Annotated in this window: 106 protein-coding genes, 1 pseudogene and 1 CRISPR repeat array (2 of these 108 cut by a window edge); of the genes and pseudogenes, 58 read left to right on the top strand and 49 right to left on the bottom strand. The window is 71.5% G+C overall.

Annotated features, from left to right (window positions below):
• A protein-coding gene (locus tag Cs7R123_RS27695) for a spermidine synthase (protein WP_212830645.1) crosses the window boundary here: on the top strand, nt 1–518 show its 3' portion. Its footprint begins 136 nt before the window's first position; only the last 518 of its 654 coding nucleotides appear in the window; the start codon falls outside the window, past its left edge; it ends in the stop codon at nt 516–518.
• A 113-nt stretch (nt 519–631) separates the two neighbouring features.
• Here Cs7R123_RS27695 and Cs7R123_RS27690 read toward each other — a convergent pair whose 3' ends face one another.
• Complete coding sequence (locus tag Cs7R123_RS27690) at nt 632–1204, bottom strand: TIGR03086 family metal-binding protein (protein WP_212830643.1); 573 nt, start codon at nt 1202–1204, stop codon at nt 632–634.
• A 266-nt stretch (nt 1205–1470) separates the two neighbouring features.
• Here Cs7R123_RS27690 and Cs7R123_RS27685 point away from each other — a divergent pair, with 266 nt between their 5' ends.
• On the top strand, nt 1471–2085 hold the full coding sequence (locus tag Cs7R123_RS27685) for a hypothetical protein (protein WP_212830641.1): 615 nt from the start codon (nt 1471–1473) through the stop codon (nt 2083–2085).
• Here Cs7R123_RS27685 and Cs7R123_RS27680 read toward each other — a convergent pair whose 3' ends face one another.
• The 3 genes from Cs7R123_RS27680 to Cs7R123_RS27670 all read right to left on the bottom strand — a co-directional run bounded on the left by Cs7R123_RS27680 (nt 2086) and on the right by Cs7R123_RS27670 (nt 6762).
• A complete protein-coding gene (locus tag Cs7R123_RS27680) occupies nt 2086–3429 on the bottom strand; it encodes a LuxR family transcriptional regulator (RefSeq protein WP_212830640.1) in 1344 nt (447 codons plus the stop codon). It lies immediately after the preceding gene.
• Nucleotides 3430–3574: 145 nt separating this feature from the next.
• Complete coding sequence (locus tag Cs7R123_RS27675) at nt 3575–4762, bottom strand: NAD(P)/FAD-dependent oxidoreductase (protein WP_212830638.1); 1188 nt, start codon at nt 4760–4762, stop codon at nt 3575–3577.
• A 488-nt stretch (nt 4763–5250) separates the two neighbouring features.
• Nucleotides 5251–6762: a sulfatase gene (locus Cs7R123_RS27670; protein ID WP_212830636.1), complete on the bottom strand. Its 1512-nt coding sequence runs from the start codon at nt 6760–6762 to the stop codon at nt 5251–5253.
• A 162-nt stretch (nt 6763–6924) separates the two neighbouring features.
• Here Cs7R123_RS27670 and Cs7R123_RS27665 point away from each other — a divergent pair, with 162 nt between their 5' ends.
• Nucleotides 6925–8118, top strand: coding sequence for an MFS transporter (locus Cs7R123_RS27665; RefSeq protein ID WP_212830634.1), 1194 nt, complete (start codon nt 6925–6927; stop codon nt 8116–8118).
• 61 nt (nt 8119–8179) lie between these two features.
• Here the strand turns inward: Cs7R123_RS27665 and Cs7R123_RS27660 are convergent, their stop codons facing one another.
• The 5 genes from Cs7R123_RS27660 to Cs7R123_RS27640 all read right to left on the bottom strand — a co-directional run bounded on the left by Cs7R123_RS27660 (nt 8180) and on the right by Cs7R123_RS27640 (nt 15082).
• Complete coding sequence (locus Cs7R123_RS27660; protein WP_212830632.1) at nt 8180–9427, bottom strand: MFS transporter; 1248 nt, start codon at nt 9425–9427, stop codon at nt 8180–8182.
• Nucleotides 9424–10440, bottom strand: a complete 1017-nt coding sequence (locus Cs7R123_RS27655; RefSeq protein ID WP_212830629.1) for a LacI family DNA-binding transcriptional regulator — start codon at nt 10438–10440, stop codon at nt 9424–9426. Before Cs7R123_RS27655 ends, Cs7R123_RS27660 begins: the two co-directional genes overlap by 4 nt.
• A 161-nt stretch (nt 10441–10601) precedes the next feature.
• Entirely contained in the window at nt 10602–12659 is a 2058-nt protein-coding gene (locus Cs7R123_RS27650) for a diguanylate cyclase (RefSeq protein ID WP_212830628.1), read from the bottom strand.
• Nucleotides 12660–12819: 160 nt separating this feature from the next.
• On the bottom strand, nt 12820–13977 hold the full coding sequence (locus Cs7R123_RS27645; protein WP_212830626.1) for an acyl-CoA dehydrogenase family protein: 1158 nt from the start codon (nt 13975–13977) through the stop codon (nt 12820–12822).
• Between the two features lie 46 nt (nt 13978–14023).
• Entirely contained in the window at nt 14024–15082 is a 1059-nt protein-coding gene (locus Cs7R123_RS27640) for a zinc-dependent alcohol dehydrogenase family protein (protein ID WP_212830625.1), read from the bottom strand.
• Nucleotides 15083–15454: 372 nt separating this feature from the next.
• Here Cs7R123_RS27640 and Cs7R123_RS27635 point away from each other — a divergent pair, with 372 nt between their 5' ends.
• From Cs7R123_RS27635 to Cs7R123_RS27620, 4 genes are all read left to right on the top strand, one after another.
• Nucleotides 15455–16186 (top strand): DUF4253 domain-containing protein, encoded by a 732-nt coding sequence (locus Cs7R123_RS27635; protein ID WP_212830623.1) that lies wholly within the window; start codon nt 15455–15457, stop codon nt 16184–16186.
• A gap of 74 nt (nt 16187–16260) precedes the next feature.
• Nucleotides 16261–19527, top strand: a complete 3267-nt coding sequence (locus Cs7R123_RS27630) for a hypothetical protein (protein ID WP_212830622.1) — start codon at nt 16261–16263, stop codon at nt 19525–19527.
• A gap of 152 nt (nt 19528–19679) precedes the next feature.
• Nucleotides 19680–20459 (top strand): class I SAM-dependent methyltransferase, encoded by a 780-nt coding sequence (locus Cs7R123_RS27625; RefSeq protein ID WP_212830621.1) that lies wholly within the window; start codon nt 19680–19682, stop codon nt 20457–20459.
• 141 nt (nt 20460–20600) lie between these two features.
• Nucleotides 20601–21056, top strand: coding sequence for a hypothetical protein (locus Cs7R123_RS27620; protein ID WP_212830620.1), 456 nt, complete (start codon nt 20601–20603; stop codon nt 21054–21056).
• Between the two features lie 135 nt (nt 21057–21191).
• On the opposite strand, the gene Cs7R123_RS40390 is transcribed toward Cs7R123_RS27620, so the two are convergent.
• The gene (locus Cs7R123_RS40390) at nt 21192–22544 is read right to left on the bottom strand and encodes a hypothetical protein (RefSeq protein ID WP_244872187.1); all 1353 of its coding nucleotides are present in this window, start codon (nt 22542–22544) and stop codon (nt 21192–21194) included.
• 231 nt (nt 22545–22775) lie between these two features.
• Here Cs7R123_RS40390 and Cs7R123_RS27610 point away from each other — a divergent pair, with 231 nt between their 5' ends.
• Nucleotides 22776–23183: a hypothetical protein gene (locus Cs7R123_RS27610; protein ID WP_244872186.1), complete on the top strand. Its 408-nt coding sequence runs from the start codon at nt 22776–22778 to the stop codon at nt 23181–23183.
• 71 nt (nt 23184–23254) lie between these two features.
• Here Cs7R123_RS27610 and Cs7R123_RS27605 read toward each other — a convergent pair whose 3' ends face one another.
• On the bottom strand, nt 23255–24658 hold the full coding sequence (locus Cs7R123_RS27605; protein WP_212830618.1) for a thrombospondin type 3 repeat-containing protein: 1404 nt from the start codon (nt 24656–24658) through the stop codon (nt 23255–23257).
• A 176-nt stretch (nt 24659–24834) separates the two neighbouring features.
• Nucleotides 24835–26979 (bottom strand): DUF11 domain-containing protein, encoded by a 2145-nt coding sequence (locus tag Cs7R123_RS27600; protein ID WP_212830617.1) that lies wholly within the window; start codon nt 26977–26979, stop codon nt 24835–24837.
• Nucleotides 26980–27156: 177 nt separating this feature from the next.
• On the opposite strand from Cs7R123_RS27600, the gene Cs7R123_RS27595 reads away from it, so the two are divergent.
• The 3 genes from Cs7R123_RS27595 to Cs7R123_RS27585 all read left to right on the top strand — a co-directional run bounded on the left by Cs7R123_RS27595 (nt 27157) and on the right by Cs7R123_RS27585 (nt 31281).
• Entirely contained in the window at nt 27157–27681 is a 525-nt protein-coding gene (locus tag Cs7R123_RS27595; RefSeq protein WP_212830616.1) for a DUF664 domain-containing protein, read from the top strand.
• A 162-nt stretch (nt 27682–27843) separates the two neighbouring features.
• Nucleotides 27844–29757 (top strand): fibronectin type III domain-containing protein, encoded by a 1914-nt coding sequence (locus tag Cs7R123_RS27590; protein ID WP_212830615.1) that lies wholly within the window; start codon nt 27844–27846, stop codon nt 29755–29757.
• 231 nt (nt 29758–29988) lie between these two features.
• Nucleotides 29989–31281, top strand: coding sequence for a S1 family peptidase (locus Cs7R123_RS27585; RefSeq protein WP_212830614.1), 1293 nt, complete (start codon nt 29989–29991; stop codon nt 31279–31281).
• A 206-nt stretch (nt 31282–31487) separates the two neighbouring features.
• Here the strand turns inward: Cs7R123_RS27585 and Cs7R123_RS27580 are convergent, their stop codons facing one another.
• Nucleotides 31488–32093 carry an ATP-binding protein gene (locus Cs7R123_RS27580; protein WP_244872185.1) on the bottom strand — a complete coding sequence of 202 codons (606 nt, stop codon included), beginning with the start codon at nt 32091–32093 and terminating at the stop codon, nt 31488–31490.
• A gap of 328 nt (nt 32094–32421) precedes the next feature.
• Between Cs7R123_RS27580 and Cs7R123_RS27575 the strand changes: the two genes are divergently transcribed.
• Complete coding sequence (locus Cs7R123_RS27575; RefSeq protein ID WP_212830611.1) at nt 32422–33090, top strand: hypothetical protein; 669 nt, start codon at nt 32422–32424, stop codon at nt 33088–33090.
• A 138-nt stretch (nt 33091–33228) separates the two neighbouring features.
• On the opposite strand, the gene Cs7R123_RS27570 is transcribed toward Cs7R123_RS27575, so the two are convergent.
• Complete coding sequence (locus Cs7R123_RS27570; RefSeq protein WP_212830610.1) at nt 33229–33828, bottom strand: TetR/AcrR family transcriptional regulator; 600 nt, start codon at nt 33826–33828, stop codon at nt 33229–33231.
• A 55-nt stretch (nt 33829–33883) separates the two neighbouring features.
• On the opposite strand from Cs7R123_RS27570, the gene Cs7R123_RS27565 reads away from it, so the two are divergent.
• The 3 genes from Cs7R123_RS27565 to Cs7R123_RS27555 all read left to right on the top strand — a co-directional run bounded on the left by Cs7R123_RS27565 (nt 33884) and on the right by Cs7R123_RS27555 (nt 36774).
• Nucleotides 33884–34945 carry an FAD-dependent monooxygenase gene (locus Cs7R123_RS27565; RefSeq protein ID WP_212830608.1) on the top strand — a complete coding sequence of 354 codons (1062 nt, stop codon included), beginning with the start codon at nt 33884–33886 and terminating at the stop codon, nt 34943–34945.
• A gap of 217 nt (nt 34946–35162) precedes the next feature.
• Entirely contained in the window at nt 35163–35600 is a 438-nt protein-coding gene (locus Cs7R123_RS27560) for a hypothetical protein (protein ID WP_212830607.1), read from the top strand.
• Nucleotides 35601–36510: 910 nt separating this feature from the next.
• Nucleotides 36511–36774 (top strand): hypothetical protein, encoded by a 264-nt coding sequence (locus Cs7R123_RS27555; RefSeq protein WP_212830606.1) that lies wholly within the window; start codon nt 36511–36513, stop codon nt 36772–36774.
• A gap of 49 nt (nt 36775–36823) precedes the next feature.
• Here the strand turns inward: Cs7R123_RS27555 and Cs7R123_RS27550 are convergent, their stop codons facing one another.
• The gene (locus Cs7R123_RS27550) at nt 36824–37612 is read right to left on the bottom strand and encodes a hypothetical protein (RefSeq protein WP_212830605.1); all 789 of its coding nucleotides are present in this window, start codon (nt 37610–37612) and stop codon (nt 36824–36826) included.
• A gap of 17 nt (nt 37613–37629) precedes the next feature.
• Complete coding sequence (locus Cs7R123_RS27545) at nt 37630–39042, bottom strand: HEPN domain-containing protein (protein ID WP_212830604.1); 1413 nt, start codon at nt 39040–39042, stop codon at nt 37630–37632.
• Between the two features lie 220 nt (nt 39043–39262).
• On the opposite strand from Cs7R123_RS27545, the gene Cs7R123_RS40385 reads away from it, so the two are divergent.
• Together Cs7R123_RS40385 and Cs7R123_RS27535 are read left to right on the top strand one after the other, a co-directional pair.
• Nucleotides 39263–39880 (top strand): hypothetical protein, encoded by a 618-nt coding sequence (locus Cs7R123_RS40385; protein WP_244872184.1) that lies wholly within the window; start codon nt 39263–39265, stop codon nt 39878–39880.
• A gap of 132 nt (nt 39881–40012) precedes the next feature.
• Nucleotides 40013–40204: a hypothetical protein gene (locus Cs7R123_RS27535; RefSeq protein ID WP_212830603.1), complete on the top strand. Its 192-nt coding sequence runs from the start codon at nt 40013–40015 to the stop codon at nt 40202–40204.
• Between the two features lie 38 nt (nt 40205–40242).
• Here Cs7R123_RS27535 and Cs7R123_RS27530 read toward each other — a convergent pair whose 3' ends face one another.
• Both Cs7R123_RS27530 and Cs7R123_RS27525 read right to left on the bottom strand, forming a co-directional pair.
• On the bottom strand, nt 40243–40899 hold the full coding sequence (locus Cs7R123_RS27530) for a hypothetical protein (RefSeq protein ID WP_212830602.1): 657 nt from the start codon (nt 40897–40899) through the stop codon (nt 40243–40245).
• A 243-nt stretch (nt 40900–41142) separates the two neighbouring features.
• The gene (locus Cs7R123_RS27525) at nt 41143–43053 is read right to left on the bottom strand and encodes a hypothetical protein (RefSeq protein ID WP_212830601.1); all 1911 of its coding nucleotides are present in this window, start codon (nt 43051–43053) and stop codon (nt 41143–41145) included.
• Nucleotides 43054–43866: 813 nt separating this feature from the next.
• On the opposite strand from Cs7R123_RS27525, the gene Cs7R123_RS27520 reads away from it, so the two are divergent.
• Nucleotides 43867–45108 carry an IS701 family transposase gene (locus Cs7R123_RS27520; protein ID WP_212834567.1) on the top strand — a complete coding sequence of 414 codons (1242 nt, stop codon included), beginning with the start codon at nt 43867–43869 and terminating at the stop codon, nt 45106–45108.
• The gene (locus tag Cs7R123_RS27515) at nt 45105–45323 is read left to right on the top strand and encodes a hypothetical protein (protein ID WP_212830600.1); all 219 of its coding nucleotides are present in this window, start codon (nt 45105–45107) and stop codon (nt 45321–45323) included. Before Cs7R123_RS27520 ends, Cs7R123_RS27515 begins: the two co-directional genes overlap by 4 nt.
• Nucleotides 45324–45422: 99 nt before the next feature.
• Nucleotides 45423–49654: a CRISPR direct-repeat array (repeat unit 28 nt; unit sequence GGATCACCCCCGCATGCGCGGGGAGCAG).
• A 189-nt stretch (nt 49655–49843) separates the two neighbouring features.
• On the opposite strand, the gene Cs7R123_RS27510 is transcribed toward Cs7R123_RS27515, so the two are convergent.
• Entirely contained in the window at nt 49844–50221 is a 378-nt protein-coding gene (locus tag Cs7R123_RS27510) for a helix-turn-helix domain-containing protein (protein ID WP_212830599.1), read from the bottom strand.
• Nucleotides 50222–50324: 103 nt separating this feature from the next.
• Here Cs7R123_RS27510 and Cs7R123_RS27505 point away from each other — a divergent pair, with 103 nt between their 5' ends.
• Nucleotides 50325–50687 carry a DoxX family protein gene (locus Cs7R123_RS27505; RefSeq protein ID WP_212830598.1) on the top strand — a complete coding sequence of 121 codons (363 nt, stop codon included), beginning with the start codon at nt 50325–50327 and terminating at the stop codon, nt 50685–50687.
• Here the strand turns inward: Cs7R123_RS27505 and Cs7R123_RS27500 are convergent.
• A complete protein-coding gene (locus tag Cs7R123_RS27500) occupies nt 50674–51138 on the bottom strand; it encodes an AAA family ATPase (RefSeq protein ID WP_244872183.1) in 465 nt (154 codons plus the stop codon). The genes Cs7R123_RS27505 and Cs7R123_RS27500 overlap by 14 nt on opposite strands.
• A gap of 276 nt (nt 51139–51414) precedes the next feature.
• Between Cs7R123_RS27500 and Cs7R123_RS27495 the strand changes: the two genes are divergently transcribed.
• From Cs7R123_RS27495 to Cs7R123_RS27485, 3 genes are read left to right on the top strand one after another with little or no spacing between them, the layout of a single operon-like run.
• Nucleotides 51415–52425: a hypothetical protein gene (locus tag Cs7R123_RS27495; RefSeq protein WP_212830597.1), complete on the top strand. Its 1011-nt coding sequence runs from the start codon at nt 51415–51417 to the stop codon at nt 52423–52425.
• 44 nt (nt 52426–52469) lie between these two features.
• Nucleotides 52470–52754 (top strand): hypothetical protein, encoded by a 285-nt coding sequence (locus Cs7R123_RS27490; RefSeq protein ID WP_212830596.1) that lies wholly within the window; start codon nt 52470–52472, stop codon nt 52752–52754.
• Between the two features lie 25 nt (nt 52755–52779).
• Nucleotides 52780–53496, top strand: coding sequence for a hypothetical protein (locus tag Cs7R123_RS27485; RefSeq protein ID WP_212830595.1), 717 nt, complete (start codon nt 52780–52782; stop codon nt 53494–53496).
• A 4-nt stretch (nt 53497–53500) separates the two neighbouring features.
• Here Cs7R123_RS27485 and Cs7R123_RS27480 read toward each other — a convergent pair whose 3' ends face one another.
• The gene (locus Cs7R123_RS27480; RefSeq protein ID WP_212830594.1) at nt 53501–54097 is read right to left on the bottom strand and encodes a TIGR03086 family metal-binding protein; all 597 of its coding nucleotides are present in this window, start codon (nt 54095–54097) and stop codon (nt 53501–53503) included.
• 25 nt (nt 54098–54122) lie between these two features.
• Nucleotides 54123–54848, bottom strand: coding sequence for an ester cyclase (locus Cs7R123_RS27475; protein WP_212830593.1), 726 nt, complete (start codon nt 54846–54848; stop codon nt 54123–54125).
• A 192-nt stretch (nt 54849–55040) separates the two neighbouring features.
• On the opposite strand from Cs7R123_RS27475, the gene Cs7R123_RS27470 reads away from it, so the two are divergent.
• From Cs7R123_RS27470 to Cs7R123_RS40860, 3 genes are all read left to right on the top strand, one after another.
• Nucleotides 55041–55604, top strand: coding sequence for a Hint domain-containing protein (locus tag Cs7R123_RS27470; protein ID WP_212830592.1), 564 nt, complete (start codon nt 55041–55043; stop codon nt 55602–55604).
• Between the two features lie 94 nt (nt 55605–55698).
• Nucleotides 55699–56322: a hypothetical protein gene (locus Cs7R123_RS27465; protein ID WP_212830591.1), complete on the top strand. Its 624-nt coding sequence runs from the start codon at nt 55699–55701 to the stop codon at nt 56320–56322.
• Between the two features lie 58 nt (nt 56323–56380).
• Nucleotides 56381–58342 (top strand): FAD-dependent oxidoreductase, encoded by a 1962-nt coding sequence (locus Cs7R123_RS40860; RefSeq protein ID WP_212830590.1) that lies wholly within the window; start codon nt 56381–56383, stop codon nt 58340–58342.
• On the opposite strand, the gene Cs7R123_RS27455 is transcribed toward Cs7R123_RS40860, so the two are convergent.
• From Cs7R123_RS27455 to Cs7R123_RS27440, 4 genes are all read right to left on the bottom strand, one after another.
• Nucleotides 58326–58745: an arsenate reductase ArsC gene (locus Cs7R123_RS27455; RefSeq protein ID WP_212830589.1), complete on the bottom strand. Its 420-nt coding sequence runs from the start codon at nt 58743–58745 to the stop codon at nt 58326–58328. The two genes, Cs7R123_RS40860 and Cs7R123_RS27455, sit on opposite strands and share 17 nt — an antisense overlap.
• A 71-nt stretch (nt 58746–58816) precedes the next feature.
• Nucleotides 58817–59554 (bottom strand): MIP/aquaporin family protein, encoded by a 738-nt coding sequence (locus Cs7R123_RS27450; protein ID WP_212830588.1) that lies wholly within the window; start codon nt 59552–59554, stop codon nt 58817–58819.
• A complete protein-coding gene (locus tag Cs7R123_RS27445) occupies nt 59554–59835 on the bottom strand; it encodes a helix-turn-helix transcriptional regulator (RefSeq protein WP_244872182.1) in 282 nt (93 codons plus the stop codon). Before Cs7R123_RS27445 ends, Cs7R123_RS27450 begins: the two co-directional genes overlap by 1 nt.
• Nucleotides 59836–59951: 116 nt before the next feature.
• Nucleotides 59952–60308: a helix-turn-helix transcriptional regulator gene (locus Cs7R123_RS27440; RefSeq protein ID WP_212830586.1), complete on the bottom strand. Its 357-nt coding sequence runs from the start codon at nt 60306–60308 to the stop codon at nt 59952–59954.
• 152 nt (nt 60309–60460) lie between these two features.
• Between Cs7R123_RS27440 and Cs7R123_RS27435 the strand changes: the two genes are divergently transcribed.
• From Cs7R123_RS27435 to Cs7R123_RS27425, 3 genes are read left to right on the top strand one after another with little or no spacing between them, the layout of a single operon-like run.
• A complete protein-coding gene (locus Cs7R123_RS27435) occupies nt 60461–61852 on the top strand; it encodes an FAD-dependent oxidoreductase (RefSeq protein ID WP_212830585.1) in 1392 nt (463 codons plus the stop codon).
• On the top strand, nt 61852–63132 hold the full coding sequence (locus tag Cs7R123_RS27430; protein ID WP_212830584.1) for an MFS transporter: 1281 nt from the start codon (nt 61852–61854) through the stop codon (nt 63130–63132). The genes Cs7R123_RS27435 and Cs7R123_RS27430 overlap by 1 nt, the downstream gene beginning before the upstream one ends.
• Nucleotides 63129–64109, top strand: coding sequence for a DUF2804 domain-containing protein (locus Cs7R123_RS27425; protein ID WP_212830583.1), 981 nt, complete (start codon nt 63129–63131; stop codon nt 64107–64109). The genes Cs7R123_RS27430 and Cs7R123_RS27425 overlap by 4 nt, the downstream gene beginning before the upstream one ends.
• A gap of 3 nt (nt 64110–64112) precedes the next feature.
• Here the strand turns inward: Cs7R123_RS27425 and Cs7R123_RS27420 are convergent, their stop codons facing one another.
• Entirely contained in the window at nt 64113–65831 is a 1719-nt protein-coding gene (locus Cs7R123_RS27420; protein ID WP_244872469.1) for an ABC transporter ATP-binding protein, read from the bottom strand.
• 159 nt (nt 65832–65990) lie between these two features.
• Here Cs7R123_RS27420 and Cs7R123_RS27415 point away from each other — a divergent pair, with 159 nt between their 5' ends.
• Both Cs7R123_RS27415 and Cs7R123_RS27410 read left to right on the top strand, forming a co-directional pair.
• On the top strand, nt 65991–66407 hold the full coding sequence (locus Cs7R123_RS27415) for a MarR family winged helix-turn-helix transcriptional regulator (protein WP_212830581.1): 417 nt from the start codon (nt 65991–65993) through the stop codon (nt 66405–66407).
• Nucleotides 66408–66505: 98 nt separating this feature from the next.
• Nucleotides 66506–66661 carry a hypothetical protein gene (locus tag Cs7R123_RS27410; protein ID WP_212830580.1) on the top strand — a complete coding sequence of 52 codons (156 nt, stop codon included), beginning with the start codon at nt 66506–66508 and terminating at the stop codon, nt 66659–66661.
• Between the two features lie 4 nt (nt 66662–66665).
• Here the strand turns inward: Cs7R123_RS27410 and add are convergent, their stop codons facing one another.
• Complete coding sequence (gene add, locus Cs7R123_RS27405; protein WP_244872181.1) at nt 66666–67625, bottom strand: adenosine deaminase; 960 nt, start codon at nt 67623–67625, stop codon at nt 66666–66668.
• A gap of 157 nt (nt 67626–67782) precedes the next feature.
• Entirely contained in the window at nt 67783–68373 is a 591-nt protein-coding gene (locus Cs7R123_RS27400; protein ID WP_212830579.1) for a hypothetical protein, read from the bottom strand.
• 89 nt (nt 68374–68462) lie between these two features.
• On the opposite strand from Cs7R123_RS27400, the gene Cs7R123_RS27395 reads away from it, so the two are divergent.
• Nucleotides 68463–69854, top strand: a complete 1392-nt coding sequence (locus Cs7R123_RS27395; RefSeq protein ID WP_212830578.1) for a helix-turn-helix transcriptional regulator — start codon at nt 68463–68465, stop codon at nt 69852–69854.
• Nucleotides 69855–69867: 13 nt separating this feature from the next.
• Here the strand turns inward: Cs7R123_RS27395 and Cs7R123_RS27390 are convergent, their stop codons facing one another.
• A complete protein-coding gene (locus Cs7R123_RS27390) occupies nt 69868–70224 on the bottom strand; it encodes a nuclear transport factor 2 family protein (protein WP_212830577.1) in 357 nt (118 codons plus the stop codon).
• Between the two features lie 101 nt (nt 70225–70325).
• Between Cs7R123_RS27390 and Cs7R123_RS27385 the strand changes: the two genes are divergently transcribed.
• Genes Cs7R123_RS27385 through Cs7R123_RS27375 form a run of 3 tightly spaced genes read left to right on the top strand, consistent with a single transcriptional unit; the run spans nt 70326 to nt 73442 of the window.
• Entirely contained in the window at nt 70326–71552 is a 1227-nt protein-coding gene (locus Cs7R123_RS27385) for an extracellular solute-binding protein (RefSeq protein ID WP_244872180.1), read from the top strand.
• 1 nt (nt 71553) lies between these two features.
• Nucleotides 71554–72597: a carbohydrate ABC transporter permease gene (locus Cs7R123_RS27380; RefSeq protein WP_212830576.1), complete on the top strand. Its 1044-nt coding sequence runs from the start codon at nt 71554–71556 to the stop codon at nt 72595–72597.
• Nucleotides 72594–73442 carry a carbohydrate ABC transporter permease gene (locus Cs7R123_RS27375; RefSeq protein ID WP_244872179.1) on the top strand — a complete coding sequence of 283 codons (849 nt, stop codon included), beginning with the start codon at nt 72594–72596 and terminating at the stop codon, nt 73440–73442. The genes Cs7R123_RS27380 and Cs7R123_RS27375 overlap by 4 nt, the downstream gene beginning before the upstream one ends.
• Nucleotides 73443–73446: 4 nt before the next feature.
• On the opposite strand, the gene Cs7R123_RS27370 is transcribed toward Cs7R123_RS27375, so the two are convergent.
• Nucleotides 73447–74040 carry an ABATE domain-containing protein gene (locus Cs7R123_RS27370; RefSeq protein WP_212830575.1) on the bottom strand — a complete coding sequence of 198 codons (594 nt, stop codon included), beginning with the start codon at nt 74038–74040 and terminating at the stop codon, nt 73447–73449.
• 76 nt (nt 74041–74116) lie between these two features.
• Here Cs7R123_RS27370 and Cs7R123_RS27365 point away from each other — a divergent pair, with 76 nt between their 5' ends.
• The 4 genes from Cs7R123_RS27365 (at nt 74117) to Cs7R123_RS27350 (ending at nt 76880) form a co-directional block, all read left to right on the top strand.
• On the top strand, nt 74117–74854 hold the full coding sequence (locus Cs7R123_RS27365; protein ID WP_212830574.1) for a metallophosphoesterase: 738 nt from the start codon (nt 74117–74119) through the stop codon (nt 74852–74854).
• A gap of 2 nt (nt 74855–74856) precedes the next feature.
• Nucleotides 74857–75456 (top strand): LysE family translocator, encoded by a 600-nt coding sequence (locus Cs7R123_RS27360; protein WP_212830573.1) that lies wholly within the window; start codon nt 74857–74859, stop codon nt 75454–75456.
• A 140-nt stretch (nt 75457–75596) separates the two neighbouring features.
• Entirely contained in the window at nt 75597–75911 is a 315-nt protein-coding gene (locus Cs7R123_RS27355; protein ID WP_212830572.1) for an STAS domain-containing protein, read from the top strand.
• 57 nt (nt 75912–75968) lie between these two features.
• Nucleotides 75969–76880, top strand: a complete 912-nt coding sequence (locus tag Cs7R123_RS27350) for a cyclase family protein (protein ID WP_212830571.1) — start codon at nt 75969–75971, stop codon at nt 76878–76880.
• Nucleotides 76881–76925: 45 nt separating this feature from the next.
• On the opposite strand, the gene Cs7R123_RS27345 is transcribed toward Cs7R123_RS27350, so the two are convergent.
• The 4 genes from Cs7R123_RS27345 to Cs7R123_RS27330 form a co-directional block, all read right to left on the bottom strand.
• Complete coding sequence (locus Cs7R123_RS27345) at nt 76926–77810, bottom strand: SRPBCC family protein (RefSeq protein ID WP_212830570.1); 885 nt, start codon at nt 77808–77810, stop codon at nt 76926–76928.
• On the bottom strand, nt 77797–78360 hold the full coding sequence (locus Cs7R123_RS27340; protein WP_212830569.1) for a helix-turn-helix domain-containing protein: 564 nt from the start codon (nt 78358–78360) through the stop codon (nt 77797–77799). The genes Cs7R123_RS27345 and Cs7R123_RS27340 overlap by 14 nt, the downstream gene beginning before the upstream one ends.
• Nucleotides 78361–78521: 161 nt before the next feature.
• Nucleotides 78522–79130: a bifunctional 2-polyprenyl-6-hydroxyphenol methylase/3-demethylubiquinol 3-O-methyltransferase UbiG gene (locus Cs7R123_RS27335; protein ID WP_212830568.1), complete on the bottom strand. Its 609-nt coding sequence runs from the start codon at nt 79128–79130 to the stop codon at nt 78522–78524.
• Between the two features lie 34 nt (nt 79131–79164).
• The gene (locus tag Cs7R123_RS27330; protein ID WP_212830567.1) at nt 79165–80748 is read right to left on the bottom strand and encodes a family 43 glycosylhydrolase; all 1584 of its coding nucleotides are present in this window, start codon (nt 80746–80748) and stop codon (nt 79165–79167) included.
• A 124-nt stretch (nt 80749–80872) separates the two neighbouring features.
• On the opposite strand from Cs7R123_RS27330, the gene Cs7R123_RS27325 reads away from it, so the two are divergent.
• The 3 genes from Cs7R123_RS27325 (at nt 80873) to Cs7R123_RS27315 (ending at nt 83116) form a co-directional block, all read left to right on the top strand.
• On the top strand, nt 80873–81277 hold the full coding sequence (locus Cs7R123_RS27325) for a DoxX family protein (RefSeq protein ID WP_212830566.1): 405 nt from the start codon (nt 80873–80875) through the stop codon (nt 81275–81277).
• A gap of 395 nt (nt 81278–81672) precedes the next feature.
• On the top strand, nt 81673–82500 hold the full coding sequence (locus Cs7R123_RS27320) for a universal stress protein (RefSeq protein ID WP_212830565.1): 828 nt from the start codon (nt 81673–81675) through the stop codon (nt 82498–82500).
• A gap of 49 nt (nt 82501–82549) precedes the next feature.
• Nucleotides 82550–83116: a GNAT family N-acetyltransferase gene (locus Cs7R123_RS27315; RefSeq protein ID WP_212830564.1), complete on the top strand. Its 567-nt coding sequence runs from the start codon at nt 82550–82552 to the stop codon at nt 83114–83116.
• On the opposite strand, the gene Cs7R123_RS27310 is transcribed toward Cs7R123_RS27315, so the two are convergent.
• Nucleotides 83089–83331: a hypothetical protein gene (locus Cs7R123_RS27310; protein WP_212830563.1), complete on the bottom strand. Its 243-nt coding sequence runs from the start codon at nt 83329–83331 to the stop codon at nt 83089–83091. The two genes, Cs7R123_RS27315 and Cs7R123_RS27310, sit on opposite strands and share 28 nt — an antisense overlap.
• 144 nt (nt 83332–83475) lie before the next feature.
• Between Cs7R123_RS27310 and Cs7R123_RS27305 the strand changes: the two genes are divergently transcribed.
• Both Cs7R123_RS27305 and Cs7R123_RS27300 read left to right on the top strand, forming a co-directional pair.
• Nucleotides 83476–84792, top strand: coding sequence for a sensor domain-containing protein (locus tag Cs7R123_RS27305; RefSeq protein WP_212830562.1), 1317 nt, complete (start codon nt 83476–83478; stop codon nt 84790–84792).
• Nucleotides 84780–85446: pseudogene (locus Cs7R123_RS27300) on the top strand (response regulator transcription factor); the annotation flags it as partial. The gene Cs7R123_RS27305 and the pseudogene Cs7R123_RS27300, both read left to right, overlap by 13 nt.
• Here Cs7R123_RS27300 and Cs7R123_RS27295 read toward each other — a convergent pair.
• Nucleotides 85436–86353 (bottom strand): DUF5996 family protein, encoded by a 918-nt coding sequence (locus Cs7R123_RS27295; protein ID WP_212830560.1) that lies wholly within the window; start codon nt 86351–86353, stop codon nt 85436–85438. The pseudogene Cs7R123_RS27300 and the gene Cs7R123_RS27295 sit on opposite strands and share 11 nt — an antisense overlap.
• Nucleotides 86350–87066, bottom strand: coding sequence for a methyltransferase (locus Cs7R123_RS27290; protein WP_374707034.1), 717 nt, complete (start codon nt 87064–87066; stop codon nt 86350–86352). Before Cs7R123_RS27290 ends, Cs7R123_RS27295 begins: the two co-directional genes overlap by 4 nt.
• 160 nt (nt 87067–87226) lie before the next feature.
• Here Cs7R123_RS27290 and Cs7R123_RS27285 point away from each other — a divergent pair, with 160 nt between their 5' ends.
• Nucleotides 87227–87430 (top strand): cold-shock protein, encoded by a 204-nt coding sequence (locus Cs7R123_RS27285; RefSeq protein ID WP_212830558.1) that lies wholly within the window; start codon nt 87227–87229, stop codon nt 87428–87430.
• A 138-nt stretch (nt 87431–87568) separates the two neighbouring features.
• Here the strand turns inward: Cs7R123_RS27285 and Cs7R123_RS27280 are convergent, their stop codons facing one another.
• A complete protein-coding gene (locus tag Cs7R123_RS27280; RefSeq protein ID WP_212830557.1) occupies nt 87569–88531 on the bottom strand; it encodes a PQQ-binding-like beta-propeller repeat protein in 963 nt (320 codons plus the stop codon).
• 196 nt (nt 88532–88727) lie between these two features.
• On the opposite strand from Cs7R123_RS27280, the gene Cs7R123_RS27275 reads away from it, so the two are divergent.
• Together Cs7R123_RS27275 and Cs7R123_RS27270 are read left to right on the top strand one after the other, a co-directional pair.
• Entirely contained in the window at nt 88728–89120 is a 393-nt protein-coding gene (locus Cs7R123_RS27275) for a four-helix bundle copper-binding protein (RefSeq protein WP_244872177.1), read from the top strand.
• A gap of 63 nt (nt 89121–89183) precedes the next feature.
• Nucleotides 89184–89618 carry a carboxymuconolactone decarboxylase family protein gene (locus Cs7R123_RS27270; protein WP_244872176.1) on the top strand — a complete coding sequence of 145 codons (435 nt, stop codon included), beginning with the start codon at nt 89184–89186 and terminating at the stop codon, nt 89616–89618.
• A 59-nt stretch (nt 89619–89677) separates the two neighbouring features.
• On the opposite strand, the gene lon is transcribed toward Cs7R123_RS27270, so the two are convergent.
• Together lon and Cs7R123_RS27260 are read right to left on the bottom strand one after the other, a co-directional pair.
• On the bottom strand, nt 89678–92014 hold the full coding sequence (lon, locus tag Cs7R123_RS27265; protein ID WP_212830555.1) for an endopeptidase La: 2337 nt from the start codon (nt 92012–92014) through the stop codon (nt 89678–89680).
• A gap of 418 nt (nt 92015–92432) precedes the next feature.
• A complete protein-coding gene (locus Cs7R123_RS27260) occupies nt 92433–92927 on the bottom strand; it encodes a hypothetical protein (protein WP_212830554.1) in 495 nt (164 codons plus the stop codon).
• A 141-nt stretch (nt 92928–93068) separates the two neighbouring features.
• Here Cs7R123_RS27260 and Cs7R123_RS27255 point away from each other — a divergent pair, with 141 nt between their 5' ends.
• Together Cs7R123_RS27255 and Cs7R123_RS27250 are read left to right on the top strand one after the other, a co-directional pair.
• The gene (locus Cs7R123_RS27255) at nt 93069–93800 is read left to right on the top strand and encodes a hypothetical protein (protein ID WP_212830553.1); all 732 of its coding nucleotides are present in this window, start codon (nt 93069–93071) and stop codon (nt 93798–93800) included.
• A complete protein-coding gene (locus tag Cs7R123_RS27250) occupies nt 93800–94129 on the top strand; it encodes a transcriptional regulator (protein WP_212830552.1) in 330 nt (109 codons plus the stop codon). The genes Cs7R123_RS27255 and Cs7R123_RS27250 overlap by 1 nt, the downstream gene beginning before the upstream one ends.
• A gap of 151 nt (nt 94130–94280) precedes the next feature.
• Here Cs7R123_RS27250 and thrS read toward each other — a convergent pair whose 3' ends face one another.
• The gene (thrS, locus tag Cs7R123_RS27245; protein ID WP_212830551.1) at nt 94281–95522 is read right to left on the bottom strand and encodes a threonine--tRNA ligase; all 1242 of its coding nucleotides are present in this window, start codon (nt 95520–95522) and stop codon (nt 94281–94283) included.
• Nucleotides 95523–95928: 406 nt separating this feature from the next.
• Here thrS and Cs7R123_RS27240 point away from each other — a divergent pair, with 406 nt between their 5' ends.
• Complete coding sequence (locus Cs7R123_RS27240) at nt 95929–96423, top strand: hypothetical protein (protein ID WP_212830550.1); 495 nt, start codon at nt 95929–95931, stop codon at nt 96421–96423.
• 15 nt (nt 96424–96438) lie between these two features.
• Here the strand turns inward: Cs7R123_RS27240 and Cs7R123_RS27235 are convergent, their stop codons facing one another.
• Both Cs7R123_RS27235 and Cs7R123_RS27230 read right to left on the bottom strand, forming a co-directional pair.
• A complete protein-coding gene (locus Cs7R123_RS27235) occupies nt 96439–96840 on the bottom strand; it encodes a hypothetical protein (RefSeq protein ID WP_212830549.1) in 402 nt (133 codons plus the stop codon).
• Nucleotides 96837–97133, bottom strand: a complete 297-nt coding sequence (locus Cs7R123_RS27230; protein ID WP_212830548.1) for a hypothetical protein — start codon at nt 97131–97133, stop codon at nt 96837–96839. The genes Cs7R123_RS27235 and Cs7R123_RS27230 overlap by 4 nt, the downstream gene beginning before the upstream one ends.
• A 107-nt stretch (nt 97134–97240) precedes the next feature.
• On the opposite strand from Cs7R123_RS27230, the gene Cs7R123_RS27225 reads away from it, so the two are divergent.
• Nucleotides 97241–97630: a DUF1992 domain-containing protein gene (locus Cs7R123_RS27225; protein WP_212830547.1), complete on the top strand. Its 390-nt coding sequence runs from the start codon at nt 97241–97243 to the stop codon at nt 97628–97630.
• Here Cs7R123_RS27225 and Cs7R123_RS27220 read toward each other — a convergent pair.
• Together Cs7R123_RS27220 and Cs7R123_RS27215 are read right to left on the bottom strand one after the other, a co-directional pair.
• A complete protein-coding gene (locus tag Cs7R123_RS27220; RefSeq protein ID WP_244872175.1) occupies nt 97627–98856 on the bottom strand; it encodes an arginine deiminase in 1230 nt (409 codons plus the stop codon). The two genes, Cs7R123_RS27225 and Cs7R123_RS27220, sit on opposite strands and share 4 nt — an antisense overlap.
• A 131-nt stretch (nt 98857–98987) precedes the next feature.
• Nucleotides 98988–100802, bottom strand: a complete 1815-nt coding sequence (locus Cs7R123_RS27215; protein ID WP_212830545.1) for a GH25 family lysozyme — start codon at nt 100800–100802, stop codon at nt 98988–98990.
• A 163-nt stretch (nt 100803–100965) separates the two neighbouring features.
• Here Cs7R123_RS27215 and Cs7R123_RS27210 point away from each other — a divergent pair, with 163 nt between their 5' ends.
• A complete protein-coding gene (locus Cs7R123_RS27210; protein WP_244872174.1) occupies nt 100966–101160 on the top strand; it encodes a hypothetical protein in 195 nt (64 codons plus the stop codon).
• A 13-nt stretch (nt 101161–101173) separates the two neighbouring features.
• On the opposite strand, the gene Cs7R123_RS27205 is transcribed toward Cs7R123_RS27210, so the two are convergent.
• The gene (locus Cs7R123_RS27205; protein WP_212830544.1) at nt 101174–101569 is read right to left on the bottom strand and encodes a hemerythrin domain-containing protein; all 396 of its coding nucleotides are present in this window, start codon (nt 101567–101569) and stop codon (nt 101174–101176) included.
• A gap of 120 nt (nt 101570–101689) precedes the next feature.
• On the opposite strand from Cs7R123_RS27205, the gene Cs7R123_RS27200 reads away from it, so the two are divergent.
• Nucleotides 101690–101929, top strand: coding sequence for a hypothetical protein (locus Cs7R123_RS27200; RefSeq protein WP_212830543.1), 240 nt, complete (start codon nt 101690–101692; stop codon nt 101927–101929).
• Between the two features lie 144 nt (nt 101930–102073).
• Entirely contained in the window at nt 102074–102826 is a 753-nt protein-coding gene (locus Cs7R123_RS27195) for an ATP-binding protein (protein ID WP_212830542.1), read from the top strand.
• Nucleotides 102827–102845: 19 nt separating this feature from the next.
• Here Cs7R123_RS27195 and Cs7R123_RS27190 read toward each other — a convergent pair whose 3' ends face one another.
• Nucleotides 102846–104402 (bottom strand): PP2C family protein-serine/threonine phosphatase, encoded by a 1557-nt coding sequence (locus tag Cs7R123_RS27190; protein WP_244872173.1) that lies wholly within the window; start codon nt 104400–104402, stop codon nt 102846–102848.
• Nucleotides 104403–104600: 198 nt separating this feature from the next.
• Between Cs7R123_RS27190 and Cs7R123_RS27185 the strand changes: the two genes are divergently transcribed.
• Together Cs7R123_RS27185 and Cs7R123_RS27180 are read left to right on the top strand one after the other, a co-directional pair.
• Nucleotides 104601–108911 carry a HAMP domain-containing protein gene (locus tag Cs7R123_RS27185; RefSeq protein ID WP_244872468.1) on the top strand — a complete coding sequence of 1437 codons (4311 nt, stop codon included), beginning with the start codon at nt 104601–104603 and terminating at the stop codon, nt 108909–108911.
• Entirely contained in the window at nt 108908–109465 is a 558-nt protein-coding gene (locus Cs7R123_RS27180) for a two-component system response regulator (RefSeq protein WP_212830541.1), read from the top strand. The genes Cs7R123_RS27185 and Cs7R123_RS27180 overlap by 4 nt, the downstream gene beginning before the upstream one ends.
• Here the strand turns inward: Cs7R123_RS27180 and Cs7R123_RS27175 are convergent.
• Nucleotides 109462–111837, bottom strand: coding sequence for a SpoIIE family protein phosphatase (locus Cs7R123_RS27175; protein WP_212830540.1), 2376 nt, complete (start codon nt 111835–111837; stop codon nt 109462–109464). The genes Cs7R123_RS27180 and Cs7R123_RS27175 overlap by 4 nt on opposite strands.
• A gap of 152 nt (nt 111838–111989) precedes the next feature.
• On the opposite strand from Cs7R123_RS27175, the gene Cs7R123_RS27170 reads away from it, so the two are divergent.
• Together Cs7R123_RS27170 and Cs7R123_RS27165 are read left to right on the top strand one after the other, a co-directional pair.
• Nucleotides 111990–112307: an STAS domain-containing protein gene (locus tag Cs7R123_RS27170; RefSeq protein ID WP_212830539.1), complete on the top strand. Its 318-nt coding sequence runs from the start codon at nt 111990–111992 to the stop codon at nt 112305–112307.
• 196 nt (nt 112308–112503) lie between these two features.
• Nucleotides 112504–112584: the 5' portion of a SigB/SigF/SigG family RNA polymerase sigma factor gene (locus tag Cs7R123_RS27165; protein ID WP_212830538.1), read on the top strand. 723 nt of this gene lie beyond the right edge of the window; the window shows 81 of its 804 coding nt (coding positions 1–81); it begins with the start codon at nt 112504–112506; its stop codon lies off the right edge, out of view.

Here is a 112584-nt window from a genome sequence, read left to right as displayed (position 1 = left end):
GCCTGCTCGTACGCGCCGCCCTCGACGCCGTGCCGGACGGCGCCCGGCTGCTGATCGGCGGCCTCGGCGTCGGCTTCTCTCTGGCCGAGGCGGCCGCCAGCGCCAGGCCTGCCCGGATCACCGTGGCCGAGATCGAACCGGTGCTCGTCGGCTGGCACCGCGGGCCGCTGGGCCGGTTCAGCGCCGGAGCCGTGGACGACCCCCGGGTGCGGGTGGTCACCGCCGACCTCACGACGTGGCTGCGTACCACCGATGAGGTCTTCGACGCGATCTGCCTCGACATCGACAACGGTCCCGACTGGACCGTCTTCGACACCAACGCCGCCCTCTACCAGCACGACGGTCTCGACCTGCTGCGCGCGCACCTGGCCCCGGGCGGGGTCCTGGCGGTGTGGAGCGCGGCCGAGTCCCCCGCGTACGCCGAGCGGCTCGCCGCCTCGATCGGCCCGGTCGAGACGCTGCGCGTGCCCGTGCCCCGGGGCGAACCCGACGTCGTCTACCTGGCCCGCCTACGCTGATCACCGGGCGAGGCAGGGCCGTGCGGGTCGAGGCCCGTCATCCCGCGCCGTTCCTCGGACCGGAGCGGTCGATCCCCGCAGCGAGGACCGACCGTTCCGGGGCGGTATGCCGGTCAGGGCTTCCAATAAGGGTCGCGGCCGCTGAGGCCGAGCAGCCGGTCCAGCGCGCCTGCGGTGGCGGGCACCGGTACTTCCGGCCCGAACCCGTCCGGCATACCGCGCAGCCCGGGGGCAAGCTGCTCGACCTGCGTGAGCGCCGCCTCCAGCACCGCGTCGTCGTACGTGACGTCCTGCCCGCTGGCACGGGCCAGCTCCCAGCCGTGGACGACCAGTTCCATCAGCGTGATCCCGGCGCCCAGCGCTGCGGGGAGCATCCGCCCGTGGATCTCCACCGCACCCTCGGTCGCGCCGGGCGCAGCCCAGGCCTGGCTCAACGTCAGCAGTTCCGGCGGAAACGTCACCCATGGCGGCTGGTCCATCGTCACCACCCGGTCGGCGGGCCAGGTCTCCTTCCGGGCCGCAGTCCGGCAGATGTGGATCGAGTTCAACAGGTGATGGCACAGGCCGTGCACGTCGCAGTCCGCGCTCGGCGTCGGCGACTCCATCCTCACCGCCGACATCTGCGGCGCCGTCACCACCGCGGTGACGGTCTCTGCGGCGCTGGCGATCAGCTTGCTGGTGGACATGCGGGACTGCCTCCGGGGGTCGTATGGTCGTCCGGCCGAATCTATGGGAACCCCGGCACCCCAGACTTCCGCGATCGTGCTCAGTTCGCGGTATTCACCCGCGCGGGGCACCGGTATCCCGCTGTCCTCAAGCAGGCACGACGCGTCTTCGAGCGCCCGGCGGCGCGCACGCGCGGCAGGGCGGCGGTCCGGGAGTTGCGGCGCCCCGACATCCCTGCTACGAACAGCTGTCACCGGTTCGTAGCGCCGATCAGGATCGAGGCCGCATGAGCAGTGGCGACTGGGCGGCGTGGACCGGTGCCGCCGGTACGGTCATCGCCGTCGTCGCGGCCGTGGTCGTCGGGCTCGTCCAACTACGCGTCCAGCGACGGCTGACGGCTGTGGAACGCACCATCCAGATGCAGCGGGACTTCACCACCGGTGAGACCGGTGACGCGCGCGGCCGGCTGTCGCGCCACATGGCGCGCACGGGCCGGGCGCTGGGCGGTGAGGAGCGCTACCACCAGCCCCGCTGGGAGGAACTCGTCGGGCGCCAGTACATGTCCATGGCGGACGGGCAGGCCGATCTGTCGCTGTACCCGCCGGACATGCAGGCGTCGGGCGACCAGACGCCGCTGCGCGACATCTACAAGGTCCTGTGGGCCCTGGAGCGGATCGCGGCTTCCTACCGCGGCGGCCTGCTGGATCGCGACCTCGCGTTCAAGCTGCTGGCCAGGCACGTCGTCTGGTGGCACCTGATGTGCGAGCACCTCACCGCCGACCAGGTGGAGTACGTGACCCCGCTCAAGGAACTCGCCGCCGAGCTCGCCGACGAACGCCTGCTCACCTGGGCCCGCACCAGCTTTCTGCCGTCGGCGCCCGCAGCATCCGAACCCGACTGATCAGGCCCCGTCCGGCCGCGTCAGGCACGCCGCGAGCTCGGTCCGGTTGCGGACCGCCAGCTTGCGGAAGATGTTGGCCAGGTGGAACTCCACGGTCTTCGGGGTGACGCCGAGCTGCTCGGCGGTCTCCCGGTTGCTGCGGCCCAGCGCCACCGCCCGCGCCACCCGCAGCTCGGTCGGCGTGAGGGGCAGGTCGTGGCGCGGCGCGGCCGGGGTCAGGCCGGTGACGGCGTCGAGCAGGGCGCTGACCCGGGCCAGCGGTCCGCCCGCGCCCATCGCGGCGTACCCGCTGGCCGCGGTCTCCAGCAGCCGGATCGCGTCGACGCGCCGCCCGAGCCGGGCGTGCCGCTCGCCGAGCAGCCACGCCATCCGGGCCCGCGACAGCCGCTCGGCGGGCCGGTTCAGGCCGGTCAGCGACCGCTCGAACCGGGCCATGACCTCGGGGTCGTCCGGCGCCGAGATCCACTCCCGCCACGCGGGCAGGGCCGGGGCGCCCGGCCACCCCAGCGGCGGGTCGGGGATGGCCGTCAGCAGCCGCAGCGCCGTGGCCCGGTCCCCGGTCAGGGCGTGGTGGGTGGCCAGCTCCCAGCGGTGCTCGTAGAACAGGCCCGAGTTCGCGCCGACGGCCGTGCCGACCAGGAACTCCAGCACCCCGACCCAGGCCTGGACGTCGCCGTTGACCAGGTGCAGCGGGGCGGCGCACTCGGCGATGTGCGCGGCCACCCAGCTCGACGCGGCCCGCGCGGCCAGGTCGCGGGCCTCGCTCAGGTAGGCGCCCGCCGCGGCCGTGTCGCCGCGCAGCGCCTCCACCTTGGCCAGGAACGACGTCGCCTCGGCCTGGATGTCGACCCGGCCCGCCTCGATCGCCAGCAGCCGCGCCTGCGCCAGCGCGGCCTGGCCCCGCACCAGGCCGCCGGACCAGGCGTCACCCAGCCCGATCATCGTGAGCAGCCGGGCCCGGCGCGCGGGCGGCGCGGCCAGCCGTTCCACCAGGTGCGCGAACCGGGGGCGCGCCTCGTGCGGCCGGATGGCGCTGAGCGCGCACAGCAGCGCGCACTCCAGGTAGAGCTCGTCGGCGCCGAACCGGTCCGGGTCGAACAGGTCGAGGGCGAGGTCGAGGTGCCTGCTCGCGTACGGCTGCCGGGTCCGCACGCCGACCACCCCGGCCGCGGTGTGGAACAGCAGCTCCACCTCGTCCACCGGTGTGCCGCCGCGCAGCTCGTCCAGCTGGCGCACCGATGCCCGCAGCGTCACCGGGTCGGCCGTGCGGGCATCATCCAAAAAGGACTCAGTGAGGATCCGTGCCGCCGCGATCCGTTCGCCCGTCCCGGAATCCGTCGGCACGGTCGCCGATTCTATGGCCCGCTGCCACACCCCGGGAAATCCCCAGCACGCCCAGGCGGACCTGCCGGAACGACGGCTGCCACGGCCTCTGCCGACCGCCGGTGCCCGGCCCCGGAACCGTCCGGGAGCCGGACACCGCCCCAGGTCAGGCTTCGGGCAGCGGGTTCTGCCCCACGAGCAGCTGCCCCCGCTGGGCCGACGCGCGTACGGCGTCGAAGCCGTACCCGATCATCTCGGCCTCGTAGGCCCGCAGCGCGTCGTCGACCGCGGCGCCGGACGACAGCCGGGCGGCCAGCACGCGCGCGTCGCGCAGCGCGGTGTTGGCGCCGACGCCGATCGCCGGGCTCATCACGTGGACCGCGTCGCCCAGCAGCGTCACCGGCTCGGCTGTCTCCCAGCCCGCCAGCGGGACGCTGGTGCGCACTGACACCGGGAACACCGTCGCCGGGTCCTGCCGCGCGAGCAGTTGGCGCACGGCCGGATGCCAGCCCTCGGTCAGCTCGGTGGCCAGCTCGCGCAGTTCGGCGCCGGTCATGGCGAACAGCTGCCGGTCGGTCCGGCCGAACTGCTCCGCCCGCGCGCCGAAGACGCAGGTCAGGTAGTCGGTGTCGGGGTCAAGGGCGATGCCGGGGGCGATGCGCGCCGCCGCCCCGGGCAGCGGCTCGGCGTAGCGCACGGGCGCCAGGCCGACGAAGCGCCTGCCCGGCCCCGTGACGGTCGTCCACAGCCCGAGCAGCTCCGGCGACACCACGTCCTGCACCTGGGCGAGCGGGATCCTCCCGTACAGCAGCCGCAGCCCCGCGTCCACCACCCGCGCCTGCGGCAGGTACTGGGCCCGGGTGGGCGAACCGACCCCGTCGGCGCCGACGAGGACGTCGCCGGTCGCCTGGGCGCCGTCGGCGAAATGGGCGGTGACCCCGCCCGGCCCCAGCGAATAGTGCGTCAACCGGGCCCCGAACCGCACCTCGGCGCCCGACAGCAGAATCTGGCGCAGCGTCGCGCGGTTGACCGCCAGGTTCCCGCCCGCGGGCAGGCCCTCGACCGCCGGGAGCCGCTGGGCGTGGCGCAGGTTCAGCTGCTCGTCGTAGGTGTCCAGGTCCGCGCCGGGTGTCCCGGCGGTGGCGACGAACAGCTCGTACGCCTGCGGGGTGAGCAACGCCCGCAGCGCGGTGATCCCGTCGGCGTCGATGCGCACCCGATATCCCTGGTGACGCAGCTCGGCGGTGGTGTCGCGCTCGAACACGACGGCGTCGACGCCCGCCCGCCGCAGCCCCTGGGCCAGCGCGAGGCCGCCGATGCCGGCTCCGACGACGATGACGCGTAGACCGGTCATGATGACCGTCCCTTCTTCAGCGTGAACTGGAAAAGGGACGCACTGGATGCACCCCGACAGGGCACCGTACGAGCGCGCCGATCGTCCCGCTGGCGAAAGCGCGGCTACGTGCCGCGGTGAAGTCCTTCCTGGATTACCACCTGGCCTGCCTCACCGACGCGGCCAAGGGCAAGATCACGCATTTGGCGGTCGTTCCCAGCACTCGACGTCTCGGGCAGCATCCCCTGGCCGAGACCCTGGGAATCGGTGACCGGATCATCCCTGCTGCCGGGAACAACCCGGGCCACATTCGCAGGTTCAGCACCGGGACGTTCACGACCGACTGGCGGGCCGATGGCGCCCGGTCCTCACCGCGATCAGGGACGTCCCCTTCGAGGTGCGGCGCTGCGCTTCGGCCGGGTGCCGCGCAGCCACGGCCGACGGGTGAGCGGCGAACTGGCGACGGTCACGGCGCAGGACCGCTGGGGCGGTCCTGCGCCGTCGGCCGGTCAGGCCGTCACGTGGCCGGCGGTCCAGCAGGCGTTCTGGTTGTGGCAGTTCACCAGCGCGTCCAGGGCCGTGTGCAGGGCCGCGAGGCGCGCCGCGGTGAGCGTGCCCGCGATGTTGCTCAGCTGGTACGGGTCAGCCACCCGGTCGTAGTACTCCCGCTCCCCGTTGGAGTACTCCACATAGGTGTAGGTCGCCGTCCGCAGCGCCGAGTAGGTGACCGGATTGCCGTTGCGGACGGTCTGCGCGTCGGGGTCGTCGGCGGCCTGGTTCGGGCCGTGGTGCTCGATCAGTGACGCGGTGCGCCAGTTGGGGGCGGCATCGCCGTTGAGTAGCGGCAGCAGGCTGCGGCCGTTGATGTTCGGGTCGACGTCCGCGCCGCCGATCCGCTGGAACGTCGGGGCCAGGTCGATGTTCTGCACGACCTCAGGTCGGGTGCTGCCCGGGGTGATCCCGGGCCCGGAGACGATCAGCGGCACCCGGATGTCGGTGTCGAAGGCGGTCATCTTGCCCTGGAGGAGCCGGTACTCGCCCATGTGGAAGCCGTTGTCGGAGCTGAACACGATGTAGGTGTTGTCGGCGACGCCGCTGGCCGCGAGCGTGCTGCGCAGGTCCCGGATGAGCCGGTCGACGGCCTGCACGGCCTGGGCGCGCTTGCGGAAGTTGGTGTCGATGGTGGTCTTCTCCGCGGCGGTCAGCGGCGTGTTGGCGGCCAGCCACGACGGCGCGTTGGCGGGCAGCTTGTTGAAGGCCGGGGTGCGCGGGGCGGTCAGGCCCGGGAAGTCGTTGAGATCCTCGTCGGCCGGGGTGAACGGCCCGTGCGGGGCGAACGTGGCGATCTCCAGCAGGAACGGCTTGCCGGCCGCGACCGAGTTCTGGACGAAGGCCCGGCCCTTGCCGGACACGACGTCGGTGAGGTAGTCGGCCGGGGAGCCGCCGTAGTGCACGACGGTGTGGTTCTCGTTGAGGTCGTAGTTGTACTCCGGGTAGCCGTTGCCGGCCACGCGCCAGTCCGACCAGCCCGGCGGCACGTACGGCTGGCTGCCGCCCTGGGTGTCGGCGGGCAGGTAGCCGTTGAGGTACTTGCCCATCATCGCCGTGGCGTAGCCCTGGCCCTGCAGTGCGGTGGCGAAGGTGCGCGACTCGTTGCCCCGGCCCTTGAACACCGCGAACCCGCCGTCGGTGCCGCCGTTGGTGAACACGCCGGTGTCGTGCGGGAACTCGCCGGTGAAGATCGACGACCGGGACGGGCAGCACAGCGAGTCGGTGACGGTGTAGTTGGTGAACGTGACGCCGTCCTGCTGGAGGCGCTGGACCTGCGGCATGTACTGGACCAGGTTCCACGCCAGGTCGTCGGTGAGGATGAGGATGATGTTGGGCGGCGTGGCCGCCGCGAGTTCGCCACCGGAGCCGGCCAGGTCGGTGCCCGAGGCGGGGGCCGGGATCCAGGCTGCCAGCGCAGTTGCGGCTGCGACGGCGAGACCTGCCGCCAGCCGACGATTGAATCGAAGCATGTGGAAATATTTGCCAGCGGATGTCAACCGGTCGCGAAGATCCTTCGTCGCGAAATGTTAATTACATTCCTCTGACATTCGCCGATCCCCGCCGCCCGCACCACCCGGCTGGAAGCGCTCTCTGCGGTACCGTCGAGCCACCCCTCACAGTGGACGGTGACCATGCCTCCGGCACCCTCCGAGCGCGGTCCGCTGCCGCGCGCCCGGCTCGCGGTGAGCCTGCTGTTCGCCCTGTACGGCACCATCCTCGGCACCTGGACCGCCCGCATCCCGGCCGTCAAACAGCACCTGGCGCTCACCGACGGGCAGCTCAGCCTCGGCCTGCTCGCCTTCGCCGCCGGGGCCATCCTCGGCATGCAGACCGCGGGCCGCCTGGTCGACCGCGTCGGCGCCGCGCGCCTGCTGGTGCCGGTCCTGCTCGCCGACGGCGTGCTGCTGGTCGCGCCCGCGCTCGCGGGGAACCTGGCCCTGCTGGTCGGCGCGCTGCTGGTGTTCGGCACGGCGCACGGGCTGCTCAACATCACCATGAACGCGGCGGCGGTCGAGGTGCAGCGGGCCTGGCAGGCACCGATCATGTCGTCGTTCCACGCCGTGTACAGCGTCGGCGGGTTCCTGGGCGCCGCGGTCGGCGGGCTGTGCGCGTACGCCGGAATGAGCGCCACCACCACGTTCCTGGCCGTCACCGGCCTGGTCCTGGTCACCGCCGTGCCGGTCGGCCGCTGGCGGCTCGCCGCCGACCCCGCCGCGGCCGATGCGCAGCCGCAGCCGGGCCGCCCGGCGCCCCTGCCCGGGGTGACGCTGCTCGGGGTGCTGGTCTTCTGCTGCCTGGTGGGGGAGGGTGCGGCCGCCGACTGGAGCACCGTCTACCTGCGCGACAGCCTCGGCAGCACGCCCGGCTTCGCCGCGACCGCGTACGCCGCCTTCTCGATCATGATGATGGCCGGGCGGCTCGTCGGCGACCGCCTCACCCGGACCCTCGGCCCGGTGCGCCTCGTGCGCGCCAGCGGGCTGCTGGCCGCGTTCGGGCTCGGCACCGCGCTGCTGGTCGGGCACCCGGTGGCAGCCGTCGCCGGGTTCGGCTGCCTCGGCGCGGGGCTGGCCTGCATCGCGCCGCAGGTGTTCTCGGCGGCGGGCAGCCAGGACCCGGCCCGTGCCGGGCAGGCGATCGCCCGCGTGGCCAGCCTCGGCTTCCTCGGCTTCGTCGTCGGCCCGATCGTCATCGGGGCCGCCGCCGAGGTCACCGGGCTGCCCGCCGCGCTGTCCGTGCCCGCGGTGCTCGCCCTGCTGGTGGCCGCGTCCGCGGCGGTGCTCCAGCCGCGCCCCGCGCCGCCGCAGCCGTCACCGGCCGCAGGCTGACCCCAGTGCTGGCGGCGGAGGCCGGGCAGGCGGCGCGGGTTCGGGCCGCCGGTCTTCGCGTTCAGAGGGGGCTGCGGCGGGCCATCACGGCGAGGCCGATGGCGGCGAGGAGCGCGGCGGCGGCGGGGATCAGGAAGACGTGGGGAAGGCCGATGGACGCGGCCCCGAGTCCGCCGGCCGCGCCGCCCAGCGCGGAGGCCAGGGCGGAGGAGCTGATGAACACGGCCGAGGCGGTCGCGACGGCCGCCGGGAGCAGCTTCTGCGCGACCAGGATGCCCAGGGCGGCGAACACGCCCCATACCGCGCCCATGAGGATCTGGCCGGTGAACAGCCCGGCGGCGGTGCCGGTGGTGGCGAAGCAGATGTTCGCGGCGACGCCGAGACCGGCGCCGATCACCATGAGCCGCATCATGCCGATGCGGCGGGCGGCGACGATGGCCAGCGGCATCAGGATGATCTCGACCAGCGGCTGGATGCCGATGATCGCTCCGCTGAGCCCGGCCGGGAGGTTCAGCTGCTTCGTCATGTAGATCGGCAGGAAGGCGTATTTGATGGGCTCACCGACGTAGATCAGGATGAACAGCGCGGTGAACGCGAGCAGCGGCAGCATCTCCGCCGTGGTGGGAGCGCCTGGTCGCGGTTCGGACGGCTGCGCCGCGCCGGGGTCGGCAGGTGCCAGGCGCAGCGTTCCCAGCGGGATGATCTGGGCGAGGGTGCAGAACGCCGCGGCGACCAGCAGGGTGCGCAGCGAGCTGTGGGCGGCCACGAACGCCCCGGTGACGGGGCCGATCACCCAGCCCGCGGTCAGGGCCATCCGCACCACGGCGACGACGCCGTCGCCGTTCGGGTGGGGGTGCGTCTTGAGCTGGTCGTGTATCGCGGCGAACAGCTGCGAGACGGCGGAGCCGGCGAACGCGCCGATGACGGCGCTGATGAGGAACGGCATCCACAGCTGCGTCGAGTAGGCGATGCCGAGCCAGCCGACGAAGCCCAGCACGGCGCACAGCCGGAACAGGCCGAGCCGGCGGCCGGTGCGGTCGGACCTGCGGCCGACGAGGTAGCCGGCCACGGGCGCGGTCAGGTTCGTGAGGTAGAACAGGCCGGCGGTGCGCAGCGAGGCACCCAGGTCGTTGACCAGGAATGACGCGAGCTGTGGTGCGGCGGCGGCGTATCCGGCGGATCCGAGCAGCACCGCGGCGGACGCGCCCCGGTAGAGCGGCGAGGTGAGCGTCTGGCGTAGCGCCGACGGGTGCGCGGCGGGTCCGTCCAGCGCCGGGTCGGTGGTCTCGACCTGGCCGGTCAGCGTCATCGGTCGCGCCTTTCATGGGCGGGTGCGGGGGTGCTGTCCCGGGTGACGAGCTCGACGGGGAACCGCTGGCGGTGGCCGGTGGCCGGGATGCCGTCGAGGAGCAGCCGGACGGCGTCGGCGGCCATCTCCTCGACGGGCAGCCGCATCGTGGTCAGCGGCGGGTTGCTGCATACGGCGGCGATGCTGTCGTCGAAGCCGATGATGGCGACGTCGTCGGGCACGCGCCGGCCGGTGGCGGTGATGGCCTGTACGGCTCCGGCGGCCATCAGGTCGCAGGCGACGAACATCGCGTCGATGTCCGGATATTGCCGTAGGAGCTCCCGTGCGGCGTGGTGGCCGCCGTCGCGGTAGAAGTCGCCGTCGGCGCTGAGCTGCGGCAGCCCGAGGTCTTCGACGGCTCGCCGGTAGCCGGTGCGCCGGTCGATGGCGCAGGGGTTGAGCGCGGGACCGTGGACGGCGGCGATCCGGCGTCGGCCGAGCCGGTGGAGTTCCCGGACCGCCTCGTACGCCCCGCCGACGTTGTCGGCCTGCATCGCGGGCACCGAGGGTGCGGTCGGGACCATCGACACCACCCGGCGGCACCTGCGGTGGAACCGGGCGGCGAGATCCGGCGTGACGTAGGCCAGGACCGCGCCGACGGTGGCGTCGGCGGCGATCTGGTCGATGGCGTCCCCGGCCGCTCCGCTGATCGCGTGCAGCCGCAGCTGCGCGCCGGCGTCTTTCAGGACCGGCATCATGCCTGCCAGGACCCGGCTGAAGTACGGATGGGCGCCGAGCCATTCGATACCGGGGCCGTCGGTCACCGCGATGACGTCCACCGCTCGCGGCCGACCGGAGGCCAGCGCTCTGGCGGCCTCGTTCGGCTGGTAGCCCAGGTCGGTCACGGCCGCTCGGACCCGCGCCCGCAGGGGGCTCGACGCGCCCGGGGCGTCGTTGATCACGCGGGACGCGGTCGCACGGGACACGCCTGCCACCCGCGCGACGTCCTCGATCGTCGGCCTGGCCTTGCTCATCGGGCGCCTGCACTCTCCACGGCGATCACCCGCCGCCGCGTTCGCGCAACGATAGACCCGAGAGCGCTCTCACCGAGCGAGCAGGAGATTCGAGGCCGGAATGGCAGGCGAGCCGACCCGTGCCGGGGCGCCCGCACCACGCGGGCGCCCCGGCACGTTCGTCACTTGGGCTGCTCGCCCGCCGCCGGCAGCACGGCGGCACCGTCACGGCGTGATGAACCCCGGTCGGCCGCGCACTCGTCGACGATGCTGAGGAAAGCGGCGACGACCGCGGGGTCGAACCGCGTATCCCGGCTCAGCTCCGCCCTGGCCTGGTCCTCGCCGGCCCCCGCCGACCCGCCGGCGCGCATCGTGGCCCAGGTGTCGCACACCGCGATGATCCGTGCGCCGACGGGTATGTCGTCGGCACTGAGGCCGAGCGGATAGCCGGAGCCGTCGGCACGCTCATGATAGGCCGCGACCAGGTCGCCCAGGTCAGCCCGGCCGGCCAGCTCCACCAGCAGCCGGGCGCCCTCGGCCGGGTGTCGGCGGATCTGCTCCGCCGAGGGCGAGTCCAGCGCCGCGGTGATCCGGCCGATGTCCGCCACCCGGGCGGCAGCGGCGATCCGGGCCTGCGTGGCGGGATCGAGACCCAGCCGCGCAGCAGTATGCGCCGACCAGCGCGACACCAGCGCCGCCCGGTCGCGCCGGCCGAGTGCCTCGTCGACCCGGTCCGCCAGCCAGATCAGCCCCGGCGGCAGCTCGCCTGCCGGGTCGGCGGCAGCCGGCACGACCCCCGAACCGACGACCCGGTCGCGGCCGAGCGCCTTGGCCCGGTACAGCGCCTCGTCGGCGACCTCGACCAGCTTGCCGGTGTCGACCTGCCCAGGCTCGGCCGTGGCGACCCCGAACGAGGCCGTGAGCAGCACATGGTCAGAACTGCCCGGCACCGGCACCGGTGTCCGGCACACGCTCTGGCGGATCCGCTCCGCCAGGTCGACCGCCGCCTGCGCGTCGGTGCCCGGCAGCAGGCACGCGAACTCCTCACCGCCGTACCGGCAGATCAGATCGGTGCTGCGCACCGACTGCCGCAGCAGCCGCGCCACCTCTACCAGCACCGCGTCCCCCGCCGCGTGCCCGTACGTGTCGTTGACGTCCTTGAAGTGGTCCAGATCCACCAGGACCACGCTCAGCGGCGCCTCGTGCCGGGCCGCGGACACCGCCTCGAACCGCAGCGACTCCTCGAAGTGGCGCCGGTTGTACAGGCCGGTCAGCGGATCGGTGAGCGCATCCGTACGCAGCCGCTGCGTCACCCGCCAGCGCCCGCGTGCCAGGCTGATCTGCCGCACCAGCAGACCCACGAGCAGCAGCAGCGTCAACGCCACCGTGACGCGCGACAGCTGGCCGACCACGATCAGGTCGGCCAGCGCCACTCCGCACACCGCGACCACCGCGACCACCGCCGGCAGCGACGACAGGTCCGGTTCCAGGGTCGTCGGCTCGTCGGACTCCCGCGAGCGCGCGGCGATCAGCGCGGCGATGCACAGCAGCACCGCCTCCGCCTGCCAGCCGACGTTGAGCCAGCTCGCGTTGGTGTACTCGTGTTCGAGGGTGAGGTAGGCGTACGCGGCGTCGGTCACCGCCGCCAGCCCGAACGCCGCCCCGACGATCATCATCGACCGGGGAACCCGCTGCCCGCCGCTGAACACCACCGCCGCCAGGACGCTGACCAGCGCGACCGACAGCACCGGGTAGATGAACGCGGTGATCGTCGCGGCGTCCCAGCTGCTCGGCATCAGCGGGCCGATGAGCAGCTGCCAGCCCAGCGCCACCCCGCCCGCGGCGACGAGCAGGGCGTCGAGCAGTCTGCGGGTACGTCCCAGCAGGCCCATCCCGAGACCGACGATGATCGCCGGAACGGCCAGCAGGTAGGACAGGAAGTAGCCGATGTCGGACACCGACGGGACCGGAACGTCGTCCGGCGACCGGTAGGCGGACACGGCCCACAGTGTCTCTCCGGCGAGCCACAGCACGTTCGACGCGGCCAGCAGCCGCCACGCGATACGGACCCGGCCGCTGGTGCGAACCGCGGCGAAGACGCTCAGCCCCGCCGCCGCGGCGATCGGGAACAGATACAGGACGTTGCCGACGAAAATAGCAGCAGGACGCGATGTATGGGTCAAATAGACCAGGACGGCATAAAAGACCAGCCACAGGCCCCCGACCAGCACGGCTGTCATCACGACCCGGTCGGGTTCACCGCCCGGCCGGGTCGGCCACAGCGCTCGGCTGATCCCCGTGGCGCCTCCCAAGGTGCGCGCCTGCTCCCGCCACAAGTCTTGCGCGGCAGCATCGCCGACGGGCACGGCTTGCGGGATTGCGCCCGGGGATCCACCCGGCTCACAGCCGCAACGTGCTCACCTGCTGCTGGAGCAGGAGCGCCCCGGCCAGTTCGAGGGAGTCGGCGCCGACGAGGGCATGCTGGGTCGCCGTGTGGACGTCGCGGAAGTGCCGCTGCAGCGGGCTGGACAGAAAGACCGAGGAGCCCCCGGCGGTACGGTAGAGCAGGTCGACCGCCTGCGCGGCCATCGCGGTGGCCTGGGTGATCGCGAGCCGCAGCCGCGCCTGGTCCTCGACGGTCGCCTGCTGCCCGGCGGCGGCCAGGTCCCAGCAGCGGCCGATCTCGTCGAGCAGGTAGGCCCGTCCCGCGTGGCGCAGCCCGGTCGCCTGCGCGAACGCCGCCTGCGCGGCCGGCTTCGCGGCGAGCACCTGGCCGGTCATCGGGTTGGCCTTGGCGGCGGCGAGCCGGCTGAACTCGGCGAGCGCGGCGTCGGCGATCCCGAGCGCCACCGCGGCGATGCCGAAGGCGAGCAGGCTGCGGAACGGGAACGCGTACAGCGGGGAGTCGTGGACCGGCGGGTCGGCCAGGGAGAAGGTGTGGTCGGCCGGTACGAGGACGTCCTCGGCGGTGAAGTCGTGGCTGCCCGTGCCGCACAGGCCGACCGCGTGCCAGGTGTCGTGGACGGTCACCTGCCCGGCGGGCAGCACGGCGAGCACCATCTCCGGCAGGCCCTGCGGCCCGACCACCACACCGCCCGCGTCGACGACGACGCAGCCGCCCACCAGCCAGGTCGCGTGCCGGGAGGCGCTGGCGAACGTCCATCTCCCGCTGACGCGGTAGCCGCCGTCGGTCCGGACGGCGCGTCCCGACGGGGCGGCCACCCCGGCGATGAGGAACCCCGGATCGGCGAGCAGGCCCTTGGCGACGGCCGGGTCGAGGCGCCCGAGGACGGCGCTGGTGGCCGCGGCGATCATCGCGCACCATCCGGTCGATCCGTCGGCACGGCCCAGCTGCTCGAACACCTCGTACATGGCGGCGGGGGAGGCCTCGGCGCCCCCGGCCGACGCCGGTGCCGCGATCCGGAACACTCCGGCCTCGGCCAGGCCGGAGACGAGGTGCCGGGGCACTGCGCGGTCGTGTTCGGTCTGGGCGGCGGCCGCCGCGATCTGCTCGGTCAGCGCCGAGACATCGGACAGGATCGAAAGGGGTGACGTCACGGCCATCACCGTAACGGTCGGCCGGCTCCGCGCCCGCAGCCGTCTGTCACCCGGCGTGACTGCCGTGGTTGTCCTCGAAGACGAGGAGCGGTTTGGTGCCGTGGGCGGGCGCTTCGGCCAGGGCGATGGCTTCGGCGAAGCGTTCGAGCGGGAACGGCTGGCCTTCGGGGATGGTCAGCACGCCGTCGGTGGCGAGGCTGCGTACCTGGGACAGCGCGCGCAGCGCCTCTTCGGGCGGGGTGGTGCCGAACCAGCGGTTCAGCCAGAAGCCGCGGACCGCCTTGGTCTCGTAGATGAGCGAGCGTGCCTGCACGGGGATCGTCAGCGCTGCCGGATCGGTCTGCCGGTGGGTGGACAGCGCTCCATAGACGACGACCTGCCCTCCCGGGGCCAGTGCCTGGGACACCTGGGCGCCGACCGGCCCGGCGACACAGTCGACGGCTTTGCGTACGCCGTCGTCTCCTGCGATCTCGGCCACCCGTCGCAGCAGGTCTTCGTCCTCGGTGCAGACGACCTCGTCACCGCCGAGCGCCCTGATCTCCGCGACGGCGGCGCGCCGCCGCACGATGTTGATCGTGCGGACGCCCAGGTGCCGGCACAGCTGGATGACGAGCCGGCCGACGGTGGAGCCCGCGGCCGTCTGTAGCAGCCATTCACCTGGCTGCACGTCGAGTTCGCGGGTCACGAGCAGCAGCGCGGTCAGCGGGTTGACGGCGAGTTGGCCGGCGCTGGAATCGCTCAGGCCGTCGGGGACCGGCAGGAGCCGTCGGACATCGGCGACGAGGTATTCCTGCCAGGTGCCGGACACGGGAGGGCCGGGCACCGCGGGGACGGCTGCGACCACCACGCGCTGGCCGATCTCCAGCCCCTCGGCGTCCGGGCCCAGGGCCTCTACCCGGCCCACGCATTCCATGTGGCCCCCGACGGTGGGGAACTCCGGGGAGAAGCCGTATCGGCCGCGGAGAACGTGCAGGTCGCTGGCGTGGATCGGGGTCGCCTTCACCCGGATCAGCGCCTGGCCGGCTGTCGGCGTGGGAACGGGTCGCGACTCCAGCCGCAGGACATCGGCAGGCTCGCCGACCTCTCCGGCGACGAGCGCGCTCATGGTGTGAGGCATGGCTGACCTGTCTCTAACCGCCTGACGAACTCGGCGGGCGTCCTGGCGACCTCGATGCCGCTGCCGTCAGCGCCCGGTTCCGCGCTCCGCGGCCATGTCTCCACTCTACGCAGGAGCAGTGGCCCCGACCTGGGCATCGCGGTGTTCGGCCGCCCGCAGACGCCAACGGGCCCACGTGTCGATGTTCGCCGACTCGCGCGTCGTCCGGTGTCTACATCGACTCAGGCTGCACCGGCTCGGCACCACGAATACGGGGTCGGGCACGATGATCGCGTCAAGGAGGTCTGCATGGTGCGTCGCAGGCAGGTGAACGGACCGGAACCGGTGGAACCGCCGGCAGGCGAGCGGGAGCATGCGCTTATGCAACGGCTGCTGGACACCTGGGGGGTATTTCTGCCCGGGCTGTGCTCGGCGCCGGTCGGCGACCTGCACCTGTTCGGTGCGCCCGCGCCCCGGGACTGGCACACCGTCTGGGAGCAGCTGCGTGACGTGCACGGCGAGACGGGGCTGTGGCCGTTCGTGTCGCCGCTGCGCCCGGCCGAGTTCGCGTTGCACGCCGGAGAACGGGCGGTGGCCAGCCCGCTCGCACCGGCGCAGATGATCGCGCAGCTACGTGCGGCCACGCGGGAGGACTGGCTGCGTGAGGCCAAGTGGGGGAATTGGTCGGCCGTGGTGCCCCGGCTGGAGCCGGCCCCGTTCACCGGCTCGAAGTTCCTGGAGAGCGAGCTCAACCCGACTGCCTGGCTGCTGTTGCTGCCGGCTGCGGCGGGCGGCACCGACCTGCCGCTGCCGCTGCGGGCGCCGTACGCGAACAACTGGTGCGGTGACGCGTCGCACCCGTGGCTGACCTCCGCCGATCATGCCGCGGTCTGGACGTCGTGGCGGGACCGCTTCGGCGCCGAGGTGCTGCACCTGGACCATTCGTCGGTGGAGTTCGTCGTGCACCGGCCGCCCATCACACCGGCGGAGATCAGCGAGGTGACCGAGGAGCAGTGGGCGTACTGCCCGGACCTCGGGCAGGTCTTCGGCGATCCGGAGTGGGTGGCGAGGAAACAGGTCCCGGCCCGGCGCTGGTACTTCTGGTGGGACTGAACGGATCCGTCGACCGGAGCTGATCCTCCGGCCCGGCCTCTCACCGAGGTGCGGCTGCGGGCACAATCTACGCCGTGCTCCCAGCCACCCGCACCCTGCTGACCTCGCTCGACCCGCTGCCGTACCGCCAGCGGATGATCCACCTGGCGCAATGGGCGCGCCTGGCGCCCGACCGTGCCCAGGTCTGCGCCGACCTGCGCGAGCACGGCCCGTACGAGCGGCAGCTGGCCCTGGTCGCCGCGCTGGTGGTCCGGGATGCCGACGGCATCGCCGCCGCGACGAACGACCCGCAGCCGTCGGTCAGGGGCCTGGCCCTGACGGCGGCGGTGCGCACCGGCATCACGGTCGGCGATCTCGCCGACCGGCCGGTCATGGAGCGGCGGCGCGTGTACCAGGCCCTGCGCCGTACGCATGCCCCTGCCGTCGCCGACGCGCTGATCATCGAGGTCCGGGCCCGGTTCGGTGACGAGGAGGCGGCCGCGCTGCTGCCCGCCTGCGGCGCCGATACGGTACGGGCGCTGCTGCCCGACCTGGAGCACGCGTTCAACCTCGAACGGCTGGTCCGGTGGCATCCCGGCCCGCTGCTGGACCGGATCCGCGAGCGGCTGGCCGCGGCCCTGCCCGAGACGCGGCCGAGGATCTGGGCCGGCGCTGCCGACGCGCTGCTGCGATGCGACCCGGCTCAGGCCCTCGACCTGCTCGAACGGTACGCACCCGAGGAATCGCTGCCCGGCCGGCTCAGCGCGTACGGGAAACTCGCCGCACACGACGCGAGTCGCGTCGCCCGCCTGCTCATCGCCCCGGGCCGCGCGTCCTGGCTGAAGCGGACCGTGCTGCCGCCGGCCCTGCTGCGCCGTCTCGCGGCACTGCCCGACGACGAACTGGCACCGCTCGCCGCCCGGTTCCGGGAGCACGGCCGGGCGCTGGCAGCGCTGCTCGACGCCGTCGTCCCGGCCCGGCGCGGACAGCTGTACGACCATGCCGTGGCCGAGGCGGACACGGCGACGCTGATCCCGGCTGCCGAGCTCATGGAGGTGCTGCCGGCCGCGGTCCGGATCCGCGAGGCGACCCGGGTCCTGGGCCTGGCGAAGGTTCAGGAGCGGGAAGCCGACGTGCGCACCTGGAGTGCCTACCTGGCCTGGCCGGACGCGTCCCTGGCGCTGGGCTCAGCACTGCGCTCCGGCGACGCCGACGAGCGGGCGCAGGGCTACGCGCTGCTGGTGGAAGCGGCCCGCCGCTCCCGCGACCCGCAGGTGGTGGCCGAGGTGGTCGCGCGGCTCGGCCGGCTGCGCAACGAGCAGGATCCGGTACGCGCGGCGGGGCTCACCGCGCTCGCGAAGGTGGCCCCGCTGCTCACGGCGGATACGGCCGCCGGGCTCACGCAGCTGACCACCGACGCGGTCGACGCGCGTGACGCGTCCGCCGCCACCTCGGCGGCGCTGAGCCGGCTCGCCGTCGACGTCCTGCAGCACCACGTCGCCGTGCCTGAGCTTCGCGAGTGGGCGCTGCTGACGATCGACCTGGTCAGCGGCAGTGCGCACGTGCCGGTGCTGCGCCGGTTCGACACGGTGCTGCGCCGGGGCCAGGAGGCGATGGTCTTCGAACGGCTGCGCGGCTGGGCCGAGGCGGGCATCGCCCGCAGCCGCTACGGTCCGCTGTTCGCGCTCACCCGCGCGCTCGGCAGGCGGGCCTGGCAGCTCCCGCAGTTGCAGGACCTGCTGCGCCGGGCGATCGACCCGCACACGCTGCCCTCGGTGGCCCGTACGGCGATCGAGTTCTGGCTCGACGACCCGCGGACCCGCACGGACCGGGTCGCCGAGGTGCTGGCGGTCGACGCGACCGCGGTGGCGATCCACCAGGTGTGGGAGACCGTCTGCGTCCGCCGTACCGATCTGCTCGACCAGGTGCTGGACAACCGCAGCCCGCGCGGCCGGTTCGTGGAGTCGGGGACGGCATGGGTGCCCGCCTGGGCGCTTCGCGCCGAGCACTGGCTGCCCCGCCACCAGGCCCGCTTCGTGGACCTGCAGGAGCTGGTCATCACCGACGCCGGGCAGGGCGTGCAGCAGCGCGCGGCGGCGGTCCGGGCCGCCGCCGGCGTCGGCGTTACGGGGCGTGAACTGGTGCTGCGCCACCTCGACGCCCCCGAGGTGGTGCTCGCCGAGGCGGCGCTGGGTGCGCTGGTCTGGACCGACCGGCCGGACGAGGCATTGCCGGTGCTGCTCCGATACGCCGACGGCGACCGGGCGCGGGTCGCGGTGTACGCCGCGAGCCGGGCTGCCCGGCACGTCCGGCCGTCCCGGCTGCTCGAGGTGCTGGGCGAGGTGCTGACCGGCCCCGTCAAGATCACGAGCCGGAAGGAGGCGGCCCGGCTGCTGGCCCGCTACGGACCACCGCAGGCGATGGCGGTGCTGCTCGACGCGTACGCGAACCCGGATGCGCACCGCGACGTGCGCGCGGCGATCGTCTCCGCCGCCCGCCAGCGGTTGCAGACCGAGGCGAGCTGGACCATCCTGCGGACCGCGGTCGACGGCAGCCGGGAGGAGCAGCGCGCGGTCCTGAACGCATACCCGTACCTGATCCCGGAACGGCACCGCACCCGCTACGCGGCGTTCGTGGTCGAGGCGTGCGGATCCGCCGACCGGGAGGTCCGGCGCGCGGCGTTCGGGCAGCTCGGTCAGTGGTCGCCGTGGCTGACCGGCGCTGCCGGGCTGGTCGTGGACCGTCTCACCGACCTCGGTGAGACGGTCGTGCAGATGGAGGTCGCGAACCTGCTGCGGGCAGGCGGCGACGCGGCGCTCGGCGACGCGCTGGCCCGGCTCGTGGACCGCGACGCGGGCGACGACCTGCCGGACGGCCCTGAGTCGGACCGCCCGGCCCGCCGCCGCATCGAACTGCTCACCCGGGGCGCGGTCGTCCTCTCCGGGACGCGGCAGGCTGATGCGGACCGGACTGCGCTGGTCGCGGCGGCACGGTGGCTGGCGGGCCGTCCCGCGTACGCCGCCACGGCCATCGGCCTGTTGGTGGATCTCGGCAGACTGGACAATCTGGATGAGATCGCCGGTCTGTGCGCGGGTCGGCCCGTCCTCGCTTTCCGCACCGCCGAACGGGTCGGGGCGCGCCTGCGGGGCCTGCGCGAGTCGCCCGACCCCGCCGACCTCGCCCGTACCATCGCCGGGCTGGCCCGGCGCGGCGATCTCACCGGCGGGCTGTTCGCGGTGACGATGGTCCGCTACGGGGCCGGCTACGGCTGGAAGACGCCGTGGCGGGAGCTGCTGGTCGAGCTGCGGCAGCACCCTGACCCGGACGTGCGCGAGGAGGCGTACGCCGTCGACATGAGCTGACGCCGGGCATGACCCTGCCGGTGCGGCGGTCGTCGGCGAGTGCCTGCGCCGCGACCACCGGTGGGAACTGGACGGTCGACGACCGGCACGTCTACCGCCAGCCTCGCCGGGGTGTCCGGCGTCCGGCCGCCCCGTGGCCGTAGGGTTCAGGGATGGACTCACGCGAGCTCGCCCAGCTCATGCTCGGCTATTCCACCGGCCCGCAGATCCAGGAGACCCAGACGGCGTTCCGCTGCGAACTCGTCAGCCGGTGGGGCATCAAGCCGGGCATGCGGGTGCTGGAGATCGGCTGCGGGCAGGGTGAGACGACGGTCGCGCTCGCCCACGCGGTCGGGCCGGACGGCCACGTCACCGCGGTCGACCCGGCGCCGTCCGATTACGGCGCGCCCGTCACGGTGTGGGACTCGGCCGATCATCTGCGCCAGGGGCCGCTCGGGTCGAGGATCGAGTTCCGGTTCGAGTGGGACGGCGCCACGGTGGACGACGGGCCCTACGACTGCGTCGTGCTCGCGCACTGCTCCTGGTACTTCGACTCGGCCGGGCAGCTGCGCGAGCAGCTCGCCGCCGCGAAGGGTTGGGCTGCGACGCTGTGCTTCTCCGAGTGGGACCTGACGCCGCGCACTCTCGCGCAGGTTCCGCACCACCTGGCGGTGCTGGCACAGGCCCAGCTGGGGATCGACGCGGGCAACATCCGCACGCCGCTCTCGCGGGCGCGGGCTGCCGCGCTGACCGAGGCGGGGTGGCGGATCGTCGCCGACGAGTCGGTGGACTCGCGTGGTCTACAGGACGGCGGCTGGGAGGTCGACGTGTGCCGGGCGGAGGAGTCAGCAGGCCGGTCCTCCTTCGTGGCCAGCCAGCTTGACGTGATCCGGTCGATGGCGGAGAGCGGCGACGTGATGTCGTTGGACTCGTACACGGTCGTGGCGGTCTGAGCGCCAGCCGGGGAACCGAGGCGGAGGGGCCTCAGGGAGCATTCCTGGACCGTTTCCGGGGCGGGGTGTTCGCGCTCTCGGCGGGCAGTGATGGCTGAAGGGACGACTGCACCGCCTGCTGCCGTCTGCGAGACTCCGCCGGTGAGCATCGAAGACTCTCTTTCGGCTGGGGCAGGAGTCATCAGTGCGCTGGCCGCCGCCGCTGGTGCCGTGGTCGGCGTGGTCGAGCTGGCCCGACGGCGCACTCCGGCACAGCAGCCGTCCACCACCACACCCGACCTGGCCGTGTCGCCGCCTGCCGCCGGAAGCCGGCGCGGGCCCATGGCCAGCCTGGCCGTACTGCTCGGTGCCCTCGGCTGCGCCATCTACGCTTTCGGCAGCCTGTTGCCTGCCGTCGGACCTGACGATCCGGACGACGTCGGGCAGGTGCTCGGCCTCGCGATGCTCGCCGTGGCCGTGCCCGGCGCGATCCTCGGGCTCGTCGGCGCTGTCGTCTACACGGCCAAGGGCCGGATCCGGGTGGCGATGATCGCGCTGCTCGGGCTGCTTCTCTCGGTCGGCCCGTACGCCTGGGCCGTGGCGAGCGGCAACTACTGATCGCCGACTCTGGCACGCTGCCGCGGGTCCAGGACGAAGGCTTTACCTGCTGCTGGCGTGATGCTTTCCAGGAGGCCCTCAGTTGATCGATCCTGAGCGGTGCGGCCCGGATGCTGTGCCCACCGCGAGGTGCTGTCAAAGGTCGAGTTCCGCCAGGATGCGGTACATCAGGTCCGGCGGCAGTATCGAGTTGGCGGCCGCCGTTTCCACCACCGCTGGGTCGGTGTCTGCCAGAAGGCGGCTGAACAGCGCCTCGTCCAGCATGGGGTGGGCGGCTACCGCCTGCCGCATTCCCGGTTCGGCTGCCAACCTCTCCAACGCATCCACCGGCAGCGTCGGGTCCTGCAACGCGGCACGGCGGGCCGCCGGATTCGGATCTTCGACGAAGGTGCGCAGCTGCTCGCGCGGAAAGTTGGGATGCTCCACGTGCGTCGGCCGGATGCGCCGCGCCTCGCCGTGCCCACGGACCAGCCGCTCCAGCACCTCCGCGGGAGTGTCCGGCCGCCGCGCGGCGGCACGCCGCACTCTCAGGTCCGGGTCGTTGTCGAGTCGCTGCCATGCGTGTTCCGGCAGATCGCGGCAGTCGGCCAGTACGCGGCGAAACTCCGCTCGCGGTGCGTCGAGGAACGACAACCTCCGCTCCAGCGGTTCGTCCAGCAGCCACCAGGGTTCGGTGACATTCCAGGCCAGCGCGATCCTGGCGTCGCTGTCGCCTGCGGCAGCGGCGGCCTCCGCCTGGGAGAACAGCCGGTCGCGGGTATCGGCGTCGACGTGCCTGCTCCACGCGACAGCCAGCCGCACCACCAGGTGCGGCACGTCCGCCATCGCCTCGATCGCCGCTGCGGGCAGCTGAGGATTGCCGGCCACAGCCTCGACCAGGTCGTCGTCCCCGTCACGGATCAGCTGGAGAACCTGCTCCGAAGTGAGCTCGGCATAGCGGGCCACGTTGGCGCACGTCGCGGGATCTGCCAGGCAGGCGGCTATGACCTCCGCCGGTAGGCCGGGCTGCCGGTGCCTGGTGGCCGCCTCGCGCACGGCCGGTTCGGTATCGGCGAGCATGCGTGTCAGCGCTTCGAGCGGCCGGTCCCGCCAGGCCTCGGCCACTGCCGCGCGTAGTCTCGGATCAGGATGGGCGAGCAGGTCGGCACGGGGCTGGCCGTACACCTGCTCGAGGTCCTCGATGTTCACCCTCACCCGCCGCTCCACCATGGTGCGGACGAACGCCGGGAAGGCGTCACGGATCGCCGGATCGGGATGCGCGGCGATTCTGCGCTGCATCACTGCGGAGATCCGACGTCCGTGCAGGTGGACCGTGTCCCCGGGGTCGCTGTGTGCCAGCAGCGCCTCGACCGCGATGTCCGGAAGCTGCCCTTGCCGCATCGACATGCCGTGCCGGCCCGCCGGGTGCCGAGCCAGGCGCACCAGTACGTCCTCCGGAGCCGACAGGTTTCGCCCCAGACCGGACAGTTGCGGGTGGCGGAGGTGCATGACGCCACCGTAGCCGCCACCGACCAACGCCGATGTTCCGAGCGGTGCGGTCGGCGGGTCCACGGCTGCTAACGTTCGGCGCCATGTGGACTGAGGAGGTCGTGGCCGGGTGTCCGTCCCGTCGGCGCACACCGTCCGCCGCGATCTCGGCAGCGCGGACGGCGGGGAGCCGATGTGGATGAGGGATCGAGCGTCAACGGTCTGCCGCTGCCCGGGTCGCTGATCGGTCTCATGGACGACGGCCGCTGGCGGAACCCCGGCGATGACGTCATGCGCGAGCTCATGCCGTGGTTCGAAGACCCGCTGGACTTCCTCACCGGCATCGACTGGATGCGGCGGGAGAACGCGGGGCTCCTCCGGCTCACCGCGGACCCGCGTTCTGCGTACCTCTTCAGGCAGGCCCGTGGCAGCACCGCCGTCGGTCCGGTGAAGCTGCCCTGGCTCGACGTCGAGCAGGCGGTCCTCATCGCCGTCAACCGCCGGCCCGGAGACGACGTCGCGATGGCCCTGGACTACCGTACCGGTTCCGACGATCCCCGGGTGGTCGCCAGCGACTTCTGGACCGATCCGCGGCAGTGCTCATGGCGGATCGTCGTACCGGCCTTCTCGCGACTTCTCGACGTCCTGAACCTCGGCTGAGCCACCACTGGCGGGCCACCACCCGTGGTGGCCCGGCGGAAGGCCGGGCCACCACAGCTCACGGTGTCAGTTCAGCAGAGGCCGCCCGAGCAGCCGCCGGTCGGCGCCGGCTCGCCGGTCATCGGGTTGGGCAGGTCGGGGCGCGACTCCGGGTGCGCCCGCGCCGCGTTGGTCGGTTCGACCAGCACGAACAGGTCGTCTGCGTTCGGGTCGACGAGGATCAGCGCTCCCAGGTTGGGCAGGTCCGGCTCCTCCGAACCCGGCCGCTCCCAGCCCTCGACCACGGTGATCGCCGCGCCGCGTAGCCGAAGCGTGCCCTTGACCACCTCTTCGGTGACGACCGGCGGGCCGTAGTCGGGGTCGAACATGCCGCCGGTGGCCGTGCCGGTGCCGGTCTGGGTGCAGTTCTCGGCGTTGGCGTCGCAGCGGTAGGTGACCGTGCTGCTGGTGGTCTTGCCGTCAGCGGTGGAAGTCGTCTCGGTGTGGCTCACCGACGTGTCGATGACCTCGTTCTTCGCATTGCGGTTGTACCTGATCGTGTCGGTCTGGCTCTCGGTGTGCCCGTCCTTGAAGTTGAGCGTGACGGTCGTGGAGTCCTTGATGATGTTGCCGTCAGGGTCTTTCGTGGTCTCGTGCTCCTCGTCGACCCGGACGTCGCCCTCCCAGTGGCTGTCGAGGGTGGTCGTCACGGTCGGCCCCGCCGAGCCGCCGGGGTTGGTGTACTCGACGTTGGTTCCGCCCTCCTTGTTGCTCGTGGTGTGCGTCTCCGAGCCGTCGCCGTACGTGGTGATGTCGCCGCTGCCGAGGCCGCCCCAGTCCTTGGTGCTGTCCACGACCCCGCCGCGATCGGCCCCGTAGGTGGCGCTGCCGTCGATGCCGAGCAGCGAGGTCTGGACGCGGCCCGGCTTGACCCCGGCCAGCTTCAGGCCGCCGCTGCTGGTGCCGCCGTTGGTGCCGGGCAGGTCGATGCCGAGGCTGAACGGGTCCTTCGTCGGGTCGAGACCGAACTTCTTCATCAGGTCGCCGGTGACGCCGAACTTGCCCACGGCGTCGGCGCGGCCGGCGATCGGGAACGCGCCCAGCCAGTCGTGCGCATACTCCTGCCGCTGCCGGACCAGCTCGACGGGCAGCAGGAAGAAGGCGCCCGCGCCCGCCTCGAACGACGGCAGCGTGCGGTCGATGGCCAGGTCGACGAGCTTCAGCAGCAGCGGGTGGCTGGCCTTGTCGTCGGGGTCGGTGCCAGCGGCCAGCTCGTCGGCGTCGCAGTAGCCGTCGCCGTCGGAGTCGACCACGTACCAGGCCGCGTAGCAGGCGGTCGGGTCGCAGGCCACCAGCTCATGCTTCGGACGGCGGGGCGGGTCCTCGCCGGCGGCGGCGGGCGCGGCCACGCCGACCAGCGTCAGCGCGGCCACGACGGCCAGCACTCTGCGGGCGGGCGCCAACGCGCCGCCACGATCAACGGAGGGGTTTCTCATGCGGCGAATGCTGGCACCGCCGACGGGCCGACGCCCTGCTCTGCCGCCTCAGCGACACCGCGGGACGGCCGCCCCAGGGATTTCCCCAGCCGCCGCCCGGGATCGGAGCTTGACCGCACGGTGTACGAGAACAGCGGCGCCACGATCACCGCGGCGCCGCTGCTGTCCCGTACCGGTCAGGCCTTGTCCTTGTCCTTGTCCTTCAGGACGATGACCGTGACGGCGGTGTTGTTGCTCGGGTCCGGGTCGGGCGTGGAGCTGGAGACGGTCGCGACGTTCACGAGCCTCTCCTTGTCCTTGTCCTTCTTGCCCTCGGTCCGGGCGTCGTCATCGTCGTCCTTGTCGACGAGCTTCGCCTTGATGACGAACTGCGCCGTGGCTCCCGCCGGGACCGTGTCGACATGGCAGGTCACGACGTGCCGCTGCTCGTCGTACTCGCAGTCGCGCGAGACGTACTGCACCTCCAGCTGGTCCGGGCTGAGCGGCAGCCGGTCCACGACGGTCACGTTCTGCGCGTCGGACGGGCCGCCCTCACCGCAGGTGCCGGACGGCTTGGCCGACTCCTCGGTCCGGCACCCCTTGTCGTTGTGCACCGTCACCAGCAGTACGAGCTGGTCCTTGTCCTTGTCCTTGTCCGGCTTGACCTGGGCGGCCTCCGTGCCCGGGGTGAGCCCGACCGCGTCGATCCACAGGTCCGCCGAGGTCTCGACGGTGGTCTCGGCGGTGGCGGTGTTGTTGTTCGGGTCGGAGTCGGGCGTCGACGACGACACCGTCACCTCGTTGCGCAGCGTGGTGCCGTCCTCGACCGACGAGTCCACCGCGACCGTGATGCGTACGGTCTCGGAGGCGCCGGAGGCGAGGTCGCCGAGCTGGCACACGACCTGGTCGGGCTGCTGGAAGGCGCAGACCGGCTGGTTGCCGCCGTTGACGCCCGACACGAACGTGGTGCCGTCGGGCAGCGTGTCCTGGAGTGTGACCGCCTGCGCGGTCGACGGTCCGGCGTTGCTGGCGGTGACGGTGTAGACGAGCTCCTCGCCGGCGAGCACCGGGTCGGGGTCGTCGTCCTTGGTCACCGACAGGTTCGCGTCGGCGGTGACGGTGGTCTTGACGCTCTTGCGCACGTCGTCGTTGTCCGGGTCGGCGGTGTCGCTGGAGACCACGGCCTCGTTGAACAGGATCGTCCCGGCGACGGCGTCGTCGGCGAGCTTGCCGACCACGGTGATGGTGACGCTGTCGCCGTTGGCGAGGTTGCCCAGGCCGCAGACCAGGTCGCGGCCGGGCGGCTGGCCGTTGGTGCAGGTGCCCTTGGTGGAGCTGACCGAGACGAAGCTGACGCCGCCGGGCAGGGTGTCGCGTACGGTGACGTTCTGGGCCGTGGACGGCCCGTTGTTCTTCACCGTGATCTCGTACGTCAGCTCGGTGGAGGCCAGTGCGGTCTCCGGTCCGGTCTTGTCGAGCGTCAGGTCGGCCGATCCGACGAACTCGACGCGGCCGGTGGCCTCGTTGTTGCTCTGGTCGGGGTCGGCGGTGGTGGCGCTGACCCGGGCGACGTCGTTGATCTGGGTGACGTCGGGCGCGTCGACGGAGACGCGCAGGGTGGCGCGCCGTCCTGCGGGGATGGTGCCGAAGCTGCACGGGATGCTGATCTCGGTCGCCGGTCCCCTGGTGCTGGGCATGCAGCCCGCCTCAGGCTGGCTCACCAGGCCGGTCAGGCTGAACGGCGTGGCCGAGGTGAGGTTGTCGCGCAGCAGCACCCCGTCGGCGTCGGACGGGCCGAGGTTGTCGACGTAGATGGTGCAGTAGCCGCCCGTTCCGGCCGGTGCGGGCCGGTCGGGCTTGCACACCTTGGTCACCGACAGGTCGGCGGCGCGTTCCACGGTGGTGGTCTGCGTGACCGCGTTGTTGCCGGGGATCAGGTCGGTGGCGGTCGCCGTGGTCACGGTGGCGGTGTTGCTGAGGATGCCGGGCGGCCGGCTCGACGGGATCGCGAGCTGGAGTGCGATCGGGACGGTCTGCAGTGGCAGCAGGTTGGTGAGGTTGCAGGTGACCGTGAACAGCATGGGGTCGAAGGTGCAGCCGGTCGGGACGCTCACGGGTGTGAAGCCGGTCGGCAGCTGGTCGACGAGGGTCGCGGTCGGGGCGATGCCCGGCCCGTTGTTGCCGACCTCGATGGTGTAGGTCAGCACCCGTCCGGCGAGGACCGGGTCGGGGGCGTCGGCCTTGGTGACGAACAGGTCGACGAGCGGCAGGGCCGCAGTGGTGGCTGGTGCGGCGCGGGCCGGTTCCGGTGTGGTGCCCGCCGCGAGGACGCCGGCGAGCATGAGCGCTCCCTGCGCGGCGAGTAGGCGTCTGGGTGACAACGTGCCTCCTAGCTGGTTGATCTGGGTCCAATCACCCTCATCTCCAACGGCCTGGAGTCACGTTAGGTAATCGCAGAGCTACTTTTAGTAGCTGCTGGCGCGGGAATCGGGGTATGGGCGGTCGGCGATACTCGGCGGGTGACGAATTCGCCGCTCAGCCCCACCGACCCGATCGCCTCCCGCAACGAGGTGCTCGCCGCCTACCTCGACGACTTCCGCGCCATCGTGATCGGCAAGGTGACCCACCTGGCACCCGAGGAGCAGCGGCGCAGCCGCCTGGCCTCCGGCTGGACCCCGGTCGAGATGCTCAAGCACCTGCGCTTCGTCGAGTTGCGCTGGATCGAGTGGGGCTTCCAGGGGCGTACGTTCGACGAGCCGTGGGGCGACTGGCGCGACGAGCGCTGGCACGTCGACCCGGACGAGTCGCTGGAGGACCTCGTCGCCGCGCTGCGCGCCCAGGGCGAGCACACCCGCGAGGTCGTGCTCGCCGCCGACCTGGCCGAGGTGGGGCAGCCGGGCCCGCGCTGGGACGGCGCCGAGCCCGCGACGCTGGAGCGGATCATGCTGCACCTGGTGCAGGAGTACGCCCGCCACGCGGGCCACCTCGACATCGTCGCCGAGCTCGCGCAGACCGGCTCCGCCGACGCCGAACGCCCCGCCTGACGCGGACCCGAATGTCCGGTGTGGCGGAAGACCGCCAACCTTGGCGATCGCCTGCCTTCAGTATTGGCAAGCTTCTTTACTGTTAACTGTCTTTCTTGTATGTTCACGGAAACGCTTCTGTCCCGTTAGTCGATGTTTCATTCCCCCCAAAGGAAGGTCGACATGCGTTTCCGGCACAAGCTCGCCGCAGTGGCTTCCGCCGCGGTGACCGTCGCCGCCGCGGTCGTCATGACCGCCAGCCCCGCCTCGGCGGCGAACCTGCTCAGCAACCCGGGCTTCGAGTCCGGCTCCCTGTCGCCGTGGACCTGTAGCGCGGGCCTCGGCTCCGTCGTGTCCACCCCGGTCCACGCCGGCACCAAGGCGTTGCAGGGCGCGCCCAGCGCGTCCGACTACGCCCAGTGCAAGCAGACCGTGTCGGTGCAGCCCAGCACCACCTACACCGCGACCGCGTGGGTCCGCGGCGGTGGCGGCTACGTCTACCTGGGCATCACCGGCGGCACCTCGACCTGGAACCCGAACGCGGCGTCCAACTGGGTGCAGCTGTCGACCAGCTACACCACCGGCGCCTCGCAGACCTCGCTCGAGGTGTACGTCAACGGCTGGTACGGCCAGCCGGTGTACAACGTCGACGACGTCTCGGTCGACGGCCCCGGCGGCACGGGCGTGCCCGGCGTCCCCGGCACCCCGGCGGTCGGCACGATCACCAACACCTCGATCGCCCTGTCCTGGGCCGCCGCGAGCGGCACGGTCACGGGCTACCGGGTGTACGAGGGCAGCACCGTCGTCGCGACCGTGACCGGCACCTCGGCCACGATCAGCAGCCTGGGCACGTGCACCAGCCACAGCTACACCGTGGCGGCGTACAACGGCTCGGGTGAGTCGGCGAAGTCCGGCGCCGCCTCGGCGACCACCACCGGCTGCACCAGCGGTGTGCCGAGCGTGCCCGGCAACTTCCACGTCACCGGCTCGACCGCGTCCAGCATCTCGGTGGCCTGGAACGCCTCCACCGGCACCGTGACCGGCTACCGCGTGTACGAGGGCACCACGGTCAAGGCGACCGTCACCGGCACCTCGGCGACGATCAGCGGCCTGGCCGCCTGTGGCAGCCACACCTACACCGTGGCCGCCTACAACGGCACGGGCGAGTCGGCGAAGTCGGCCTCGGCCGGCGGCACCACCACCGGCTGCCCGACCGGCACCGCCATGGCCGCGCCGTACTACTACAACGGCTGGGGCAGCCCGCCCAACATCGCCACCGTCATGAGCGCGACCGGCGTCAAGCAGTTCACGATGGCGTTCATGCTCTCCGGCGGCGGCTGCGTGCCGATGTGGGACAGCACCCGTCCGCTGACCGGCGGCGTGGACCAGTCCACCATCAACACCATCCGCGCCAACGGCGGTGACGTCGAGATCTCCTTCGGCGGCTGGCAGGGCAACAAGCTCGGCCCGAACTGCTCCTCGGCCTCGGCCCTGGCCGGTGCCTACCAGCAGGTCATCAACGCCTACAACCTCAAGTACATCGACGTCGACATCGAGAACACGGACGAGTTCGAGAACGAGGCCGTGCAGGACCGGATCCTCGGCGCCCTGAAGATCGTCAAGCAGAACAACCCCGGCATCAAGACGATCCTCACCTTCGGCACCGCGACCACCGGCCCGACGTACTACGGCACCCGCCTGATCACCCAGGCGGCCGCCACCGGCGCCAACATCGACGTGTTCACGATCATGCCGTTCGACTTCGGCGGTGGCGCGGACATGTCCGCCAGCACCATCAGCGCCGCGACCGGCCTGAAGAACGCGCTGAAGACCGCCTTCGGCTGGACCGACGCCCAGGCGTACGCCCACGTCGGCATCTCCGGCATGAACGGCTACTCCGACCAGTCGGAGATCACCACCACCGCCCACTGGACCAGCATCCGCAACTGGGCCAACACCAACCACATCGCGCGCCTGGCCTTCTGGTCGGTCAACCGCGACCGTGGCTGCGCGGGCGGCGGCCTGCAGGAGTCGTGCTCGGGCATCGCCCAGTCCGACTGGGCCTTCACCGCCATCACGGCGGGCTTCACCGGCTGACCTCAGCCGCGCAACACCCGAGGGGCCGCCACCGGACGCCGGTGGCGGCCCCTCGCCGTCCCGCCCGGCCCAGGCCCGCCCCGTCCCACCTCGCCCCAACTCGCCCCGGGCCTGGTGCTCGGGCAGCGGCAGGCCCATCCCCGACAGTCGCAAGGCCGACGTGGCGTGGCGTGCCGCCGCCGGATCCGCGCATCGTGAGGGCACTTCGCCCACCGATACGAGGAGATCACGATGGCTCGATGGAAGCGGCTGGCGGTCGGCGCCGGTGCGCTGGTCCTGGCCATTGCCGTGCTGCCGCCCGGCGCCGCGACGGCCGCCCGCCAGCCCGCGGCCGCGACCGCGGCCACCACCGGGGAGGACCCGTTCGCCGAGGAGGCGGCCGGGTTCGCCAAGGAGCGCGGCATCAGCGAGGCCGAGGCCCGCAGGCGCATGTCGTGGCAGCTCGTCGCGCCGGACCTGGACGAGCGGCTGCAACGCGAGCTGGGCGAGCGCTACGGCAACGTGTGGATCGACGTACGCGACGGCGACCGGGTCAAGGCCGGGGTCACCGGCTCCGTCGACGACCAGGTCCGCGGCGTGGTGAAGGCGGCCGCCGCCGCGGTCGGCCTCACCGACGGGTACGACGTCGTCGCGGTCAAGCGGTCGGCGGCCAGGCTCTCGGCCGACAACGACTGGCTGGCCGAGCAGATCATCCGCACCAACGCCGGGGTGGAGGCGCCGCTGAGCGCGGGCATCCGCACCGACCTCAACGCGCTGATGCTGCACGTGCCGGTGCGCGGCACCCTCACCGCCGCGCAGAAGGACCTGATCACCACCGCGCAGGCGCGGCTCGGCGACGGCCTGGTCATGGGCACCTCGTCGGGGGCGTTCAAGACGTTCGCGTGCGACGTGCCGTACTGCGACAAGCCCCTGCGTGGCGGCGTGAAGATCAACCACCCGTCGACGTGGTGCACCGCCGGCTTCATCGCCCAGAGCAAGGTCGACAGCGTCAAGTACGTCGTCACGGCCGGGCACTGCGCCTACCAGCACCTCGGCACCTGGAGCAGCAAGGACACCGCGCTCACCGCGACCGACATCGGACCGGTGCACCACTGGATCTTCGACACGTACATCGGGGACATGGCGATCATCCGGATCAACGACTCGTCGGCCACCGGCTGGAACCCGCAGCCGTGGGTGCTGGTCACCCTCAGCCCGTGGACCACGGAGAACACGACGTACCACATCGCCTCCGACAAGATGAGCGTCGTCGGGATGCGTATCTGCACCACGGGCGCCGCCACCCGGGTCAGCAACTGCAGCCACGTCGAGGAACTCGGGCTGACCGCGAACCTGGGCGGGCTGACCATGCGCAACCTCGGCCTCACCGAGAACTGCGGCAAACCCGGTGACAGCGGCGCACCCATGTACGCCAGCCACGTCGGCTACGGCATCCTGGTCGGCGGCGACGAGGACGACTGCGAGATCGTGTACCAGGGCATCCGCACCGCCGAACGCGAACTGAACGTCAACATCCTGCACTGACCGGGTCCGCTCGCCGGGCCCGCCGCGACGGGCCCGGCGAGCGCCGCGCGGCCCGGCGCGGCGGGTGCTTCAGCAAGATCGCTGTTTGCGGTCGCTTTCAGGTCCTCAGGCCGACTTCTCGACCGCAACCAGCGATCTACAAGATGTCGTCGACGATCAGCCGACGCATCGAGGGGTTCGGCCACGGAACGCATCACGCCGGACCGTCATCTCTCGGTGAGCCGCCCGTTCAGGCTCTGCGCGAGGGAGGGCCAGAATCGCTGAGCCCAGTCGAACCAGCTCTCATCCCTGGGCGGCGGGGAGGGCAGAAACGAACCGGAGAGCTCGTCTGCGTCGGGGACCTCGAACTGCTCTCGCCACGGGTCGAGCTCCGCCTCGGCCATGGGGAACGTCTGCTCTGGCGTGTGTTTCCAGCGGTGCTGAATCCGGTTCCACTGCACCTCGCGTTCCACCGCCAGGTACACGATCTCACACGATGCCCCCACCGAAGCGGCCATCCAACGCAGGGCGGAGCGCTCATCGCGCGACCAGAGTCCGAAGTCGAGAACGACGCTGAGCCGCAGCCGCAGCGCATCGACGGCCAGTGCGATGAGTCGGCCCTCCAGCAGCCACCGCTTGCCGTCGGGCCGGGCTTGGTGACGGTCTTCCTGGCCGAGGAGGGAGAGCGCCCAGTCGTCAGCGGTGAGCCGCAGGGCTCCGCGCTCCGCGGCCAGTTTCCGTGCTCGCACGGTCTTCCCGGACGCGGGAAGGCCTACCATCAGGAACAGGGTGGGTGCCTGACCTGCCTGTGTATCTGTCACCGTCTCATTCACGCGGTCCATGGTGCCTGGCATTCGCCGACGGGCATTCGCGGCCGACCGTAACGTGGGCCAGTCGGCCGATCGGGGCCCCGACCTCGCACGATGCCGAACGCCGCGAGCACGGCGCCTCGGCCTGCGCGGCCGCGCTGGGCAAGATCGCTGGTTGCGGTCACCTTCCGACCTCCAGGTCGACTTCTAGACCGCAACCGGCGATCTTTCAGCGGCGTCGGCCGGGTTCACGCCTGGCGGATCAAGGACAGGGGTGGGCGCCACCTCCCGTGCGCGGCATACGATCCCCTCGGCAGAGGAGTCAATGTTGTCGATATACGGGAGACACGCAGTGCACCCGATCAGACGCAGAATCCTGGCATTCCTCGCGGTCGCCGCCCTCGCGGTGGTGGGTCTGCCCGCCCCCGCCCACGCCGACCTCAACAACACGTGGGGCTGCTACGTCCCGGCCGGCTACACCTACGACCGGGTCAGCCGGGACTACACCTGCAACCCGCCCTACCTGTCGGCGAACTACCACATCGTGACGCCGGTGGCGGGCATCTACGCCTGTAGCCCCGTCGGGAGCTTCAGCTACGACGCCGTGGCCCGCGACTCCGTCTGCGACCCGCAGGCCACCTCGCAGCCCCGCTACCACCTCGTGACGCCGGTTGCGGGCATCTATGTCTGCAACCCCGCCAGCGGCTTCAACTACGACGCCGTGGCGCGCGACTCCGTCTGCGACCCGCGGGCCACGTCGCAGCCCCGCTACCACCTCGTGGTCTCCGCGGCGGGAATCTACGCGTGCAACACCGACGCCGGGTTCACCTACGACGCCATGGCCCGCGACTCCGTCTGCGAGCCGCAGGCCACGTCGCAGCCGCGCTACCACCTCGCCACCCCGGCCGCCGGAATCTGGGCCTGCAGTGTGCCCGCCGGGTACACCTACGACAGCACCAGCCGCGACTACACCTGCGACCCGAGGAACCTCACGACCCGCTACCACCTGAAGAAGAGCTGACAGGTCTTTCTGGCCGAGGAGCCGTCCGGGGTTCGGATCATGTGGTTGTGGCGAGATGTCCCAGCCACATGACCGAACCTCGGAGGCGTAGCCTGGCGGCCGTCCTCGACCCTCCCGCGACGTGCTCGGTTCAGGTGGTCACCGGCGCGGTTTCCTCGAAGCCGCATTCTGGGATGACCCCGCAGACAGACCGGCCAGCATGGTGCGGATCGCCGGTACGGGGTCGAAGTCGGCGTCGGGGCAGGCGAGCTGGATCGCGACCAGGCCGTCCACCAGGGCGAGCATGCTCAGGTAGTCGGTGCGCGGGTCGGGTGAGCTGAGGGCGGCGATCCACGGCGTACCCCACGCGGCCAGGCGGTCCCGGGCGGTGCGGATCCTGTCCTGGAGTTCCGGCTGGAACGCGGCCTCGTGGAAGGCCGCGTGCCGGGCCAGGGTCAGGTGCCGGGCGGGGCCGGTGAGCTGGAGGACCATCGCGCCGACGAGTTGGGCCAGCTCGTCGGGGGAGGCCGGTGGCCCGGTGCGCTCGGCGACCAGGCGCTGCCATACCTGCGTCTCGATCTCGACGAGGCGGTCCAGCACCGCGCCGACCAGGGCGTCACGGGTGCGATACCCGTTGGAGGTCGATCCCTCGGGCAGCCCGGCCTGCGCATCGACGGCGCGGTGGGTGAGTGCTCGCAGCCCGCGCGTGCCGAGCACCGCGATGGCGGCGTCGAGGATCTGCTGCCTGCGATCGGACATGAGAGTCACACTACACCTGTAGTCAGGGCGACTACAGGTGTAGTACGGTCGCGGCATGACGAGAACAGCGGCCGTAGTGGGCGGCGGCATCGGCGGCCTCACCGCCGCCATCGGACTCCTGGCGGCGGGCTGGCAGGTCACCGTGTACGAACGCGGCCAGACCCTGCCCACCACCGGCACCGGCCTGGGCATCTGGCCCTCCGCCCTGCACGCGCTCGACAGCCTCGGCATCGGCGCCGCCGTCCGGGCCGCCGGCCTGCCGCAGGGCAACGGCGCGATCCGGCGCCCCGACGGGCGGCCGATCGTCGCGCTCGACATGGACCGGATCCGCGCCCGCCACGGCGAACCCGTGCACCTGGTGCCGCGTCCCGCGCTGCTGCGCGTACTGCATGGGGCCCTGCCTGCCGGAACCGTCCACTTCGGTGTCCCGGTCGACGACGTCACCGCGCTGCGGGCCGGGCACGACGTCGTGATCGGCGCCGACGGCATCGGCAGCCGCGTCCGCACCACGCTGTTCGGGCAGCGGTACGGCCTGCGGTACACCGGTGCCACCGCGTGGCGCGGCACCGCCGACATCGACATCGACAGCGGCGGCGAGACGTGGGGCACCGGGGCCCGCTTCGGCGTCACCCCGCAGGGCCCCGGACAGACCAACTGGTACGCGGTGCTGACCGTGCCCGAGAATCACCGCCTGACCCGGCCCGACGCCGACGAACTGCGCCACCGTTTCGGGCACTGGCACGACCCGATCCCCGCCGTGCTCGACCGGTACGCCACCTCCGACGTCATCCGGCACGACCTCTACCACCTCGCGCCCGCCCTGCCGACCTACGTGCGGGGCAACGTCGCGCTGCTCGGGGACGCCGCGCACGCGATGACTCCCGACCTGGGGCAGGGCGCCTGCCAGGCGATCATCGACGGGGCAGCCCTGGCCAGGTGCCTGGCGGGTGGGGGAGTGGAGGCCGGGCTGCGGGCGTACGACCGCGAGCGCCGCAGGCCCACCCGGCGCATGGCCGCGGCCTCGCTCATCGTCAACCGCCTGGCCCAGGTCAGACGCTGGCACTCGGCCCGCGACCTCACCATGCGCCTGGCCCTGACGTTCGGACCGCCAGCCTGAGGTCGAAGTCTGCGATGCGGCGTTCCCGATGTTTCCCGCTTTGTTCCTACGCTCCGAGAGGGACATCGGGAACGTCGGTTGACGACTACAGTGGACAGTCGTGCCAGCTGAGCAGCCATATGACAGTGACATCCTGGGATCCGAGGACCGCCCCGTCGGGGGATCGGGGGCGCCGTGGTGGCGCCGTAAGCCACTGCTGATCGGTATCGCGGTCGTCGTGCTCCTTGCCGTCGGGGTCACATACTTCGCCGGTGGTTTCGGCGGACACCGGTTCGACGCGGAGCCACCGGCCTGCACTGCCGTCGAGCCGAGCCTGCACCTGCTCGGTGTCGACTACATCGCGCAGCAGACCGCCAACAACAGCTGTGACCTCAGGTTGTCGCCGGATGATCCCCGGTATGTCGACGCGCCGAAGATCACGGTGGCCTTCGCCGTCGACGACTCCGGGGAGGGTATGGGCACCGTACGGCAGATGGGCGACCAGGTGCGGCCGCTGTCCGGTGTGGGCGACGAGGCATACCTCCGCGACCGCGACGTCTTCCTCCAGGTGGACAACCTGTTCGTCGGCATCATGGTGTTCCCCAACGAGGTGAGCTCGCCGGACCAGGTGCTGGCCTTCGCCACGGACTTGGCCGACCAGCTGCGGCGCGCCTGAGGATGGAGCTTCGGGCAGCCGGCTGACGTCGTGCCAGGTGACGGCGAAGATCGGCGACGAGCTCGCCGAGAAGTCACCCGGGTGTGGAGGAGGTGACTCCCGGTCAGCGCCAAGAGGGCAGCGCGGAGAGCAGGCAATTGGCCGTACGGTGACGTCGCGAGACTTCGGATTGCTCCGCATGCGGGAGAGTGGCGAAGTCCGCCTTACATCGGGTTTTGGCGCCGAGCCACCCGCGACGCGTGGAAATCCGGACCAGATGACCGACACACCGCGAGCGTCACGGTGGGTCCACCCAGGCGTGCACGAAGAGCAGGACGCGCGCCCCTGATCGTCGACGAGGTGATCACAGGGCCACCACTCGTCTTTGTAGCGAACTGACCGTGACATCGGAATCGCGTTTGTCTACTGGCGGATTACCTCCACATATGAGGGAGAACAGCCGGGACACTGGGCTTAGACGACCCGGATGACGGGATCACCTTGCGTGCGCGAGGAGCGGCAGACCATGGCGGCGCGTAGTCGTACTTGGCATCACCCCGCGTGCGCGGGGAGCAAGTGCTTGGCCTTGCGGGAGCGGGCGGCAGCGTCCTGATCACCCCCGCGTGCGCAGGGAGTAGTTGATGGCGGCGCGGACAGCGGCGATAAACTCGGGATCACCCCGTGTGTGCGGGGAGTAGATCACGCCGACTGACGTCCTGCTCGCCGACCTCGGATCACCCCCGCGTGCGCGGCGAGCAGCCGACCACGGCGGCGACGAATGCGGGCATGGAGGGATCACTCCCGCATGCGCGGGGAGCAGATCGAGTTCGTGTCCAGGTGGCAGCCTGACGGGGGATCACCCCCGCGCGTGGGGCCTTCTTCAGATCCGGCAGCTCATAGGGACGTTGACAGCGGCAGCCACACTCTTGCCATGGCCATGACCTTCGAGCGACTTCGTGCAATGTCCGACGACGAGATCCGGGCGGAGTACGACAAGACTGCCGCGAATACCTCGGTCGGTCTGAACTTCTGGACTGACGAACTCAGTCGGCGGACGTACGAGCGGTCCAGTGCCGCCGCGTTGGAAGAGGCTCGCGCGGCACGCTCGCTAGCGAAGTGGAACATGGTGCTCGCTGGCGCGGCCATCCTCGTCTCGGTCATTGCCATCGTCGTACAGGCAGTCACGGCGGGATAGGCTCAGGGATGCCGGTCGGGCGCACAGGTAGTTGAGAAACGGCGTTTCGTTACACCGCCATCGACGTACCCGACCGCTTCGCGTAGGTGTCCAACGCAAGGCGCGTCGTCGAGATCGCGAGTAGGCCACCGGTGGTCAGCAGTTCTACGCTCGCGGTTACCTGGCTGAGCGCCATGCCGCTCTTCGCCGCTCCTTGGGAGAGGTGGCTCAGGTACGCGATCGTTCCTCGCAACTCGCCGTGAGCGAGTGCACTGCATGCCTTCCAGATCACCAGAGCTGTCTTTGCGCCAACAGGAGTCAGCGCGCCAGCCTCCTTGACGATGTCTCCGTAGCTCGGAGATCTCCTCAGCTTCGACAAGCTCACGCCCGCCTTGATGAGCACTGGCTTCATGCGATCTTCGTAGCTCTTCATGTCGCCGCCCTTGAGCGATGACCCAAGCTCATGTGCAACGGCGACGAGCTGTCGGCGCTCCTCGTAGTCGGCCCTGAGCCGACGCAGGATGCGTTCTTCCCGCTGCTCGGGCTGGAGTAGCCACAAGGCCCGAGATGCATTTTCGATCGCGCATCGGATGAGGGCCGGCTGCCCGTAGATGTGCACCCATGCCTTGACCTCATCTTGCCCAACATGATGGAACAGGCTGTCGCGCAGGGTCCCGAGGTGGCTCACCGCGGCGGTAACTGCGGTCCAGGCTGCCGAGCTGACCTGGATGGGATCGCTGAGTCCATCATCGCCTTCGAGGTCACTTCCTGGCGCGGCCTCCCATGCGCCAGAATCCGTACCCATGATCTGCTCCCACTGCCGAACGATGCCGAGTGCGCCCCCCAGCTTCTGGAGCATCTGCTCTTCTTCGGGTGTCACTTCGCCCCTTGTTGCTCGGCCATCGTCTTCACTGCCGCTTGTACAAGCTCCCGCGTCGACCACACCGGCCGGCGTGTCGCGATCTTGAGGGCCAACGCAGGACCCATGCCTGCATGAAGAAGCAGGCAGACGCGGGTGACGGTGTACACGCTCTCCGCCAACCACAGGAGGTCCGCCCCGCTGTACTCCGGTCGTCCGTTGTCAAGGTGGGTCAGCTCGTTGCGTGCCTTCTTGACGACCTTGACCCAGGAATCGATATCGCCGACCAGCGCCGTACTCACGTTTCCAACAGCCGTAGCCATGGCAGTCAGACGCGCCGCCAGGTTCGGCGCGTTGGAGTGGTCGTTGAACGCTTCGGCGAACCAGCGGCGGTGTTCGCCCGGTACTAGGGCTTTCAGAGACTTCTTCAGGAGGTTGAACTCGGGGCGGCCCATGTAGTTCTGGTCAGGGTTAGCAATCCGGTGGAAACCCTCCGCCGCCGAGCAGACATTCAGGAACCGGTTTTCCGGGTACATCTCCGTCGTGTACCTCATCGAGTTGAGGAACCCCACGACCGGATGAAGGTCGGCGGCCTGGTCCAGCCACCTCGCGATCATGTCGATCCCACCGACGTCACCGTAGGAAGCCAGCATGTCGATCGCATCCATCTTCTGGCGCTCGGGTACGGCGATGTGATGACGGTTCGCCACGTAGATCTCAACCGCTCGCATGGTGTCCGGGAAGGGTGTCGCGGCGAGGGAGAACTCGGGCAGGTCTTCACGGAACACATGAACCTGGTCCGTGAAGCACGTGCGGTCGACGCACAGCGACACTAGGTCTTGGAGGTTCCGGACGTCGTTGAGGATCGCGGAGTAGTTCGTCGGCTCGGCGTACTCGATCTCGAACTGTGGACACTGGACGACCTTTACGCTCTCGTTGTCGATCCGCTCATAGTCGGCCGCGAACCGCAACGTCACGGTGCCGCGCCCAAACGACGCGGTCTGAGGTTCCGGTCGAGTGAGGTTCAGCTTCAGGCTCCACTGCGACTCGCCCTCCGCCGGCTCGTGCCAGTCGATGTCGATGGTGTCGTTGTCGACCCAGTCCGGCAGGTCGCTGATGCGCACTACCGCCTTGGTGAACACCTCCTCGTGGCGGAAGTGCCCGGCATCCATGGCCTGGTTCACGATGTAACTTCCGCCCCCGAGGTGGAAGCAGTGGAGGAGGGTCACTCGGCGGCCGATGCGGTCGACCGACCCCCAGATCAGCATCGGCCTCCGGCCGGAAGGACCGGCAGTCGTCAGCGGCTCACCTGTATGGAGCCTTCCACCTGCTGTCGGGTCGAATGTCAGCTGCCCATGCTGCTCTTCACCCAGGGCGTTGCCGTCTTCGTCAACGGCCCAGAACCTTCCGACCTTCTCGTACTTCTCCAATTCCGGGTGCCTCCAGACGAGTTTCAGGGGATGAAGTCGGACGGAACTTCCAGCACGGTCAGCGACGCCACCTCGATCCACTCTCAACGGTGACCCCCGCCCGACAACTTCGCATCCGAGTTTCAGCGGGAAGCTGTGCCGCTGAAGACCGCGACTTCCGCCCGCCCGGTCACCCGGAAACATCCTCCAAGCACTGGCGCCCGTGTTCTACCGTTCGGACGTGAGCGAGGCCCCGAACTGGATCTCAGCAGTAGCCACCGTTATCGGTTCGATCGGAACAGTGGGAGCGCTGATCGCGACTTACCGGCTGTTACGTCGAGAGGCGGACAGGGACGCTATCACCGCCCAAGATCGCCAAGGCAGGCAGGCCGAGGAGTCGGCCCGTCAGGCGCGGCTTATCTCTGGTTGGCACAGCACTCGATACGACGTCACCGAGGAGGTCTATGAGCACGGAGCGTTCATCCGGAACGCATCGGAACTCCCGATCTATGACGTTCAGGTGTTCTGGCGTCGCGTCATGACGGATGACCAAACCTTCGAGGCTGCGTGGGCAAATGTCTGGATCTACCACATCGAGATCCCGGTATTGCCTCCTGCTAAAGAGCCTCTTTATCAGGAGATGTGGGCGCCGAACTACAGCTTCTTCAACCTGCTTGAGCGAGAGGGTTACCCCAAGCTCGCTGTTGAGATTGAGTTCAGGGATGCAGCGGGCAGGTGCTGGCGGCGCGACCACGGCGGCGATCTATCCGCGGTCACCGAGACGAAACGCCCCGATCGTCGCCGCTGGGCCCCGGTTCAAGCTCGAAGGCCCCGACCCGTAGGCGTTCTAGGCGGTTAGTCCCGCGGGGCGTCGACCGGCAAAGACAGAGCCACTCTTCGCCAGTTCGCTCTCGTTGAACGGCCATGATCACTCTTATGATTGGGTGTACATAATTCAGTTGCCCACAATCGGATGGCCATCATGCAGACGATGAACCTGGACCCGGGCATCCTCATCGCGCATTACGAACGCACCGTCGCGCAGCTTACGACTGAGAACGTGAAGCTAAGTGTGGGCGTGGAGCAACTTCAGCATGAGGTGTTGTTCCTCCAAGCGGAGCTGCGGAGCGCCCAAATCCGAGTAGACGGAGCTGCGGTGAGAGAGTCAGCGCCAGCAGAGTGAGGTGGGGGGCCTGCTTACGATGCGGGCCTGACGCGCTATCAGTCCTCCCGCAGGTAGAACGGGTCACGGTCATCGCCGCGGTCGGCGTATCGCTGAGGCCTGTGTTTGCGAATCAGGGATATAAAGCGGCCCAACCGTCCCTTGGCCGGTTTATGGGGTTTAAGCCAGCCGCTACCGTCTGGATGTGGTGTCAGTGAGAGGGGCATCTCGCGGCCGGAGCGGCGCCACCAGCGGCCAGCGGAGTCCACGAACATCAGTTCGACGGCAAACTGTGATTGATCAGGATCTTCGTTCGGAAAAAGTGGAATAACGCTTGTGCCGGCGGCTTCGCCGTTTGGGCTGAGCACGTCCCACATTCTGTCGTATGGGTAGTCTTGGCCGTTAACCTCATCATAAATTGACACGTGCAATTCCGCGATGTGGTGTTCGCTGTAGTTTCGAACTTTCCAAGACAGGTTGTATAAGGACGCTGCGTCACCGTAAGGCGGGTTTGGCAGTGATAAGGACGTAGTCTTCCCGATCACCAAACGTGCTTGTGCAGCTAACTTTTCGCGCTCGTCTTCCCTGCGAGCCCGTTGTTCCTGCGCTAGCTGATATCCGGCAAGCGCCACGGCAGGCAGCGCCAGGAAGCTCCCAACCAGACCGCTGACGGCCTGGATCCAGTCAGTGACGTTCGGGGCATCGTCAAGGGGCACCGGGTGGATGTTAGAGGAGGCGCGGCCAGCGGGGAAGAGGTGCCGTGGGGGATGGGAAGGCAAGACCGTCATCGACGCAGCATCATCCGTGCCGTTAATTTAACGCCGTCGAGTGAGCTGCAAATATAACCGCTTCTGGAGTACTCGCTCGTACCGTTCGTCGCGCTTGACCTCGGCAAATATCCACGGGTGAGGCAAGGTGCACGTCCAGATCGTGTAACGCCGCAGCAATACATGTAACAATCACAGCCGTGGTTGGACATTTTCTCGCTGTGAATCAAATGCGAAAGTGACTAGCTGCTCCGTAAGGTATACCCCCATCGTGCATTCAGTGCCTGAGCTGTCCGTATAGGGCGTCATAAAGGCGTTCGCTGTTGCGCAAGCAGCTACAAGGCCAAGGAGAGCGTCTCCAGTCGCGGCAACCACGTCCTGGCACGCGGCGGTCATTGCGTCCACCGCGCCTCTGAGCGGTGTAACTGGTCCGTCAGCGTGTACATCGAGGGTGTCACCGATACTCCGAAACTTCACCATGGTGGCCTCGGGATCGATCAACGCCATGTTGTCCAGGATCTCTTGGACCGCAGATGCGATCGGCGAGACCGCTAGCCCTGGAATGGTGACCGCATCACGCAGTTTCACCTCTTGGCCGGTAGGGGACTCCTGCTCATCTTCATCGAGACCTGTGTCGAGAGGATCCGGCAAGTCGGCGATCGGCTCAGGGAGGGTGTCAGCGATGGCAGGAAGCCGGGCGTGCATGGGCTGAACGTTGAGGAGCCCGTAGAAGACGAGCTTCGTCAGCGCAGAGAGCGGGAGTCGGTTGTCCTCACGCCAAGGCTTCAGTTCTTGGCCCGGATTTGCAACGGCATCCTGAGCGCGCTGTTCAAACTGGTTCACCGCGTGGGTTGTCATGTTCTCCCGAGGCGCGCGGGGGTTGGTCTGTGCTGCTGCCGCTGCTGCACGTGCACACTGCCATGCGATGTGGTACGTCTCTCCGAGAGAACGCTGCTTCGACAGGCGCTCGACCAGTTGCTCTAGGCGTGGACGATGGTTGTCAGCCACGGGAGGCAGGTTGAGCGTGTCGAGCTGAAATTCCAGGTATCGGATCGTCTCGGCAGCGATCAGCCTGGCGGCGAGGTCAAGTAGCGCCTGCTGCCGACCAACGTCCATCGAGGCTGGGTTCAGGCGCTCAGCAAGATGATTGTCGAGCCACGAGGCCGCGGTTTGCATGGTGGGACCGTGAGGGCTGTACCAACTTGTCTCAAGCGGGTAGATCCCGGTGATGATGGGGTCCGGTAGCGTTGCTGCCATCTGTTCCCAAGTTGAGCGGTCTGCCGCCTCCGATGCTTCCTTCAGTGAGAACTTCAGCCCGAATGACGAAGCATCGCTCTTGGGGTCGACTGCCAGCAGACCAGCGCGCCAGAACGAAGCGGCTGCGCTGTTGGACCAGTCATTATTCGGGGTCAGCGGTGAGATCGCCCAACTCCCGATGGGCGGAATCGGATCTGTGGCTGGCGCGTGCCGGATGCACGCCAGCGCTACCGCCTCCGTTTCGACGTTGGCGGTGACCTCGGACCACTCGGGGGCGCCAGACAGCTTGAGCGGAGCAAAATTCTCGATCGCCTCTCGGCGTAGCTCAGCCCAGCGTTGATTAACCCTTGCGTTTCCCGCCTGATCCAGCCGTTGCTGCTGGCGCTCCTGCTCCCTTTGCGCGCGCTGGGTGGCCTCGAATTTCCGCTGACCAGCCCACGACGGATCGAGGATGTACGCGACGGCGCGTTGCACTGTGGCGTCGCACGCGGCGCAGGTGCGCCCTGGAGCACCACCACGAATCAGCGACTCGAAGGCTGCACGAGAAGCGGGCTGCCACGGCGTTGTCGCGCACGTACGGCATACGACATTAGGAACCTCAGCGATGACGCCAGCCAATGCGGTCATGTGGGGCTGCGTGCCTGGGTCTGGACCGATCTGGCGTGTGGTTACAGCCCAAACCGGTCGCCCGTCCTCCGCAACCCCCAGTAGATCCCAGTAGCGAAGGCCCATCTCGACAAGTTCTTCGTGTGAGCCGTTGCGCGGACGGACCGTTACCGGGAAATCGGGCTCGCTCAGTTTGTGCTCGGGGCCAGCTTGGTTCACCGTCTCACCGGAGCTCGTCACGGCGAGAATCATCGCAACTGATGCCGGAGGCAGCCAAGTGTCATTCGTCCGACCACGTATCGGCTTTTGATTGAGGGGTTGAAGAGATGCCCTGTCTCCGCTGAAGGAGACGGGGCGTTCCCATGGCTCGCACCCGTCGATGACGGTTACGACTTAGTCACTTAGGTGTCGAGCGCGAGTCTTCGTGACTGTCGTCGGGCTTGGGAAGCTGTGGTTCCTCGCCGAAGTTCTCCAGCATGTCGACCTGGAAGTCCTCGCACATCTCCAGCTCAGAAAGATCAGCCCAAGGGACAGACGCCCACGACGTGACTGGGTTGCCGGCAAGTTGACCTGAGACTCCTGCTCGTCAGTGGGCGGCCCTCCTGGTCTCGGGCTGACATGTTGCCGACAGACGGTATGCCCAAGGCGGTCGTAAGCTCTCAAGCTCTGCTTGCTCCCGCGCCATCGCTGCCTTGCGACGAGCTGACACTCGCCGAGAACTAATGAGTACGTTGCAGCCCGCAGCTAGGCTTCTCTGCGATCCAGGGGGAACGCAGGAGGGGAATTGCATGGGCAATACGGTGTGGGGCGCTGGGTACAACACGGGCTTGGAGGAGGGCCTAGCCCTCGGCGAAGAAATCGGCCGAGCTATCGGTGAAGCTATCGGCGAGGCGAGCGGCCTAATACGGCAGTGCCGGTTCGTGCTCTGAGCTGCCCGGATGCGTGAGGGCGGCCACCGTCTGATCATCGAATGTTGTGGACAAGTCAATAAGCAAGACGGTGGCCGCTGCGCATAGCGTAGGGCCTGCCGCGTCGCGGGTGTTCGACGAGGTGATGGGCCGGATCGCGGTCCGGTTCACGCGGGTCGAGCCGCGGCTGGTGGCCAGGGACTTCGTGCGGGCGCTGATGGCAGGAGTCGACAGGAAGAACTGCTGGCAGTTGGCCGAGGCGGCCGGGCACGAACGGCCCTCGCGGATGCAGCGGCTGCTGCGGGAGGCGGTGTGGGACGCCGAGGCGGTGGCCGCTGATCTGCGCAGCGTCGTGGTCGGCGGGTTGGCGCACCCGGACGCGGTCCTGGTGGTCGACGAGACCGGGTTCTTGAAGAAAGGCTTGCGCTCGGTCGGGGTGCAGCGCCAGTACTGCGGAACCGCCGGGCGGATCGAGAACAGCCAGGTCGCGGTGTTCCTGGCCTACGCCTCGCCGCACGGTCGGGCGCTGGTCGACCGCAGGTTGTACGTGCCCAAGTCGTGGACCGCCGACCCCGACCGCTGCCGGCAGGCGGGCATCCCGGTCGACCTGGAGTTCGCGACCAAGCCTGCCCTTGCCGTGCAGATGATCGACGCGGCGGTCGCCGCCGGAGTCCAGGTTGGCTTCGTCACGGCTGATGAGGCATACGGCCGTGACCCGGCCCTACGGCAACGGCTGCGTGAGCTGGGCATCGGCTACGTCCTGGCCGTGGCCCGCAACCACTACGCCCAGGTCACCACCGTGGTCAGAGAACGCGTCGACGTGACCGAGTCCTGGCTGTCGGAGCTGGCCTGGCAGCGGCGCAGCTGCGGACCCGGGTCCAAAGGTGAGCGGTTCTACGACTGGGCTTGGGTCGGTGTCCACGACGACGGGCCTGGCCTGCACAGCCTGCTCATCCGCCGCAACAGCGACGGCGACCTCGCGTTCTACCGCTGCTGGACCCCGCGACCGGCACCGCTGAGAACCCTGGTCCGGGTCGCCGGCAGCAGGTGGACGGTCGAGGAGACGTTCCAGATCGCCAAGGGGCAGGTCGGCCTGGACCAGTACCAGTGCCGGAACTGGACTTCCTGGCACCGTTTCACCATCTTGGCGATGCTGGCCCTGGCCGTCCTGACCCTCACCACCCTGGCCGTGGCCAGCACCACCACGAGCGAGATGGTCGCCCTGACCGTCGCCGAGACCCGGCGCCTGATCAACGCGCTGTACCACCGACCACCCGACATCGCCCATCTGCTGCGCTGGTCCTACTGGCGACGCCGACACCAAGCCCTCGCCCGAACCAGTCATTACCGCAGACGCGAGTTACAGCAGCCCAGCAGCCAAACGTGACTGCCGTACTAAAGAAGGGCGTGGCGATCAGCGTTGCTGTGGGTGCCGTCGGCGTGGCGGCTGGCGTCGCGGTCTGGAAGCTCGACCCGTGGGGGCTTGTTTCGAAGCGCGTCTCGGGCCGCAAGCAGAACTCTGCCTCCATGGGCTTGAACCCGGTCGCCGAGAAAGTCGTGGACGACAAGCAGGAAGCCCGCGAAGGTGCGCCAAGTGAGTAAGTTGGCGCACCTCTGCCACTTCGGGGCGGCCTGCCCGGGAGTCTGAGGCGTGGGACTTCGTCGACGACGGATGTGGGGACCCTGGCCGAGCCGCTTCGCGGATCACCCCCGCATGCGCGGGGGAGCAGAGCCACGCGACCCCGGACGCGAGCCACTGAGCGGGATCACCCCCGCATGCGCGGGGAGCAGGGTTTCGGGCTAGGATTCTCCACCCATAGGCCAGGATCACCCCCGCATGCGCGGGGAGCAGACGAACCAGGCCACGGATGATGTTGTGCCGGGGATCACCCCCGCATGCGCGGGGAGCAGAACGACTGGATCCAGCTCCAGGGCGCGTCCTCCGGATCACCCCCGCATGCGCGGGGAGCAGCCGCCGTCATAGCTGTATCGATAGCGTCGTGACGGATCACCCCCGCATGCGCGGGGAGCAGGTCTTTCCGCCTTGCTTGTCATCTGTGCCACCGGGATCACCCCCGCATGCGCGGGGAGCAGCGCGGCCCAGCTCCGCAAGACGGAGGAGAAGGGGGATCACCCCCGCATGCGCGGGGAGCAGCTCCAGCTCCAGCGCAGCCATGAGCCCGGCCGAGGATCACCCCCGCATGCGCGGGGAGCAGACCGCGGCCGGCGGCACGTCCGGCACGGCGCAGGGATCACCCCCGCATGCGCGGGGAGCAGTCTGGTGCTGCTCGGGGGCTTACGCGGCCCGACGGATCACCCCCGCATGCGCGGGGAGCAGGTCGATCTGGGTCGGACGGGGGCGTCTCGTCACGGATCACCCCCGCATGCGCGGGGAGCAGGCGTTCACGTGCAGCTGGTCGACGGGCATCCACGGATCACCCCCGCATGCGCGGGGAGCAGTGAACCGCGACCGCCTGCGTCTCGGCCTGGCCCGGATCACCCCCGCATGCGCGGGGAGCAGAACGGGGTGCGTGACGCGCACCATCGCCGACGGATCACCCCCGCATGCGCGGGGAGCAGTTGACGGATGGGTGACGGATGGTTCGGGTGGCGGGATCACCCCCGCATGCGCGGGGAGCAGATGATGCCGCGCGCGCTGAACCCGTCGCGCTCGGGATCACCCCCGCATGCGCGGGGAGCAGCGGTCGCGGTTGAAGCGCGTCTGCTTCGCGGCGGGATCACCCCCGCATGCGCGGGGAGCAGGTGACCCGAAGGAACTGTTTACAGCCCGGACGGGGATCACCCCCGCATGCGCGGGGAGCAGATCTTCAACAGATGACCGGGGGACATCCGCGGCGGATCACCCCCGCATGCGCGGGGAGCAGTTCTCCGTCACGAACTTCCGGATGTACTCCGAAGGATCACCCCCGCATGCGCGGGGAGCAGCAGTCGGTGCCGCCGTACTGGGAGTGGTAGCGCGGATCACCCCCGCATGCGCGGGGAGCAGTCTGGAAGACCATCAGCGGCCAGTACCCGCGGAGGATCACCCCCGCATGCGCGGGGAGCAGAACCTGACCGTCGAAGACGTGAACCTTCAGACCGGATCACCCCCGCATGCGCGGGGAGCAGCCCCAGCTCGGCCGCCCCTCGCAGGCATGCGAGGGATCACCCCCGCATGCGCGGGGAGCAGGCCAGCTCCAGCCGACCGACCATCATGAGGTGGGGATCACCCCCGCATGCGCGGGGAGCAGGGCCTACTCGAAGGCCTCCGCAAGCAGGTCGAGGGATCACCCCGCATGCGCGGGGAGCAGCAGACGGGCAGTTTCATCAGGTCGAACGGGGTCGGATCACCCCCGCATGCGCGGGGAGCAGGGGACTCCCAGCCGTTCAGCTCCATCAGGTCGCGGATCACCCCCGCATGCGCGGGGAGCAGTCGGCGCACCAGTTCAAAACCTCGACGGCGGCGGGATCACCCCCGCATGCGCGGGGAGCAGGCCAGCATGCGCGCCCGGTCGCGCCCGAAGCGCGGATCACCCCCGCATGCGCGGGGAGCAGTCGGCGCACCAGTTCAAAACCTCGACGGCGGCGGGATCACCCCCGCATGCGCGGGGAGCAGAGCATCCCGGCGATCGCCAACCCATCGCCCGACGGATCACCCCCGCATGCGCGGGGAGCAGGACCGGCGCGACGACGTCGGCGGCCGGTACAACGGATCACCCCCGCATGCGCGGGGAGCAGAGCGGCGCCTTGTGCGGCTGGACGGTCCAGCCGGGATCACCCCCGCATGCGCGGGGAGCAGGCCGGTCACCTGCGCTGGTACCCGCAGGGCGGAGGATCACCCCCGCATGCGCGGGGAGCAGTCGACCGTCACGGGGGTGCCGACCGCGGATTCGGGATCACCCCCGCATGCGCGGGGAGCAGCTGCGCACCGACCTCGCCGCACTCCACGAGTCGGGATCACCCCCGCATGCGCGGGGAGCAGCTGCGCTGCTGCAACTCCTACGAGCGCCCCGGGGGATCACCCCCGCATGCGCGGGGAGCAGGGATCCAAGACGGTGTTCGACGAGGCGGCCTGGGGATCACCCCCGCATGCGCGGGGAGCAGACCTGTTCCGGCGTGGCCCCGGCGCCGAGGTCGGGATCACCCCCGCATGCGCGGGGAGCAGCGGTCCGCGACCCCGGCCACCTGGGCGGCAAGCGGATCACCCCCGCATGCGCGGGGAGCAGCGTGCTCGACAGCGCGGCCCCCATCAGTCGATGGGATCACCCCCGCATGCGCGGGGAGCAGGGCTTAGCAGGGTCTACCGGCGGGGGTGCGCTGGGATCACCCCCGCATGCGCGGGGAGCAGGGCCACGTGCGCGCGGCCTGGGCTGGGCATACCGGATCACCCCCGCATGCGCGGGGAGCAGCAGCCCTGGGTGATGCGCTCAGTCGGATCGAACGGATCACCCCCGCATGCGCGGGGAGCAGCGGGTCGTAGATCAGCCAGCCGTCCCCGATGACGGATCACCCCCGCATGCGCGGGGAGCAGCACCGCATAGAGTCCGGCATGGTGACCTGTGCGGGATCACCCCCGCATGCGCGGGGAGCAGCGCCGCGGCCCGGCCCTGGGCATCATGATGGCGGGATCACCCCCGCATGCGCGGGGAGCAGCCCCACTTGTTCATCAGGTAAAGCTGGTAACCGGGATCACCCCCGCATGCGCGGGGAGCAGAGCGTCTTTACGTCAACATCTCGCAGCATCATAGGATCACCCCCGCATGCGCGGGGAGCAGACGGGCGTATCGGCGGTACAGCGTTCCGGCGCTGGATCACCCCCGCATGCGCGGGGAGCAGTGGTCGGCGGGCACGCCATCGCGCTGTGGTGGCGGATCACCCCCGCATGCGCGGGGAGCAGGGAGCAAGTCTAGGTACGCGGGAATGCCTAGACGGATCACCCCCGCATGCGCGGGGAGCAGACCCAGAAGGAGGTGCGCGACGAGCTGGCCCAGGATCACCCCCGCATGCGCGGGGAGCAGACCGTCTCCGGCGTCGCCACGCGGCAGATCACGGGATCACCCCCGCATGCGCGGGGAGCAGTGGCCGCTTCTCCGCTTTCCATTGCGCTCTCCGGGATCACCCCCGCATGCGCGGGGAGCAGTGCGCCTGTTCCGCAGTGGTAGCACGGATAGTCGGATCACCCCCGCATGCGCGGGGAGCAGGCGTCGGTTTCCACGGCAATGACTGCCTGAGGGGGATCACCCCCGCATGCGCGGGGAGCAGGCCGCCCGTTCCTCGGCCGAGTTGACCGTCATGGGATCACCCCCGCATGCGCGGGGAGCAGGAGTGGCTGGGTGAGGGTGCCGTGGAGGACCTGGGATCACCCCCGCATGCGCGGGGAGCAGGACTCCTCCCAGTCGCTGGGGTCCTCCGGGGCGGGATCACCCCCGCATGCGCGGGGAGCAGCGCCAGTTGTCCCGGCGGCGGTTCGCGATCACGGGATCACCCCCGCATGCGCGGGGAGCAGTCATCAGGTGTCGTCGGCTGACGCGCGAGGTACGGATCACCCCCGCATGCGCGGGGAGCAGTGAGAGATAACGGGCGTTGAATGGTGCCTCACGGGATCACCCCCGCATGCGCGGGGAGCAGCGGCACTCCGGTGACAGCATCAACACGAGCCCGGGATCACCCCCGCATGCGCGGGGAGCAGACATACCCCGGATAGGCATTGGGGTACGTGTCGGGATCACCCCCGCATGCGCGGGGAGCAGCGTGTCGCCCGTGACGGGTTCGGCGGGCTGGTGGGATCACCCCCGCATGCGCGGGGAGCAGGCGTAATGTTCGCCCGGGTTGAATGGCCACAACGGATCACCCCCGCATGCGCGGGGAGCAGGGCGGGCCCTGCGGCGACGGGGGACGCCGCGTCGGATCACCCCCGCATGCGCGGGGAGCAGACTTCTTGAGCAGGTGCTTTAGAGATCAAGAAGGAGGATTTCGTTCACTTGCATTCTCGTCGACCGCGCCCTGGCAACGCGAGTCGCCGAAAGGTCTCGCTTACACCGTCGGACTGCACGCTCACCCACGTACGAAGCATAGGCAGTGGCAGCCCCGTGCACCACCACGCTGCTCGAAGGAGACCGGGCTCAGTCAGTTCGGGAGTCGTACGCCTCGTGGTGGCGTTCGATGTCCGGGTTGTGCTCGACCGCCCACTCCGCGAGCATCACCGCCGGTTCGACCAGGGTGCGCCCCATCGGGGTGAGCTCGTACTCGACCCGAGGCGGGACCTCGGCGAAGACCGTACGCCCGACCAGCCCGTCCCGTTCCAGATGCCGCAGCGTCAAGGTCAGCATGCGCTGCGATACCCCCGGAATGCGCTGTAGCAGTTCGGTGAACCGCATCCGCTCCCCGTGCAGCGTCGCCACCACGAGCACGGACCACTTGTCGCCGATCCGGTCGAGGATCCCGCGGATGGCGCGACCGCCGTCACCGCGGATCAAGCAGACCTTCTCGTCCTCCGACATAGCGCTCCTGATCAGGGCCAGGCACACGGCTGTGCCTTTTGTACGGCCTCCGATGGTGACCCATCATGGCCCTCCTAACAAGTCGTAACCAACGGAGGTCGCCATGGTCGTCGCGTACTGGATCACCGCCGGGCTGCTCGCCCTCTTCTACCTCTACGCGGGCGGTAAGAAGATCGCCCAGAGCAAGGAGCAGCTCGCCCCCATGATGGGCTGGGTCGACACGGTCCCCATGCCGGCGGTCCGGGCCATCGGCGCCGTCGAGGTCCTCGGCGCGGCCGGCCTGATCCTGCCCCCGCTGACGGGCATCGCCCCGGCGCTCGCGCTCGCCGCCGCCCTCGGCTTCGTCGTCCTCCAGCTGCTCGCGGGCGGCCTGCACCTGTCGCGCGGCGAGGTCAAGGAGACCGGCCTCAACGCGGCCCTGATCATCCTCGCCGCGGCCGCGGCCTGGCTAGCTACCGCGCTCTGACCGGCCCTGGCGTGCCGAGCAGCCGCTCGACGGTGTCGGCCAGTTCCGCCACCGGCCGCCGTCCGTCCAGCTCTAGGGTGGCGCCGCGACGTAGCAGCGGCACCACCTCGTGGAAGTACCGTTCGATCTCGGCGCGCTGCTCGGGCGTCGAGCCGTAGGGATTGGCGGCCCGGGTCGCGACCCGGTGCAGCAGCACGTCCAGGGGTGCGCTCAGCAGGACGACGTGGTCGAAGCGGCCGTAGAAGCGGCCCTGGTTGGCGACGGTCCCGGACACCACGATCCGGTTCCGGGCCGCGAGCAGGGCCGCGATCCTCGGCTCGTCCCAGTCGCCGTCCGGCAGCGTCCACCCGTCGTAGTCGGTGTCGACGGTCTCGTGCCCGCGCCGCGCGAGCTCGGCCAGCAGCGTGGACTTGCCCGTCCCGGACATTCCGGTCACCAGCACCCGCGCCATCCGGCGACTCTACCGGGGCTGTCGGTCCTGTCCCGTACGGTGTCGCCGTGGCTGTCATCGAGACGTCGGCGCAGGCGCGCGCCGCTGCCGGAACCCCGATCGAGCGGCTCGTCAGCCACCCTCGGCTACCGCTGGTGGCAGGTCTGGACGACACCCGCCCCGCGGTCCACGTCTGGGAGCGCACCGAGACCGGGCTCCGCGAGCGGGGGGACTGTCGGCGCCGACGCGCCCGCCTACCCGCAGCACTCGTGGGAGCGGTTCGGCCTGGTGCCGGCTGTGGCGTGGCACCCTTACGAGCCGCTGCTGCTCGTCACCGGTCAGCAGGGCGTGACGTCGTGGACCCCGGACGGCGTGCACCCGCTCGCGGGCGTCCCGGCTGGGGCCGCATACCGGGATCTCGCGTTCAGCCCGGACGGCCGCACCCTGTGGGCGTCGCCCTCGTCGATCGGCGGCGAGGACGCGTGGGAGTTCTCCGACAGCGTCGATCTACGCACCGGGACGGTCCGGGTCGGCCCGCGCTGGGACACCGGCGTCGTCGAGCATCCCGGCGGCGGGCTGGTGCTGACATACCGCAGCGACCAGGCCGCGACGCTGGGGGTCTTCGCGAGCGTCGACGAGCAGGTCGCGCCGGGTGCGATGCGGGCGCTGCGCAGGGCGCTGATCCTCGACGTCGACGGGTACGAGGCACCGGTGTTCAGCGCCGACGGCCGCCACTTCGCGATCCGGGGCAACGCCTACGCGCACACCCTCCAGGTGTTCGAGTTCCCGTCACTGACCTGTGTGGTCTCGGAGCTGCTCGCCAGGCCGGACGTCGGCGACGCCGAGGTCGACGCCTGGTCGCGGCACAACATCGCGTTCGGGGCGGGGCCCGGTGTGCTGTGGGTCGCCACGCCGTCCGGGACGCTCGTCCGGATCGACGTGGACGCCGACGACGTGACGGCGCACGAGGTGTCGCCAGGTGTCGGCCTGACGGCCCTGGCGACCATGGCGGCCGGAGAGCTGGTGGCCGCGACCGGCGACGGTGGGCTGCTGCTTCTGGCTGTACGCGATGACGCCGTCGTGCCGGATCTCGACGCCGCACGCGCCGCGGTCGCGGGTTTCGTCGCGGCCACGGTCGAGCTGCCCGACGGCGAGGACCCCGACGAGGACGAGGACTTCGCGCTGACCGACGGCGACCGCGAATGGGAGCAGAGCGACCTGGACGCGGTGGCCGCCGCCGAACCGTCCGATCCGACGTGGTTACAGCTGAGGGCGGCGATCAACGCGGTACGTGACCGGTCAAGATGACTCGGATCGAGGACGGGGAGCGTGGTGCGGCTCGCGGAGCAGGAGTGGCCGGTGCTCGGCCCGTCGCCGACCACCACCGGATCTGGCAGCAGGGCTTCCGGGACCATGTGCGGTGGGACGTCGCGGCCGACACGCTGGTGCTGACCGGCAGCCGGGAGGCGTTCGAGCTCCCGGCCGAGCAGGTGCGGCAGCTGGCGGAGGACAGCCCCGCCTACCGGGCCGTGACGCCGGACGCGCACTGCTGCGCCGAGATCAGCATCGGCCGGACGCACCGCCACCACGACCGGCGCCGCCCGTACAGCGGACTGCACGCCGAGATCTGCCGCTGACGTTCACACGTGGAGAGGGCCCGACATGTCGATGCATGACATCGAGGATCTGGTGTTCGAGTCGGTGCTGCTGCTGGACGCGCGGCATCCTGGTGAGGACGACCGGCTGCGGGACTGGGTCACGGCGCTGTACGCGTTCCAGGACCGGTTCGACTGCTCGCACACCAAGGGGCGGGTGCTGGACATCCTGCTGCGCCGCCGGCACACGTACCGGTTCGCGCTCCAGGACCATCCCGACTACGCCGAGCGCCGGGAGTTCCTCGACGGGCTGGCCGACTTCGAGGCGCTGCGCGAGGTCGACGAGGACTCCGACGACTTCGAGGGGTTCGGCGGCTGGCTGGAGGACGGCTATGTCGATCCGCCGTGGCTGTACTGCGAGGCGGGCACCGACCTGTGGCAGCGCATGGTCGACGCGGGCCGCCTGACCGGCGCCGACGCGGTCGCGCCCGGCCGTACTGCCCTGATCGAGCTGGTGGCCGAGATAGCGGCGGCCGCCGAGCAGGCCGGCGACGTGGACCTGGTCGCGCAGTGGTGGGCGCTGGGCCCCGGCACGCTGGTCGACGGCACGCCGCTGTGGGCCGATGACCTGGCGGCGATCCCAGCGGTAGTGCGGCTGCGCGAGATCGTGCGCCGGACCGGGGCCTGGTCGGTGTCGCTGCCCGACGGCTACCGCCCCGACGACGACGAGCTGGAGCTGCTGGACGACGAGCGCGAGACCTGGTGGTTCCGCGTCGCGGACTGACCGCTCACAGCCGCGGCGGCGCCCACCGGGGATCGCGGCCCGCGTAGCCGAGGGCGCGGTCGAGCGCGGGCGCATCGGCCGGCACGGCCACGACCGGCCCGAACGGCCCTTCGCGCATTCCCGCCTGCTCGGGCCGGGCCGCCGTCTCGGTGAACGACAGGACGGCGCCGGTGCTGACCGGGTCGCAGGTGAACCGCTGCCCGGTCGCGCGGGCGAGGTCCCAGCCGTGCAGGACGAGTTCGTCGAGCGCGACCACGCCCATGACCTCGGCGGGCATCGTGACGCCGCCCGCCTCGGTGCTGCCCTGCCAGGCGGCGGGGTCGCGCCACGCGGCGACGAGCTCGTGCAGCCGCCGGGGCAGGGCTTCGCGCCAGGTCGGGTCGAGGTGGTGGGCGCTGCCGTGACCCGGCTTGGGCTCGTAGCCCGCCGGCGGCGGGGTCTTGTCGGCGGCGAGCCGGAACGCGACCGACAGCCCCATCAGGTGGTCGAGCAGGGCCGCGACGTCCAGGTCGGTGCAGGGCGTGGGGCGGTCCAGGTCGTCGGCGGACACGGCGGCGAGCAGCCGCGCCACCTCGTCGGCGGCGGGTTCGAGATCGATCATGTTTCCTCTGGCGGTACGGGACCCGTCACCGCGACGTTTCGTCCGGGATCAGGCCGAGCTGGCGGTACAGGGTCATGTTGTCCCAGTTCCACCATGCTTCGCTGACTTTTCCGTCCTCGAACCGGAAGACGGCCATCCCGGTCATGGTGCATTCGCGGCCGGTGGCGGCCACGCCCCGGAACTCGCCGTGGTGGATGCCCGCCCAGCGCCACCGCGTGGCGACCTCGTCGCCCTCGGCGATCTGGTTCTCGACGGTGAACCGGCAGTCGAATCCGCGCCGGTAGCCCTCGACCTGTGCGCGCAGGGCGTCGAGGCCGACGGTCTCGCCCCCGCCGCCGGAACTGCCCTCGTCGGCCGGGTCGTGGCCGGTGTAGCCGGGTGCGAACAGCTGCGGGATGAGGTCGAGCCTGCCCTCGGAGACGATCTGGTCGAAGAAGACGCGGGCGTTCATCTTGTTCAGCTGCTCGTCGCGGATGACGTCGAGGTTGGTGAAGGTCGGCGGCTGCCCGCACAGCGCGGTGATCTCGTTGAAGATCCGCTCGGTCTCGGGCAGTGCCGAGTTGCGCATCGCCTCCTCGTACGAGGGGAACTCGACTATCTCCAGGTAGTGGTCCGCGTTGTCGCGGTCCCGCCCGATCAGGGTGTGGGTGGCCGTCCGCCTGCCGACGGTCTGCTCGACCCAGGTGTCCATGAGCCGGTTGAGGTCGTCGGGGCGCTCGGTCCGGCAATCGATGATCTGCACGAACGGCATGGCGTGCCTCCTACGGAAAAGGGCCGCGCCCAAGGCCGACACGCGACCTCCCTCCAGCGTAGGCCGCCCCCGGCCCCTGCCGACGTACCAAGTGCACCGCAAGTCGGTATTAAGCGCGAGGCGTGAACCTGGAGCCGGATCCACCGTCCGGCTGGTCCGTCGACTCGACGCTTGAACGGAGCACCACTCACCATGTCCTCCACACGGCTGCGCCGCATCGCCGCCGGCGCGCTGCTGGCCTGCGCGGCGCTGGTCATCGCAGCAATGCCCACCCACGTCGCCACCGGCGGCAGCACGCTCGCGGTGCGCTGCGACCCCGGCGACTGCCCCGGCGGGCCGACCAACAGCTTCACCGCCGACACGCTGGTGCTGATGGCCGACGGGTCGACCAGGCGCATCGCCGACGTCCGGCCCGGTGACCAGGTCGCGGCCACCGACCCGGCCACCGGCGCGACGACCGCCCAGACGGTCGTGGCGACCATCGTCGGCACCGGCAGCAAGAACCTCATCGAGATCACCTTCGCTGCCGGATCGCTGACCGCGACCGCGAACCACCGGTTCTGGGTCGCCGGCCACGGCGGCTGGTACACCGCCGCCGAACTGGCCGTCGGCGACCTGCTCGGCGGCGACGGCCGACTGCGCGTCGCGGGTCTGCGGGCCACCACCCGGTTCACCACCGTCTACAACCTGGACGTCACCGGCCCGCAGACCTTCACCGTCCAGGTCGCCGGACGGCAGGTGACGGTCCACGAATAGGCGCCCGGCCCCGCGCCCTAGCACGGTCGGCTCGGGCGCGGGCCGCTTCGCCCGGAAGGCGTGTCCGGACGGTCGGCGGGAGTACTGTGGTGTCGTGCCTGGAAACCGTTCACCGGCACACGATGTGGCCCGTGCCGAGGCTGCCCGCGCCGAGCTCGACGAGCTCGGGCTCAAATACTTCGTGGACGTGCGCGCCACCGCCCGGCGCATGCTGGAGCATCTGGACCGGCCGTGCCGCACGTCCTTCGCCGCCGCCGTGGCCCGGCGCCTGTTCGCCGACGCGGCCCAGCCCGAGCAGGACCATCCGGACGTGCTCTTCTGGCGGCCCGTGCTCGACGCGGTGGAGCAGGGCCTGGCCGGGAAAGCCGACGCCACCGCCCGGGTGGCCCAGGGCCTGGGCCGGTTCTACCTGAGCCCGGACTTCACCGACCGGCCGTACGACGACCCCACCGACCGCGACGCCAACCGGGTGATGGCCGCCTGCTACACCGCCGAGTGCTACCTGCACGGCTCGCAGGAGTTCGCGGCTTGGGCGGGCTGGCGCGGTTTCGACACCGCCGCCTTGCACGCCGCCAGCGACCTGATGTGGCCGCGCCGCCGCCCGCCCGAGGTCACGCCCTACGCGTGGGAGCTGGCCCACCCCAGCGTGCAGGCGGAACTGGATCAGCAGCTCGCCGACCTGGAGCAGCTCGCCGACGGCGATGTCCGCCTGCCCTGACGGGTGATGCCCGGCCGACGGCCTTGGGCGGGCGCCTCGACTGGGCCAGAATTCGGACATGAGTCGTGAAACCGGGCAGGCTGATGAAGTGGCGGGCCGCGCCAGTGTGCTGGTGATCGGGGCCGGGATCGCGGGGCTGGCCGCCGCGCGGGCGCTGCGCGAACGCGGCCACCACGTCACCGTCCTGGAGGCCCGCGACCGGATCGGCGGCCGCATCTGGACCGACGCGCACGGCGTCGACCTCGGCGCCCACTGGATCCACGGCACCGACGGCAACCCCATCACCGAACTAGTCGAGCGCCTGGAGATCCCGCACAGTTACGTCGGCGGCGACAGCTCGTACACCGGCGGCTTCGACAACCTCGACCTGTTCGGCGCCGACGGCCGACCCGTCGGTCAGGCGGAGAAGAACCGCACCCTCGAACTGGCCGACAGCGTCCTGCACGAGCTCGAACAGCGCGCCGAGACCGCGCGGCGGCTCGGCCACCCCGACAGCGCGCTCGCCGACGCCCTCACCCAGATCCTGGCCGCCCGCCGCTTCAGCACCGAGGACGAGCAGGCCGTCCGCTACCACCTCAACGTCATCCTGCGCGAGGACGCGGCCGAGGACGCCGAGCGGCTGTCGCTCAAGCACTGGGAGGACGGCTACGTCGTGTACGGCCACGGCGACAGCGTCCTGCACCACGGCTACCAGTCCGTGGTGGACGCCCTGGCCGACGGCCTGGACATCCGGCTGGACCACGTCGTGACCCAGGTCGTGGCCCAGGTGGGCGGCCCGGTGCGGGTGGTCACCGGCAGCGGGGTGTACGAAGCCGACAAAGCCCTGATCACCCTGCCCCTCGGCGTACTCAAACACGGCAGCGTGACCTTCGACCCGCCGCTGCCCGAGGCGAAGCGGTCCGCGGTCACCCGGCTGGGCTTCGGCGCCCTCAACAAGATCGCCCTGCACTACGACGAGCCGTTCTGGCCCACCGAGCAGTACGTCTTCGGCTACCTGTGCCGCCCCACCGACCGCCACCCCACCGTCGTCATCAGCATGTGGCGCTCGCACGGCAAACCGATCCTGGTCATGCTGCTGGGCGCCGCACTGGGCCGCGACCTGGAGACCTGGACCGACGCCGAGGCCGCCGCCTACGCCACCACCGTCGTGCGCGACATCTTCGGCCCGCAGGCGCCCGCGCCCGCACACGTGTCGCGTACGGCCTGGTCCGGCGACCCGTACGCGCGCGGCTCCTACAGCTGCATCGGGGTCGACGCCACCCCGGCCGACCTCGACGTGCTCGCCGAACCGGTCGGCGGCCGGCTGTACTTCGCGGGCGAGGCCACCAACAGCCACCACTGGGGGTGCGTGCACAGCGCGTACGAGTCCGGGCTGCGCGAAGCCGCGCGGATCAGCGGCGACACCACGCTCTACACCGCCCCGAACGCCGGGGACACCCGCCGCCGCCGTCGCGACGTCGACCGGATGAAGCGGTTCGCGCGGATGCGCCTGCGCCACCTGCCCGAACCCGACCTGGCCGTCCGGGGCGCCTGCCTGCGCGAGGGCGCCGACCCGTACGGCGTGCGCCTGTTCGCACCGCTGGCCGACGGCGAACTCGACACCCTGGCCTCGATGTTCGACGAGCTCGCCTACGTTCCGGGTGAGGCGGTGTGCCGGGAGGACGACACCGCCAACGGCCTGTTCCTGATCGCGGACGGGCAGGTCGAGGTCGACTTCGGCGGCGTCTACGAGCGGGCGGTGCTGGGCCGGGGCGCGGTGCTCGGCGCGCACGACCTGTTCTTCGGCGCCCGCACCACCAGCGTCACCGCCGTCACCGGGGTCCGGCTCTACCACCTGGACCAATACCGCTACCAGACGTTCCTCTACGCCTTCCCCGACGTGCTGATGCTGATGCTGGGCGACCTGGTCACCCGATGGGAGCGGCTGGAGACCGCCCTGGCGGCCGCCCCGGTCCCCGGCGCCGTCCTCCCGCGACCGGTTCGTCCTGCCAGGGACGGCGGACTCACGCGCTCGCCTTAGGGCCGAGCAGGTCGCCGAGGAGGGCCTGGACGCGGTCGCGGATCTCGTCGCGAATGGGGCGTACGGCCTCGATGCCCTGCCCGGCGGGGTCGTCGAGTTTCCAGTCCTCGTGGCGCTGGCCGGGGAAGTGGGGGCAGACGTCGCCGCAGCCCATGGTGATCACGGCGGTGGAGGCTTCGGCGTCCTCGTAGGTGAGGATCTTCGGGGTCTGGCCGGTGATGTCGATGCCGACCTCGGCCATGGCGGCCACCGCGACGGGGTTGATCCGATCGGCGGGGGCGGAGCCGGCGGAGCGGACTTCGACGGTGTCGCCGGCGAGGTGGCGCAGCCAGCCCGCGGCCATCTGGGAGCGGCCCGCGTTGTGCACGCACACGAACAGCACGCTGGGTCTGGTGTCGGGCATCGTCTGTCTCCTGATCGGGCGCTCGGTCGAGGTGTGGACGTCGGTGCTGTCGTCGCCGTGCCGGTGCCGGGTCAGGCGCCGACCGACGCAGGATCGGCCCGGGTGTCGGCAGGCTGGGCTGCGGGGGCCGAGGCCGCGCGCGGATACAGCGCCGCGAGCAGCCCGATCCCGATCAGCGCTCCGGCCAGCTGCGCGGCGACGAAGCCGGGTATCGAGGAGGGGGCGATGCCGGCGAAGGTGTCGGTGAAGGCGCGGCCGATGGTGACGGCGGGGTTGGCGAAGCTGGTGGAGCTGGTGAACCAGTAAGCCGCACCGATGTAGGCGCCGACCGCCGGAGCGGCCAGTGCGCTGCGGCCGGTGCGGACCAGCGCGAAGATCAGCAGCAGCAACCCGGCGGTGGCGACGGTCTCGCCGAGCCACAGGTGCGCCTCGCCCCGGTCCCTGCCCGACAGACCCTGGGCGATACCGAACATGGCGTTGGCCAGCACCGACCCGGTGATCGCGCCGACGGTCTGGGCCGCGACGTAGGCGGCGGCGTCGGCGCCGCTCAGCGCACCGGGTTCGCGGCGCCCGGTCCACCAGGCGGCGACGGTCACCACGGGGTTGAAGTGCGCGCCGGAGACCGGCCCGAGGATGAGGATCAGGACCGCCAGGGCGAAGACGGTGGCGGTCGAGTTCTCCAGCAGCTGGAGGCCGACGTCGTCGGGTGACAGGTCGGTGGCCGTGATCCCGGAGCCGACGACGGCGGTCACCAGGAGCATGGTGCCGAGGAGTTCGGCGAGCAGGCGGCGCGGCAGGGCGGGGGTCATCAGCATTCCCGGCGGTTGTCGGCGGTGGCGCGGGCGCGGGCTGCGAGTCCGGCGAGGTGGGCCGCTGCGGCGTCGAGGGCGTCGGCGTTGAGGTGGTAGTAGGTGTAGCGGCCGTGGGGTTCGGCCTTGACCACGCCCGCGTGGCGCAGGGCGCGCAGGTGGTTGGACACGTTCGGCTGCGTCAGGCCGAGGTCTTCGACGAGGTGGCAGGTGCAGGCGGGGCCTGCGGCCAGGGCTTCGACGATCGCGGCGCGGGCCGGGTCGGCCAGCAGCCGCAGCACCTCCGCCAAAGTATCACCAGAAACTGATATCACCACAGGGTTATGAAACGGCGCGCCAGGCCGGCCTGTCAATTCGTCGATCATGAACTTTCGGTGACCTGCGGCGGGTTCGCCGATCAGGCGACGGGTGCCGGGGTGCCGAGCAGTGCCGAGAGGGCGGCCAGCTTGGGCCGGTTGGCGCGATACCACACCCACGTGCCTCGGCGGTCGGACTCGACCAGACCGGCTTCGCGCAGCACCTTCAGGTGATGGGAGATGGTCGGGCCGGTCAGGTCGAAGGCGGGGGTCAGGTCGCAGACGCATGCTTCTCCGCCGTCGGCGGAGGCGATCATCGACAGCAGTTGCAGGCGGACCGGGTCGCCGAGGGCCTTGAACGCCGTGGCGAGGTCGGCGGCGGCCTCGGCGGCCACCGTCGCGGTGGCGATCGGGGCGCAGCAGGTCTCGGTGTCCAGCACGGTCAGCTGCTTCGACATGGACCTAGGTTGACAGATTTCGAAGCAGGCGGCAACGCCGGTAGGCGGGTGTCACCACCACGACCCAGCTGCTTGAGTTGACAGACTTCTAAGTAGGTAGCACTCTAAGCAAGTCACTTAGAGAAACGTCTAAACAAGGAGCCTGAGACGCGATGAGCATCGACAACCTGCCGATCGCGGTGATCGGCGCAGGTCCGGTCGGCCTGGCCGCCGCAGCGCACCTGGCCGAACGCGGACTGGACTTCGTCGTCCTGGAAGCCGGCGACGGCCCCGCCGCGGCCGTGGCCGACTGGGGACACGTGCGGGTGTTCAGCCCGTGGCGCTTCGACATCGACTCCGCCGCCCGCCGCCTGCTCGAAGCCGACGGCTGGACCGCCCCGGACGAGGCCGGCCTGCCCACCGGCGCGCAGCTGGTTGCCGACTACCTGGCCCCGCTGGCCAAGCTGCCCGCCCTGGCCGACCGCGTCCGCTACCAGGCGAAGGTCACGGCGGTCAGCCGCGACGGCCTCGACCGCATCCGCTCCACCGGCCGCGACCAGGCCCCGTTCCTGATCCGCCTCGCCACGGGCGAGGAGCTGACCGCCCGCGCGGTGATCGACGCGTCCGGGACCTGGCCGACCCCCAACGTCCTGGGCGGCTCCGGGCTGCCCGCCCACGGCGAGACCGACGCCGCGGCGCTCATCGACACCGCACTGCCCGACGTCCTCGGCCGCCACCGCGACCGCTTCGCCGGCAGGCACACCCTGGTCGTCGGCGCCGGGCATTCCGCCGCCAACACCCTGCTCGCCCTGGCCCAGCTCGCCGCCGAGGCACCCGGCACGCAGATCAGCTGGGCGATCCGCACCGGCGACGCCGCCCGCACCTACGGCGGCGGCGAGGCCGACGCCCTGCCCGCCCGCGGCGCCCTCGGCACCCGCGTGCGCGACCTGGTCGACGCGGGCACCATCACCCTGCACCCCGGGTTCACGGTCCGTTCGATCACCACCGACAGCGGCCAGGTCACCGTCACGGCACGCAGCGGTGCCGTGGTCACCGCGGACCGGATCGTGTCGGCCACCGGTTTCCGGCCCGACCACACCATCACCGCCGAACTGCGCCTGGACCTCGACCCGATCCTCGGCTCCACCCGCACCCTGGCGCCGCTCATCGACCCGAACCAGCACTCCTGCGGCACCGTCCCGCCCCACGGCGTCGACGAGCTCACCCACCCCGAACCCGGCTACTACGCCATCGGCGCCAAGTCGTACGGCCGCGCCCCCACGTTCCTCATGGCCACCGGCTACGAACAGGCCCGCTCCGTCGTCGCCGCCCTCGCCGGGGACTGGGCGGCGGCCCGCGACGTCCAGCTCGAACTGCCCGAGACCGGGGTCTGCTCGTCCTCGGCGGCACTGGGCGCCGACGACGCGGCCGCCTGCTGCGGCACCCCGGCCCCGCAGTCCGAACCCGCGCGCGGACTCGCCACCGGCATCGCCGGCGGACTGCTGACGCTGCCCGTGCTCCAGCCGACCGCCCCGGCCGCATCCGGCAGCTGCTGCGGCAGCTGATGACCACCACCACCGGCCGTGCCGCCGCCCCCACCCGGGACGGCGGCACCGCCGCATCCGGCCGCCGTCTGATCGCGGCCCTCGCCGTCACCGCGACCGTCGGCTACGGGGTGCTGTTCTACACGTTCTCCGTGGTCGTGCACCCGATCGCGGCCGACCTGCACACCAGCACCGCTGTCATCACCGGCGCCTACACCGTCTGCGTCCTGGTCGCCGCCGCCGCCGCGATACCCGTCGGCCGCTACCTCGACCAGCGCCCGGCCCGCGGCATCATGACCGCCAGCGCCGCCGTCGGCGCGCTCGCCGTCGTCGTGCTGTCGCAGGCGACCGCCGTCTGGCACGTGTACACCGCCTACGTCCTCATCGGCCTGGCCGCCGCGGCCAGCCTCTACGAAGCGGCGTTCACCGTCGTCGTCCACCAGCTCGGCCCCGTACGGCGCTCCAGCGCGGTGCTCACCATCACGGTCGTCGGCGGGTTCGCCTCGACCATCTTCATCCCCACCACCGGCTGGCTCACCCACACCCTCGGCTGGCGCACCGCCCTGCTCATCCTCGCCGGACTCCACGCCGCCACCACCATCACCGGCCATGCCCTGGCCGTGCCGAAAACCGGGCCACCGGCCCGCCGAGCCGCGACCGAACAGACCCCCGCCGCGCCGCACCACCCGTCGGTGCTGCGCGACACCGGATTCTGGCTGCTGGCCGTCGCGTTCGTCGCCCACGGCACCGCCACCTCGGCCGTCAGCGTCCACCTCGTCGGATACCTCATCGACGCGGGCCACCCGGCCACGACCGCCGCCACCATCGCCGGCATGCTCGGCGCCCTGTCGGTCACCGGCCGCATCGCCACCACCGCCATCACCCGCCGCCGGCACATCACCACGACCACCGCCGCCGTGTTCGGCCTGCAAGCAGCCGCAGCTGCGGCGTTGCCCCTGGTCAGTGGCAGTATCGCCGGTGCGGTGGTGTGTGTGGCCCTGTTCGGGCTCGGGTTCGGCGTCGGCACCATCGCCCGGCCCGCGATCCTCGTCGACCGCTACGGCACCACCGCGTACGGCGCCATCTCCGGCACCCTCACCGTCCCCACCACCATCGCCAAAGCCGCCGCTCCGCTGGCCGCCGCAGCCGTCGCGAACACGCTCATGCCCGCCGTCGCGGTGCTGTGCCTGATCGCGGCGGCCGCCATCGCGTGGGCCCGCCGCTCGTTCCGGCACGGCGTAGGTCCGGTCGCGCCAGGCGGTGATCGACTCGCAGGTGGTGGCGCTATCCTCCCCCGATGACGCGTGAGCCCGAGCTGACCAGCCCCGTCGACCTGTGCCTGCCCGACGGGCGGCTCAACCCGGCGGCTGTCGGCTGGACCCGCCGCCCGCTGCACACCGCGAACCTGCGCGGCTGGGGCCGGGCCAAGCGCTGGGAGTACTGGGGCATCGTCACGCCCGCGCACATCGTCGGCCTGGTCGCGTCGTCGCTGGATTACGCCGGGGTGCACGGCGTCTACGTGCTGGACCGCGCCAGCGGTACGGAGACCAGGGTGGACGCGGTCGTGCCGCTGGCCCGGGGTGCGGTGCTGCCGCCGCGCAGCGGCGAGGGCGAGGTGTCGGTGCGCGGCGGCGGCCTGGAGATCGCCATCTCGCAGCGCCCCGACGGCACCGCGATCCGGGCGACCGGCCCCGGGGTGCGGCTGGCGGTCGAGGTGCCGCTGCCCGAGGGGCACGAGTCGCTCGGCGTCGTGGTGCCGTGGAGCGGCAATCGGTTCCAGTACACGGTCAAGGACGTCGGCCGCCCGGTCCACGGGACGCTGGAGCTGCACGGGCGGACGCACGAGATCGGCGGGCCGGACGCGTTCGCGGTGCTCGACCACGGCCGCGGCAAGTGGCCGTACGCGATGACCTGGAACTGGGCGGCCGGGGCGGCGCCGGGCCGGGCGATCCAGCTCGGCGGCAAGTGGACCGACGGCACCGGGGTCACCGAGAACGCGCTGTTCGTCGACGGCCGCCTGCACAAGATCGGCGATGAGCTGCGCTGGACCTACGACCGCTCGGACTGGCTGCGCCCCTGGCAGATCACCGGGGAACGGGTCGGGGCGTCGTTCCACCCGTTCCACGACCGGGTCGCCCGGACCAACCTCGGCGTCGTGGCCGGTGAGACCCACCAGTGCTTCGGTGGTTTCACCGGCTGGGCCACGACCGACGACGGTGTCCGGGTCAGCCTGGACGGGCTGGTCGGCTGGGCCGAGGAGGCCCGCAACCGCTGGTAGCCGCTACGAGGCCAGCGCCGCGTAACGGCCGCCGACCTCCAGCAGGCGGTCGTGCGAGCCGGTTTCGAGAATCCGGCCGTGGTCGACCACGGCGATCTGGTCGGCGTCGCGGACCGTGGACATGCGGTGCGCGATCGTGATCGTCGTACGCCCGCGGGACAGCTCGTCCAGGGCCCGCTGCACGGCGCGCTCGGTCTCGGTGTCCAGCGCGCTGGTCGCCTCGTCCAGCACCAGGATGCGCGGGTCGCGCAGCAGGGTGCGGGCGATCGCGATGCGCTGCTTCTCGCCGCCGGAGAACCGGTGCCCGCGCGAGCCGACGACGGTGTCGTACCCGTCGGGCAGCGCGGCGATCAGGTCGTGGATCTGCGCGGCGCGGGCGGCCTGCTCCAGCTCGGCGTCGGTGGCCGACGGCCGGGCGTAGCGCAGGTTCTCCCGGATCGTGGTGTGCAGCAGGTACGTCTCCTGGCTGACCACGCCGACGATCGCGGCCAGGTCGGCCAGGCGCATGTCGCGCAGGTCGACGCCGTCGACGGTGATCCGGCCCGCGTCCGGGTCGTGCAGGCGGGCGATCAGCGCCGCGAGGGTGCTCTTGCCCGAACCGGTCTCGCCGACCAGGGCCAGCGAGGTGCCTGCCGGGACGTTGAGGCTGACGCCCGCGACCGCGGCGGTGCCGCTGCCGGCGTACGCGTAGGTCACGTCCTCCAGGCGCAGGTGGCCCTGGATCTCGGCCGGGTCCACCCGGACCGGGTGCGGCGGGTCGGCGACCTCCACCGGCAGGTCGAGGTACTCGAAGATCCGTGCGAACAGGGCCAGCGAGCTGGTCAGCGACACGCCGACGTTGAGCAGGCCCATCAGCGGCCGGAACAGGTTGGCCTGCAACGCGGTGAACGCGACCAGCGTGCCGATGCTCAGCGTGCCCGCGGTGCCGGGCAGCCCGGCGCCGAGGTAGATCAGGGCCGGGATGGCGGCGAAGATGATGCTCATCGAGGCCATCCGCCAGCGTCCGGCCAGCTCCGAGCGCAGCTCCAGGTCGATCAGGCGCTCCGACGAGGCGGTGAACCGGTCGACCAGCGCGGCGCCGGTGCCCATCGTCTTGCTCAGCTGTACGCCGCTGATGGACAGGCCCTCGTCGATGGTGACGTTGAGGTCGGCCAGCTCGCGCTGGCGCTGGGCGGTGATGGCCTGGCGCATACGGGCCACCCGGCGGGTCAGGTAGATCGCCGGGGGCAGCACCAGCAGCGACACCAGCGACAGCCGCCAGGACAGGGCGACCATGGCCAGGGCGGTGGCGACGGTGGTGGTGAGGTTCGAGGCGATCGAGGTCGCGGTGGAGGTCACCACCGCCTGCATGCCGCCGATGTCGTTGGTGATGCGCGACTGCACCTCACCGGTGCGGGTGCGGGTGAAGAAGGCGATCGACTGCCGGTGCAGGTGGGCGAAGACGTCGGTGCGCAGCCGGTGCATGATCTGCTGTCCGACGGCGGTCGAGATCCACGTCTGCACGACGCCGAGCGCCGACGTCAGCGCGGCCACGGCGACCATGCCGAGCACGAGCCATGCCAGCAGGGTGAGGTCGTTGTGGGGGAGCGCGGTGTCGATGGTCTCGCGCAGCAGGAACGGCGAGGCCATGGCGATCACGGACGAGGCCACGATGATCGCGGTGACGACGGCGAGCTGCCCGCGGTGGGCGGTGAACAGGCCGCCGATACGGCGCAGGGACACCGCGCGGGCCTGGGCCTTCTCCTCGGCGGTGACGGTGGGCGGTCCGCCGCGGCGGCCGCGTTCGAAAGACGGGCGTTCCAAAGGGCTTCTCCTTGACTCGGACATGCTGAGGTTACCTCAACATGAGGTTCCAACAGCAAGCCCTGGTACGGTATTCCCGTGCAGGATCACGACGAGCCCGGCCTGTCTGAGGCGTTCTGGGGCGTTGCGCGCCAATTGCGCCACCTGACCAAGGACGCCCTCGCGCCCTGGCAGGTCACCCCGTCCCAGGCGCGGGCGCTGGGCGTGCTCGGCAAGGAGCCGGTGCTGCGCCTCAACGAGCTGGCCGAGCAGCTGCGCATCGCACCCCGGTCCGTGACGGAGGTCGTCGACGACCTGGAATCACGGGGCCTGGTCGAGCGGCGGCCCGATCCCGCCGACCGCCGCGCCACCCTCGCGGCGCTGACCGAGACCGGACGCGAGGTCGTCGCCGCCATCGGAGCCGCCCGCCGGGCCGAAGCCGACCGGTTCTTCAGCACCCTCAGCCCCGCCGACCGCGACCACCTGACCCGCATCCTCCAACAGCTCTCCGCCTGACCCCCTGCCGCGGGCGTCCTTGCCCGACAATGTGCCCGTGGAGCGGATAGAGCAGCGACGGGTTCCTGTTCCTCTGCGACCTCGACCCGGTCTTCGAGTTGCGCTTCGAGGACGAGAGCACGTTCACCGTCGTCGTCGACCGGCACGGCGACGGCACCCGGTTCACCCTCACCGAGTACACGGGCCAGGCCGTGCGGAAGGTCTCGCATGTCATCGACCTGACGGCCTACGGCACCCGGGACTTCGGACCCTGAGCCGTCAGTGAGTGAGCCAGGCGTCGATCCCGTCGAGCAGCTGCCGCCTGCGCTGCGGCGCGGCGGCGGAGGCGAGCACCGAATGCCGGGCCAGTGCCGCCATCTCGTCGTCATCGAGCGCGAGGTGGTCGCGGGCCAGGGCGTACTGCCCGGCCAGGTCGGCGCCGAACAGCAGCGGATCGTCGGTGCCCAGCGCCACCGGCACCCCCGCCGCCAGCAGCGCCCGCACCGGCAGCCCGGCGACCTCCGCGACCCCCAGCGGCGGGTACGACGTCGGGCAGATCTCCAGCGCGACACCCCGTTCGGCCAGCAGTTCCACCGTGGCCGGGTCGGCGTGCGCGGTCAGCCCGTGCCCGACCCGGGCCGCGCCCAGCAGCTCGACGCACGCGCGCACGTGCCATGCTCCCTCGTAGAACCCGCCGTGGGGCACCGCGATCAGCCCCGCCCCGGCCGCCACCCGGAACGCGGGCACGAAGTCCTCGACCCGGCCGCGCCGCTCATCGTTGGACAGCCCGAACCCGACGACCCCGTGCCCGGCGTACCGCGCCGCCAGCCCGGCCGTCCGCAGCGCCTGCTCCGGTGCGGCAGCCCAGCTCGACGCCAGGATGATGCCGACCCGGTCACCGGCCGCCGCCAGCACCGTCTCCACGACCGCCTCGTAGCCGCCCAGCCGCTCGGCGTAGGACGACGGGTCGACCTGGAGCTCGGTCCACCCGGCTCCGCAGGCCGCGTCGTCCTCGGCCGCCTCGGCGACCACCCGGGCGATGTCATCGGCGGTACGCAGCACGGCCCGCGCCAGGTCGTACCGCGACTGGAACGCGTCCCACCCCTGCGCCCCGGCGGGGATCGCGTCCGGCACCGGCAGCCCGGCCCGCGCCGCGAGCTCCGCCAGCGTCGCCGGCCGCATCGACCCGGTCAGATGCAGATGCAGATTCGCCTTCGGCAACGTCCTCAGCTCACGCACACCCGCCACGCTACCGGCCGCGCCCCCGCCGAATCGCGCCCCGCCGCCGGGTGTACCGGCCGGCCGCCACGCAAGTTGCCGGGCAATCGGGGGTATGGGCGCGCAAGATACGCCCGATTGCCCGGCAACATGGCCAGGGCCGGGCGGGCGGGCCGGGTCAGGACAGGGCGGGGAGGAGGAGGTTCAGGGCGGCTACGGCGATGCGCCTGGCGTCGGCCTCGTTCGCCGCGACCGCGTTGGTGCCGACGGTATAGCTGCCCTTGGCGACCTCGACCCGGGCCATCACCTTGGACCCGAGGTCGAACGTGAACGCGACCGAGTCGTCGCCCCCGTCGACCGCGAACGGCTTCGGCCCCGGCCGCCCGGCCATCGCGGCCTTCGCCTGCTGGATGAACGTGGCAGCACCGCCGGGCACGCCGCTGATGTCGTTGATGTCGTAACCGACGTTGCCCGCGGGCGAGATGTACGTACACCCGTCGATGTGCTTGATCTGCCCGTCGCTGGTGTGGCTGGCCGAGCTGCCCTTCGCCGTCGCCTTCAGCAGCGCGTTGGCCTCATCGTTGGTGATGAGCACGCACTTGCCGTCGACAGGAAGATCCTTCTTGGACGGTGCCGGCGCGGACGCGGCGGAGGTGGCGCTGAGACTGGGCCCAGGGGCGGCCGTGCCGCCCGTCTTGTCGTCGCAGCCGGCGAGCGCGACGGCGCAGACGGCCGCGAGCAGCAGCCCGGCCCGGGTACGGAGCAACATGATGCGACCTTTCCGGCTCGGTATGAACGCAGTATCGCGATGTGCACACTCGGGTGGACCCGGGAAATCCCTAGCTCTACGCTCGCCTCGTGTTCCCGGAGGTGGCGGCCGAGCAGCTGCTGGTCCTGGCCGAGGCGGCGGCGGACCCGGACGAGGCCGCCCGCCTGGTGTTCGAGGCGTTCCTGGCCCTTTCGCGTACCGTCGCGGGCCAGGCGCTGCTGCCGCTGCTCGATGCGATGACCCAGGTGGCGCGCTCCTCGGATTCGCCCCGGGTGGAGTTCCTGGCCCGGACCCTGTCCGGTGTGGTCGCCGTGCGCACGGGGCAGCCTGAGGGCGTCGAGCTGCTGGAATCGGCACTGGACCGGTTCGGCGCGCACGGTCTCGACGGCGACGCGCTGTATCTGGAGTGCGCGCTGCTGGCGACCCTGACGCTGATCCGGCCGCACGAGGCCCGGCCCCGGTTCGCCGCGCACGTCGACCGGCTCGACCTGGAGCCCGCGCGCCGGGCCCGGCTCGTCGCGATGATCGGGCTGGGCGACGCGTGGGCGGGCAACCTGATCCGGGGCCAGGCCGAGATGCTGGAGGCGCGGCAGCTCGCGCTCGCGGCGGGGCGCGTCGACATCGAGGCCGAGGTCACCTCGTGGCTGATCAAATGCGAGGCGCTGCGGGGCGACCTGGCGGCCTCGGCGGAGCATCTGGCGCGGGCGCGGGAGCTGTCGGCCCGCAACGGTGCGCCGTGGGTCGCCGCGCAGGTGACCGAGGGTGCGGCGGCGCTGCATTTCGCGCGCGGCGACACCGAGGCGTGGGCGGCGCTGCTGGAGTACATGGTGGACAGCGGCATCGGCACCGATTCGGGGCTGCTGTTCGAATACCGGTGGGAGCTGGCGACGTACCGGCTGGAGCGCGGTGATCCGGGTGGGGCCCGCGCGCTGCTGGCCGGGGTGCCGCAGCCGCCGCCGGGCTGGCCGGGCAGCCCGGCGATGGCCGCGTGGCGCCGGTGGATCGAGGACCCGGACGACCCGGCGACCGCTGACGCGTTCGAGGAGGCGCTGACTTTCCTGGTACGGCCCGCCGAGCGGCTGCCCCGGGCGCGGATGGCGTGGCTGCTGGCCCGGCGCCGGGCCGCCACCGGCCGCCGGGCGGACGCGATCCGGCTGCTGGAGGCGGCGTGCACCGGGTACGCCGCGATCGGGGCGGGCGGCATGCTGCACCTGGTCGCCGCAGATCTGGCGGCGGTGACCGGCGGCGGATCGCAGCCGGCGCCCCGGGCCGCGCTGGCCCCGGCCGGGGGCGAGCCCAACCTCACCGGTGCCGAGGTGCGGGTGGCGGTCGCCGTCGCCGACGGGCTGAGCAACCGCGAGACGGCGCAGCGGCTGTACGTGTCGGTGAAGACGATCGAGTTCCACCTCGGCAACATCTACCGCAAGCTGGGCGTACGCAACCGCACCGAACTGGCCAAACAGCTCCATCCGCTGGGCTGACCTCCGCGGGCGGCTACGTGGTGACGTGCGTCGCGTGCCCTTCGACGATCAGGGGGCCGTCGAAGACGAGCACCTCGTTGGCCCGCACGCCGGTCTGGCGGCGGAAGTTGATCACGAGCGCGGTGGTGCCGACGTAGACGCCGAGAAGGTCGAAGTGCAGCTCGGGGTTGTGGCTCAGCGCGTCGGACCAGTAGGCGCGCAGGGCTTCCTTGCCCCGCACGACGCCGCCGGCGCCGTGGCCCAGCCGCGCGGCGGTCGGCGAGCTGAAGACAGCGTCGTCGGCGAAGAGTTCGAGCACACCTTCGAGATCACGTGAGTTCCACAGGGCGATCCACCGCTCGGCGAACGCCGAGGCCGTCTGCTGGTCCATGGCCGGATCATGCCAGCCGGCTCGGCGTGCCCGAGTCGCCCGTGCCGCGTACATCAAACGTGCTATATCAACAGCGGAGGTGTGCAACCGTCTTGATACCGGTGAAACTGCGCGCGGCTCTGCTGGTCGCGGCCTGCGGGGCGCTGTTCGCGCTCGCGGCCTGCGGCGACCACGGCAGCGGCCCCGTCGCGCAGCAGTCCGGCCCGGCGCGGCTGCGGATCCTCATCGGCTCGTCCGGCTCGGCCGAGACGAAGGCGGTCACCGACGCCGCGGCGGCCTGGGCCGCGGCCACCGGCAACACGGCCACCGTGATTCCCGCGCAGGACCTGCAGCAGCAGCTCGGCCAGGCGTTCGCGGGGGGCTCGCCGCCGGACGTGTTCTACGTCGACGCCGCCCGCTTCGCCGATTACGCCAGCATCGGCGCGCTGGAGCCGTACGCCGAGCACCTGCCGCAGGCGGCCGACTTCTACGACAGCCTGCGCGCCGCCTTCACCCGCGACGGCAGGTTCTACTGCGCGCCGAAGGACTTCGCGACCCTGGCTCTGGAGATCAACGACGGGCTGTGGCGGCAGGCCGGGCTGACCGCCGCCGACGTGCCGCGGGACTGGGACGGCCTGCGCGCGGCCGCCGTCCGGCTGCGCGCGGCGGGGCTCGCTCCGCTGGTGCTCGGCGACACCTTCGACCGCATCGGCGCGTTCATGGTGCAGTCCGGCGGCTGGCTGGTCAGCCCCGACGGCAGGCAGGCCATCGCGGACAGCCCGCAGAACCTGCGGGCGCTGCGGTACGTGCAGGACCTGCTGCGGTCCGGGCTGGCCGCCTACCCCAAGCAGGTCGACGCGGGCTGGGCGGGCGAGGCCTTCGGCCGCGGCACCGCCGTGATGACCGTCGAGGGCAACTGGATCAAGGGCGCCCTGGCCAAGGACTATCCCGGCGTCGCGTACTCCGTGCACGAGCTGCCCGCCGGGCCCGCCGGTCCGGGCACCCTGCTGTCGACCACGTGCTGGGGTGTCGCCGCCCGCAGCCCGTTCCAGGCCCAGGCGGTCTCGTTCGTCGAGGCGATGACCGCCGCCGACCAGCAGCTCGCCTTCGCCGACGCGTACGGCGTGATGCCCTCGCTGCGCAGCGCCCGCGACCGCTACCTGCGGCGGTTCCCGGCCGACGCCGCGTTCCTGGCCGGGGCCGACCACGCCCGCGGCCCGGTCAACGCGCCCAGGCTCAGCCGCGTGCTGGCCGACTTCGACAGTCGGCTCCAGGATCTCGCCGCGGCCGACCCCGCCGTGATCCTGGCCCGCCTCCAGCGCAACCTCACCGCCGTACTCCCGGGCTGACATGCGCGCCGCACGCCGCCGCAGCGGCACCAGGGGCAACGAGGCCGCGGCGGGCTGGCTGTTCACCGCGCCGGTCCTGGCCATCCTGGGCCTGTTCCTGGTGCTTCCCATCGGCATGGCGCTGTGGGTGAGCCTGACCGGCTGGAACGGGCAGGGCAGCCCGTTCGCGTCCGGGGTGCCGTTCGTCGGCCTGTCCAACTACACCGACCTGTTCACGCAGGAAGGGCTGGCCCGCGAGACCTTCATGGTCAGCATCCGCAACAACCTGTACTACGTGGCCTTCGCGGTGCCGGCCCAGACCGCCCTGGCCCTGGCCCTGGCGCTGGTGGTCAACCGGCGCGGGCTGCGCGGCAGGTCGTTCTTCCGGACCGCCTTCTACTTCCCGTCGGTCACCAGCTCCGTGGCGATCAGCGTGGTGTTCCTGTTCCTGTTCGCCAACTCCGGCGCGGTGAACGCGCTGCTGGCGTACCTCGGGATCAACGGCCCGGCCTGGTTCACCGACCCGCGCGGGCTGCTGCACCTGGCCCTGGGCGGCCTCGGCCTGGTCGACCCGGCGCACCCGCCGCAGGCGCTCACCTCGTCGGGCCCGTTCGGGCTGTCCTGGTGGGAGTGGCTGTCCGGGCCCAGCGTCGCGATGGCCACCATCATCGCGCTCGCCGTCTGGACCACCAGCGGCACCTTCATGCTGATCTACATCGCCGCGCTGCAGGACATCCCGGTCCAGGTCGAGGAGGCGAGCCTGGTCGACGGCGCGAACGCCTGGCAGCGGCTGGTGCACGTGACCCTGCCGATGCTGAGACCGGCCACGTTCCTGGTGGTCACGCTGGGACTGATCGGCACCTGGCAGGTCTTCGACCAGATCTACGTGATGAGCCAGGGCAACCCGGCGGGCACCACGCTGACCCCGGCGTTCCTGTCCTACCGCACCGCCTTCCGCGACTTCGAGTACGGCTCAGGCGCCGCCATCTCGTTCGTCCTCTTCCTGATCATCGTGGTGATGACGCTGGTCCAGCACTGGATCATGCGCGACCGGGACGAGCCGTGAGCCGCGCCCGCAGCCCGCGCGCGATCGCCGGCACCGTGCTCAGCTACCTCGTGCTGGGCTTCTTCTCGCTGGTCTTCGTGTATCCGTTCGTCATCCAGGCGGCCAACTCGTTCAAGACCGAACCGGACGCCGCCGCCCACCCGCTGTCGCCGATCCCGCACCCGTTCACCACCGCGGCGTTCGCCCAGATCTTCGACAGCACCGAATTCCCGCTCTGGCTGGCCAACTCGGTGCTGGTCACCCTGCTGGTCACCGCGGGCCGGGTGTTCCTGGACTCCCTGGCCGGGTATGCCCTGGCCCGGCTGGACTTCCGCGGCCGCGGCGCGGTCGGCGCGCTGATCGTCGCGGTGATGGCGGTGCCCGGCGTCGTGTTGCTGATCCCGAAGTTCCTGGTGCTCACCGGGCTCGGCATCTACGACACGTACGCCGCGCTGGTGCTGCCGGTGCTCGCCGACGCGGCCGGGGTGTTCATCATGCGGCAGTTCTTCCGGTCCGTGCCGGCGAGCATCGAGGAGGCCGCCCGCATCGACGGGGCGGGCACGTTCCGCGTCTTCTGGTCGGTCGTGCTGCCGATGGCCCGGCCCGCCCTGATCACGCTGACGATCCTGTCGTTCCAGAGTTCCTGGAACGAGTTCCCGCACACCCTGGTGGCGGTGCAGGAGCCCCGGCTGTACACGCTGCCCCGGGGCGTGGCGAACCTGGTCACCGGCTCGCTCGGCGCGGGCACGCAGTATCCGCTCAAGCTCGGTGCCGCCCTGCTGGCCACCATCCCGGTGGCGGTCATCTTCTTCGCGTTGCAGCGCTACTTCGTCCGCGGCGCGGCCGAGGGCGCCAGCAAGGAGTGAATCCTCAGCCCGCCTGGTTCTCGTGCTGGCGCTGGTAGTGGCGGGCGACCCGGGCCCGGTTGCTGCATGACGGCTTGCAGAACTCCTGCCGCCCGTGGCCTTTGACGAAGTAGCGCACGCAGCGCGGGGCGGTGCACGAACGCAGGTCGGCCCGGTCGGGGCCGGTCAGGAAGTCGATCGTGGCACGGGCCAGCGCGGCGGTCAGCAGGGTCGCGGGCGCGGCCGTGCCGTGTTCGGGCCGCGCGGCCGGTTCGCCCTGCTCGGCCCAGGTCAGCCGGGGCGTGGTCGGCACCTGTGCGGCCGCGTCGTTGACCCGGGTCAGGGCCTCGGGCAGCGGCAGCAGCCGGTCGGCGTCGGCGCGGCTGGGCGGCGCGGGCCGTACCGCGCGGGCGAACAGCGCCCGCACCCCGGCCCGCAGGGAGGTGACGTCGGCGAGGGCGCGGGAGTCGGCGGTGAACGCGGCCGCCCAGGGGCCGAGCGCGTCGGCGCGGTCGCGTACCCAGGTGGTCAGCCCGGCCGGGGCGGCGAGGTCGTCGGCCACACCGCCGTTGCCGTCGTGGCGGATCGTGCTCGCCAGGTCGAGAGCCAGGTTGATCACCGGTCCAGGATACGTTACCGTGCCTAACGGCTGGATGAACTTTTAGCGTTAGTCGGCTCACCTCCGAGGGAGAACCATGCTGCTGCTCGCCCACATCAGCGACCTGCATCTGGACGGCACCCAGCGCGCCACCGAACGCGCCCTGCGCGTCATGGACCACCTGCGCAACCTGCCCCGGCCCGTCGACGCCGTCGTCGTCACCGGGGACATCGCCGACCACGGCGAGATCAGCGAGTACGAGGAGGCCGCCCGCATCCTGGCCGCGCCGTTCCCGGTGCTGCTCGCCCCCGGCAACCACGACGCGCGCGGGCCGCTGCGCAAAGGCCTGCTCGGCCTGCCCGAAGACGGCAGCCCGGTCAACTCCGTCCACCGCGTCGGCGGCGCCGCCGTGCTCATGTGCGACTCCAGCATCCCCGGCCGCGATGAGGGACTGCTCGACCCGGACACCGTGGCCTGGATCGACCGCACCCTGAGCGAGCTGCACGACGTCCCGGCCTTCCTCGCCTTCCACCACCCGCCGGTCCGCATGCACCACCCGCTGCCCGACAGCATCGGCCTGCAACGGCAGCAGGACCTCGCCGACCTGCTCGACGCCCACCCGCACGTGGTGGCCGTGCTCACCGGTCACTCCCACACCGCCGCCGCCTCCACCTTCGCCCGGCGGCCGCTGCTGGTCGCCCCCGCGATCACCTGGACCCTGCGCCTGCCCTGGGAGGGCGAGGGCCTCGCCGACCTGGACGCCCCGCCCGCGCTGGCCTACCACGTGCTCGACGACGACGGCAGCCTGATCACCCACTTCCGGGTCGTGCGCTGAACATGGCGCCGCAGGCCGTGGCCGGGTTCCTGCTGGCCGTGCTGCCGCTGGTCGCCACCCCGGGCGCCAGCCTGGCCCTGCTCACCCAGCGGGTCACCGCCGGCGGGGCCAGGCACGCCGCCCCCGTGGTGCTGGGCACCCTCACCGGGCTGTACGTGCACGCGGCACTCGCCGTCGCGGGCCTGTCCGCGCTGGTCATGCACTCCAGCAGGCTGTTCACCGCGGTACGGCTCGCCGGTGCGGCGTACCTGGTGGTGCTCGGGGTCCTGACCTGGCGCGGCCCGCGCCCCGGCACCGGTGCCCGGATCGACCGGCAGCGTTCCGCCTACTGGCAGGCGCTGCTGGGCAACGTGCTCAACCCGAAGGCCGCCTCGATCTACCTCACCCTGGTGCCGCAGTTCGTCGACCCGCGCCGGTCCCTGGCCGCGCAGGTGTTCACCCTGGCCACGGCGCACGCACTGCTCATGGTGGCGTGGCTGGGCGGCTGGACCGCGCTGCTGCGCCGGGCCCGGCGGGCCCTGGCCGTCAGCGGCCTGGCCGCCGTGACCCGCCGCCTGGCCGCGGTCGTCCTGATCGGTCTGGGGGTACGCGCCGCGGTGTGAAGCGGCGGGCGATACCCGCCCGCTGTTCTGCGCACCACCGCACGCGTGTATCGCCCACCGCGCTACTGTGGCCTTGACCTGCCGGTTTCGCGGTTTGCCACCCTCGGGACAGGGGTACGCGACACAGGAGGGAGGTGGCCGTGGCCGACGATCGGGTTACCCATACGACCGTGGTCCACGGTGACGTGTGCCGGGTCGAGCTGGTCGGCGACATCGACATGGCCGTGACCGAGGACCTCGCCGGCTGGCTGACCACCGCGATCGACACCACCGGCTGCCGCCTGCTCGAACTCGACCTGTCGCAGACGCTGTTCCTCGACTCGACCGGCATCACCGCGCTGCTGCGGGTGCGCCAGTACGCCGACGGGCGCGGCGTCGGCTTCAAATGCGTCGACCCGGCACCGTTCGTGCGCCGGATCTTCGACGTGACCGGGGTGACCCCGTATCTCACCTGAGGCATCGGGGCGGCCCCGTCCGGCTGAGCTGGGCCGGGGCTGCGGCACAATGCGCGCATGATCGAGTATCGGGTGAGCTTCGACGCCGACGTGACCTTCGCCAACGGGGGCGGGTTGCAGGCGCAGGGGTTCCGGCTGGACATCCCGTCCGGCACCATCACCGACGCCGAAATCGCCGCCCTGTTCACGCGGCACCTGGGCCTGCTCATGGTGGAGCGGGTCGACCTGCGCGACGTCGAGATCCTCACCGAGCCGCACAAGGGCTCGCGCGGCGGCCCGTCGGACACCGCCGCCGCGCCGAGCGCCCCGACGCGGCTGGTCGAACTCAACCACGTGCTCAGCGACGGCGTCGTCACCTATCCCGGACTGCCCGGCCCGCGCCTGTCCGACCACCTGAGCCGGGCCGACTCCCGGTCGCACTACGCGCCCGGCACCGAGTTCGTCATCGGCCACGTCGACATGGTGACCAACACCGGCACCTACGTCGACAGCCCCTTCCACCGGTACGCCGACGGCCCCGACCTGGCCGACCTGCCCCTGTCGGCCTTCGTCGACCTGCCGGTCGCCGTCGCCCGGGTCACCGGGTCCACCGAGCGCGGCGTCGGCCCGCTGGCGTTCGCGCCGCTGGACGTCGCGGGCCGGGCGGTGCTGGTCCACACAGGCTGGGACCGCCACTTCGGCACCGACGCGTACGGCACCGACGCCCCGTACCTGACCCGTGAAGCCGCCGAATACCTGGTCCAGGCGGGTGCGGCCCTGGTCGGCATCGACTCGGTCAACATCGACGAGATCGTCCCGGCGGGGGAGCGCCCGGTCCACTCGCTCCTGCTCGAAGCCGGCATCCCGATCGTCGAGCACCTCACCGGGCTGGACCAGCTCCCGCTGACCGGCGCCCGCCTGCACGCGGCCCCGCTGCGCATCAGCGGCCTGGGCACCTTCTCCGTCCGCGCCTACGCCCTGGTCCCGTGACCTGAAAGTCGGGGCCCCGGAGCGCGTTCCGGGGCCCCGCTCGCGCTACTCCATGCTGAACATGCCCTCGGGGACCCCGGCGCTCTCGATCTGAAGCCAGATCGAGCGCCACTGCGGGAGCTCGTGGTAGCGGCGCAGCGCGGCCAGGCCGCCCAGCCAGCCGGCCCAGCCCGGGTACGGCGGGTTGGCGGGGTCGAACCCGCTCTGCACCACGGTGAGCCGGGTCTTGCCGTCCGAGTCCGCCAGCTCCCAGCTGTCGATCATGCCGTCGGCGAACCGCAGCGTCGCCTTGCGGCCCGGCTCGAACTCGACGAACCGCGCCCCGCTGGGGTCCAGGTCGAACCCGCCCATCGCGAACCGGCCGCCCACGTGGGGCTCGATGTCGACGTGCACGCCCGACCAGCGGCTGAAAAGCTCCGATGTGGTCATCGAGGCGAAGACCTCGTCCGGCGACGCGTCGATCACCATGGACGCCCGCAGCTCGCTGGACGTGAAGTCGCACTGGGGCGTCAGCTCCCGGCCGTCCAGGTAGTCGGCCAGGTTGGCGATCGACAGCGTCCAGAACGTCTGGAGCGCGCCGCGGGCACCGGCCGTGTCGGCGATCACCTCCGCGAAACTCGGCAGGTCGCTCTGGCTCAGCGTCAACAGCGTGCCGTCCTCGTCCTCGGCCAGCTCGATCTGCACCGTGGACTCGACCCCGTCGACGGTCCAGGCGAACCGGAGGGTGCGCTCGTCCACATGCAGCACGCGCTGGTGCGGCTCGGCGCCGTCGGGCGTGAACCGGCCCCAGAACTCGTACCGGCCGGGCAGGTCGACCTCGGCGTGCTCGGCCAGCCACACGCGCAGCGCGGCCGGGTCGGTCAGTGCCTCGTACACGACCTTGGGCTGGGCCGGCATGACCGCGCGCAGGCGCAGGTCAGACTCGGTCATCGGGATCTCCCTTCGGATAGCAGGCGACGGCCAGGCGGAACGCGTCGCCCTCGGCGCCGCCGTAGCGGGTGAACAGGTCCTGCAGCGTCTGCTGCAACTCGTCGAGGAACGCCTTGCGCTGCTCCGGGCGCACCCGGATGTCTCCGGACACGCCGATCGAGGGCAGGTCCGGCCGGGTGAGGTCGAGCGCGGCGACGTCCGCCTGGACGCCCTCCATCAGGTCGACCAGGTAGCCCAGACTGAGCCGGTCGCGGGTCGGGCGCAGCCCGATCCGGCCCACCAGGCTGGGGGACAGCCAGTACGACCGGCCGGCCGCCTGGTAGATCCCCTCGTTGATCCCGCGCACCCGGCGCTCGGCCACCTGGCGCACCAGGTCGGCGTCCAGCAGGCGCTTGACGTGGTAGTAGACCCGCTGCGGGGTCTGGTCGAGCTCGACCGCCACCTCGGTGCACGACCGGGGCTCGGCGAGCTGCCGCAGCACTTCGATCCGCTGCGGCTTGAGCAGGGCCTCAGCCTGCTCGATCTGGTCGAGGTAGACGACATTTCTCATGGCGAAAATCAGTCTTTACGTAAAAGAATTTTTTGTCAATGGCCCGTAGGCCTGCCGGGACGATGATCCGAAACCGTGGACGCCAGGTGTTGCTCTGGCCGCACCCAGCGACCACGATTTCGGATCACCCCTGTCGGTCGGGGTGGTGCCGCGTCAGCAGGTCACGGTTCGCGCAGGACCGCGGCGATCGCGGAGTACGGCCGGTGCGTGCCGTCGCCGGGCCGGTGCATGCGCTCGACCTCGACGAACCCGGCCTGTGCCAACCGTGCGCAGACCTCGTCGGCGGGCCAGCGATACGCCGTCACGACCTTGTGGTCGAAGGGCTCGACCTCGTCACCCTCGAAGAAGCCGAACACCAGCGTGCCGCCCGGTGCCGTCACCCGCCGGAGCTCGGCGAGCACCCCGTCGAGCTCCCGAGGCGGGGTATGGATCACCGAGAACCAGGCCAGGACACCGGCGACGGAGCGGTCCCCGGCGTCGAGGCTCGCCATCGACCCGAGCCGGTACTCGCCGTCCGGGTGAGCCGCCCTCGCATGGGAGATGAACTCGGGGACGAGGTCGATGCCCACCGCGTCGACGCCGAGCGACCGGAGGTGACCGGTGAGGTGGCCGGGCCCGCAGCCCACGTCGAGCACCCTGCCGGGCCGGAGCAGCAGATGCCGCTCGATGAAGGCCACGTCGTCGGGATGTGTCTGCTGGATCGTGCCGAACAGCCCGATGTAGAGGTCTGTGACGGCGGAGTACGCGGTCTGCACCTGGTCCGAGTTCACCGGGTGACTATGCCGGAGAACGCGAGCGGCGGTGTCACGGGTGGACCTCGTACGCGGTCGCGGTGAAGTCGGCGGGGTGGCCGCGGCCGTTGAGGTCCCAGACCCAGAGCCCGACGAAGGCGCCGGTGAAGCCCAGCGTGCCGATCGCGTCGCCGTCGAACTCGACCGCATGCTCGTCGGACAGGACGGTGGCGTCCAGCCGCGCGCCGAAGGGCCGCCACCGGTCGCCGTCGCGGAACCGGAACGACAGCTCGCCGTCGCGCAGGTCCAGCCCCAGCCGCACCGGCTCCGCGCCGGGCAGCGCGGCCGTCGGTGGGTGCACGGTCAGCACGCCCCGGTCCCGTGTGGCCGTACGCAGCACCCGGGCCCCCTCGTCGTCAGCCGTCAGATACAGCAGGTGCCAGTTGCGGCTGTTGTAGTACGCCGTGATCCCCGCGACGTGCTGGTGCCCCGCTGGCCGGAAGTCGACCTCGGCCTCGAACGAGCAGCGCGCCCCGGTGACCCGCCGCGCCACCAGGCTCTGCCCGGTGAAGCTCTGCGGCGACCGCCCGCCCCGGATCCGCAGGTGAGAGGGACGTTCGCCCAGCGACACCCAACTCGGATCGGCCGGGCGCCGCAGCGTCGACCACTGCGGACCCAGCCGCAACCCGTCGAACCCGTCGACCTCCAGCGGTCCGGCGATCTCAGCGGGCGCCGCGGCCAGGACCGGCGCCTCCAGGGACGGCAGCCCGTCGGCGACCGTCGGCCAGCCGTCGTCGGACCAGCTCACCCGGGTGAGGGCGGTCTCGCGGCCCAGGACGCACGGGCCCCGCGAACCCTGCGGCCGCGCGACCAGGTACGCGAGGTGCCAGTCCCCGGCCGCGTCCTGCACCAGGCTGCCGTGCCCGGCCTTCTGGAGCGGCCAGTCGGGCCGGTGCCGGGCGGTCAGCAGCGGACCGTCCGGGTCGCGTTCGTACGGCCCGGCCAGCGCCCGCGACCGACACACGCTCACCTGGTGGTCGTACCCGGTGCCGCCGTCGGCGGTGAGCAGGTAGTACCAACCGTCGTGCCGGTACAGGTTCGGCCCCTCGATCCACCCCGCGCCCGGCGGCAGCTCCAGCCGCACCGGCTCGCCCACCAGGCGGCGGCTCGCCCGGTCATACCGGATCGCCTCCAGCCCGGCCGAGCCTCCGTGCCGGGGCCGCCAGTCGTGCACCAGGTTGAGCAGCCAGCTCGCCTCGCCGTCATGGAACAGCGAGGCGTCGAACCCGCGGGCGTGCAGCAGCACCGGATCGGACCACGGCCCATCGATCGACGGCGCGGTGACCAGGTGGTTGACGCAGTCGGTGAACCCGCCCGAGTACGTCGAGACATTGCCGTAGACCAGGTGGAACAGCCCGTCGGCGTACGTGAGGTTGGGCGCCCACACCCCGCCCGAGTCCGGGCAGCCGGTCAGGTCGAGCAGCCGCGGGCTGTCGAGGATCCCGCCCAGCGGCGTCCAGTGCGCCAGGTCGCGGGAGTGGTGCACGCGTACGCCCGGATACCACTCGAAGGTGGAGGTGGCGAGGTAGAAGTCGGCGCCGACACGGACGATCGACGGGTCGGGGTGCGAGCCCGGCAGCACCGGATTGGGCGGCATCGTCCGACCGTAGCCCCCGGTCGCGGCCGGGCCGGCCGGGGCAGGAGGCCGTCCACATCGCGGCACCGGCGAGCCGATCCGATATAGGCTTGAACTGCCTGTATGCGCACCGTTGGAGGAGATCATGGATGTCCTCTTGCTGATCGGCCGGATCCTGCTCGCGCTGATCTTCCTGGGCTCCGGCATCAACCACCTCGCCAAGCCCCACGACGTCGTCGGCTACTCCGAGTACCGCAACGCGCCCGTGGCGGCGGGCATGGTGCGCGCGACCGGCGCCTGGATCCTGCTCGGCGGACTGTCGGTCGCGCTCGGAATCCTCGGCGACCTCGGCGTGCTGATGCTCATCCTGTTCCTGCTGGCCACCGCGTTCCGGGTGCACCACTTCTGGACCGACACCGATCCGGCGGTCAAGGCGACCGAGCTGGCGATGTTCATGAAGAACATCGCGATCGTCGGCGGCCTGCTGCTCGCGTTCGTGCTGTTCCGCACCGAGACGGCCGGCTGGACGCTGACCGGGCCGATGTTCTGACCGAACAGAGATCGCCGGAGAGGTTTGGGCCAGGTCGGCGCCGGGTACTAGGCGTCCGGCAGCCGACCTCTCCCCGAGCAGCGTGGGAGCCCGCCGTTAGCCGCGTTCCGACCGGGCATCCGGGCGCGGCCACCCTGCGGAGTAACCGGTTGCCCGGGTGGTTCGGTCACCCGCCTGCGTGGCGGGAGGCGTCGAGCGACAGCCCAGCCGCCGCGCCCCCGGCGGCTGGGCTTGATCCCGTTCCGGCGCAGGACGGGCCACCAGGCAGGAGGCGCAGGACGCCACCAGGCAGGACGTGCCGGGGTTAGCCTGAAGGCGCGAGCTGCGCGGTCGGCCGGCTAGGGCGGTCGTGCACGGTATGCCGCCGCAGGCGAAGGCCGTAAGGAGGCCGCCAGATGCAGACCCTGGAGCGCCCGATCACCGTCGGGATCGACGGGACCACCACCTCCCAGCCCGCGATCGCGTGGGCGGCCGACGCCGCGCAACGCCACGCCGTGCCGTTGCGGCTCGTCTACGTGATCGACTCGCCCGGCCCGCGCGTCGGGTACGACTACATCTCGCACGAGCTCGACGACGCGGGCGCCGAGGCCGCCGCCCGTGCCCGCGACCAGGCCCTAGCGGGTCACCCCGGCCTGACCGTGCAGACGGCCACCGTCAACGACGACAGCACGCACGCGCTCATCAACGAGTCCGACCACGCCAGCATGATCGTGGTCGGCAGCCGCGGCCACAGCGGCTTCTACGACATGGTCGTCGGCTCCACCAGCCTGCACACCGCGATGCACGCGCACTGCCCGGTCGCGGTGATCCGCCCGCGCACCGTCGACGCGGACAACCCGGCGCACGGCCGCGTCGTCGTCGGGGTCGGTGACTCGCCGCACGCGGCGCAGGCGCTGGGTGCGGCGTTCGAGGAGGCCGCGCTGCGCGGGGTCGGGCTCACCGCCGTACACGTGCGGCACGGCCGGGACGACCGGTCGGACCTGGACGCGATGCTGGCTCCGTGGAGCAGCCGCCATCCCGCGGTGGACGTGGTGGAGGTGACGCCGTCCGGTGACGCGGCCAAGACCCTGATCCAGCTGTCGCAGGGCGCCGAGCTGTTCGTGTGCGGCTGCCGGGGCCACGGCGGCATCACCGGGCTGCTGCGCGGCTCGACCAGCCAGGCGATGCTGCACCACGCGGGCTGCCCGGTGCTGGTCGTGCACGACCACGACCAGGTCGCCTGAGCCGGATAACGGCTCGAACCGTCCGGCGGTGCCGGGGGACGATGGCGCGATGCGCATCCGAGCGGTTCGCGAGGCCGAGCTACCCGTACTGCAAGACATCGAGCGGGCCGCCGGGGAATGGTTCCGCGGCATCGGCATGCCGGAGATCGCGGAGGACGAACCCCTGCCCCTCGACGTGCTCGCAGGCTACCGGCAGGCAGGCCGCGCCTGGGTCGCCGCTGACGCCGCCGCCGATGCGGCCGTCGGCTACCTCATCGCCGACGTGGTCGACGGCAATCTCCACGTCGAGCAGGTGTCGGTCCATCCCGGCTGCGCCCGCCGGGGGGTGGGCCGACGGCTGCTCGACCACCTCGCGGAACACGCGGCGGCCGACGGCGTGCCGGCGCTCACCCTCACCACTTTCGCCGACGTTCCGTGGAACGGCCCGTACTACCGCCGGTGCGGGTTCGTCGTCCTCGACGACGGCGAGATCACACCGGGACTACGGGCCGTCCGCGAACGCGAGGCCGCACACGGCCTGGACCGGTGGCCCCGCGTGTGCATGCGCAGGATGCTGCCGCGCACGTCCCGGCAGTTTCTGCGGTCAGGTCACACGACCCAGAGCTCCCAGATGTAGTTGCTCTCCTGGCAGTAGTAGCCGGAGTTCCAGTGGGAGAGCAGGTAGTCCTGACCGGCGGTCTCGCAGGAGTTGGCGTCGACGTAGTAGCCCTGGAAGGTGTACCTGGGCGGGCGGGCGAAGGCTGGTGTGGCGGGCAGCGCTGCCGCGAGTCCGATGGTGAGGCCGAGCAGGCCGGCGACCGTCGTCCGGCGCGCGGCTTTGGTGAGCGTCATGACGCCTCCGTCGAAATAAATAGATATACATAACTGTATCAATCTTCGTGTCGGGTTCTCAACGTGCAGAGGTATGGCTGGGTATACCCGGGAACTCCGCCCAGACGGCTGGGGCCGCGCCGCCGCCGCCGATAACGTGGTCACGTGCCTGTTGATCAATATCTGTTCCCGGCGCTGCGGCGCCGCCGGTTCCTCCTGTCCGCCTGGCCGTGGCGCGCCCTGGCCTACCTGGCCACCACCGTCCCGGTCGCGGCCGTCGTCGCGCCCGGTGTGGCCCTGGTCGCGCTGCTCTGGTGGAACATCGGCCACCGGCTGGTGCAGAGCCAGCCGCTGCGGGGCATCGACCTCGTCGCGCCGGTCGTGTGCACCGTGCTGGCCCTGCTCGCCGCACCCCTGCTGTCGGTCCCGCTGGCCGCGCTCGAACGGTGGCGGCTCGGCCTGGTCGACTCCCGTCCGGTCACGTCCGCGCACCGGCCCGCCCGCGACGCGCTGACCTGGCTCAGCACTCGCTACACCGAGGCCGCGACCTGGCGCGAGGTGCTGTACGCCACCGTCCTCGGCGGCCTCGTCCCCCTCGCGTACGGCCTGGTCGGGCTGCTGCTCTTCGTCGAGCTGGCCTTCCTGACCGGCCCGTTCCTGATCCCGGCCGGCGAGGGCCCGATCGCGCTGGGCGCCACGACCGTCGACACGCCGCAGGCGGCCATCCCGTACGCCCTGGTCGCCCTGGCCCTGCTGCCCGCCGTGCCGTACCTGCTGAGCCTGGTCGCGGCCGGGCAGGCCGCGCTGGCCAGAGCGCTGCTCGGCACCGCACCCGGCGGCGAGGCGACCGCGCTGCGCGAGGTCGCCCGCTCCCGCGCCCGGCTGATGACCGCGTACGAGGCCGAGCGCAGCCGCATCGAACGCGACCTGCACGACGGCGTCCAGCACCGCCTCACCAGCCTCACCCTCCAGCTGTCGCTGGCCCGCCTGGACACCGCCGCCGACTCGCCCGCCGCCGCGCCGCTGGCCCGCGCCCACGAGCAGGCCAAGGAGCTGATGACCGTGCTGCGCGACCTGATCCACGGCATCGCCCCGCAGACCCTGCGCGACCTCGGACTGCCTGCCGCCCTGCGCGAACTGGCCGACCGCTCGCCGATCCCGGTCACCGTGACCGTCGCCGAGCGGGCCACCGGCCGCCTGCCGGAGCTGGTCGAGAACACCGCCTACTTCGCCGTCTCCGAGGCGCTGGCCAACACCGCCAAGCACGCCGGGGCCACCCGTGCCGAGGTGAGCGCGGACCGCGACGGCGACCTGCTGGTGCTCCAGGTGCGCGACGACGGCCGCGGCGGCGCCGACCCCGCCCGCGGCACCGGCCTGTCGGGGCTGGCCGACCGGGTCGCCACGGTACGCGGGCGGCTGCTGCTGGCCAGCCCGGTGGGCGGGCCTACCCTGGTCCGGGTGGAGCTGCCGTGCACGCTGTGACCAGGGTGGTCCTTGCCGAGGACGGCGTCCTGCTGCGCGAGGGGCTGACCGGGGTGCTGGCCCGGTTCGGGTTCGAGGTCGTGGCCGCCGTCGGCGACGCCGACAGCCTGCTGCGGGCCGCGGCCGAGCACCGGCCGGACCTGGTGGTGACCGACATCCGGATGCCGCCCGGGCAGTCCGACGAGGGCCTGCGCGCGGCCGCGGCCCTGCGCCGCGACCGCCCCGACCTGGCCGTGGTGGTGCTCAGCCAGTACGTCCAGCCCGAGTACGCCGCGACGCTGCTCGACACCGGCGACGGGCATCGCCTCGGCTACCTGCTCAAGGACCGGGTCGCCGACCTGGAGGACTTCGTCGCCGCGCTGCGGACCGTGGTCGGCGGCGGCACCGTGATCGACCCCGAGGTGGTCCGGCGGCTGATGCTGCGTCCGCGCGACCCGCTGGCGGCCCTGTCCGCCCGGGAGCGCGAGGTGCTGGCGCTGGTCGCCGAGGGCCACTCGAACGCGGCCATCGCCCGGCGGCTGTTCGTGACCGAGGCCGCGGTGGGCAAGCACATCGGCAGCATCCTGGCCAAACTCGACCTGCCGCCCACCGACGACAGCAACCGCCGGGTGCTGGCGGTGCTGACGTACCTGCGGGCGGCCGCCTAGGCCCGTTCGAGGGCGGTGCGGTCCCAAGCGGCGAGGTCGGCGGCGTACTCGTAGGTGTGCTGGAGGAACTCCAGCAGCACGGCGTCGGGGTCGTCGGCCCGCGCCACGGTCTCGTACGGCAGCAGGAACTCGCCCAACTGCGCGTCGTAGCGCCCGGCCGGCGGCACCCGGTCACCGAACCCGGGCGGCTCCGGGTAGGCGTACGCGTAGAAGCTGCCCTGCCCGCCGCCGCCCGGCCAGTATCCGCAGCTGCTCACCTCGTGGCTGTAGGCCTCGTGGCTGACCCGGTCGGGGCAGTTGGGCACCCCGCCCGGGTGCAGCGGCGCGGGCCGCCCCGAGAACCGGGTCACCGCCAGGTCGAACGCGCCCCAGAAGAAGTGCACCGGGCTGACCTTGCCGACGAACCGCGACCGGAACCGCGTGAACACGCGGTGCGCCTGCACCAGCGAGATCCAGAACGCGTGCGCGAACTCCGGGTCGTAGGCGCAGTGCTGCCGGTCGTCGGCGAACGGCACCACCTCCGGCAGCTCGACGGGCCGTCCCATCAGGTCGATCTGGATGTCGAGATCGGCCAGCCGCGCCAGCACGTCGGCGTAGAAGTCGGCCACGGACCGCCCCCGCAGGTCGACCTCGGCGGTGCGGCCGTCGGTGGTGCGCAGTTCGAGCACGTGCCGCCGGAAGTCGAAGACCATCTCCAGACCGATGGCGCCGTACGGCATCAGCGAGGTCGTCAGGCCGCGGGCGTCGACGTACAGCGGCACCTGCCACCAGTGGTTGACCATCGGCTCCAGGGCGAGCCGCACCTTGCCCACGACCTGCGTCCACAGCTGCATCGTGTCGCGGGTGTCCGACCACCGGGCCAGCGGCAGCTCGGGCCACGCACCCCGCGACGTCGCCGCCGGCCCCGGTGTCACCGCAGGTCCCGGCCTTGCGAACCCGGATCGGGCTCCAGCCGGTACACGCAGATCTGCTCCAGTTCGGCGTCGACGAACGCCTGCGCGTCCGGGGCCGGGTAGGCCGCCAGCAGGGTCAGCCCGTGGGTGGGCAGATGCCCCCGGTCGGGGTCGCCGAGCAGCACCTGCGCGCCGTCGGCCGCGGCGCGGCGCAGGAAGGCGAGCATCCGCTCGGCGACCTGCGACTGGTAGAGCACATCGCCGGCCAGCACGATGTCGGCGTCGGCGGGCCCGTCGAGCAGATCGCCCAGGCGGGCGGTGACGGACGCGCCGTTGGCGCGGGCGTTGTGCGCGATGGCGGTGATCGCGTACGGGTCGATGTCGTTGGCCTCGGCCAGCATCGCCCCCGCCTGCGCCGCCGCGATCGCGGCCAGCCCCGAACCCGACGCCAGGTCCAGCACCCGGCGCCCGGCCACCGTCTGCGGATGGTCGAGCAGGTAGCGGGCCAGCGCCTGGCCGCCCGCCCACGCCGACGCCCAGTACGGCGCCGCGAGGCTGCTCCCGACCTCCGCCTCCATCCGGGCCCACCACACGATCGAGTCGACGGCGGTGTACAGCTGTATCTCGGGTACCAGCGGCACCGGGGTCAACCGCAGCCCGTCCAGGCCGTCGGCTCCGGACATGCGCAGTTCACGTTCTAGGTTGACGACTCCCGCTCGGCTCATCACCCCCACAGCATGCCCGCTCCGACCCCGGATTCACGGCAGATCATGACTTCCGCGACACAAAACGCCGCCGAATCGTGCCCCGGGGCGCTAGGGTCAGTTGCACGTGGGGCGGGGGTCGCGCCGCGACAAGAGGCACACCGCCACACCGTTGAAGGAGAAGAACGGCATGCCAACAGGCACTGTGAAGTGGTTCAACTCGGAAAAGGGCTTCGGCTTCATCGAGCAGGACGGTGGCGGACCTGACGTGTTCGTCCACTACTCGGCGATCACCGGCGGCGGCTACCGCGAGCTCCAGGAGGGCCAAAAGGTGGACTTCGAGGTGACGCAGGGTCAGAAGGGACCGCAGGCGGCCAACGTACGTCCGCTCTGAAGGCCGTGGGCGGCCGCCGCACGGCGGCCGTCCACAACTGATCGAACTCGAACGGGAACGGGTCTGGACCGCGAGGTCCGGCCCGTTCTCCTCGTCCCGTCCGGCGAACAGGGCCTGCCGACAGCCTCCATCGGCTGCTCAGACGCGGATTCGGACCGCCGACACCGACCCCTTGCCCAGGACCAGGATCCGGTCGGCGTCCAGGTTCCGTACCGCCAAGATCTTTCGGTCGATCCTGACGCGACCCAGTCGGCCCCCCTCGGGGGTGAGCAGGGTCAGGTGCCCCTCGGAGTCGGCCACGACGTGCCCGGCCCGGACAGCGGCGGCACCGGCGAACCGGCCCGCCGGCGTTACCCGCGCGCACGGTCGCCCATCGCCGTCGAGCAGGAGCGCGTCACGGCCGTCCGGGAGCCAGATCTGCCCGCCGACGACCACGGGCGGCCTGCCGTAGAAAGCCTGACTGAGCTGCCGAAACCGGCCATCGGCAGGTCGCAGCTCCCACAGCGCGGTCTGGCCGGACAGCAGCACCCGTTCATCGTCGAACCGCACGAACACCGGTTCCGCGTCGTACTCGCGTACCGGCTCCGGCAGCTCGCCCACCAGCTCCGCCTCGCCGGTACGCGGATCGACCGCCTGGACCCGACCGGTGCCGGCCTCGGCGACCAGCACGGAGCCGCCGGAGGCGAACGGCTCCTGGACCGCCACCGGGGCCGGGGTCCGCCACAGTCGTTCCCCTGTGACCGGCTCGAACGCCGTCATCGGGGTGTAGCCGCGCCAGCCGCCCACCAGGACGGCCGATGTGGTCACGGTCAGGTGGCCGGTGTACCGGGCGAGCCCGGCCCGCCAGCGGACCGCGCCATGGACGGCGTCGAGGCAGATCAGGTCCGACGGCGTCTGCGGCAGGACCAGGCAGCTTCCCGGCCCGTGCGCGAGCCCGTAGGGCCAGGTGCCGGCGGGGACGTCCCAGTTGACGGTGCCGTCGTGTGGATCGAGGCACACCAGGCGGCTGATCCGCGCCGTGACCACCAGCCGGCCGTCGCCCAGCGTCCACCGGCTGCCGCGCTGGTGCAGGTCGTGCCGCCACTCCACCTCACTGATCACCTCGGCATCGAACCAGCTCCGCCGAGCCGCGGCCAAGCCGTTTGTGGTCCGCCGAGTTGCCGGGCAATCGGGCGTATCTTGGCGGCTCTTTCGCCCGATTGCCCGGCAACTTGCGTGATCTTGGGGGCTGGGGATGCGTCGGCGCGGGTAGAATCGATCTTCAGGACTACGCGAAGGCGGTCGAGAGATGCAGCCGATGACGCCGATGTACCGCGACGAGCAGGACCTGAACCAGGACGTGCGGGCCGCCTGCGTGCGCGCCTGCAACACCTGCGCCGAGGCGTGCAACGCCTGCGCGGACGCCTGCCTGGGCGAACCCGAGGTCGCCGACCTGGTCCGGTGCATCCGTACGAACCTCGACTGCGCCGACATGTGCGCCACCGCGGCCGAGGTGCTGGACCGGTTCCGGGGCGACCACCCCGAACTGGTGCGGGCCGTGCTGGACGCGTGCGCGGTCGTGTCGGCGGTCTGCGCCGACGAGACCCGCCTCAACGCCGACCGGTACGCCCACTGCAAGGCCGCCGTCGACGCCTGCGAGCGGTGCGCCGCCGCCTGCGCCGCGATGCTGCGCGAGCCGGTCCTGCTCTGACCTGCCCGTTCCTGCCCGCGCCACCGGGCGCGCCCGCGAGACTGGGCACCGGAGGTGGTGGCGATGAGCGAGCGGATGAACCTGGGCAAGGTCGCACCGGACGGCTACCGGATCCTGTTCGAGCTGGAGCGGTACCTGCACGCGAACCTGGACTCCCGGCTGCTGAACCTGGTCAAGCTGCGCGCGTCGATGGTCAACGGCTGCGGCTACTGCGTCGACCAGCACGGCACGGACCTGCTCAAGGCGGGTGAGGACGTGCGCCGGGTGCTCGGGGTGTCGGCGTGGCGGGAGTTCCCGTTCGACGAGCGCGACCGGGTGGTGCTGGCGCTGACCGACGAGGTGACCCGCATCGCCGAGCACGGCGTGTCCGACGAGGTGTGGAACGGCGCCCGCGCCCACTTCAGCGAGAAGGAGCTGGCCGACCTGATCCTGGCCATCGGCGCGATCAACCTGTGGAACCGCATCGGCGTCAGCACCGACCTGCAACCGGCCCTCTGACCCGCGTACGCGAACAGGGGCGCCCCGCCGCAGCGGAACGCCCCCTCCGGTATCGCCGGTCAGACCGTCGCGAGGCGCGGACCGGCCGGGACCTCGCCGCTGTCCTGCACCGGGCGCAGCGCCACGGCGAGCACATCGGCCACGTCGGACAGCACGTGGATCTTCAGCTCCCGGCGGACGTCCTCGGGCAGGTCGTCCAGGTCGGGCTCGTTGCGCGCCGGGATGACGATCTCGGTCAGCCCGGCCCGGTGCGCGGCCAGCAGCTTCTGCTTGACCCCGCCGATCGGCAGCACCCGGCCGTTGAGGGTCACCTCGCCGGTCATGCCGACCTCCGGCCGCACCGGCCGGCCCGAGGCCAGCGACGCCAGCGCGGTCACCATGGTGATACCGGCGCTGGGGCCGTCCTTGGGCACCGCGCCCGCGGGCACGTGCAGGTGGATGCGGCGCCCGGCCAGCGAGTTGGGGTCCAGGCCGAACCGGCGCCCGTTGGCGCGCAGGTACGACAGCGCGATGTGCGCCGACTCCTTCATCACGTCGCCGAGCTGCCCGGTCAGGGTCAGCCCCGGCTCGCCCTCCATCGAGGTGGCCTCGATGAACAGCACGTCGCCGCCGGTGCCGGTGACCGCCAGGCCGGTGGCCGTGCCGGGTGTCGCGGTCCGCTCCGCGGACTCGGGCGTGAACCGGGGACGGCCCAGGTATTCCTTCAGGTCCGCCTCGGACACGTGCACCGGTTCGTCGGTGCCGGACAGCTTGACCGCGACCTTGCGCAGGATGCGCCCGATCGAGCGCTCCAGCTGCCGTACGCCCGCCTCGCGGGTGTATTCGGCCGCGACCGACCGCAGCGCGTCCTCGCCGACCGTGACCTCCTCGGCGGTCAGGCCCGCGCGCTCCAGCTGCCGCGGCAGCAGGTGGTCGCGGGCGATGGCGACCTTCTCCCGCTCGGTGTAGCCGTCCAGGGTGACCAGCTCCATCCGGTCCAGCAGCGGGCCGGGGATGGTCTCCACCACGTTCGCGGTGGCCAGGAACAGCACGTCGGACAGGTCGAGGTCGACCTCCAGGTAGTGGTCGCGGAACGTGTGGTTCTGCGCCGGGTCCAGCACCTCCAGCAGGGCGGCGGCCGGGTCGCCGGCGAAGCCGACGGCCAGCTTGTCCACCTCGTCGAGCAGCACGACCGGGTTCATCGAACCGGCCTCGCGCAGCGCCCGCACGATCCGGCCGGGCAGCGCCCCGACGTACGTGCGCCGGTGGCCGCGGATCTCGGCCTCGTCGCGTACGCCGCCCAGCGACACCCGGACGAACTTGCGGCCCAGCGCCCGCGCGACCGACTCGCCCAGGCTGGTCTTGCCCACCCCGGGCGGCCCGGCCAGGGCCAGCACCGCGCCCGAGCCGCGCCCGCCGACGACCTCCAGGTGCCTGGCGGCACGCCGGTTGCGCACGGCCAGGTACTCCAGGATCCGGTCCTTCACGTCGTCCAGTCCGGTGTGGTCGGCGTCGAGCACCGCCCGCGCCTGCGCCAGATCGGTGTCGTCCTGGGTGGTCACGCCCCACGGCATCTCCAGCACCGTGTCCAGCCAGGTGCGGATCCAGCCCGTCTCCGGGGAGGCGTCGCTGGCCCGTTCCAGCTTGCCGACCTCGCGCAGCGCCGCCTCGCGGACCTTCTCCGGCAGATCGGCGGCCTCGACCCGGGCCCGGTAGTCGGCCGAGCCCTCGGGCTCGTCCTCGCCGAGCTCCTTGCGGATCGCGACCAGCTGCTGGCGCAGCAGGAACTCGCGCTGGGACTTCTCCAGCCCCTCGCGCACGTCGTTACTGATCTTGTTGGCGACCTCCTGCTCGGTCAGGTGCTCGCGCGCCCAGCCGACCAGCAGTTCGAGCCGGGAGGTGACGTCGGGGGAGCCGAGCAGCTCGACCTTCTGCGCCAGGGTCAGCCAGGGGGCGTAGCCGGCCGAGTCGGCCAGCTCCGACAGGTCGGTCATCCGCTCGACGGCGTCGACGACCTGCCAGGCGCCGCGCTCGGACAGCATCGACGTGACCAGCGCCTTGTACTCGCGGGCCAGCTCGCGGGCCTTGCCCGCCGGTTCGGGGTCGGCGACCACCGTGGCCTCGACCCACAGCGCCGCGCCGGGGCCGGGCACGCCGGAGCCGATCCGCGCGCGGGTCACGCCGCGGATCACCGCGACGAGTTCGCCGCTGGGCAGCCGGCCGACCTTCTCGATGATCGCGGTGACGCCGTACGAGCCGTAGTCGCCGTCGAGGCGGGGGACGGCCAGCACGGTCTTGTCGCCCGCAGCCCGCGCGGCGTCGACGGCGGCCTGGACGTCGGGGTCGAGCGCGACCTGCGCGACCATCCTGGGCAGCAGAACGGCGTCGTCGAGCGGGAGGACGGGGAGTGTGGTCATTATCAGACACCTGCCATTCGCTACTTGAGTCTGCTCGGCTCAAGTTCGCCACCACCCCCGTTGTTCCCCCCGTCCTCCCCCCTGTGACCCAGGTCACTCCCACCCCTCCACCACCCCCGGCCCCGCCCCCTCCCGAGGCGTCGATCATGAACCTATGGCCGTGTTCGACGGCGTGTCGTGTGCACAACTCCCTGATCGACTGCGGCTGACCCGAGGTTCGCGCCGCCCCGCCCCAGACTCTGGCCGCAGCTGACGATCTTGGTGGGGTGATCGCTGTCCGCGGTCATAAGGCGCTGCCCGAGGACACCCTCTGACCGCAAACAGCGATCTTCGGACGACCCGCCAGCGTCGGGCTCGGCTGCGGGGGGCGGGTCGTCAGGGGGGCCGGTCGTCAGGGGGGTGGGTCGCCAGGGGTGGGTCAGCAGTGCCCGACCGGGATGTAGTGATTCGGCTCCTCCGGACCCGGCCCGCCGCCGACGGGGGCAGGTGCCGACACGACAGCGGGCTCCAGTGCGACGGCGGGCTCGGATTCGGGCGCGGCGGGTGCTGCCGCACGGAACTCCAGCCAGGTCATGGCCAGCGTGGTGATCACCGGCATCACCAGGTATGACGAGGCCACGTCGGTGAAGTAGACGTCGAGCCCGACGGTGAACGCTCCGGCGAGGTAGAGCACCAGGTCCAGCGCGACGCATACCGCCGCCCAGGCGGCGCCCACCAGCGCGGCCGCGACGGGCGTCATCGCCGGACGGTGGGACAGGTGCCGGATGGTGGCGCCCAGCACCGCCGCCACCAGCACGGTCAGCTTGATCGACTCGTACAGCGCCTCGTGCTTGCCCTCGGCGGGCAGCAGGATCAGCGAGATGGCCACCAGGGCGGCCCACACCGCGCACCCGTAGACGACGACACGCTTCATGTGAGGCACCTTTCGAGTGTTACGTCCGGTTCATTCAGTACAACTAGCAACGTTCCGGGCGGGCACGGTCGCGAGCCAGACTCTGCGCATACCCCAAAATGGTCTCTTGCGCCGACTGGTCTGTAATGCAAAGCTAACTGCATGGCAAACGAATCCGTCCCCCAGGCGGACAACCCGCGAGAGTTGCTCGCGTCAGTGCGCGACCTGACCCGTCAGGTCCGGGCCGCCCAGCGGGGCACCTGGTTCCCGCTGCTGGTCTTCGCCGTGGTCACCCTGGCCGCGATCCCCGTCTACCGGTTCGTCCCGTACCTCGACGTGTTCGGCCGCTGCCAGTCCCGGCCCGACCACACGGTCTGCCCCGCGCCCAACCCGGCCGTGCTCGCCTACTGGACTGTCGCGCTGGTGCTCGCCTACGCGGCGATCGCGGCCTTCTACGTACGGCAGTCGCGGCGGCGCGGCGTGGGCACCGCGATCCGTCCGTACATCACCGCCGGTGTCGTGCTCGCCGTCCTGATGGCAGGCGTGTCGGTCTGGCTGATGTTCCACCCGGTGCTGCCCGTTCCCGCCGACGTGTTCGCCGTCGACCGCGGCGAGGTCGAGATCGGACCGGCGGGCTGGCTCGTCAACGCGCTGACCAGCCCCATGGCGGTGATCGGGCTGGCGCTGCTGGTGCTCGCGTGGGTCGAGCGCCACCGGTTGCTGCTGGCGTACAGCCTGGGCTTCCTGGCCGTCGGTGTGATCATCGGCAGCCGGTTCATCCACGCCACCTCGCGGTGGTTCTTCCTGCCGCAGCTGCTCGTCCCGGCAGCGCTGCTGCTGGCGGGCGCCGCCGCCTTCGCCCTGTTCCGGCCGAACGCCGAGGCCCGGGCGTGATGACCGACCACCCCACCAACGGCCTGGACGACGTGGTCCACCAGCGCGTCCGGCTGGGCATCCTGGCCATCACCCACCAGGCCCGGCAGGTGGAGTTCGGGTTCCTGCGCGACACGCTGAAGCTGACCGCCGGCAACCTGGGCCAGCACCTGACGGTGCTGGAGAAGGCCGAGCTGATCGAGATCGAGAAGGGGTACGAGGGCAAGCGCCCCCGCACCTGGGTCACCCTCACCGCGGCCGGCCAGACCGCCCTGCGCGACGAGATCGCCCACCTCAAACAGCTCATCCACCAGGTCGAACTGTCCGACCCCCCGCCCGCCGCCGCCTGAGACCTCTCCCTCCTCCCCCCTCGCAAGTTGCCGGGCAATCGGGCGTATACGGGCCGCGTATACGCCCGATTGCCCGGCAACTTGGCCAAGGGCCGAGGGCCGAGGCCCGAAGGCCGAAGGCCCGGGGCGGGGCGGGGGCGATCCGGCGGGGTCAGGCGGGGAGGAGGGCGGGGGAGTGGGCGGCGACGACCGCGTTGATCAGGGACAGGGCCTCGGCGACCGGGCGGGCGGGGAGCTCGCGGCCGTCGCGCAGGCGCAGGGACACCTCACCCGCCGCGACCTCCCGCGCTCCCAGCACCGCCAGGTACGGCACCTTGCGCTGTGCGGCCAGCCGGATCCGGTTGCCCAGCGACCCGTCCAGCAGCAGCTCCACCCGCAGCCCCGCCCGCATCGCCGCTTCGCGCAGCCCGTGCGCCGCCGCGTCCTGGGCCGGGCCGACCGGCGCCACCGCGAGCTGCACCGGGGCATACCAGGCCGGGAACGCGCCCTGGTGCACCTCGATCAGATGCGCCATCAGCCGCTCCAGGCTGCCCACCACGCTGCGGTGCACCATCACCGGCCGGGCCCGCTCGCCGGCGCGGTCCACGTACGACAGGTCGAAGCGCTCCGGCTGGGCGAAGTCCACCTGGATGGTCGACAGCGACCACTCCCGCCCGGCGAGGTCCCGTACCTGGATATCGATCTTCGGGCCGTAGAACGCCGCCTCGCCCGGCACCTCCGCGAACGCGATCCCCGCCTTGAGCAGCGCCTGCCGCAGCAGGTCCTCGGCCAGGTCCCAGTCGGCCGGCGAACCCAGGTAGGCCGGGCCCTGCCCGCGCAGCGACAGCCGGAACGAGTCGGCGGCGAACCCCAGCGCCCGGTGCGCGTCGAGGATCATCGCCAGGATCGCGGCGACCTCGTCGCCGACCTGGTCCAGGGCGCAGAACACGTGCGCGTCGTTCAGCGAGATCGCCCGTACCCGGCCCAGGCCGCCGACCACGCCGGACCGCTCGGCCCGGTACATCCCGCCCAGCTCGGCCACGCGCAGCGGCAGCTCACGGTAGGACCGTCCGCGCGCGCCGAACACCATCGCGTGGTGCGGGCACAGGCTCGGCCGCAGCATCAGCGCCTCGGACTCGGGCTGCCCCTCCTCGGCCATGGCCGGGAACATGTCGTCGCCGAACTTCGCCAGGTGCCCCGACCTTCGGTACATCTCCCGTTTGGCCATGGGCGGGGAGTACACGTGCTGGTATCCGGCCAGGCGCTCGGCCTCGCGGATGTAGGACTCGATGGCGTGGCGGGCGGCCGCGCCATTCGGCAGCCAGATCGGCAGCCCGGCGCCGACCAGCGGATCGGAGTGGTAGAGCTCCAGCTCGCGGCCGAGTTTGCGGTGGTCGGCAGGTGCCTGGGACATGAGATCTCTCCTCGGGTACGCGTCGGCGGGCACACGTCCGGGGAAAACGCGTCGGCCCCGGGGCGGGTGCCCCGGGGCCGACGGATGACTTGGGTCAGCAGGTCAACACGCGGTCACGCCGGGGTGTCCCGGCGTCGTCGTGCTGAATCGGATCTGCATGCGAGGGACACTACACGGCCCGGTGGCCGTCGGCGCAAGCCGCTTTCCGGGGCAGTCACGGGGCGGCCCGCCGCCGGTGCCGGGCGGAACGGCCGGTGACCTCGTTGATTCGGCGAACTCTCCATGCGTACCAACGTATGGTGGTTTCGTGGGTGGTCGTGCGTGTCATGTCGAGACTTCGGCCGATCCGGCGATACACCAGGCGGACCACCGGGTCCGACCCGCTACCGACCAGGATCGGCTGCTCATGCTCCAGCGCGCGGTGGGCAACAGGGCCGTCGCGGCGATGGTGGGCGGTGCGTGGACACCCGGCAGGTGCGTTGATCTCGCTGTGGCGGCCGGCACACGCGACAGCGCGGCGGTGCAGCGGCAGGAAGACGGCGAGTCGGCCGACCTCGTGCCCGAGACGCCCGAAGAAGACGGTGCCAGCAGCCTGGGCGGACCGCGCAGTCCGTGGAAGCCGATCGGCGGCGGGTATGTCGAACGGTACTGGCCGGTGCTGGCGCTCCGGCCGGCCGGGGGCTTCCGCTCGTGCAACATGATGGTGTCGCGACCCGACAACATCCCAGAGGCTCGCGCGGACGCCTACCTCGACGGCGCCAGCCAGACGGCCCTGAAGATCGCCAAGGCGGAGGCGGACGCCAATCCGTGGCAGGACGTGTGCTTCTTCGTCATCACGGCCTTGCGCGAGGTGTTCGCGACCGACCAGCTCGGCTTCCGGGTCAGACCCGGCGCGAAGTGAGCTCGGCGGCAGAGTTCAGGACAGCACGTCGACGTCGTCGGCGTGGATGACGACGCCGATGCCGAGGTCGGCCGGGGCGGTCGTGGCCAGCAGCACCTCGTGCCGGTTGGCTGCGACCACCGCCTGGGCGGCGCCCCACCCGCCCGCGATCAGCGAGGCGACCCGGTGCACCTCCAGCACGTCGGCCGAGGTGAGCGGCAGCACCACGACGGTGTGGCTGTCCCCGTCGACCAGCCGCTCCAGCCGTGCCCGGTCGTCCTGCTTGAGCTGCGCCAGCGCGTCGAGCACGGCGAGGGCGGGCACCCCGACCAGGTCGCCGTTGTCGGCCACCTCGCCCACCAGCTCTCCGGCCGACAGGCGCTCCAGCCGTACGTGGGCGAGCAGGGCGCTGGTGTCGAAGACGACGCCGATGCTCACGCGGCCTCCCCGACCGAGCGCGCGGCGCGGCTGGCGGCGTGGCGGTCGAGGCGGCGCCGGGCCTTGGCCCGTCCCTCGGCGGTGATCGCGAGCTCGCCGGTGTACCCGAAGTCTTCGAGCTCCCGGCGGACCAGGTCGCGGTGCCGGTCGGCCGCGATCAGGCTGCTGATGTACGCCGACGCGCCCCGGCGTCCGGCCTTGCGCTCGACGTACTCGGCCAGGTCGGTCGGCAGGCTGTAGGACTTGACCCGCCGCTCCGACGGCTCGGTGGCACCGATGGGCTCGTCATTCATAATTCCACGGTATATCTCTCATAAACGGTTGGGGAAGCGCCCGCGCCGGGTTCACCCCGAACGGGTACTTTGGGCGCAGGGAAGGCGCAGGAGATCGGGGGTACGGCATGGGGCCCGCCTGGGAGTCGGCGATCGACCGGCAGATCCGCGAGGCGCAGGAGCGCGGCGACTTCGACGACCTGCCCGGCACCGGCAAGCCGCTGCCCGGCGCGGGTGAGGTGCTGCCCGAGGACTGGTGGCTGCGCGACCTGGCCCGCCGCGAGAACCTGGCCGGGGCGCTGCCCGCCACGCTGCTGCTGCGCCGCGACATCGAGGACCTGCCGGACAAGGTGGCCAGGAAGCTGAGCGAGGCGGCCGTACGCGCGATGGTCGCCGAGATCAACACCCGCGTCGTCCGCGCCAACCGCGGCCTGCTGAACGGCCCCGCCGTCGTGCTCGGCCTGGTCGACGCCGACCAGGTGGTCCGCGACTGGAAGGCGCGCCGCAGAGCCCGCTAGGGATCGCGCAGCAGGGGGCAGGTCATGCAGTGGCCGCCGCCGCGCCCCTTGCCGACCTCGAACCCGTCGATCTCGACGACCTCGATCCCGGCCTCGCGGTACTTGCGGTTGCTGTTGATGTTCTTCGAGTACGCGATGACGACGCCGGGCGACACCGCCACCACGTTGTTGGCGCAGTCCCACTGCTCGCGCTCCTGCTGCGGCTCGTCCCCGCCGGTGGTGACGACCTTGAGGTCGCGCTCGCGGGACAGGCCGATCGCGTCGGCGACCGCGCCGAGGAAGCTCTTCTCCGGCGTCACCTCCAGCACCCCGGCCCGGTCCCCGGGCCGCAGGCTGTACGCCGTGGTGCTGTCGATGACCTTCGGGTAGACCGTGACGGTGTCGCGGTCCATGAACGTGAACACCACGTCCAGGTGCATGAACTGCCGCTGCCGGGCCAGCTGCACCGCGATCACCCGGTCGGCGGCCTCCTTCTCGAACAGCCGCCGCGCCAGGATCTCGGCCATCTGCGCGGTGGTCCGCTCGCTGATGCCGATCAGCACCGTCCGGTTGCCCACCGGCATCACGTCGCCGCCCTCCAGCGAGGCCCGGCCGAAGGACTGTATGTCGAACTGGTCGTGCTCCTCGGCGTTGGCCGCGTCCGGGTACCAGAAGGTGATCCCGGCCTGCCGGAACATCGGGTGGAACCGGTACACGGTGCCGAGGTTGACCGTCTCGGCCTGCCGCGAGGGCCAGGACATCGGGTTCAGCGACACCCCGTCGTAGATCCAGCAGGAGGTGTCGCGGGTGAACAGGTGGTTGGGCAGCGGCGGCAGGATGAACGACGAGTCGATCGTGGTGGAGACCGTCAGCGACGACCCGGCCAGGTCCGTGTCGGCGAACTCGATCAGTTCGGCCCGGGTGATCCCGCCGGTGAGGTGCGTGGCCAGGGTGCGGTCGTCCATGTTCGCCAGCGCGCCCCGCACCGCCTCGACCATCGAAGGCCCCACCGTGTACGGGCTGACGACGTGCTCCATCACCCACTGCCGCGCCCCCGGCTGCCCCAGCGCCTCCGACAGCAGGTCGTGCAGCAGGAACACCTCCACGCCCCGCCCGCGCAGCTCGGCCACGAACTGGTCGTGCTCGGCCTGCGCCTGCTCCACCCACAGCACGTCGTCGAAGAGCAGCTCGCTCCGGTTGGACGGGGTGAGCCGACGCAGCGCCAGGTCAGGGCGGTGCACCAGCACTTTCCGCAGGGTGCCGACCTCTGAGTGAACCCCGAATCCGCTCATCGTGCCTCGCTCCCGAGGGCAGGCCGGGCCCTCCTCACCGCTGACCCGAATGTATCGTGCGTTTCCGATCGATTTCGGGGTTTGGTTCACATTTTCGGCACCACGGGCCGCTGGTTGAGCACCGGCTTGGCACTCGGCGACGTGCTCGGCGACGGCGACCCCGGCCCGGCCGACGGGATCGGCTTGGAGGCCGACGCCGGGCTGGGCGAGGCGCTCGGCGTGCCGCTGGGGGAGGCACTGGGGGACGGGCTGGGCGAGGGCTGCGGGTCGGGCAGGATGCCGGTCTCGCCGTACCGGAAGGCCAGGTCGGGCAGGTCGCCGCCGAGCAGGTTGTTCGACAGCAGCCAGCGCATGGCGGTGCCGGAGGCGTCGACCGCGCCCACGGAGAACTTCCCGTCGCCGTCCCAGTCGCCGACCAGCGGCACCGTGTACACGTCGCCGAAGCCGAGGTGGATCTCGGCCGTCGTTGCGGTCAGCGAGTTGACCAGGTAATAGTCGTGCCGTTCGCCGTCGTTGTCGACGGTGCCCGGCGTCCAGGTCCCGTTGCCGTCCCAGTCGCCCACGACCGGCGTCTTCTCCGCGTCGCCGACCGACAGCTTGACCTCGGTCTTCGGGTCGACCAGCGAGTTGGTGAACTTCCAGTCGTGCCGCTTGCCGTCGGCGTCGGCCGTGCCGGGCGTGAACGTGCCGTTGCCGTCCCAGTCGCCGACCAGCGGCACGTCCTCGATGTCGCCGAACCCGACGTGGACGTCGGACGGGCCCGGACGGAAGCCGTTGGCCAGGTAGTAGTCGTGCCGCTTGCCCTCGCTGTCGACCGTGCCCGGGGTCCAGGTGCCGTCGCCGTCCCAGTCGCCCACGATCGGGGCCTTCTCGACGTCGCCGTACTCGAAGTCCAGGTCCGGGGTGAGCAGCGGGTCGGCGCCGCCCGCCGCGACCGGCGCGGTGCCCCTCTGGTTGGTCAGCCGCCAGCGCCAGTGCTCGCCGGACGGGGTGACCAGGCCCGCGGTCATCGTGCCGTCGCCGTCCCAGTCGCCGACCACCAGCTTCGGCATCGGGCCCATCGGGTTGCTGGCCAGCGCCGCGAGCTCCGACAGCGAGCCGTTGAACACGTTCTGGTCACCGGGCAGCTTGCCGTGGTTGGCGTACTGCCACAGCGTCCAGTGGTCCCAGCCCGCCGGCAGCCCGCTGACCTTGTCGGTGTAGCTGGAGACGAACAGGTAGTGCCGCCCGAACGCGGTGCTCTTGCCCGTGCACGGGTTCCACCAGTTCGGGTTGGTGTAGATCATCGTCGCGCTGCCGGTGCGCTCGCGGACCCGCTCGGTGAAGTCGCGGATCCACTTGACCAGGTCGCTCTTGCTCTTGCCCCAGCACGGCGAGTCGGCGACGTACTTGCCCTTCCACTTGTACGGCCACTCGATGTCCAGCATCGGCGGCAGCGTGTGCCCGTCGTTGGTGTACTGCGCCCGGTCCAGGAAGTAGTCGGCCTGGGACCGGCCGCCGCCCTCGTCGGGGCGGGCGAAGTGGTACGCCCCGAAGTACACCCCGTTGCGCTTGGCCCCGCTGAGGTTGTCGCGGTACTCGGCGTCGTCGAAGTGGGTGCCCTCGGTCGCCTTCGCGTACGCGAACTTCGCGCCCTTGTCGGCGACCTTCTTCCAGTCGATGTCCTGCTGGTGGTTGGACACGTCGATGCCGGTGACGGGATAGCCACCCGGCGCCCCCAGCAGCATCCGGCCCGCGGGCGCCTCCGGCATCCCGGCGCCGGCCCAGCCCTCGCCGCCCGCGTCCGGGCCGGGCCCGCCCGCTGCCCGCGTACTCAAAGTCAGGCCCAGGACCGCGGTGGCCACGGCCGTCACGGCGGCCAGGGTCGGCGCCACCCGGTGCAGGCGGAACTGGTGCGGCACGGCTGCTCCTCGGACGAGTACGGGTGCCCGCATGATCGCCGGGCGCTGCCCTGCTCAACGCCGCCCGAACCGAAGCGTTGCGCCTGCTCGCGGCCGGTGCGCGTTTGATCCGGGCACGTCGCGGGCAACCTCACGGCGAGAGGTGCGAGGAGAGGAGGCGGCCATGCCGCAGCGCGCCTGGAGCAACAAACGCGAACGCCAGTACGAGCACATCAAGGCCAGCGCCGAGGAGCGCGGCAAGTCCGAGAAGGTGGCCGAGGAGATCGCCGCCCAGACCGTCAACAAGGAACGGGCCCGCGCGGGCGAGGCAAGGGAGTCCAGCGCCCTGTCGCGCAACGACATCTCGTCCGGCCGCTGACCCGCACCGGGTGCTAGAGCTGCTCGGCGAGGCGGCGCAGGAGGTCGCCCGGGACGGTACGCCGCAGCCGGGCGAACTCCTCGCGCTCGACGTACGCCGTGTGCTCGGCGAACGTGCCGCACAGCGCCTCCAGCCGGGGCCGGAACCCCGGGTCGGCGATCCCGCCGCGCGCCAGCTCGGCCAGCATCGGGCGCCAGCCCGGCACCAGCGGCACCTGCCAGTCCAGGTACGGCGCCACGACCTGCCGCTCGGCCTGCTCGTGCACCGCCAGGAAGCTCACCAGCTGCTCGAACAGCTCGCCCCGGGCGATGCTGGGCGCCGACCGGAGCTGGGCGAGCACCTCGCTGATCTGGTGGTGCTGCGCGCGCAGGTGGTCGACCACGTCGTGGGAGGGGTTCGCGTCGGACATGGCGGACGTCCCTTCGGTGGGTGGCTCTCCGTGCTGGATTACCCGTCCCGGCACCGCCTGACACGTGCGGTTTCGTCGATCTGGCCCCGTTCCGTCCGCTGTGGAAGGCACGCTGTACGGGTGGAGAAGATCGCCGCGAAGTTCGTACACGGTGCCGCCGAGGTGACCCGGGAGATCGAGGTCGACTCGGCCGCCGACCCGCCCGCGACCTTCTCGATCCTGCTGCCCAGCGGCTACGAGCCCGGCGACCCGATGCGCGCCGAGGTCCCGTGGGAAGCCGTCTACCTGCTTGAGGCCAACCCCCTGGGCGATCCGCCGTGGATCTACCGCTTCCGGTCGATCGTCGACCCCGACGAGTAGGCCGGGTGGTTTAACCCGCTCTACGCCGGGGGAATCTGATCTGCAAGAGGTCCATGTGTGTGAACGTGGACCCACCGCCGCCCTGGTGCGCGGCGATGAGGGACCCGGGCGGCGGACCTGGCAGACGGACGCGGGGCGGGCGTTATGCGAAAGCGGACAGGCCTTGGCGAGAGCCGATTGCGCTGCGCGGTCGAGCGTGGCGGTCCGGCGGCCACGGCCAGGCTGGACGGCGAGCTCCACCCCGGCGGGACGGCCGACGCCCTGGCCTTCCTGAGCGGCGAGCTCGCCGCGCGGCCGCAGGCGCTGCTGGTGGACCTGTCCGGGCTCGAACTGACCGCCGGGCCGGTCGCACTCTTCACCGACATCACCCGGCAGGCCGCCGCCTGGCCCGGCTGCTCGGTCACGCTGTACGGCCAGCGCGGTCCGCTGTCCGACGCGCTGCACGCCCTGCCTGAGGCCGACCGTCCGGCGCTGTGCGCCGACCGCGCCGACGCCCTGCTGCGGGCCCAGCGGACCGAACCGGCCCGGCTGCGGGTGCAGGGGCTCAGTCCCGACCCGCAGGCACCCGCCGAAGCCCGCGACATGCTGGCCGACAGCTGCGTGCTGTGGGACGTGCCCGCCCCGGCGCACCAGCTGCTGCGCCAGATCTGTAGCGAGCTGGTCTCCAACGCGGTGCGCCACGCCCGCACCGAGTTCACCTTCGAACTGCGCGGCGACCACCGCGACGTGCACGTGGCGGTGCACGACCACGACCCGCGGCTGCCGCCCCCGCCGCAGGGGCGCTCCCGCGACAGCCACGGGCTGCTGCTGGTGGCGGCGCTGGCGTCGTGCTGGGGGATCATCGCGGTGCCCGGCGGCAAGGTGGTCTGGGCGACGGTGGGCCGCGACGCCAGCTGATCGGCGCGACGCCGGCTGATCAGACCGCGTCGTTGCGGATCGCCATGATGGCCATGTCGTCGCGGGCCGGTTCGCCGGAGAACTCCAGCGCCGCCATCCGCAGCCGCGTCGCGATCACGTCGGCCGGGTGCCCGGCCAGGTACGTCAGCCGCTGCGCCAGCCGCCGCGTCCCGAAGAACTCGGTGCCGCTGCGGCGCTCGGTCACCCCGTCGGTGAAGAACACCAGCGTCTCGCCGGGCCGCAGCACCAGCAGGGTGGGCTGGCAGATCACCGGGCTGATCAGCCCCAGCGCGGTGCCCCAGTCGCCGACCTGCTCCACCTGCCCGTCGGCGTGCAGCAGCAGCGGCCTGTCGTGCCCGGCCAGGTACAGCGTCACCGGCACCCCGCCGTCGCGCTCCGGCAGGTCGACCTCGGCCAGCGCCAGGGTGCAGTAGCGTTCGGAGCGGTCGCTCAGTGTCGTGTTCAGGGTCGCCAGCACGGACTCCAGCGGCCGCCCCTCGCCGACCAGCAGCCGCAGCACCTCGCGGACCAGGCCGGTCGCGGCGGCGGCGGGCACGCCCTTGCCGGACACGTCGCCCATCACCGCCAGCCAGCGGCCGTCGGGCATCGGCATGATGTCGTACAGGTCGCCGCCGACCTCCGCGCCGCGCCCGGCGGGCACGTACTCCGCGCCCAGGCCCAGCCCCGGGATCACCGGCAGCCGCGTCGGCAGCAGCGCCTGCTGGAGCGTGTGCGCCACGCCCTGCCGCTCGGCGTGGATCGCGGCGTTGTCCAGCGCCAGCGCGCACCGGCGCGCCAGCTCCTCGGCGACGGTGATCTCGTCCGGATCGCGCGCCGTGTCCGGTTCCCGCCCGATGCCCAGCACGCCCAGCCACTGGCCCCGCGAGAACATGGGGATCGCCAGCCCGGTCACCGGAGACGGCAGCGGCACGTGCTGCCCGGCGCGCATGGCGGCGTTGACGTTCGGCGCCTGCATCAGCTGCGTCAGCTCCTCGCCGGCTTCCTCCAGCCAGCCGCTGCGCTCCTCGTCGGCGTGCGCGGACGCCGACAGCTCCAGCCGCTTGCCCGACACCCGGTGCAGCGTGCACCAGGTGCCCAGGCGCGGCACCACCAGGCGCGGGATCAGGGCGAGGGTCAGCGACAGGTCCAGCGACTGCGCCAGCAGCTCGCTCACCTCGGCCAGGAAGTTCAGCCAGGTGCGGTGGCGCACGTCGGTGTCGCGCAGCCGCTGGTGCTCCAGCGCCATCCCGAGCCGCTGGGCCGCCAGCAGCGTCAGCGTCCGGACGTCGGGCTCGTCCGGTGCGCTGAGCAGCAGCTCCGCGGTCCACGGGCGGCTGACCGGCACCCGCTGGAACAGCGACAGCCCGGTGCCGGGACGTCCGGTGCCGACCAGGCGGCGCGGGCCGCGGCCGTCGCCGTGGTCGACCGTCACCCGGGCGCCGTCGGCGCCGGTGAGCCGGGTCAGCGTCTGGACCAGTGCGCCGGCGAAGCCGCCGAGCCCGCCCGCCTCGTCCAGCTCGATCTCGACCCGCAGCAGCTCGTCTACGGCGGATATGCCGGTCGATGCGACTGGCACGGCTGGCTGTGGCGCGGCGGGCACGCGCGGGTTCGGCACGCTAGTAGTCTCCGCCGATCGGCCCTGTCCTGCCAGCCCGCGGCTCGCGCCGCGCTGACGTTCGGACGATGATAGGGCGAGCGACACGGCGGCGGGTGCGCTGCCGCCGGTGACGGAGGAGGTCCGCAGGTGCCTGGAGCGACCGCGCAGCGGGAACGGGTGGACGAGGCCCAGTGGCACGAGGTGGCCGCGGCCCTGCACGCGATGCGTACGGGTGACTTCAAGACGCGCCTGCCGCGCCGCTCCGGCGTGGTCGGCGAGGTCGCCGACGCGTTCAACGAGGTCATCGCGTTGCAGGAGCAGCGCAACCGGGAGCTGCTGCGCATCTCGCGGGTCGTCGGCCGCGAGGGCCGGGTCACCGAGCGCCTGGACGAGGAGGCGTACGAGGGAGCCTGGGCCGAGGGCATCAAGGCCGTCAACAACCTCATCGACGACCTGGGGCGCCCGACCGCCGAGATCGCCCGCGTGATCGTGGCGGTGGCCGAGGGCGACCTGTCGCAGCACATGCGCCTGGACATCGACGGGCGGCCGCTGCGCGGCGAGTTCCTCACCATCGGCCGCACCGTCAACCGGATGGTCGACCAGCTGTCCTCGTTCGCCGACGAGGTGACCCGCGTCGCCCGGGAGGTCGGCACCGAGGGCAAGCTCGGCGGCCAGGCCGACGTGCGCGGCGTCTCCGGCACCTGGCGCGACCTCACCGACAACGTGAACTTCATGGCGTCGAACCTGACCGCCCAGGTGCGCTCGATCTCGCAGGTGACCACCGCGATCGCGCAGGGCGACCTGTCCCAGAAGATCGCCATCTCCGCCCGCGGCGAGGTCGCCGACCTGGCCGACACGATCAACTCGCTCACCGACACGCTGCGGGTCTTCGCCGAGCAGGTGACCCGGGTGGCGCGCGAGGTCGGCACCGAGGGCAAGCTCGGCGGCCAGGCCGAGGTGCCCGGCGTGGCCGGGACCTGGAAGGACCTCACCGACGCCGTGAACTACATGGCGTCGAACCTGACCGCGCAGGTCCGCAACATCTCCCAGGTCGCCACCGCGGTGGCGCGGGGCGACCTGTCGCAGAAGATCGCCGTCGCCGCCCAGGGCGAGATCCTGGAGCTCAAGGACGTCGTCAACACGATGGTGGACCAGCTGTCGTCGTTCGCCGACGAGGTGACGCGTGTCGCGCGCGAGGTCGGTTCGGAGGGCAAGCTGGGCGGTCAGGCCCAGGTGGCCGGGGTGTCGGGCACCTGGCGCGACCTCACCGAGAACGTCAACCAGCTCGCGTCCAACCTGACCGGCCAGGTCCGCAACATCGCGCAGGTCACCACGGCCGTGGCGCGGGGCGACCTGTCGCAGAAGATCACGGTCGACGCGCGGGGCGAGATCCTGGAGCTGAAGTCGACGGTCAACACGATGGTGGACCAGCTGTCGTCGTTCGCCGACGAGGTGACGCGCGTCGCCCGTGAGGTCGGTTCGGAGGGCAAGCTCGGCGGTCAGGCCCAGGTGGCCGGGGTGTCGGGCACCTGGCGCGACCTCACCGAGAACGTGAACCAGCTCGCGGGCAACCTCACCGCCCAGGTCCGCAACATCGCGCAGGTCACCACGGCCGTGGCCCAGGGCGACCTGTCGCAGAAGATCACGGTCGACGCGCGGGGCGAGATCCTGGAGCTGAAGTCGACGGTCAACACGATGGTCGACCAGCTCTCCTCGTTCGCCGACGAGGTCACCCGCGTGGCCCGCGAGGTCGGTTCGGAGGGCAAGCTCGGCGGCCAGGCCCAGGTGCGCGGCGTGTCCGGCACCTGGCGCGACCTCACCGACAACGTCAACGTGATGGCGGGCAACCTGACCGCGCAGGTCCGCAACATCTCCCAGGTCGCCACGGCCGTGGCGCGGGGCGACCTGTCGCAGAAGATCACGGTCGACGCCCAGGGCGAGATCCTGGAGCTGAAGTCGACGGTCAACACGATGGTCGACCAGCTCTCCTCGTTCGCCGACGAGGTCACCCGCGTGGCCCGCGAGGTCGGCACCGAGGGCAAGCTGGGCGGCCAGGCCCAGGTGCGCGGCGTCGCCGGCACCTGGCGCGACCTGACCGACAACGTGAACTTCATGGCCTCGAACCTGACCGGCCAGGTCCGCAACATCGCGCAGGTCACCACGGCCGTGGCGCGGGGCGACCTGTCGCAGAAGATCACCGTCGACGCGCACGGCGAGATCCTGGAGCTCAAGAACACCGTCAACACGATGGTGGACCAGCTCTCGTCGTTCGCCGACGAGGTCACCCGTGTCGCGCGTGAGGTCGGTTCGGAGGGCAAGCTGGGCGGCCAGGCGCAGGTGCGCGGCGTGTCCGGCACCTGGCGCCACCTCACCGAGAACGTCAACCAGCTCGCCTCGACGCTGACCAACCAGCTGCGCGCCATCGCGACGGTGTCCACGGCGGTGACCCGCGGCGACATGACCCAGCGCATCACCGTCGAGGCGCAGGGCGAGGTCGCCGAGCTCAAGGACAACATCAACCAGATGATCGTCACCCTGCGCGACACCACCACGAAGAACGCCGAGCAGGGCTGGCTGGACTCCAACCTGGCCCGCGCGGGCGAGCTGCTGCAGGGCCAGCGCGACCTGGAGCAGGTCTGCCGGATGGTCATGTCCGAGGTCACCCCGCTGATCGACGCGCAGCTGGGCGCGTTCTTCCTGTCCGTGCTGGACGGCGACGTCTCCCAGTTGCAGCTGGCCGCCGCCTACGGCTACTCCGCCGACAAGTCCGCCAGCGGGTACGCCCCGGGCGAGGGCCTGGTCGGGCAGGCCGCGCTGGACCGCCGGGCCATCCGCGCCGGGGCGGGCAAGACCACCCTCACGGTCCGCTCCGGTATCGCCGAGACCCACGTCGCCGACCTGATCGTGCTGCCGATCGCGTTCGAGGGCGAGTCGCTGGGCGTGATCGAGTTCGGCAGCGTCACCGCCTTCTCCGAGCTGCACCTGGACTTCCTGGACCGGCTGGCCGGCACGCTCGGCATCGCGCTCAACACGATCCTGGCCAACCGGCGCACCGAGGAGCTGCTGGCCCAGTCGCAGCGGCTGGCCCAGGAGCTGCGCGACCGGTCGGTCGAACTCCAGCGCACCAACAACGAGCTGGAGGAGAAGGCGGCCCAGCTGTCGGAGCAGAACCGCAACATCGAGATCAAGAACCGCGAGATCGAGCTCGCGCGGCTCGGGCTGGAGGACAAGGCCCGCCAGCTGTCGGCGGCCTCGCAGTACAAGTCCGAGTTCCTGGCGAACATGTCGCACGAGCTGCGTACGCCGCTGAACTCGCTGCTGCTGCTGTCGCGCCTGCTGGCGGACAACACCGAGAGCAACCTGACCGGCAAGCAGATCGAGTTCGCCCGCACCATCCACAGCGCCGGGTCGGACCTGCTCGCCCTCATCGACGACATCCTGGACCTGTCCAAGATCGAGGCGGGCCGGATGGACGTGCAGCCCGGCGAGGTCCGCTTCCGCGAGGTCTGCGAATACGTGGAGCAGGCATTCAAGCCGCAGGCCGAGGACAAGGGCCTGACCCTGGAGGTACGCCTGTCCGACGTGCTGCCCACCGGCATGATCACCGACGCCCAGCGCCTCCAGCAGATCCTGCGCAACCTGCTGTCCAACGCGGTCAAGTTCACCGAGAGCGGCCTGGTCACCCTGGAGATCGGACCGGCACCGGCCGACCTGACCTTCGAGGAGGCGTCGCTGCGGCAGGCCGGGGAGGTGGTGATGTTCGCGGTGCACGACACCGGCATCGGCATCTCCGCCAGCAAACTCGCGCTGATCTTCGACGAGTTCCAGCAGGCCGACGGCACCACCAGCCGCAAGTACGGCGGCACCGGCCTCGGCCTGTCGATCAGCCGCGAACTGTCGCGCCTGCTCGGCGGCACCATCACCGTGACGTCGGTGCCGGGGGAGGGGTCGACGTTCACCCTGTACCTGCCGGGCATGCTCACCGGCGGGCCGGTCGTCACCGCCCCGCCCGCCGCGGCGCTGCCGCTGGTGTCCCCGGTCGGGCGCCCCATCATCGGCCGCCCCGCCAGCGAGCTGGTCGCCGACGAGGTGGCCCTGCCGCTGGGCGGCGCCACCGTGCTCATCGTCGACGACGACGTGCGCAACGTGTTCGCGCTGGCCAGCGCACTGGAACAGCACGGCATGCGCGTCCTGTACGCCGACAACGGCAACGACGGCGTCCGGCTGCTGGCCGAGCACCCGGACATCGACATCGTGCTGATGGACGCGATGATGCCCGAGCAGGACGGCTACGAGACCACGCGGATCATCCGCCGCAACCCGCACCTGGCCGACCTGCCGGTGGTGTTCCTGACCGCCAAGGCGATGCCGGGCGACCGGGAGTTCGCGCTGGCCGCCGGGGCCAGCGACTACATCACCAAACCGGTCGACCTCGACGAGCTGCTCCGGCTGATGTCGGCGTGGATCACCCGTGAGGAGAAGCCATGACCCAGCCGACCGCATCCGGTCTCGCCAAGGTGCTGCTGGTCGACGACCGGGCGGACAACCTGGTGGCGCTGGAGGCGATGCTGCAGGGCCTGCCGGTGGAACCGGTGGCCGTCAGCAGCGGCGAGGCGGCGCTCAAACGGCTGCTCATCGACGACTTCGCCGTGATCCTGATGGACGCGTACATGCCGGGCATGGACGGATTCGAGACCGCCGGGCACGTCAAGCGGCGCGAGCGCACCCGGCACATCCCGATCATCTTCCTCACCGCCGCCGACGGCGACGCCCGCCTGGCGCTGCGCGGCTACGCCGCCGGTGCGGTGGACTACCTGACCAAGCCGTTCGACCCGTGGGTGCTGCGGGCGAAGGTCGCCATCTTCGCCGAACTGTGGGGCAAGAACCAGCAGCTGCGCCAGCAGGCCGCCCAGTGGACCCGGCTGTCGCTGGCCGCCCAGGAGGCGGTGCGGCTGCTGGGCGAGCCCGGCCAGTCCGAGCAGGCCCGCACGGCGCTGCTGGCGGCCCTGCCGGCCGCCCAGCGGGAGGCGACCGCGGCCTAGCGCGCCGCCTCCACGTCGAGGACGAGCATGCAGGCCTCGTCGTCGCGCTCGGTGGGGGTGATCTCCCAGAGCGCGGTGCTGCCGCCCGTACGGTGGGCGGCCTCGACCCGGTCGCGGAAGTCGGCCAGCGGGTCGCGCTTGCGCCGGTGCAGCACCCCGTCGGTGAACGCGACCAGGCTGTCGCCCGGGGCCAGCGCCATCGTGGCGGTGGCGAACCGCTGCCCCTCGACCATGCCCAGCATCGGTCCGGTCGGCTCCTCCACCATGTGGGCCTCGCCGCCGCGCACCAGGATCGGCTGGAGGTGCCCGGCCGAAGCCCAGGTGACCGTTCCGTTCTGCGGCGTGTACCGGGCGATCAGCAGGCTGGCCAGGGGCGCGTCCGGCGCCCGCATGATCATGTCGTTGATGCTGCGCAGGATGTCGGCCGGAGCCGCCCCGGCCATGCCCAGCGCCATCACCGGGAAGCGCAGCCGCACCACGGCCGCCGCCGCGACCAGGCCGGTGCCGCACGCGTCGCCGATGACGCAGAGCAGGCTGCCGTCCTCCAGCCGGTCGGCGTCGCAGAAGTCGCCCCGCAGCGGCGTACGCGGCGAGGTAGCGGCGTAGTGCCGCCCGGTCACCCGGACCCCGGGCCCGGTCAGCGCCAGGTCCCGGTTCGGGTATAGCAGCCGGGTCAGGTTGCTGGTCAGCGCCTGCTCGGCGGCCAGCTGCAACTGGCGGGCGGCCGCCGCGTTCTCGCTGCGCGTCGACCGGTCCTGCGCCGCCCGCTTCTCCGAGACGTCCTGGAGCACCAACCGGATCAGCCGCACCTCGCCGTCGCGCACGTCGGCCTCGCCGAACACGCGCACCGGCACCAGCCCGCGGGTCGTGTTCAGCCGCAGCTCGGCCAGCTCCGCGTCGCCCTGCGCCAGGTCGGCCAGCAGCTCCTTGAGCGCGCCCCGGTCGGCGGCGGCGAAGAACCCGGCGAACTTGTCCAGCGTCGTCGGGCCGTGCGCGGGATCGCGGTCGACCAGGCCGTACAGGCCGGCCGACCACACCGCGTCCTTGGCGCGCAGGTCCCACTCGGCCCAGCCGGAGCGGCCCAGCGTCTCCAGGCGCGTCATCCGCTCGTCGTTGCTGAGCGCGTCGTCGATGCGGGCCCAGGTCGCCAGCAGCGCGTCGCCGATGCGCACCGCCCGTCGGTTGAGCACCACGCGGCGCGGACGGCCCTCGATCAGGGCCTCCTCGGTGCTGGCGGCCATGCTGAACGGCGCGTCGTCGCGCAGCAGCCTGACGTATCCGTCGAACACGCCGTTGGCCAGCAGCTGCGGGTACACGTCGAGCAGGCGTCGCCCGACGGTCTCGCCGTCGCTGCGGCGCGCCGCCGGGCTGACGGCCGCGATAGTGAAGTCGACGACCGTGTCGCCGTCGCCGTGGATCGGCGCGAGCAGGTGACCGGGGCCGTCCATCACGTCGAGCATCGAGGCGAGCCACAGCGGCAGCTGCGTCGGAGCGTGCCCGCTGGTGGCCCACAGCCGGCGCAGCGCCCGCCCGGCTCCGGCGGCGAGCTGGTCCAGGTAGGCCCGGTCGGCCACGCTGAACTCGCGGGGCTCGTGCCACACCAGCACCAGCACGCCGACCACCTGCTCACCCGCGACCAGCGGGAACGCGACCCGGGCGGCGCCGGGCCCGATGAGCACGTAGTCGTGGTCGGTCAGGCCGTCGACCAGCACGGGCCGGCCGGTCCGCGCGGCGGCGCCGACCGTCGTCGGCATCGAGGACGGCGACCGCCGCCACTCGCTGGCCACCTGCGCGGGCCAGCCGTGGCTGGTCACGAGCCGGATCGCCTCGTCGGGTTCGACGGCGAACACCGCCGCCACCCCACCGGGCGGGTCGCCCATCCCGACGGTCACCAGGGTCCGGGTGAGCGCGTCGAGGTCGTCGGCGGCGTCCAGCGCCGACAGGCACTTGCGCAGCTGGCGGGTCTGCGCCACGGGCAGCGACTGGTCGGCGTCGGCCAGGCCGGTCCGCGTGCGCGGCGCGGCGCCCCGCACCGCGGCGGCGGCCGCCGCCGCCTGGTCGGCCGGCTCGGGAGCCGCTTCGGGTTCGGGTTCGGGCCCGGGGTCCTGCGCGGCGGCGGTGGCGGGCACGCGCGCGCCCACGATGTCGGCGGCCAGGTCGACCACGCTGACGTTGCGCTGCTGGGACATGGCCGACAGCTGCCCGAACGCGGTCTCCGGGTCGCAGCCCAGCCGCTCGGCGAGCACGCCCTTGGCCTGTTCGATCAGCCCCCGCGTCCGCATGGCCCGGCGCAGGCCGGACAGCTCTGACTCCAGGCGCTGGACCCGCGCGACCCAGTCGTCGTCGGTTGCCTGCTGCCGTGCCTGCCGCACCATGGAAACCTTTCCTGCCCAGCTGTCCTGTACGCGAAACCGCGCCTGTTCGACTTCTCTCTACCAGACCGTCCCGGGCCGTGACCAGGCGGTGCGACCTCTGCCAGCCGCACCGCTGCCGTGCGTTAATGGAATGGGGAGAAAGAGGTCCGATGGGTCGCGAGTTCGGCGTGGAGCGCACCAGCGAGAACGGCCTCGCCGTGGTGCGCGTGCGCGGCGAGATCGACCTGCTGACCGCCGATGCGCTGCGCGACGAGCTGTGCAACGCGCTGCGCACGGCCCCCACCGTCATGGTCGACCTCGCCGAGGTCGGCTTCCTCGACTCGACCGGCGTGCGGTCGCTGTTCGACGCGTACCGCTGCGCCGCCGACCTGGGCCACCGGCTGTACGTCCGCGATGCCCAGCAATGGGTCGCCAAGGTGCTGGCCGTCACCGGTGTCGGGAAGCTGCTCACCCCGCCCGACTTGTGAAAAAGGGGCGGTGTGGCACATCGCGCCGGGACCCGTTGGGAGAGTAGGCTTACCCACGCCGCGAATGCGGCAAACCGGCGCGGAAGAACCATGAGGCCGCGTCAGGTGCTCCAGCAGCAGGGCACCGCCTCCCAGCTCTTCCTGCCGTCACACCGCGCGGGGCGCGGCCACGGCAGGGGAGACCCAGGTCACCGCCATGGAAACCACCCTGACCGCCGCCAGCGGCACGGGCTCGCTGACCGACACTTTCGCACAGTTCCATGACCACCTGCGCCTG

Source organism: Catellatospora sp. TT07R-123 (genome assembly GCF_018327705.1).
In the GTDB taxonomy this organism is placed as follows: Bacteria; Actinomycetota; Actinomycetes; order Mycobacteriales; family Micromonosporaceae; genus Catellatospora.
The sequence above is the reverse complement of the archived record's forward strand: the minus strand, read 5'-3'. Positions and strand labels throughout refer to the sequence as shown.

Bases quoted from the DNA above. Each gene is read 5' to 3' on its own strand.
- Cs7R123_RS27690 (WP_212830643.1), bottom strand. From the start codon at position 1,204: ATGTCCACCAGCAAGCTGATCGCCAGCGCCGCAGAGACCGTCACCGCG.
- Cs7R123_RS27685 (WP_212830641.1), top strand. From the start codon at position 1,471: ATGAGCAGTGGCGACTGGGCGGCGTGGACCGGTGCCGCCGGTACGGTC.
- Cs7R123_RS27675 (WP_212830638.1), bottom strand. From the start codon at position 4,762: ATGACCGGTCTACGCGTCATCGTCGTCGGAGCCGGCATCGGCGGCCTC.
- Cs7R123_RS27670 (WP_212830636.1), bottom strand. From the start codon at position 6,762: ATGCTTCGATTCAATCGTCGGCTGGCGGCAGGTCTCGCCGTCGCAGCC.
- Cs7R123_RS27665 (WP_212830634.1), top strand. From the start codon at position 6,925: ATGCCTCCGGCACCCTCCGAGCGCGGTCCGCTGCCGCGCGCCCGGCTC.
- Cs7R123_RS27660 (WP_212830632.1), bottom strand. From the start codon at position 9,427: ATGACGCTGACCGGCCAGGTCGAGACCACCGACCCGGCGCTGGACGGA.
- Cs7R123_RS27655 (WP_212830629.1), bottom strand. From the start codon at position 10,440: ATGAGCAAGGCCAGGCCGACGATCGAGGACGTCGCGCGGGTGGCAGGC.
- Cs7R123_RS27650 (WP_212830628.1), bottom strand. From the start codon at position 12,659: ATGACAGCCGTGCTGGTCGGGGGCCTGTGGCTGGTCTTTTATGCCGTC.
- Cs7R123_RS27640 (WP_212830625.1), bottom strand. From the start codon at position 15,082: ATGAGCGCGCTCGTCGCCGGAGAGGTCGGCGAGCCTGCCGATGTCCTG.
- Cs7R123_RS27635 (WP_212830623.1), top strand. From the start codon at position 15,455: ATGCAACGGCTGCTGGACACCTGGGGGGTATTTCTGCCCGGGCTGTGC.
- Cs7R123_RS27625 (WP_212830621.1), top strand. From the start codon at position 19,680: ATGGACTCACGCGAGCTCGCCCAGCTCATGCTCGGCTATTCCACCGGC.
- Cs7R123_RS40390 (WP_244872187.1), bottom strand. From the start codon at position 22,544: ATGCACCTCCGCCACCCGCAACTGTCCGGTCTGGGGCGAAACCTGTCG.
- Cs7R123_RS27610 (WP_244872186.1), top strand. From the start codon at position 22,776: ATGGACGACGGCCGCTGGCGGAACCCCGGCGATGACGTCATGCGCGAG.
- Cs7R123_RS27605 (WP_212830618.1), bottom strand. From the start codon at position 24,658: ATGAGAAACCCCTCCGTTGATCGTGGCGGCGCGTTGGCGCCCGCCCGC.
- Cs7R123_RS27600 (WP_212830617.1), bottom strand. From the start codon at position 26,979: ATGCTCGCCGGCGTCCTCGCGGCGGGCACCACACCGGAACCGGCCCGC.
- Cs7R123_RS27590 (WP_212830615.1), top strand. From the start codon at position 27,844: ATGCGTTTCCGGCACAAGCTCGCCGCAGTGGCTTCCGCCGCGGTGACC.
- Cs7R123_RS27585 (WP_212830614.1), top strand. From the start codon at position 29,989: ATGGCTCGATGGAAGCGGCTGGCGGTCGGCGCCGGTGCGCTGGTCCTG.
- Cs7R123_RS27570 (WP_212830610.1), bottom strand. From the start codon at position 33,828: ATGTCCGATCGCAGGCAGCAGATCCTCGACGCCGCCATCGCGGTGCTC.
- Cs7R123_RS27565 (WP_212830608.1), top strand. From the start codon at position 33,884: ATGACGAGAACAGCGGCCGTAGTGGGCGGCGGCATCGGCGGCCTCACC.
- Cs7R123_RS27555 (WP_212830606.1), top strand. From the start codon at position 36,511: ATGGCCATGACCTTCGAGCGACTTCGTGCAATGTCCGACGACGAGATC.
- Cs7R123_RS27550 (WP_212830605.1), bottom strand. From the start codon at position 37,612: ATGCTCCAGAAGCTGGGGGGCGCACTCGGCATCGTTCGGCAGTGGGAG.
- Cs7R123_RS27535 (WP_212830603.1), top strand. From the start codon at position 40,013: ATGAACCTGGACCCGGGCATCCTCATCGCGCATTACGAACGCACCGTC.
- Cs7R123_RS27520 (WP_212834567.1), top strand. From the start codon at position 43,867: ATGGGCCGGATCGCGGTCCGGTTCACGCGGGTCGAGCCGCGGCTGGTG.
- Cs7R123_RS27510 (WP_212830599.1), bottom strand. From the start codon at position 50,221: ATGTCGGAGGACGAGAAGGTCTGCTTGATCCGCGGTGACGGCGGTCGC.
- Cs7R123_RS27505 (WP_212830598.1), top strand. From the start codon at position 50,325: ATGGTCGTCGCGTACTGGATCACCGCCGGGCTGCTCGCCCTCTTCTAC.
- Cs7R123_RS27500 (WP_244872183.1), bottom strand. From the start codon at position 51,138: ATGGCGCGGGTGCTGGTGACCGGAATGTCCGGGACGGGCAAGTCCACG.
- Cs7R123_RS27485 (WP_212830595.1), top strand. From the start codon at position 52,780: ATGTCGATGCATGACATCGAGGATCTGGTGTTCGAGTCGGTGCTGCTG.
- Cs7R123_RS27480 (WP_212830594.1), bottom strand. From the start codon at position 54,097: ATGATCGATCTCGAACCCGCCGCCGACGAGGTGGCGCGGCTGCTCGCC.
- Cs7R123_RS27475 (WP_212830593.1), bottom strand. From the start codon at position 54,848: ATGCCGTTCGTGCAGATCATCGATTGCCGGACCGAGCGCCCCGACGAC.
- Cs7R123_RS27470 (WP_212830592.1), top strand. From the start codon at position 55,041: ATGTCCTCCACACGGCTGCGCCGCATCGCCGCCGGCGCGCTGCTGGCC.
- Cs7R123_RS40860 (WP_212830590.1), top strand. From the start codon at position 56,381: ATGAGTCGTGAAACCGGGCAGGCTGATGAAGTGGCGGGCCGCGCCAGT.
- Cs7R123_RS27455 (WP_212830589.1), bottom strand. From the start codon at position 58,745: ATGCCCGACACCAGACCCAGCGTGCTGTTCGTGTGCGTGCACAACGCG.
- Cs7R123_RS27450 (WP_212830588.1), bottom strand. From the start codon at position 59,554: ATGACCCCCGCCCTGCCGCGCCGCCTGCTCGCCGAACTCCTCGGCACC.
- Cs7R123_RS27440 (WP_212830586.1), bottom strand. From the start codon at position 60,308: ATGTCGAAGCAGCTGACCGTGCTGGACACCGAGACCTGCTGCGCCCCG.
- Cs7R123_RS27435 (WP_212830585.1), top strand. From the start codon at position 60,461: ATGAGCATCGACAACCTGCCGATCGCGGTGATCGGCGCAGGTCCGGTC.
- Cs7R123_RS27430 (WP_212830584.1), top strand. From the start codon at position 61,852: ATGACCACCACCACCGGCCGTGCCGCCGCCCCCACCCGGGACGGCGGC.
- Cs7R123_RS27425 (WP_212830583.1), top strand. From the start codon at position 63,129: ATGACGCGTGAGCCCGAGCTGACCAGCCCCGTCGACCTGTGCCTGCCC.
- Cs7R123_RS27400 (WP_212830579.1), bottom strand. From the start codon at position 68,373: ATGTTGCTCCGTACCCGGGCCGGGCTGCTGCTCGCGGCCGTCTGCGCC.
- Cs7R123_RS27390 (WP_212830577.1), bottom strand. From the start codon at position 70,224: ATGGACCAGCAGACGGCCTCGGCGTTCGCCGAGCGGTGGATCGCCCTG.
- Cs7R123_RS27380 (WP_212830576.1), top strand. From the start codon at position 71,554: ATGCGCGCCGCACGCCGCCGCAGCGGCACCAGGGGCAACGAGGCCGCG.
- Cs7R123_RS27365 (WP_212830574.1), top strand. From the start codon at position 74,117: ATGCTGCTGCTCGCCCACATCAGCGACCTGCATCTGGACGGCACCCAG.
- Cs7R123_RS27360 (WP_212830573.1), top strand. From the start codon at position 74,857: ATGGCGCCGCAGGCCGTGGCCGGGTTCCTGCTGGCCGTGCTGCCGCTG.
- Cs7R123_RS27350 (WP_212830571.1), top strand. From the start codon at position 75,969: ATGATCGAGTATCGGGTGAGCTTCGACGCCGACGTGACCTTCGCCAAC.
- Cs7R123_RS27345 (WP_212830570.1), bottom strand. From the start codon at position 77,810: ATGACCGAGTCTGACCTGCGCCTGCGCGCGGTCATGCCGGCCCAGCCC.
- Cs7R123_RS27340 (WP_212830569.1), bottom strand. From the start codon at position 78,360: ATGAGAAATGTCGTCTACCTCGACCAGATCGAGCAGGCTGAGGCCCTG.
- Cs7R123_RS27330 (WP_212830567.1), bottom strand. From the start codon at position 80,748: ATGCCGCCCAATCCGGTGCTGCCGGGCTCGCACCCCGACCCGTCGATC.
- Cs7R123_RS27325 (WP_212830566.1), top strand. From the start codon at position 80,873: ATGGATGTCCTCTTGCTGATCGGCCGGATCCTGCTCGCGCTGATCTTC.
- Cs7R123_RS27320 (WP_212830565.1), top strand. From the start codon at position 81,673: ATGCAGACCCTGGAGCGCCCGATCACCGTCGGGATCGACGGGACCACC.
- Cs7R123_RS27315 (WP_212830564.1), top strand. From the start codon at position 82,550: ATGCGCATCCGAGCGGTTCGCGAGGCCGAGCTACCCGTACTGCAAGAC.
- Cs7R123_RS27310 (WP_212830563.1), bottom strand. From the start codon at position 83,331: ATGACGCTCACCAAAGCCGCGCGCCGGACGACGGTCGCCGGCCTGCTC.
- Cs7R123_RS27285 (WP_212830558.1), top strand. From the start codon at position 87,227: ATGCCAACAGGCACTGTGAAGTGGTTCAACTCGGAAAAGGGCTTCGGC.
- Cs7R123_RS27275 (WP_244872177.1), top strand. From the start codon at position 88,728: ATGACGCCGATGTACCGCGACGAGCAGGACCTGAACCAGGACGTGCGG.
- Cs7R123_RS27270 (WP_244872176.1), top strand. From the start codon at position 89,184: ATGAGCGAGCGGATGAACCTGGGCAAGGTCGCACCGGACGGCTACCGG.
- lon (WP_212830555.1), bottom strand. From the start codon at position 92,014: ATGACCACACTCCCCGTCCTCCCGCTCGACGACGCCGTTCTGCTGCCC.
- Cs7R123_RS27260 (WP_212830554.1), bottom strand. From the start codon at position 92,927: ATGAAGCGTGTCGTCGTCTACGGGTGCGCGGTGTGGGCCGCCCTGGTG.
- Cs7R123_RS27255 (WP_212830553.1), top strand. From the start codon at position 93,069: ATGGCAAACGAATCCGTCCCCCAGGCGGACAACCCGCGAGAGTTGCTC.
- Cs7R123_RS27250 (WP_212830552.1), top strand. From the start codon at position 93,800: ATGACCGACCACCCCACCAACGGCCTGGACGACGTGGTCCACCAGCGC.
- thrS (WP_212830551.1), bottom strand. From the start codon at position 95,522: ATGTCCCAGGCACCTGCCGACCACCGCAAACTCGGCCGCGAGCTGGAG.
- Cs7R123_RS27240 (WP_212830550.1), top strand. From the start codon at position 95,929: ATGCTCCAGCGCGCGGTGGGCAACAGGGCCGTCGCGGCGATGGTGGGC.
- Cs7R123_RS27230 (WP_212830548.1), bottom strand. From the start codon at position 97,133: ATGAATGACGAGCCCATCGGTGCCACCGAGCCGTCGGAGCGGCGGGTC.
- Cs7R123_RS27225 (WP_212830547.1), top strand. From the start codon at position 97,241: ATGGGGCCCGCCTGGGAGTCGGCGATCGACCGGCAGATCCGCGAGGCG.
- Cs7R123_RS27210 (WP_244872174.1), top strand. From the start codon at position 100,966: ATGCCGCAGCGCGCCTGGAGCAACAAACGCGAACGCCAGTACGAGCAC.
- Cs7R123_RS27205 (WP_212830544.1), bottom strand. From the start codon at position 101,569: ATGTCCGACGCGAACCCCTCCCACGACGTGGTCGACCACCTGCGCGCG.
- Cs7R123_RS27195 (WP_212830542.1), top strand. From the start codon at position 102,074: ATGCGAAAGCGGACAGGCCTTGGCGAGAGCCGATTGCGCTGCGCGGTC.
- Cs7R123_RS27180 (WP_212830541.1), top strand. From the start codon at position 108,908: ATGACCCAGCCGACCGCATCCGGTCTCGCCAAGGTGCTGCTGGTCGAC.
- Cs7R123_RS27170 (WP_212830539.1), top strand. From the start codon at position 111,990: ATGGGTCGCGAGTTCGGCGTGGAGCGCACCAGCGAGAACGGCCTCGCC.